This is a genomic window from Paenibacillus flagellatus, assembly GCF_003217775.1.
GTDB lineage: Bacteria > Bacillota > Bacilli > Paenibacillales > NBRC-103111 > Paenibacillus_AB > Paenibacillus_AB flagellatus.
On the sequence record NZ_QJVJ01000017.1, the window covers coordinates 1 to 113677 of the forward strand.

Annotated in this window: 111 protein-coding genes, 1 rRNA gene, 1 pseudogene and 1 riboswitch (1 of these 114 cut by a window edge); of the genes and pseudogenes, 37 read left to right on the forward strand and 76 right to left on the reverse strand. The window is 62.3% G+C overall.

The genetic code is table 11. The annotated features are described in order from the left end of the window. From DLM86_RS28045 to DLM86_RS28100, 12 genes are all read right to left on the reverse strand, one after another. A 16S ribosomal RNA gene (locus DLM86_RS28045) occupies nt 1-65 on the reverse strand; the annotation flags it as partial. Nucleotides 66-427: 362 nt separating this feature from the next. Continuing rightward, nucleotides 428-1804: an NCS2 family permease gene (locus DLM86_RS28050; RefSeq protein WP_110843370.1), complete on the reverse strand. Its 1377-nt coding sequence runs from the start codon at nt 1802-1804 to the stop codon at nt 428-430. A gap of 199 nt (nt 1805-2003) precedes the next feature. Beyond that, nucleotides 2004-2104: riboswitch (purine riboswitch) on the reverse strand. Between the two features lie 148 nt (nt 2105-2252). Continuing rightward, on the reverse strand, nt 2253-3410 hold the full coding sequence (locus DLM86_RS28055; RefSeq protein ID WP_110843371.1) for a cation:proton antiporter: 1158 nt from the start codon (nt 3408-3410) through the stop codon (nt 2253-2255). Between the two features lie 225 nt (nt 3411-3635). Beyond that, nucleotides 3636-5174 carry a glutamine-hydrolyzing GMP synthase gene (gene guaA, locus DLM86_RS28060; RefSeq protein ID WP_110843372.1) on the reverse strand — a complete coding sequence of 513 codons (1539 nt, stop codon included), beginning with the start codon at nt 5172-5174 and terminating at the stop codon, nt 3636-3638. Nucleotides 5175-5460: 286 nt separating this feature from the next. Next, nucleotides 5461-7788 (reverse strand): DUF4129 domain-containing transglutaminase family protein, encoded by a 2328-nt coding sequence (locus tag DLM86_RS28065; RefSeq protein ID WP_110843373.1) that lies wholly within the window; start codon nt 7786-7788, stop codon nt 5461-5463. Beyond that, on the reverse strand, nt 7775-8998 hold the full coding sequence (locus DLM86_RS28070) for a DUF58 domain-containing protein (protein WP_110843374.1): 1224 nt from the start codon (nt 8996-8998) through the stop codon (nt 7775-7777). Before DLM86_RS28070 ends, DLM86_RS28065 begins: the two co-directional genes overlap by 14 nt. Further along, nucleotides 8995-9987, reverse strand: a complete 993-nt coding sequence (locus tag DLM86_RS28075) for an AAA family ATPase (protein WP_110843375.1) — start codon at nt 9985-9987, stop codon at nt 8995-8997. Before DLM86_RS28075 ends, DLM86_RS28070 begins: the two co-directional genes overlap by 4 nt. 95 nt (nt 9988-10082) lie before the next feature. Beyond that, nucleotides 10083-11555: a polysaccharide deacetylase family protein gene (locus DLM86_RS28080; RefSeq protein WP_110843376.1), complete on the reverse strand. Its 1473-nt coding sequence runs from the start codon at nt 11553-11555 to the stop codon at nt 10083-10085. A gap of 381 nt (nt 11556-11936) precedes the next feature. Continuing rightward, complete coding sequence (gene bcp, locus DLM86_RS28085) at nt 11937-12407, reverse strand: thioredoxin-dependent thiol peroxidase (RefSeq protein ID WP_110843377.1); 471 nt, start codon at nt 12405-12407, stop codon at nt 11937-11939. A 46-nt stretch (nt 12408-12453) separates the two neighbouring features. Next, nucleotides 12454-13239: an ABC transporter permease gene (locus tag DLM86_RS28090; RefSeq protein ID WP_110843378.1), complete on the reverse strand. Its 786-nt coding sequence runs from the start codon at nt 13237-13239 to the stop codon at nt 12454-12456. Nucleotides 13240-13248: 9 nt separating this feature from the next. After that, a complete protein-coding gene (locus DLM86_RS28095) occupies nt 13249-14043 on the reverse strand; it encodes an ABC transporter permease (RefSeq protein ID WP_110843379.1) in 795 nt (264 codons plus the stop codon). Continuing rightward, nucleotides 14036-15112 carry an ABC transporter ATP-binding protein gene (locus tag DLM86_RS28100; protein WP_110843380.1) on the reverse strand — a complete coding sequence of 359 codons (1077 nt, stop codon included), beginning with the start codon at nt 15110-15112 and terminating at the stop codon, nt 14036-14038. Before DLM86_RS28100 ends, DLM86_RS28095 begins: the two co-directional genes overlap by 8 nt. A 276-nt stretch (nt 15113-15388) precedes the next feature. Here DLM86_RS28100 and DLM86_RS33265 point away from each other — a divergent pair. Both DLM86_RS33265 and DLM86_RS28110 read left to right on the forward strand, forming a co-directional pair. Further along, nucleotides 15389-16348, forward strand: a pseudogene (locus tag DLM86_RS33265) (LCP family protein); the annotation flags it as partial. Between the two features lie 853 nt (nt 16349-17201). After that, a complete protein-coding gene (locus DLM86_RS28110; RefSeq protein ID WP_110843382.1) occupies nt 17202-18533 on the forward strand; it encodes a glutamate-1-semialdehyde 2,1-aminomutase in 1332 nt (443 codons plus the stop codon). A gap of 425 nt (nt 18534-18958) precedes the next feature. Here the strand turns inward: DLM86_RS28110 and DLM86_RS31845 are convergent, their stop codons facing one another. After that, nucleotides 18959-19192 carry a hypothetical protein gene (locus DLM86_RS31845; protein WP_146250318.1) on the reverse strand — a complete coding sequence of 78 codons (234 nt, stop codon included), beginning with the start codon at nt 19190-19192 and terminating at the stop codon, nt 18959-18961. A 200-nt stretch (nt 19193-19392) separates the two neighbouring features. On the opposite strand from DLM86_RS31845, the gene DLM86_RS28115 reads away from it, so the two are divergent. Continuing rightward, entirely contained in the window at nt 19393-23934 is a 4542-nt protein-coding gene (locus DLM86_RS28115; protein ID WP_110843383.1) for a glutamate synthase-related protein, read from the forward strand. An 87-nt stretch (nt 23935-24021) separates the two neighbouring features. Here the strand turns inward: DLM86_RS28115 and DLM86_RS28120 are convergent, their stop codons facing one another. Beyond that, nucleotides 24022-24324, reverse strand: coding sequence for a hypothetical protein (locus DLM86_RS28120; RefSeq protein WP_110843384.1), 303 nt, complete (start codon nt 24322-24324; stop codon nt 24022-24024). A gap of 124 nt (nt 24325-24448) precedes the next feature. Between DLM86_RS28120 and DLM86_RS28125 the strand changes: the two genes are divergently transcribed. Continuing rightward, complete coding sequence (locus DLM86_RS28125) at nt 24449-25186, forward strand: HAD family hydrolase (protein ID WP_110843385.1); 738 nt, start codon at nt 24449-24451, stop codon at nt 25184-25186. Between the two features lie 118 nt (nt 25187-25304). Here the strand turns inward: DLM86_RS28125 and DLM86_RS28130 are convergent, their stop codons facing one another. From DLM86_RS28130 to bioD, 8 genes are all read right to left on the reverse strand, one after another. Then, nucleotides 25305-25970, reverse strand: a complete 666-nt coding sequence (locus DLM86_RS28130) for a bifunctional 2-keto-4-hydroxyglutarate aldolase/2-keto-3-deoxy-6-phosphogluconate aldolase (RefSeq protein ID WP_110843386.1) — start codon at nt 25968-25970, stop codon at nt 25305-25307. 91 nt (nt 25971-26061) lie between these two features. After that, on the reverse strand, nt 26062-27054 hold the full coding sequence (locus tag DLM86_RS28135) for a sugar kinase (RefSeq protein ID WP_110843387.1): 993 nt from the start codon (nt 27052-27054) through the stop codon (nt 26062-26064). Then, nucleotides 27054-27809 carry a 2-dehydro-3-deoxy-D-gluconate 5-dehydrogenase KduD gene (gene kduD, locus DLM86_RS28140; RefSeq protein ID WP_110843388.1) on the reverse strand — a complete coding sequence of 252 codons (756 nt, stop codon included), beginning with the start codon at nt 27807-27809 and terminating at the stop codon, nt 27054-27056. The genes DLM86_RS28135 and kduD overlap by 1 nt, the downstream gene beginning before the upstream one ends. A gap of 203 nt (nt 27810-28012) precedes the next feature. Then, complete coding sequence (locus DLM86_RS28145; RefSeq protein ID WP_110843389.1) at nt 28013-28906, reverse strand: methyltransferase; 894 nt, start codon at nt 28904-28906, stop codon at nt 28013-28015. After that, nucleotides 28893-29690: an alpha/beta fold hydrolase gene (locus DLM86_RS28150; protein ID WP_110843390.1), complete on the reverse strand. Its 798-nt coding sequence runs from the start codon at nt 29688-29690 to the stop codon at nt 28893-28895. The genes DLM86_RS28145 and DLM86_RS28150 overlap by 14 nt, the downstream gene beginning before the upstream one ends. Then, a complete protein-coding gene (locus DLM86_RS28155) occupies nt 29687-30925 on the reverse strand; it encodes an aminotransferase class I/II-fold pyridoxal phosphate-dependent enzyme (RefSeq protein WP_245954978.1) in 1239 nt (412 codons plus the stop codon). Before DLM86_RS28155 ends, DLM86_RS28150 begins: the two co-directional genes overlap by 4 nt. After that, nucleotides 30922-31914, reverse strand: coding sequence for a biotin synthase BioB (gene bioB / locus DLM86_RS28160; RefSeq protein WP_110843391.1), 993 nt, complete (start codon nt 31912-31914; stop codon nt 30922-30924). Before bioB ends, DLM86_RS28155 begins: the two co-directional genes overlap by 4 nt. Nucleotides 31915-31917: 3 nt before the next feature. Then, nucleotides 31918-32688: a dethiobiotin synthase gene (gene bioD, locus DLM86_RS28165; protein WP_110843392.1), complete on the reverse strand. Its 771-nt coding sequence runs from the start codon at nt 32686-32688 to the stop codon at nt 31918-31920. Nucleotides 32689-32966: 278 nt separating this feature from the next. Between bioD and DLM86_RS28170 the strand changes: the two genes are divergently transcribed. Further along, nucleotides 32967-33638, forward strand: coding sequence for a GOLPH3/VPS74 family protein (locus DLM86_RS28170; RefSeq protein ID WP_110843393.1), 672 nt, complete (start codon nt 32967-32969; stop codon nt 33636-33638). Nucleotides 33639-33710: 72 nt separating this feature from the next. On the opposite strand, the gene DLM86_RS28175 is transcribed toward DLM86_RS28170, so the two are convergent. The 9 genes from DLM86_RS28175 to DLM86_RS28215 all read right to left on the reverse strand — a co-directional run bounded on the left by DLM86_RS28175 (nt 33711) and on the right by DLM86_RS28215 (nt 41803). Continuing rightward, nucleotides 33711-34298 (reverse strand): nitroreductase family protein, encoded by a 588-nt coding sequence (locus DLM86_RS28175; protein ID WP_110843394.1) that lies wholly within the window; start codon nt 34296-34298, stop codon nt 33711-33713. Nucleotides 34299-34504: 206 nt separating this feature from the next. Beyond that, nucleotides 34505-35365, reverse strand: coding sequence for an inositol monophosphatase family protein (locus DLM86_RS28180; protein ID WP_110843395.1), 861 nt, complete (start codon nt 35363-35365; stop codon nt 34505-34507). Between the two features lie 129 nt (nt 35366-35494). Next, a complete protein-coding gene (locus tag DLM86_RS28185; protein ID WP_110843396.1) occupies nt 35495-36301 on the reverse strand; it encodes a sulfite exporter TauE/SafE family protein in 807 nt (268 codons plus the stop codon). Nucleotides 36302-36446: 145 nt separating this feature from the next. Next, the gene (gene fabI, locus DLM86_RS28190; protein WP_110843397.1) at nt 36447-37217 is read right to left on the reverse strand and encodes an enoyl-ACP reductase FabI; all 771 of its coding nucleotides are present in this window, start codon (nt 37215-37217) and stop codon (nt 36447-36449) included. Nucleotides 37218-37307: 90 nt separating this feature from the next. Continuing rightward, on the reverse strand, nt 37308-38276 hold the full coding sequence (gene uvsE / locus DLM86_RS28195; protein ID WP_110843398.1) for a UV DNA damage repair endonuclease UvsE: 969 nt from the start codon (nt 38274-38276) through the stop codon (nt 37308-37310). Between the two features lie 93 nt (nt 38277-38369). After that, a complete protein-coding gene (locus DLM86_RS28200; protein WP_110843399.1) occupies nt 38370-39176 on the reverse strand; it encodes an alpha/beta hydrolase in 807 nt (268 codons plus the stop codon). Between the two features lie 37 nt (nt 39177-39213). After that, nucleotides 39214-39546 (reverse strand): hypothetical protein, encoded by a 333-nt coding sequence (locus DLM86_RS28205; protein ID WP_110843400.1) that lies wholly within the window; start codon nt 39544-39546, stop codon nt 39214-39216. 49 nt (nt 39547-39595) lie between these two features. Next, the gene (locus DLM86_RS28210; protein WP_110843401.1) at nt 39596-40735 is read right to left on the reverse strand and encodes a D-alanine--D-alanine ligase; all 1140 of its coding nucleotides are present in this window, start codon (nt 40733-40735) and stop codon (nt 39596-39598) included. A gap of 51 nt (nt 40736-40786) precedes the next feature. Next, complete coding sequence (locus DLM86_RS28215) at nt 40787-41803, reverse strand: amidase domain-containing protein (RefSeq protein ID WP_110843402.1); 1017 nt, start codon at nt 41801-41803, stop codon at nt 40787-40789. A 386-nt stretch (nt 41804-42189) separates the two neighbouring features. Here DLM86_RS28215 and acnA point away from each other — a divergent pair, with 386 nt between their 5' ends. Beyond that, nucleotides 42190-44907, forward strand: coding sequence for an aconitate hydratase AcnA (acnA, locus tag DLM86_RS28220; protein ID WP_110843403.1), 2718 nt, complete (start codon nt 42190-42192; stop codon nt 44905-44907). 58 nt (nt 44908-44965) lie between these two features. On the opposite strand, the gene DLM86_RS28225 is transcribed toward acnA, so the two are convergent. The 3 genes from DLM86_RS28225 to DLM86_RS28235 all read right to left on the reverse strand — a co-directional run bounded on the left by DLM86_RS28225 (nt 44966) and on the right by DLM86_RS28235 (nt 48059). Then, nucleotides 44966-45844, reverse strand: coding sequence for an Rpn family recombination-promoting nuclease/putative transposase (locus DLM86_RS28225; RefSeq protein ID WP_110843404.1), 879 nt, complete (start codon nt 45842-45844; stop codon nt 44966-44968). Nucleotides 45845-45958: 114 nt separating this feature from the next. Further along, nucleotides 45959-46426, reverse strand: a complete 468-nt coding sequence (locus DLM86_RS28230) for a RidA family protein (RefSeq protein ID WP_158289695.1) — start codon at nt 46424-46426, stop codon at nt 45959-45961. 34 nt (nt 46427-46460) lie between these two features. After that, nucleotides 46461-48059: an N-acyl-D-amino-acid deacylase family protein gene (locus tag DLM86_RS28235; protein WP_110843406.1), complete on the reverse strand. Its 1599-nt coding sequence runs from the start codon at nt 48057-48059 to the stop codon at nt 46461-46463. A gap of 212 nt (nt 48060-48271) precedes the next feature. Between DLM86_RS28235 and DLM86_RS32245 the strand changes: the two genes are divergently transcribed. From DLM86_RS32245 to DLM86_RS32255, 3 genes are read left to right on the forward strand one after another with little or no spacing between them, the layout of a single operon-like run. Beyond that, nucleotides 48272-48424 carry a hypothetical protein gene (locus DLM86_RS32245; RefSeq protein ID WP_158289696.1) on the forward strand — a complete coding sequence of 51 codons (153 nt, stop codon included), beginning with the start codon at nt 48272-48274 and terminating at the stop codon, nt 48422-48424. Next, a complete protein-coding gene (locus tag DLM86_RS32250; protein ID WP_158289697.1) occupies nt 48417-48557 on the forward strand; it encodes a hypothetical protein in 141 nt (46 codons plus the stop codon). The genes DLM86_RS32245 and DLM86_RS32250 overlap by 8 nt, the downstream gene beginning before the upstream one ends. Before the next feature lie 16 nt (nt 48558-48573). After that, nucleotides 48574-48732, forward strand: a complete 159-nt coding sequence (locus tag DLM86_RS32255; RefSeq protein WP_158289698.1) for a hypothetical protein — start codon at nt 48574-48576, stop codon at nt 48730-48732. Between the two features lie 56 nt (nt 48733-48788). Here the strand turns inward: DLM86_RS32255 and DLM86_RS28240 are convergent, their stop codons facing one another. The 3 genes from DLM86_RS28240 to DLM86_RS28250 form a co-directional block, all read right to left on the reverse strand. Next, entirely contained in the window at nt 48789-50288 is a 1500-nt protein-coding gene (locus DLM86_RS28240; RefSeq protein ID WP_110843407.1) for an IMP dehydrogenase, read from the reverse strand. A gap of 179 nt (nt 50289-50467) precedes the next feature. Continuing rightward, a complete protein-coding gene (locus DLM86_RS28245; protein ID WP_110843484.1) occupies nt 50468-50632 on the reverse strand; it encodes a DUF1328 domain-containing protein in 165 nt (54 codons plus the stop codon). An 86-nt stretch (nt 50633-50718) separates the two neighbouring features. Then, a complete protein-coding gene (locus tag DLM86_RS28250; protein WP_158289699.1) occupies nt 50719-52713 on the reverse strand; it encodes a methyl-accepting chemotaxis protein in 1995 nt (664 codons plus the stop codon). A 252-nt stretch (nt 52714-52965) separates the two neighbouring features. Here DLM86_RS28250 and DLM86_RS28255 point away from each other — a divergent pair, with 252 nt between their 5' ends. The 3 genes from DLM86_RS28255 to DLM86_RS28265 all read left to right on the forward strand — a co-directional run bounded on the left by DLM86_RS28255 (nt 52966) and on the right by DLM86_RS28265 (nt 57300). After that, the gene (locus DLM86_RS28255) at nt 52966-53316 is read left to right on the forward strand and encodes a YflT domain-containing protein (protein WP_110843409.1); all 351 of its coding nucleotides are present in this window, start codon (nt 52966-52968) and stop codon (nt 53314-53316) included. Between the two features lie 160 nt (nt 53317-53476). Then, nucleotides 53477-54637 (forward strand): PP2C family protein-serine/threonine phosphatase, encoded by a 1161-nt coding sequence (locus tag DLM86_RS28260; RefSeq protein ID WP_110843410.1) that lies wholly within the window; start codon nt 53477-53479, stop codon nt 54635-54637. Further along, nucleotides 54634-57300 carry an ATP-binding protein gene (locus DLM86_RS28265; protein ID WP_110843411.1) on the forward strand — a complete coding sequence of 889 codons (2667 nt, stop codon included), beginning with the start codon at nt 54634-54636 and terminating at the stop codon, nt 57298-57300. Before DLM86_RS28260 ends, DLM86_RS28265 begins: the two co-directional genes overlap by 4 nt. A 60-nt stretch (nt 57301-57360) precedes the next feature. Here the strand turns inward: DLM86_RS28265 and DLM86_RS28270 are convergent, their stop codons facing one another. Further along, the gene (locus tag DLM86_RS28270; protein WP_110843412.1) at nt 57361-58215 is read right to left on the reverse strand and encodes a polysaccharide deacetylase family protein; all 855 of its coding nucleotides are present in this window, start codon (nt 58213-58215) and stop codon (nt 57361-57363) included. Nucleotides 58216-58453: 238 nt separating this feature from the next. After that, entirely contained in the window at nt 58454-58621 is a 168-nt protein-coding gene (locus DLM86_RS32260; RefSeq protein ID WP_158289700.1) for a hypothetical protein, read from the reverse strand. 168 nt (nt 58622-58789) lie between these two features. Here DLM86_RS32260 and DLM86_RS28275 point away from each other — a divergent pair, with 168 nt between their 5' ends. The 5 genes from DLM86_RS28275 to DLM86_RS28295 all read left to right on the forward strand — a co-directional run bounded on the left by DLM86_RS28275 (nt 58790) and on the right by DLM86_RS28295 (nt 61903). Continuing rightward, nucleotides 58790-59140 (forward strand): STAS domain-containing protein, encoded by a 351-nt coding sequence (locus DLM86_RS28275; protein ID WP_425454005.1) that lies wholly within the window; start codon nt 58790-58792, stop codon nt 59138-59140. A gap of 21 nt (nt 59141-59161) precedes the next feature. Then, on the forward strand, nt 59162-59611 hold the full coding sequence (rsbW, locus tag DLM86_RS28280) for an anti-sigma B factor RsbW (protein ID WP_110843413.1): 450 nt from the start codon (nt 59162-59164) through the stop codon (nt 59609-59611). Next, nucleotides 59608-60375 (forward strand): sigma-70 family RNA polymerase sigma factor, encoded by a 768-nt coding sequence (locus DLM86_RS28285; RefSeq protein WP_110843414.1) that lies wholly within the window; start codon nt 59608-59610, stop codon nt 60373-60375. The genes rsbW and DLM86_RS28285 overlap by 4 nt, the downstream gene beginning before the upstream one ends. A gap of 102 nt (nt 60376-60477) precedes the next feature. Further along, entirely contained in the window at nt 60478-61425 is a 948-nt protein-coding gene (locus tag DLM86_RS28290) for a magnesium transporter CorA family protein (RefSeq protein ID WP_158289701.1), read from the forward strand. Nucleotides 61426-61573: 148 nt separating this feature from the next. Continuing rightward, nucleotides 61574-61903 carry a hypothetical protein gene (locus tag DLM86_RS28295; protein WP_110843416.1) on the forward strand — a complete coding sequence of 110 codons (330 nt, stop codon included), beginning with the start codon at nt 61574-61576 and terminating at the stop codon, nt 61901-61903. 226 nt (nt 61904-62129) lie between these two features. On the opposite strand, the gene DLM86_RS28300 is transcribed toward DLM86_RS28295, so the two are convergent. From DLM86_RS28300 to DLM86_RS28315, 4 genes are all read right to left on the reverse strand, one after another. Beyond that, the gene (locus DLM86_RS28300; protein ID WP_110843417.1) at nt 62130-62648 is read right to left on the reverse strand and encodes a hypothetical protein; all 519 of its coding nucleotides are present in this window, start codon (nt 62646-62648) and stop codon (nt 62130-62132) included. Nucleotides 62649-62702: 54 nt separating this feature from the next. After that, a complete protein-coding gene (locus tag DLM86_RS28305; protein WP_110843418.1) occupies nt 62703-63071 on the reverse strand; it encodes a YtxH domain-containing protein in 369 nt (122 codons plus the stop codon). 91 nt (nt 63072-63162) lie between these two features. Continuing rightward, nucleotides 63163-63420 carry a GlsB/YeaQ/YmgE family stress response membrane protein gene (locus DLM86_RS28310; RefSeq protein ID WP_110843486.1) on the reverse strand — a complete coding sequence of 86 codons (258 nt, stop codon included), beginning with the start codon at nt 63418-63420 and terminating at the stop codon, nt 63163-63165. Between the two features lie 209 nt (nt 63421-63629). Further along, on the reverse strand, nt 63630-64373 hold the full coding sequence (locus DLM86_RS28315) for an IclR family transcriptional regulator (RefSeq protein WP_110843419.1): 744 nt from the start codon (nt 64371-64373) through the stop codon (nt 63630-63632). Between the two features lie 216 nt (nt 64374-64589). Between DLM86_RS28315 and DLM86_RS28320 the strand changes: the two genes are divergently transcribed. From DLM86_RS28320 to DLM86_RS28330, 3 genes are all read left to right on the forward strand, one after another. Continuing rightward, nucleotides 64590-65573, forward strand: coding sequence for an alpha/beta hydrolase (locus DLM86_RS28320; protein ID WP_110843420.1), 984 nt, complete (start codon nt 64590-64592; stop codon nt 65571-65573). A 109-nt stretch (nt 65574-65682) separates the two neighbouring features. Then, nucleotides 65683-66858, forward strand: a complete 1176-nt coding sequence (locus DLM86_RS28325; protein ID WP_110843421.1) for a Fe-Mn family superoxide dismutase — start codon at nt 65683-65685, stop codon at nt 66856-66858. 172 nt (nt 66859-67030) lie between these two features. After that, complete coding sequence (locus DLM86_RS28330; protein ID WP_110843422.1) at nt 67031-67624, forward strand: GNAT family N-acetyltransferase; 594 nt, start codon at nt 67031-67033, stop codon at nt 67622-67624. A gap of 48 nt (nt 67625-67672) precedes the next feature. On the opposite strand, the gene DLM86_RS28335 is transcribed toward DLM86_RS28330, so the two are convergent. Beyond that, nucleotides 67673-68473, reverse strand: a complete 801-nt coding sequence (locus DLM86_RS28335; RefSeq protein ID WP_110843423.1) for a hypothetical protein — start codon at nt 68471-68473, stop codon at nt 67673-67675. Nucleotides 68474-68624: 151 nt separating this feature from the next. Continuing rightward, entirely contained in the window at nt 68625-68960 is a 336-nt protein-coding gene (locus DLM86_RS28340; RefSeq protein ID WP_110843424.1) for a winged helix-turn-helix transcriptional regulator, read from the reverse strand. A 196-nt stretch (nt 68961-69156) separates the two neighbouring features. Between DLM86_RS28340 and DLM86_RS28345 the strand changes: the two genes are divergently transcribed. Both DLM86_RS28345 and DLM86_RS28350 read left to right on the forward strand, forming a co-directional pair. After that, complete coding sequence (locus tag DLM86_RS28345; RefSeq protein ID WP_110843425.1) at nt 69157-69678, forward strand: TetR/AcrR family transcriptional regulator; 522 nt, start codon at nt 69157-69159, stop codon at nt 69676-69678. A gap of 60 nt (nt 69679-69738) precedes the next feature. Further along, the gene (locus DLM86_RS28350) at nt 69739-70707 is read left to right on the forward strand and encodes an NAD-dependent epimerase/dehydratase family protein (RefSeq protein ID WP_110843426.1); all 969 of its coding nucleotides are present in this window, start codon (nt 69739-69741) and stop codon (nt 70705-70707) included. 18 nt (nt 70708-70725) lie between these two features. Here the strand turns inward: DLM86_RS28350 and DLM86_RS28355 are convergent, their stop codons facing one another. The 9 genes from DLM86_RS28355 to DLM86_RS28390 form a co-directional block, all read right to left on the reverse strand. Beyond that, nucleotides 70726-71229 (reverse strand): DinB family protein, encoded by a 504-nt coding sequence (locus tag DLM86_RS28355; protein WP_110843427.1) that lies wholly within the window; start codon nt 71227-71229, stop codon nt 70726-70728. A gap of 169 nt (nt 71230-71398) precedes the next feature. Further along, nucleotides 71399-71992, reverse strand: a complete 594-nt coding sequence (folE, locus tag DLM86_RS28360; protein ID WP_110843428.1) for a GTP cyclohydrolase I FolE — start codon at nt 71990-71992, stop codon at nt 71399-71401. A gap of 42 nt (nt 71993-72034) precedes the next feature. After that, entirely contained in the window at nt 72035-72244 is a 210-nt protein-coding gene (locus DLM86_RS28365; protein ID WP_110843429.1) for a YneF family protein, read from the reverse strand. A 177-nt stretch (nt 72245-72421) separates the two neighbouring features. Further along, nucleotides 72422-73453, reverse strand: a complete 1032-nt coding sequence (locus tag DLM86_RS28370) for an HD-GYP domain-containing protein (protein WP_110843430.1) — start codon at nt 73451-73453, stop codon at nt 72422-72424. After that, the gene (gene queG / locus DLM86_RS28375; protein ID WP_110843431.1) at nt 73450-74661 is read right to left on the reverse strand and encodes a tRNA epoxyqueuosine(34) reductase QueG; all 1212 of its coding nucleotides are present in this window, start codon (nt 74659-74661) and stop codon (nt 73450-73452) included. Before queG ends, DLM86_RS28370 begins: the two co-directional genes overlap by 4 nt. Nucleotides 74662-74673: 12 nt before the next feature. After that, the gene (rnhA, locus tag DLM86_RS32545) at nt 74674-75111 is read right to left on the reverse strand and encodes a ribonuclease HI (RefSeq protein WP_211326598.1); all 438 of its coding nucleotides are present in this window, start codon (nt 75109-75111) and stop codon (nt 74674-74676) included. Continuing rightward, a complete protein-coding gene (gene lepB, locus DLM86_RS32550) occupies nt 75112-75705 on the reverse strand; it encodes a signal peptidase I (RefSeq protein WP_211326599.1) in 594 nt (197 codons plus the stop codon). It lies immediately after the preceding gene. A gap of 1 nt (nt 75706) precedes the next feature. After that, nucleotides 75707-76258 carry a DUF402 domain-containing protein gene (locus tag DLM86_RS28385; RefSeq protein WP_110843432.1) on the reverse strand — a complete coding sequence of 184 codons (552 nt, stop codon included), beginning with the start codon at nt 76256-76258 and terminating at the stop codon, nt 75707-75709. A 198-nt stretch (nt 76259-76456) separates the two neighbouring features. Continuing rightward, nucleotides 76457-76885 (reverse strand): GNAT family N-acetyltransferase, encoded by a 429-nt coding sequence (locus DLM86_RS28390; protein ID WP_110843433.1) that lies wholly within the window; start codon nt 76883-76885, stop codon nt 76457-76459. A gap of 436 nt (nt 76886-77321) precedes the next feature. Between DLM86_RS28390 and DLM86_RS28395 the strand changes: the two genes are divergently transcribed. Together DLM86_RS28395 and DLM86_RS32430 are read left to right on the forward strand one after the other, a co-directional pair. Further along, entirely contained in the window at nt 77322-77936 is a 615-nt protein-coding gene (locus tag DLM86_RS28395) for a superoxide dismutase (RefSeq protein WP_110843434.1), read from the forward strand. 184 nt (nt 77937-78120) lie between these two features. Further along, the gene (locus tag DLM86_RS32430) at nt 78121-78282 is read left to right on the forward strand and encodes a hypothetical protein (RefSeq protein WP_170143736.1); all 162 of its coding nucleotides are present in this window, start codon (nt 78121-78123) and stop codon (nt 78280-78282) included. Nucleotides 78283-78382: 100 nt separating this feature from the next. Here DLM86_RS32430 and mutY read toward each other — a convergent pair whose 3' ends face one another. Then, nucleotides 78383-79579, reverse strand: a complete 1197-nt coding sequence (gene mutY / locus DLM86_RS28405; protein ID WP_110843436.1) for an A/G-specific adenine glycosylase — start codon at nt 79577-79579, stop codon at nt 78383-78385. Nucleotides 79580-79694: 115 nt separating this feature from the next. On the opposite strand from mutY, the gene DLM86_RS28410 reads away from it, so the two are divergent. After that, entirely contained in the window at nt 79695-80549 is an 855-nt protein-coding gene (locus DLM86_RS28410) for an AraC family transcriptional regulator (RefSeq protein ID WP_110843437.1), read from the forward strand. Nucleotides 80550-80625: 76 nt separating this feature from the next. After that, nucleotides 80626-81213, forward strand: coding sequence for a hypothetical protein (locus DLM86_RS28415; RefSeq protein WP_110843438.1), 588 nt, complete (start codon nt 80626-80628; stop codon nt 81211-81213). Nucleotides 81214-81282: 69 nt separating this feature from the next. Here DLM86_RS28415 and glpK read toward each other — a convergent pair whose 3' ends face one another. Further along, complete coding sequence (gene glpK / locus DLM86_RS28420) at nt 81283-82755, reverse strand: glycerol kinase GlpK (protein WP_110843439.1); 1473 nt, start codon at nt 82753-82755, stop codon at nt 81283-81285. 245 nt (nt 82756-83000) lie between these two features. On the opposite strand from glpK, the gene DLM86_RS28425 reads away from it, so the two are divergent. Further along, nucleotides 83001-83201 (forward strand): DUF6199 family natural product biosynthesis protein, encoded by a 201-nt coding sequence (locus tag DLM86_RS28425; protein ID WP_110843440.1) that lies wholly within the window; start codon nt 83001-83003, stop codon nt 83199-83201. Between the two features lie 19 nt (nt 83202-83220). On the opposite strand, the gene DLM86_RS28430 is transcribed toward DLM86_RS28425, so the two are convergent. The 3 genes from DLM86_RS28430 to DLM86_RS28440 form a co-directional block, all read right to left on the reverse strand. After that, entirely contained in the window at nt 83221-84954 is a 1734-nt protein-coding gene (locus DLM86_RS28430; protein WP_110843441.1) for a glycerol-3-phosphate dehydrogenase/oxidase, read from the reverse strand. A 248-nt stretch (nt 84955-85202) separates the two neighbouring features. After that, nucleotides 85203-85967, reverse strand: coding sequence for an SDR family NAD(P)-dependent oxidoreductase (locus tag DLM86_RS28435; protein WP_158289702.1), 765 nt, complete (start codon nt 85965-85967; stop codon nt 85203-85205). A 133-nt stretch (nt 85968-86100) separates the two neighbouring features. Continuing rightward, entirely contained in the window at nt 86101-86529 is a 429-nt protein-coding gene (locus tag DLM86_RS28440; RefSeq protein WP_110843443.1) for a cell wall hydrolase, read from the reverse strand. A gap of 205 nt (nt 86530-86734) precedes the next feature. Between DLM86_RS28440 and DLM86_RS28445 the strand changes: the two genes are divergently transcribed. The 3 genes from DLM86_RS28445 to DLM86_RS28455 all read left to right on the forward strand — a co-directional run bounded on the left by DLM86_RS28445 (nt 86735) and on the right by DLM86_RS28455 (nt 88768). Next, nucleotides 86735-86989, forward strand: coding sequence for a ribbon-helix-helix protein, CopG family (locus DLM86_RS28445; protein WP_110843444.1), 255 nt, complete (start codon nt 86735-86737; stop codon nt 86987-86989). Then, nucleotides 86989-88143 carry a DNA polymerase III subunit beta gene (gene dnaN, locus DLM86_RS28450; RefSeq protein ID WP_110843445.1) on the forward strand — a complete coding sequence of 385 codons (1155 nt, stop codon included), beginning with the start codon at nt 86989-86991 and terminating at the stop codon, nt 88141-88143. The genes DLM86_RS28445 and dnaN overlap by 1 nt, the downstream gene beginning before the upstream one ends. Before the next feature lie 235 nt (nt 88144-88378). Beyond that, nucleotides 88379-88768 carry a c-type cytochrome gene (locus tag DLM86_RS28455; protein WP_211326600.1) on the forward strand — a complete coding sequence of 130 codons (390 nt, stop codon included), beginning with the start codon at nt 88379-88381 and terminating at the stop codon, nt 88766-88768. A 181-nt stretch (nt 88769-88949) separates the two neighbouring features. Here DLM86_RS28455 and acpS read toward each other — a convergent pair whose 3' ends face one another. Then, nucleotides 88950-89336: a holo-ACP synthase gene (acpS, locus tag DLM86_RS28460; RefSeq protein WP_110843488.1), complete on the reverse strand. Its 387-nt coding sequence runs from the start codon at nt 89334-89336 to the stop codon at nt 88950-88952. A 229-nt stretch (nt 89337-89565) separates the two neighbouring features. On the opposite strand from acpS, the gene bioA reads away from it, so the two are divergent. Further along, nucleotides 89566-90939 (forward strand): adenosylmethionine--8-amino-7-oxononanoate transaminase, encoded by a 1374-nt coding sequence (bioA, locus tag DLM86_RS28465; protein ID WP_110843446.1) that lies wholly within the window; start codon nt 89566-89568, stop codon nt 90937-90939. Between the two features lie 66 nt (nt 90940-91005). On the opposite strand, the gene nadE is transcribed toward bioA, so the two are convergent. Both nadE and pyrH read right to left on the reverse strand, forming a co-directional pair. Continuing rightward, on the reverse strand, nt 91006-91815 hold the full coding sequence (gene nadE / locus DLM86_RS28470; protein WP_110843447.1) for an ammonia-dependent NAD(+) synthetase: 810 nt from the start codon (nt 91813-91815) through the stop codon (nt 91006-91008). Between the two features lie 124 nt (nt 91816-91939). Beyond that, on the reverse strand, nt 91940-92677 hold the full coding sequence (pyrH, locus tag DLM86_RS28475) for a UMP kinase (protein WP_110843448.1): 738 nt from the start codon (nt 92675-92677) through the stop codon (nt 91940-91942). Nucleotides 92678-93024: 347 nt separating this feature from the next. On the opposite strand from pyrH, the gene DLM86_RS28480 reads away from it, so the two are divergent. Continuing rightward, nucleotides 93025-94332: a beta/alpha barrel domain-containing protein gene (locus DLM86_RS28480; RefSeq protein ID WP_110843449.1), complete on the forward strand. Its 1308-nt coding sequence runs from the start codon at nt 93025-93027 to the stop codon at nt 94330-94332. 73 nt (nt 94333-94405) lie between these two features. Here DLM86_RS28480 and DLM86_RS28485 read toward each other — a convergent pair whose 3' ends face one another. From DLM86_RS28485 to DLM86_RS28515, 7 genes are all read right to left on the reverse strand, one after another. Beyond that, nucleotides 94406-95710, reverse strand: a complete 1305-nt coding sequence (locus tag DLM86_RS28485) for an ammonium transporter (protein ID WP_110843450.1) — start codon at nt 95708-95710, stop codon at nt 94406-94408. Between the two features lie 166 nt (nt 95711-95876). Next, complete coding sequence (locus DLM86_RS28490; RefSeq protein ID WP_342773125.1) at nt 95877-96440, reverse strand: NAD(P)H-dependent oxidoreductase; 564 nt, start codon at nt 96438-96440, stop codon at nt 95877-95879. A gap of 79 nt (nt 96441-96519) precedes the next feature. Next, entirely contained in the window at nt 96520-97173 is a 654-nt protein-coding gene (locus tag DLM86_RS28495) for a TetR/AcrR family transcriptional regulator (protein ID WP_110843452.1), read from the reverse strand. 209 nt (nt 97174-97382) lie between these two features. Then, on the reverse strand, nt 97383-97733 hold the full coding sequence (locus DLM86_RS28500; RefSeq protein WP_110843453.1) for a P-II family nitrogen regulator: 351 nt from the start codon (nt 97731-97733) through the stop codon (nt 97383-97385). Between the two features lie 166 nt (nt 97734-97899). Then, nucleotides 97900-98334 (reverse strand): BrxA/BrxB family bacilliredoxin, encoded by a 435-nt coding sequence (locus tag DLM86_RS28505; RefSeq protein WP_110843454.1) that lies wholly within the window; start codon nt 98332-98334, stop codon nt 97900-97902. 150 nt (nt 98335-98484) lie between these two features. Continuing rightward, complete coding sequence (locus DLM86_RS28510) at nt 98485-98901, reverse strand: DUF3905 domain-containing protein (protein ID WP_110843455.1); 417 nt, start codon at nt 98899-98901, stop codon at nt 98485-98487. Nucleotides 98902-98925: 24 nt separating this feature from the next. Further along, nucleotides 98926-99795 (reverse strand): hypothetical protein, encoded by an 870-nt coding sequence (locus DLM86_RS28515; RefSeq protein ID WP_110843456.1) that lies wholly within the window; start codon nt 99793-99795, stop codon nt 98926-98928. Between the two features lie 115 nt (nt 99796-99910). Here DLM86_RS28515 and DLM86_RS28520 point away from each other — a divergent pair, with 115 nt between their 5' ends. Both DLM86_RS28520 and DLM86_RS28525 read left to right on the forward strand, forming a co-directional pair. Further along, a complete protein-coding gene (locus tag DLM86_RS28520) occupies nt 99911-100918 on the forward strand; it encodes a metallophosphoesterase family protein (protein ID WP_110843457.1) in 1008 nt (335 codons plus the stop codon). Nucleotides 100919-101005: 87 nt separating this feature from the next. Then, entirely contained in the window at nt 101006-102283 is a 1278-nt protein-coding gene (locus tag DLM86_RS28525; RefSeq protein WP_110843458.1) for a BaiN/RdsA family NAD(P)/FAD-dependent oxidoreductase, read from the forward strand. 64 nt (nt 102284-102347) lie between these two features. Here DLM86_RS28525 and DLM86_RS28530 read toward each other — a convergent pair whose 3' ends face one another. The 5 genes from DLM86_RS28530 to DLM86_RS28550 all read right to left on the reverse strand — a co-directional run bounded on the left by DLM86_RS28530 (nt 102348) and on the right by DLM86_RS28550 (nt 105827). Beyond that, entirely contained in the window at nt 102348-102773 is a 426-nt protein-coding gene (locus DLM86_RS28530; protein ID WP_110843459.1) for a hypothetical protein, read from the reverse strand. A 167-nt stretch (nt 102774-102940) separates the two neighbouring features. Continuing rightward, complete coding sequence (locus tag DLM86_RS28535) at nt 102941-104158, reverse strand: ABC transporter permease (protein WP_110843460.1); 1218 nt, start codon at nt 104156-104158, stop codon at nt 102941-102943. 25 nt (nt 104159-104183) lie between these two features. Next, nucleotides 104184-104888, reverse strand: coding sequence for an ABC transporter ATP-binding protein (locus DLM86_RS28540; RefSeq protein WP_110843461.1), 705 nt, complete (start codon nt 104886-104888; stop codon nt 104184-104186). Between the two features lie 122 nt (nt 104889-105010). Further along, nucleotides 105011-105184: an aspartyl-phosphate phosphatase Spo0E family protein gene (locus tag DLM86_RS28545; protein WP_110843462.1), complete on the reverse strand. Its 174-nt coding sequence runs from the start codon at nt 105182-105184 to the stop codon at nt 105011-105013. Continuing rightward, nucleotides 105153-105827, reverse strand: a complete 675-nt coding sequence (locus tag DLM86_RS28550; protein ID WP_158289703.1) for an HD-GYP domain-containing protein — start codon at nt 105825-105827, stop codon at nt 105153-105155. The genes DLM86_RS28545 and DLM86_RS28550 overlap by 32 nt, the downstream gene beginning before the upstream one ends. Nucleotides 105828-106189: 362 nt before the next feature. Between DLM86_RS28550 and DLM86_RS28555 the strand changes: the two genes are divergently transcribed. The 3 genes from DLM86_RS28555 (at nt 106190) to cstA (ending at nt 110704) form a co-directional block, all read left to right on the forward strand. Then, complete coding sequence (locus DLM86_RS28555; protein WP_110843489.1) at nt 106190-107980, forward strand: sensor histidine kinase; 1791 nt, start codon at nt 106190-106192, stop codon at nt 107978-107980. Further along, nucleotides 107955-108704, forward strand: a complete 750-nt coding sequence (locus tag DLM86_RS28560) for a LytR/AlgR family response regulator transcription factor (protein ID WP_110843490.1) — start codon at nt 107955-107957, stop codon at nt 108702-108704. Before DLM86_RS28555 ends, DLM86_RS28560 begins: the two co-directional genes overlap by 26 nt. 206 nt (nt 108705-108910) lie before the next feature. After that, on the forward strand, nt 108911-110704 hold the full coding sequence (gene cstA / locus DLM86_RS28565) for a carbon starvation protein CstA (protein ID WP_110843464.1): 1794 nt from the start codon (nt 108911-108913) through the stop codon (nt 110702-110704). Nucleotides 110705-111206: 502 nt separating this feature from the next. On the opposite strand, the gene DLM86_RS28570 is transcribed toward cstA, so the two are convergent. Next, nucleotides 111207-112712 (reverse strand): esterase-like activity of phytase family protein, encoded by a 1506-nt coding sequence (locus tag DLM86_RS28570; RefSeq protein WP_110843465.1) that lies wholly within the window; start codon nt 112710-112712, stop codon nt 111207-111209. A gap of 105 nt (nt 112713-112817) precedes the next feature. Continuing rightward, a protein-coding gene (locus tag DLM86_RS33055; protein ID WP_170143737.1) for a LuxR C-terminal-related transcriptional regulator crosses the window boundary here: on the reverse strand, nt 112818-113677 show its final stretch. The gene runs 1324 nt beyond the window's last position; only the last 860 of its 2184 coding nucleotides appear in the window; its start codon lies beyond the right edge, outside the window — the gene reads right to left on this strand; the stop codon is at nt 112818-112820.

Here is a 113677-nt window from a genome sequence, read left to right on the forward strand (position 1 = left end):
TCGACTTGCATGTATTAGGCACGCCGCCAGCGTTCGTCCTGAGCCAGGATCAAACTCTCCAAAAAGGTACTGCTTATTGGATGAGCTGATTGCTCAATTCGTACTGACTTGTTGTGGTCTCTTGCGAAACCGCACTTGCACGCTCGTTGTTCAGTTTTCAAGGAGCAAAAGCTTGTCTTGCTTGCCGTCGTCCCGTTACCCTTTCGATCGGGGTTCCGAGCGGCGACTTTTATAAGATATCACATTCGGCCATTCGAATGCAAGTCTTTTTTTCAGCCATCTTTTGGTCGATAGCCTCATGCCGTTTGAAGCGGCGAAAACAAATATACCAAATCTGTACGACGAATGCAAATGGAACATTCGGCCAATCCCGGATACAACGAAAAAAGCGCCGGCAAAAGCCGACGCTTACGCAAAAGAAAGAACGTCAATGAACGCCCAGGAACATGTAGCGAACAACGATCAAAATGCTGATTACCCATAGCAGCCAATGAATTTTGATCTTTTTCGAGGACACGATATTGCTGATCGCGGCCAGGATCGTGTACGATACGAGACCGAACGAAATTCCGTTCGCAATGCTGTTCGTGAACGGCATCATGACGATCGTCAAAAACGCCGGGAACGCTTCAAGGAAGTTGTCCCACTCGATCTCCTTCACTTGCGCCATCATGAGCACGCCCACGATGATGAGAGCCGGGGCCGTAGCGGCCGAAGGCACGATCAGGGCAAGCGGCGCGATGAACAGCGCGAGAATGAACAGGACGCCCGTCGTAACGGCGGTAAGGCCCGTACGTCCTCCCTCGGCTACCCCGCTGGCGCTTTCCACGTAAGCCGTAATCGTGCTCGTGCCGAGAAGAGCGCCCGTGCTGACGCCCGCGGCGTCGACGAGCATCGCTTTGCCGACCGTCTTCTCGCCCTTCGCCTTGTCTTTCAACAATCCGGCGCGGTTCGCCGTACCGACGAGCGTTCCGAACGTATCGAACAGCTCGACGAAGGTGAAGATCAAGATGATCTCGATAATCCCTACACCGAACGCGCCGGCAATATCGAGCTTGCCGACCGCCAAGTTGTCGAAGGAAGGAATCCAGCTGGCGCTGCCTAGTCCTTTGACGTTCGTCACGCCCATCGGAATGCCGATAATCGTAGCGGCTACGATGCCGATCAGCAAAGCGCCCTTCACGCGCAGCACCATCAGGATCGCGATCAAGAGAAGCGCGATCAGTGCGAGCGCCGTATCTTTATTATGTATGAAATCGCCCAGCACGATGTTGAACTGGTTGGAGTTCAGTACGGGGGTCTTGTTGACGTCCGTTCCCGGATTGACGCTGACCATCATAATATTGGCCAGCTTCGCCCCGATAATCGTAATGAACAGCCCGATGCCGACCGTAATCGCGACCTTCAAATTGTGAGGCACGGCGGTAAGCAGCAGCTGACGCACTTTGGTCACCGTCAGGATAATGAAGATGATCCCCGACAGGAAAACGGCGCCCAGCGCGATTTCCCAGCTGATTTTGCCGTTGGAAGACAGGACGACGGTCATGAAGTAAGCGTTCAAGCCCATACCCGGAGCAAGCGCGACCGGTATGTTGACGAACAAGCCCATCAGCAGCGTAACCAAGCCCGCACCGACCGCCGTGGCGAAAAAGACGCCCTCATCCGGAATTCCCGCACCGTTCTTGCCCAGAAACAGCGTGTTGACGAACAGAATGTACGCCATCGTCATAAAAGTGGTCAAACCCGCAATGACTTCGGTCCGAACCGTGGTTCCGTTCTCCTTCAGTTTAAAGAAGCGATCCATGTTTTTACTATTCCTCCTAAACAAGCTTATTGGGAATAACAAAAGCTCCCGCCGAAACGAATTCGGCGAAGATGCATTCGGGCGGAGCGGCTGCAAACAGCAAAAAAAACCTAAGACGATCCACAGAATCAACGTCTAGGTTTCCACTCCCGGGAAACGTTATGCAGCGAGCCGGTCCGGTGCGAGAACGCGGCCTGCTTTCATACGATACCCGATTCGTAGCCAGATCATTTACGGTGACCTTGTAGAAACTCTCAAGCCAATTCTTGAGAATATACGAAATCAATATGTTATTCTTCCCATATTGTAAAGGCGACTGTCGAACGTTGTCAACAGGAAAGGCGAACGTTAAACGAAAAATATTTAGATTCGTTCGGAAGTATGCGTTTTCAAATTAATAGCATAAAGCCGGATCGCCTATCGGCGTCCGGCCCTTCCCTCGCCCCGATTATCCCGTTTTTTCCGCTTCGTTTGCGGGAGACGGCTTCAAAAACAGCTTCATCAGCGGCGGCGTAATGAGCGTCGTGACCAGTACGACCACCACTATTACCGCGAACATGTCCCGGGAGAGCAGGCTCGCCTCCAAGCCCATCGCGGCAATGATCAACGCGACTTCTCCCCGCGATACCATAGCCGCGCCGATGCCGAACGAAAGCTTCCAGCCGAAGCCGGACAGCTTCGCGCCGAGCGCCGAACCGATCAGCTTGGTCGCGATCGCCAGCACACTCAATCCTGCAATCAGTCCGACGTTCCCGCCGATTCCGGCAAATTCGGCCGTTACCCCGATCGACGTAAAAAACACGGGAACGAATATCGAATACCCGATCGTCTCGACCTTCTCGAACACCTCATGCTTGAACGACGTCAGGCTGATGGCTACGCCGGCGGCATAGGCGCCGATAATCGCCGCCACGCCCGCATATTCGGCCAAGTAAGCGAACAAGAAGCAAATGATGAGCCCGGCGGAAATGACCGCCTCGCTGACGCGGAGCGGGGCGAACCGCTTCAATACCCAAGGCACGACCTTCCATCCGAGCACGATCGCGACGGCGAAAAACGCCGCTTTCTTCAAAACAAGCGTACCGAGGCTGACGTCCCCGCCGCCTACCAGGCTCATGACGAAAGCGAGCGCGACGATGACCAATATATCGTCGATGACGGCCGCCCCGAGTATCGTCGCCCCTTCCTTCGACTTCAATCGCCCCATTTCCTTCAACGCCTGGACCGAGATGCTGACGCTGGTGGCGGAGAGCAGCAAGCCCAAAAAAATCGCCTCCGTGGCCGAAAGCCCGATCAACATGCCCGCTCCGTACCCGCAAGCGAAAGGAACGGCAATTCCGGCGATACCGACGAAGGTCGACGCCTTGCCGGTTTTCCGGAACTGGTCCGCATCCGTTTCCAAACCGGCTATGAACATGAGCAGAATGACGCCGATTTGGCTGAGCTCCTGTAAAATATCGGTGCTGTTTACGAGCCCGAGAACGGACGGGCCAAGGACGATGCCGATCAGAAGCTTGCCCAGAACGGAAGGCTGCCCGAGCTTGACGCTGATATCCCCGGCGATTTTGGATGCAAGCAAAATAACGGCCAGTTGAAAAAGAAGCATCTCGATTCCACCTCTTCTTTCTTTACTTTAGAATGCGCAAAAGCCCGAAACGACACGCAAAAAAGGAGCCCGTCGACCACGACTTTGCCAATTGGACATGGCAAGGCCCTGGTGACAGGCTCCTCCGAAAAAAACGTATTCGGTTCTAGGGCATTCTTTGCGTTACTATACGAAAGAACGAAGGGACGGTTTCAACAAAACGTTCCGCCCCCGGCCGCTCTCGTCTTATTCCCACTCGATCGTCGCCGGCGGCTTGGACGTAATGTCGTACACGACGCGGTTCACGTTCTCCACTTCGTTGACGATCCGGTTCGAGATGCGCTCGAGCACATCGTACGGAATCCGGGCCCAATCGGCCGTCATCCCGTCGATGGACGTGACGGCGCGGATGCCGACCGTATGCGAATACGTCCGGCCGTCGCCCATGACGCCGACGCTCTTCATGTTCGGGAGCGCGGTGAAATATTGCCAAATCTCGCGGTTCAGCCCGGCCTTGGCGATCTCGTCGCGCAGGATGGCGTCGGATTCGCGCACGATATGCAGCTTCTCCTCGGTCACCTCGCCCAAGACGCGAATCGCGAGCCCCGGCCCTGGGAACGGCTGACGCCAGACGATTTCCGGCGGCAGTCCGCACTCCTCCCCGACTTTGCGAACCTCGTCCTTGAACAAGGCCTTTAACGGTTCGACGAGCTTGAACTTCATGTCCTCCGGCAGCCCGCCGACGTTGTGGTGCGACTTGATCGTCTGCGCCGTAGCCGTACCACTCTCGATAATATCGGTGTACAAAGTACCTTGAGCGAGGAAATCGAAGTCGTCGAACTTCGCCGATTCCTCTTGGAAGACGTAAATAAATTCGTTGCCGATAATTTTTCGCTTCTGCTCCGGGTCGGAGACGCCCCGCAATTTGGACAAGAACCGTTCCCGGGCATCGATCTTGACGACCTTCATGTCGAATTTGCCGACGAACGTCTCCATGACGCTTTCGGCTTCCCCTTTGCGGAGAAGGCCGTGGTCGATGAACATGCAGGTCAGCTGCGGACCGATCGCTTTGTGGATCAGAATCGCGACGACGGACGAATCGACGCCGCCGCTCAGCGCGCACAGCACTTTGCGGTCGCCGACCTGATCGCGGATTTCGCGGATCGTATCTTCGATGAACGTCTCCATGCTCCAGTTGCCTTCGCAGCCGCACACGTTGAACAGGAAGTTGCGGATCATTTCGTTGCCGTACACCGAATGGCGTACTTCCGGATGAAATTGGACGGCGAAAAACTTCTTCTCCGGATGGCTCATCGCCGCAACCGGCGCATGCTCCGTGCTGGCGTCGACGACGAAGCCGGCCGGCTGTACCGACACGTGGTCGCCGTGGCTCATCCAGACCGTTTGCTTGCGCTCCAGTCCTTGCACGAGATAGCAGCCTTCCGTAAATTCGACGTCGGCTTTGCCGTACTCGCGCTTGCTCGATTTTTCGACCTTGCCATCCAGCTGGTACGCCATCAGCTGCATGCCGTAGCAAATGCCCATGATCGGCAAGCCCAGCTCGTAGATCGCCGGATCCACCTTCGGCGCATTTTCCTCGTACACGCTCGCAGGCCCGCCGGAAAAGACGATCCCTTTCGGCGCCAGCTCGCGAATTTTGTCCACGGACGTATTGTAGGGCAGCAGCTCGCTGTACACGCCCAAATCGCGTATACGGCGCGCAATCAGTTGGTTGTACTGTCCCCCGAAGTCAAGAACGACGATCATTTCGTTCGGCTTGCTCATAAAAGCCTCCTCGAAGCGGTTTGCGCTTCCGTTTTCATTTAGCTTTCATTATATAAAAGCGCGGAAGACAAGGTCAAGGAAAAAGGAACCGGAGTTTATTTCCGGTTCCGATCCCCGTACGCCCCCTCCAAAAAAAATTGCGGCTCTCAATACTGTTCTCTCATTTAATTGATACAGCCTTTGGCTAATTGTCCCATCATTCATTTTAACAACCTTGATTCCGGCCGCGAAAAAAACACTCCCTAGATCGCTTATGCTACTGGGAGTGCTTCAAATGAAAATTTAACTACGTGCGCCCGATCCGCCGCCAAAACTCCTTGGCGCTCCGCCTCGAGGAGCGCGGCGCCGGCGCGCCGCCGTACCGGACGGCCTCGTACTGCCGGACGAAGTCGCGCAGCGCCTCGCGCTTGTCCGGCTCGGCCAGCGGCAGCGCGTCGACGTACTCGCGGACGGTGAGGCCGGGATGCTTGCGGCCGAGCTTGGCGAACAGCCGGCGCCACAGCCTGTCGAACGCGCGCGTCGAGGCGGAGCGTCTGCCGCGGGCGTACTCGTGCGAGTACGGGCCGCCGTGCGGGGCGAACGCGACGGCCGTCGGACGGCGGCGGAGCAGCGCGTACAGCAGCGGCGGAACGAGCAGCAGAAGTGCGCCCGCTGCAATCAGCGCCAACCGGGAGGCCGGTTGCTGCTCCAACCATGCGCGAACGTTCGTTAGGGCGGCATCCCATGGCCGCCCCGCGCTTACTTCCGCAGCTCCGGCTGCGGAAGCCGCCCCCGCCGCATTCCCCGCAGCGCCTGCAGCAACAGGCGCAAGCGAGGCCACGACGCTTTCCGGTGCGGCCGAGGCGGCGGCACTCGGCGTCGGGTCGAATGCGACCCAGCCGCGACCCTCGATATAAGCTTCCGCCCACGAATGCGCGTTCCGGTTCAGCACTTGAACGAGCGTCATGCCGTCTTCGCTTCTCCCGCCCGCGTCCTCGATCGCCTCTCCCGGCGTAAACCCTTTGACCCATCGGGCGGGGATGCCCGCGGATCGGAGCAGGACGACCATCGACGTCGAGAAGTAGTCGCAGTAGCCCTCCTTGCTTTCGAACAAAAACGAGTCGACGAAATCGTCGGCTCCCGCCGGGAGCTCGGCCACGTCCATTCTATACGCGTAGTTGGATTTCAGAAACGTCTCGATCGCCGAGGCGCGGGCATAATCGCTCGTCAGCCCCGATGCGATCGTCTCCGCCAACGCCTGCACCCGGGTCGGCAGCGTCGCAGGAAGCTGCAGCTCGGCCGCGAACGTCTCCCGGTCGGGTCCCGCCCATTCCGCGTCCGCGGGTGCGCCCTCACCGAGGGCGGCCGCGGGCGATACGTCCCAACCGGCATCCGTCCTCGGCACGGAAACCTGCAGCCGGTAAAAGGCTACCGGATCGCGCGGATCCGGGCTCGAGACGACGTAAGCGCCGTCGCCGCCCGTGAGCACTTCCTCAGGCGGCAGCGGCTTGCCGCTCCGGGTCGCGATCGCTTCGACCTTCTCAATCGTCCCACCCGCGAACAGGCGGCCAGCCGCCCGCGGATCGAGCACCGTCACTTCCTGCACGATGGAATCGGTCGCCCTCGGTTGGGGCTCGATACGCCTCTCTCCCGCAACGACGTCACCGTTCTCCCAGCCCTTGCCGGTGTAAAACGTCTTCGTCTCCCCGCGCCAATAGGTGGACCTCTCGGTCCGGGCGATAAACGCGACCGAATCGTCCGGCCGCACCGGACCGCCGAGAACGGTGTCGTCCTCCCCGTAGCCCGTCAACGCGACGTCGTTCGGGCCGGACGTTTCTTGCGCGCTCGCGTCGATAACCGAAACCGGCGCCGCTCCACCGCCCGCAATAGGGCTCCACGACCCGAGCCGAGCCATCAGCTCGCCGGTGTCGAGCGGCTTCATGACGCCGGTCCGCTGCTGCGGCGGCAGCCACAGCCCGGCCGCCACGACGGCGGCCAGCAGCAGAGGAACGGAGACGAGCCAGCCGATCGGCCAGCCGGCGAGACGCCGCCGCAGCGCGAACCGGCTCTCCAGACGGGAAAATTGAAGCAAGCCCATCAAGACGAAGCCGAACCATACCGTGCGGATGATCGCCCCCGACGTGTTCACGCCCGGCCACAGCTGCAGTCCGAGCAGGTAGAGAAGCGTCGCCGCGACAAACCAGAGCGCATGCTGGCGCTCCACGACAGACGCATAGATGACGGAAATCATCATCGACCAGCCGAGCAGAAACAGAAGCGTTCGGTTCTCCCCGCTGAACGCCCCGTAATCCGCGTCGGCGATCGCGACCGCGTCCTTCAACGTCAGCTCGAAGTGACGAGCCAGCCAAGCCGGATTCGGAAACGTGGCGGCATCGAATAAATACCCGACCATCCCGATACAGACGAGCAGCTTGATCGGCCAGCCGATCCACGGCGGCAGGCGCGACCAATCGACGGCGACGAACAAGGCGAAAGCCAGCAAAAACGGCCCGATCCGGTATACTCCGCTCCACTCCGCCATATCGAGCAGCGGGCGCAGCCATTCGATCAATAAGGCGTACAAAAGAACCGCAGCGACGCCTTCCCGAAACGGCGAACGTTCAGGCGATAACATCTTCGGCACCTCCCGGAAGCGGCAGCGGCGTTCGCGGCGATTGGAGCACCGTAACCGGACAGCCGGCCGTCTCCAGCTCGCGCATCATATGTCTTTGCCGGTGCGTAAGCGGCTTTTCGCCTTGAACGATCCAAACGTTAACCGGACGGCGGGCGGCCCGCAGCAGCCTCGCGGCACGGACAAGCGACTCGTCCGGATTCGCGGTGATGTAGATCGCCGCGCAATCGGCCGGCCAGGAGGCCGACTCGCGCAGCAGCGGCTCCGCTCCGCTCCCGGCGTCCCCCGTGCGAGCGCGGCTGAGCAGCTCGTACGCTTCCGTCATGTCGGGACGGCAAGCGAGCGGCAGGCTCATCGCGGGATCGCTCCCGACGCGCAGGCTGGCGGCCGCCTTCCTCCGGACCGCCCATTCCAGCAGACCGGCGGCGACCCGTACGCCGGCTTCGAACAACCGTCCCTCCTCCGGTCCGGCGAATCCGACCCGCGACCCGTCCAGCACGACGGCCAGCCGTTCGGCTTCGATCGAATCGGTCGTTTTCGTCTTCAATGAGCCGGTTCGAGCCGTCGCCTTCCAATGAATACGCTGCAGCGGATCGCCCGCCGCATAGTGGCGAATGCCGGTCACGACCGGCGTCGTCGGAACGTCCGGCCGGATCGGCGCAACAGACCTGCCCGCTTCGGACGACGCTCCGCGAAAGACGGCGTCAAGCGGCATCGGCTTCGGATAGACGGCGAACTCGTCGCCTCCCGGGATGACGATCCGTTTGCGCAGCAAGCCGACCCAGTCGCCGGCGTCCAGCTCGAGCCGGACGAACCGGTACCGTCCCCGTCCCAGCCGGCCAAGCTTGTAGCGGAACCGGACAACGGATCGCCAGCCGGGAAACAACAGCCGGCTGTACCGGTAATCCTCCGTTCCGTCGGTCCAGACGTCGGTGGCGACGATCCAGCCGGCCGGCAAAACGCCGCCGCGCCGAACGGTCACGGTGACGAAGGCGTCGTCCCCGGCGAAAAACCGGGTCTGCGGCAGCTGCCGCTCGGCCCGAAGACGGCGAAGCCCGAACAGCATCGACCCGAGCGAGAGAGCGAGTAGCATAGCCGTCCCGCAGCTCAGAAACGAAGACGAAAACCCTCCGCGCCAAAGGTACAGCGCATACGAACCCGAGCACAGCACGGCGACGGCGGCGAAATTTCCCCAGCTCATCCTTTTTTTCATAACGAGCCACCCGACGCCGCGCGCACAGCGGGGACCGGTACGGACGCGATCAGCTGCTTGACGACGGCCTCCGCCGTTTTGCCGGTGTAGCGGGCGTCCGGGTGCAGCACGAGACGATGGGCGATCGTCTGCACGGCCATGCTCTTGATATCGTCGGGCACGACGTACCCGCGACCCGCACAATAGGCTTTCGCCTGCGCGACGCGCATAAGCGCGAACGAGGCGCGGGGGCTCGCCCCGAGCGCAACGTCCGGATGCGCGCGCGTAGCCGACAACAGCCGGACGATATATTGCTTGAGCGTATCCTCGACGTGGACTTGGCGCACGTCCCGCTGCAGGCTCGCCCATTCCTCCCGGAGCAGCACCGTTTTCACCTCGTCGAGCGGGTGCCGGTCCTGCAGCCGTCCCAGCATATCCACCTCGTGGGTTTCCTCCGGATAGCCGAGCCGGATTTTCAGCAAAAACCGGTCCAGCTGCGCCTCGGGCAGCGGAAACGTTCCTTCGTGCTCGATCGGGTTTTGCGTCGCCAGCAGCACGAACGGCTCCGGCAGCCGGTACGTCTCCCCGTCCACGGTCAGCTGCTTCTCTTCCATCGCTTCGAGCAGCGCCGATTGCGTCTTCGGCGATGCGCGGTTCATTTCATCGGCCAGCACGACGTTCGCCATAACCGGCCCGGGGCGAAACTCGAACTGGCCGGTTTTCTGATTGTAAATCGAAACGCCGGTCACGTCGGACGGAAGCAGATCGGGCGTGCATTGAATCCGCTTGAACGAAGCGCCCACCGTCTTGGCCAGCGCCCGGACGAGCATCGTCTTGCCGACACCCGGCACGTCCTCGAGCAAAATGTGGCCTCCGCACAAAAAAGCGACGACGGCCGATTCGATACTCTCTCTTTTTCCGACGATCGCCTTCTCGACATGATAGACGATCCGTTCTATGAAGGACTGCGGGGTGTCGAACGGCAGCGAAGCGCTGCGCCCTTGCGGCATACGGGAAAACCTCCTATCGATACGTACGTTGATAGTTTCCAGTTTTCCCCTCGTTCTAGCTATTTAGACTTCGATTCGATAGGAAGTTGAAATATTCAGGGCTGGTCGGCATGCGCGAGCATTCTCGCCGAGAACAGCCCTTCGACGGGAGCTCGCGGCGCCAATGCCAGCCCGTACCCGTCCCGGACGAGCACGCGGACCTCCCGCTTGTCGCCCTCCATCGCGTACAGGCTCACTTCGCTGCCGAGCAGCTCGACCGCCGTTCGCAGCGGCACCATCAGCTTGCTGTCGGTCAAGCTCATGTCGGCGAGGGCGAACGTTTGGGCCGCTTTACCCGGAGCGGTTACGGCGATGGAACGGTGAGCCAAGTCGTAGACCGCCCGGTACATGCCGTACTGGACGATCGCCTGGCGGTTCCGTTCCTCCCACCGGACCGTTCCGCCGATCGATTCGACCACTTTGCGCAGCGGCACGTACAGCTTTCCGCTCTCGACCCGATATTCGGCCCCCGGCAAGCTCAGCTTGGAAGCTCCGAGCGCCAGCTCGAGCGGAGGCGCGGCCGCTTGAAGCGCCTTCGCGGATTCCTCCGCGGCGAGCTGTCCCTGCCGCTCCAGCCGCCGCTCGCTTTCCCGGTCGGGAGCCGCCGATTCGGCCGCGACGCGGGCGATTTCGTCCGGCCAGCCGGCCGCACGTTCGCCAGCCGCCAACGTCCACCGCGCGAAATCGGCGAAGTCGACGCTCCGCTTCCATTTCAGCTTGCCGAGCGCGAACTGGACCGGCTTGACGTCGGGCGTCAGCACGGCGAACGCATACCCTTTCTCCTTATAGAAGCGGATGATGTCCGGCAGCGCCTTCACCGTCTCTCCGTGACCTGCGGAGTCGTGCATCAGGACGATCATTTCGTCGCGGAGCGTCACGTTCGTCGCTCCCTGCACGATCTCCGACGCAGGAACGCCCCTGCGCCGGGAGTCGCCGCTGTCGACGTTCCAATCGAAGATCGCGTAGCCGGCCGTCTCCAAGTAATAAAAGTACGAGGCGTCGAAATTCGTGCTCGTGCCTCCGGGCGCCCGCAGCAGCCGCGTGCGGACGTCCGCTTTTTGCTCCAATACCGAATCGGTCTGCCGCACCTGCTTCCAAAACTCGCCGAAGCTGCCGTACAATGTATCGTAAACGTGATCATACGTATGATTGCCGATGGCATGTCCTTCCCGGACGATTCGCTTCACGAGGTCGGGACGGGCTTCCGCCGCCTGACCGAGCACGAAAAACGTCGCCGGCACTTGCTCCTCCTGCAAAATGTCCAACACCTCCGGCGTATGCACGCTCGGTCCGTCGTCGAACGTCAAATAAACGGTCGGCCGCTCCACCGAGGCGTATTCGCGAGCCGCGACCTGCTGCCGCTGCCCCGCCTTCAACCGTTCGAACACGGCCCCGTCCGCTTGTCCCGCCGGCGAACCGGCCGCCTCCGCCCATGCGGCGGGCGCTGCGGCGATCATCATTGCGAATACGAGCAACCATTGGATCGCAGTTTCCAGTTTCCGTCTTTGCCGTTTCCGATGCGCTCTCATACGCGTCCCTCCATAGGTTGTCTATCTTTTGTCGTCCCGCTGATAGAGTATATGGTAGAGAGCCCGGAAGTATGACCGCGATCCCGGGGAATCCTCAGGCCTACTTGGACGCAAAAAAAACGCCCTCGAAAGGGCGCCGGGATTTCGGAACAGTCGTCAAAGAGACTTGGGCAGGAAGCATGGGGCAGCGATATGCGCTCCGCTTCCGTATCGATCGAGTGGTCGGGACAGAGACAGACCGTGCGTTGTCACCCGTCGGTCCGCGCCGCTTCTTCATGCGGTGGCGCATCGAAGGCTTGATGCGGCCGCTGGCACCCGCCCGCTGAGCAGAGCGGCCTAACGCACGCAGCCGTTAAACGAAAGAAAGAGTCGGGACAGCACTCATCCCAACTCCTTCGCTGCGTCCAGAACCGCCTCCACGTGTCCTTTGATCCGCACGTTGCGCCATTCCCGTACGAGAATGCCGTTCCGGTCGATCAGGAACGTCGACCGCTGGACGCCCATATATTCGCGGCCGTACAGCTTCTTCAGCTTCCAGACGTCGTACAGACGGCACACCGTCAAATCCTCGTCGGACAGCAGCGGGTACGGCAGCTCGAATTTGTCCGCGAATTTCAGATGCTTCTTCACGGGGTCCGGGCTGACGCCGAGCACGACGACGCCGTGCCGGCGGAACCGGCCGATGCCGTCCCGGAAGGCGCACGCCTCCGCCGTACAGGTCGGGGTGTCGTCCTCGGGGTAAAAGAACAGGACGACTTTTTTGCCGGCGAATTGCCGGAGCGATATCGTTTTGCCCGTCGACGCCGGAAGGGCGAACTCGGGCGCCGGTTCTCCGATAATAAGCGATGCCATGGTCGCGCTCCTCCTTTCCTTCCCAACCGCCGCCTCGCCGCGGCGTTTATGAACCCGCTCCCCGGTACTTCTTGACGCCGTAGTTCCAAAGCGACAGCCCGATCGTCAGGAAGACGACGCCGACGACCGGCGTCCAAAGCGCCACCCATCCCCATTCGTCGCGGTCCAGGAAATAGGCGGCCGGGTAAAAGCCGACGAACGCGAACGGCGTCACGAACGTCAGGACGAATTTGATCGTTTTGTTGTAAATGTTGACCGGATACCGGCCGTAGTTTTGAATGTTCCACATGAGCGGCAGGATGCCCGTCGGCGCATCCGAGAAAAACGACACGGACGTCAGCGAAATGTAGACGCCCCCGTAGATCAAGATCGCGCCGACCGTAAACAGGACGAACAACAGCGGATCGTACCACGCCAGCGCCAAATCGAGCTGCGCTCCCGCATACCCCATGATGATGAGCCCGACGACCGTCCCGGACAGCGAGGCGGGGTCGAGGTTCTCCAATATGATTTGCCACAGGTTGTACGCCGGACGCGTCAGGATACGGTCCATCTCGCCCTTGACGATATAGCGCTCGGTAAAGCCCCACAGGTTGAAAAAGCAGCCGAAAATGCCGTACGGCACCATGAAGTAGCCGTAAATGAACACGACCTGCTCCTGCGACCAGCCTCCGAGCAGCGGCGTATGCAGGAAGACGACGAGAATGAAAATGAGGTTCATCCCTTGAAACAGCAAATCCGACAGCATTTCGATCCAGAAGTCGGACCGGTACGTCAGCTTTCGTTTTAAGTAGTTGACGAAATAATCGACGAACAGCGATGCGTAGAACATCGGTCCGCTTCACCCCCCTTGGACGAACAGCCGCTTGCGCGCCTGCCGCCACATCCACCAGATCGGCACGAGCAGCAGCGCGAACCAGACGAGCTGGACGACGAACGCTTCGTATGCGGCGGAGCCCGTCACGCGCCCCGTGAACACCGAGCCCGGCAAATACGTGATCGCCTGGAACGGCAGCCATTGCAGGACGGTAGCGAGCGCGCCCGGGAACAGCGACACCGGGATGATGAGCCCGGAGAACAGATCGACGGCGACCCGCTTCATCCGCATCATCCCTTCGTTGTTTTCCACGAAGAAGGCGAACAGTCCGGTCAATATGTTGATTTGCGAATTGATCAGGAAGCTGAAGAACAGCATGATCAAGAAAACGAGCCAGACGACCGGGTCCGTCGGCAGGCCGACCGGGAACAGCAGCGACGCGATGATCATGCCCGGAATCGAGAACAGGAAGAAGCGGAACAGCCCTTCCCCGAACCCCTGCATCATTTTGACGACCAAATAGTTATAAGGACGGATGAACTGAATCGCTACGCTGCCGTCGCGAATTTCGTTCGCGATTTCGCGGTCGAGGTTGTTGAAGTAAAACGCCCGGGCCATCCACGACACGGCGACGTACGTCGTCATCTGCGTCACCGACATGCCGCCGAGCGACTCGCTCGAGCCGTATATCGCCTTCCACAGAAAATAGTACGCGCCGATATTCAGCGCATAGATGAGAATGCCGCTGTAATAGTTGACGCGGTAGGCGAGCATCATCATGAAGCGGATGCGGATCAGATCGGCGTAAGCGCTAAGCATGACGGCCCGCTCCCGTTCCTTGCGGCGCCGGAGAGGACGTCGATTCGCCGCGCGTCTCCGCCGAGCCGGCCTTGTAAATTTCCCGGACGATATCGTCCGTATTCGGCTCCAAAATACTGACGTCCCCTACCTCGATCGCGCCGACGACCCGGCTCAGCACGACCGATACCGGAGCCGCCTCGAACGGCACCCACGCCTTGGCCGTCAGGTCGTTTTCCTTGGACCACGCGACGCCCAGCCCTTCGGTCAGCCGTTCCAAATCGTCCAGCGCGACCGGCGTCTGCAGCCGGAACGACAGCTCCCGTCCTTTGCCCCACCGCGTCTTCAGCTCGTCCAGATTGCCGTCATAGATAATATTGCCGTCGTCTAGCATGATGACCCGCGAGCAGAGCGCTTCGATATCCTGCAGGTCGTGCGTGGTGAGCAGAATCGTCGTCCCGTACCGGCGGTTCATCGATTTCAGAAATTCGCGGATTTCCGTTTTCACGACGATGTCGAGTCCGATCGTAGGCTCGTCCAGAAACAGGATGTCCGGATTGTGCAGCAGCGACGCCGCAAGCTCGCACCGCATCCGCTGGCCGAGACTCAGCTTGCGCACCGGACGGTTCAGCAAATCGCCGAGCTGCAGCCGCTCCGTCAGCTCGTCCAGCCGGAGCTTGTACTCCTTCTCGCCGACCCGGTACACTTTGCGCAGCAGCTGGAACGACTCGATGACGCCGATATCCCACCACAGCTGGCTTCGCTGGCCGAAAACGACGCCGATGCGGCGGACGAATTTTTCCCTCTCCTTATACGGAACGAACCCGCCCACTTCGATTTCGCCGGATGTCGGCACGAGGATGCCGGTAAGCATCTTGATCGTCGTCGATTTGCCCGCCCCGTTCTCCCCGATATAGCCGCATATTTCCCCTTTCGGAATGGCGAAGCTGATATCCTTTACCGCCGTGACCGTCGTATATTCCCGCTTGAACAAGTCGCGGAGGGCGCCCTTCAGCCCTTCCCGGCTCTTTTGCACTTGAAATTGTTTGCGCAATTTTTGAACCTTTATCGCATTGACCGCGTCAGACATTATGGTCCCTCCTACATAAAACGAGCGCTTCCGACAAGGACCCCCGAAAACGTCGAACTTGACCGAATCGTTTAACGGAAGACGCATACCGGCCGCCGACACGCCGACCCCATGCCGGACAAGGGATAAAGTTGCGGCTGGAATCGGCGAGCACGTATAATGATTGATAAGGCTCCCTGTTTTGGACAAATTAATTTTGTTGAACTTACTCGAAATTTAATGATACACGATCGGTGCGCGAAGGGAAAGTGAACCGGACGAAAGGAGTGAAAGCCCATGTGGCGAAAAGCGAAATGGATCGCCTTGGCCTGCACGGCCGTCATCCTCTGCGTCGTCGGCTATTATGGATATTCGTTTTACCAGTTCGGCACCAACATTCAGGAGAAGAAGGACGACCCGTTCCTCGGCCAATTCAAAACGCAAAACATGAGCGCGACGGAGGAGGCCCCGCCCAAGTGGGAGGGCAAGGAGCGGGTCAACATTTTGCTGCTGGGGGCGGATTCGCGCGGGACGTCCAAAAACGAAGTACCCCGTTCGGACACGATCATGGTCGCCTCGATTGACCCGCTGACGAAAAAAGCGCACTTATTCTCGATTTTACGCGATACGTACGTGAAAATTCCCGGCCACGGCGAAGACCGGGTCAACGCCGCCTTTTCGCTCGGCGGACCGAACCTGGCGATGCGGACGGTCGGCGAGCTGCTGGGCATCTCGATCCAATATTACGTCTATACCGACTTCCAAGGATTTATGGCGCTCGTGGACGCGATCGGCGGCATCGACATCGACGTCGAGAAGGACATGAAGTACCGCGATTCGGAAGAGCCGGAATTCGACATCAATTTGAAAAAAGGGTTCCAGCATATGGACGGCAAAACCGCGCTCCAATACGTGCGGTTCCGGCATGACGCGACGTCGGACTTTACGCGGACGGAGCGCCAGCGCAAGTTTATGACGGCCGTGGCGGACAAAATGCAGACGACGTCCTCCATCCTGCGGCTCCCTTCGATCTTGAACAAAATCGATCCGTACATTACGACGAACATGTCGATTACGGATATGATCAAGCTCGGATCGCTCGGGTTCGAGGTGAAGGCGCAGGGCGTTACCGGCGTGCAAATTCCGCCGTCCAGCCTGCTGCAGGACAGCAACGTCGGTGGCGCTTCGGTGCTCACCGTGAACAAGGCGAAGCTGCTGCAATACGTGAAGGAGCAGCTGAACGGCGAATCCAACCCGTCCGGGCTGGAGTACGCCGACGACAAGGACGACGGACGGACGAGCGGCAGCGCGATCAAGTCCGGCACGTCGACCGGCACGAGCGGCTCCTCCTCGTCCGGAGTCAAATCCGGGACTGGCGGGAGCTCGTCCGGCACCGGCGGTACCAAAGCGACGACGGGGACGAGCGGGACCGGCACGGTCAAGCCGAGCGGCAGCTCCGGCACCACCGGGACGAAGACGACCGGCGGCACCGGCACAGGCGGCGCGACGTCCGGCGGGACGAAGTCGACGACGCCCGCGACGAGCGGCTCGGGTACGGCGAAGCCGCCGGCTTCCGGCGGGACGGCCGGAAGCGGCACGACGAAACCGGGAACCGGGACGGCGACGACGCCGACCGGCGATAAGGCGACGTCCGGCACCGCCGGGACGGGCGCGACCGGTGGCGCCGGAAGCGGCGGCACGGCGACGGGCGGAGCGGCCGGAAGCGGCGGCGGGACCGCGACGCCGCCGGCGGCAGGCACGGGGGCCGGTGCCGGGACGTCCGCAACCGGCGACGGCGGCGGCACGGCGACGGGCGGCAGCGGTACGGGCGGCGCCACCGGCGGAGCGGCGACGAGCGGCTCCACGACCGGCGGCAAGCCTGCGGCGTCGACGGTGCCGCCGACGGGAGCGAAGACGTATTGAGCGACGAGCGGAGCGGCCGAATGGCCGCTTTTTTTTGTTTGCGGCGCTCATCGCGGCGGTGTTGTCCGTGGTACAATAAGAAGGTGCGTTCATGGACGGCACGTTACGTTTTCAAGTTACATAGGGGCGGGATCGGACTCGAACGGTATCGCCCTATCATTCAGCCTGAATGGGAGATGGATCGAAGATGAGCGACATTCGCCACCGGCCCCGGTCGGAACAATTATATGAAGAAGCGCAGCGGCACATCGTCGGCGGCGTAAACAGCCCGTCCCGCTCGTTCAAGGCGGTCGGCGGCGGCGCCCCCGTCTTTATGGCGCGGGGACAAGGCGCCTATTTCTGGGATGTCGACGGCAACCGGTACATCGATTACCTTGCGGCGTACGGGCCGATCATTCTCGGTCACGCGCACCCGCACGTAACCGAAGCGATCTGCAAGGCGGCCGCGGACGGAACGCTGTACGGGACGCCGACGGCGCACGAGAACGTTTTCGCAAGCATGCTGAAGGAAGCGATCCCGTCGCTGGATAAAGTCCGCTTCGTCAATTCGGGCACGGAAGCGGTCATGACGACGATCCGCGTCGCCCGGGCATACACCGGCCGCGACAAAATCATCAAATTCGCCGGCTGCTACCACGGCCATTCCGACCTGGTGCTCGTCGCGGCCGGTTCCGGTCCGTCCACGCTCGGCATTCCGGACAGCGCGGGCATTCCGGTCAGCATCGCGCACGAGGTGATCACGGTGCCGTTCAACGACTTGGCCGCGCTGGAGCTGGCGCTCGACCGGTGGGGCAGCGAGACGGCGGCCGTCATGGTCGAGCCGATCGTCGGCAACTTCGGCATGGTGATGCCCGAGCCGGGCTTCCTCGAAGGGCTGTGCCGGATGGCTCGCGCTCACGGCGCCCTCGTCATTTACGACGAAGTCATCACCGGGTTCCGCTTCCACTTCGGAGCGGCGCAGACGTTCGCCGGCGGCGGCTTCCCCGATTTCGCCGCGATCGAGCCGGACTTGACCGCGCTCGGCAAAATTATCGGCGGCGGCCTGCCGATCGGCGCCTACGGCGGCCGGCGCGACATCATGGAGCGGGTCGCCCCGCTCGGTCCGGCCTATCAGGCCGGGACGATGGCGGGCAACCCCGCGTCCATCCGCGCCGGCATCGCCTGCCTCAAGACGCTGCGCCAGCCGGGCGTCTACGCGAAGCTGGACGCCCTGGCGTCGCGGCTCGAGGCGGGGCTCGCCGAAGGCGCCCGCCGGCACGGCGTGCCGCTGACGATCAACCGGATCGGCGGCGCCCTCTCGACCCACTTCTGCGATCATCCGATCCGCAGCTACGAGGATGCGCAGCGGGCCGACGGCGACCGGTTCGCCCGCTTCTTCCGGCTCATGCTGGAGCAAGGCATTTGCTTGGCCCCTTCGAAGTACGAAGCGTGGTTCCTTACGATCGCGCATACGGAGGCGGATGTGGACGAAACGATCGCGGCCGCCGATCGCGCCTTCGCCGCCATGGCCCAAGCTTAAAAGCAAAACACGAACGAACGAGTTCAATTCTACTCGTTTGTTCGTGTTTTTTTATCGCGTTGCCCGATAATGAACGATTTATGCCGCCTTTCCGTTCAAGGAACCGCTTACTTTTCAGAAAATTAGCTCCACCGGATTGTACGATCCGAAATTTCGTGTTATGATCATTAGTATCGATTTACCCCCCCACGCCGTTTCGCCCTCACGGGCGACGGCCGGGCGCATCCGGCTCCTTTCTCGAACGAAGCGCGTTTTCGGCCCCCGGCCGGTCCGAAACCGATTCGCTTCCCCCGCCCTGAGAATACGCGGATGCCGCTCGCAATCGGCCATGCCGACCCGCATGATCGCAAGTTATTTTGGTACCGACGGCCGGAACCCGATCGTTGAGAGACGTCTTTGACGTTTTTCATAAACACCCAAAACCATTAACCTAAACCATCTTTTATACCTTTAACCTTAAACCATTGAAACCAAAAACCATTGAAACCAAAAACCATTGAAACCAAAAACCATTGAAACCAAAAACCATTGAAACCAAAAACCATTGAAACCAAAACCATTGAAACCATAAACCACTGAAACCAAAAACCATAAACCCTTAAACCAAAACCTTTGAAACCAATCCGCCGAAACCATAACCTTTTGAAACCAAATCCCAATCCTTAACCCTTTCCAACGAACGAACGATCCGATGGAACTTTTTAACCGATGCGATCGGTTTGAAATCATGCGACAATAACCGTATAAACGATGAATCGAACCTGCCCGAATCGCCTCGCGGCGTGCTTTCCCAACCCTACAAGGAGGTGCAGTAGGCCGGTTCTATTCAAGCATAGGCAATAGCCGGCTGAAAAACGCTATGAACGAAATCATGATCAACGAAGGTCGATTCCAAGACCTCTTAAAAACCGAGCACGACAGCTGCGGCATTATTTGCATTATCGAAAAAGACGGCCACCCGTCCCGCGACAACATTCGCAAAACGATCGAAGCGCTCGTGAAAATGGAGCACCGCTCCGGCTTCATCGACGGCGAAGGCGACGGCTGCGGCATATTGACCGACATTCCGCGCGCACTGTGGGCGAAGCGTCTGCAAGACGCCGGCCTGTCCGCCGATCTCGCGCACGACCCGCGCTTCTCGATCGCGCACATCTTCATTCCGCGCAAGCTGGATCAGTCGGTCGCCGAAATTCAAACGATCATCCGCTCGATGTTCCAAGAGCGCGGCATCCGCATCCTGATCGAGCAAGAAGCGCAGACGGACAGCAGCGTTCTCGGCAAAAGCGGACGTCTCGACGAGCCGTGCTTCTGGCAGGTGGCGGCCTTGTGCGAACAAGGGGATGTCGTCGTCGCCGACCATCTGTTCGAGCTGCACGTGGCGATCGAGGATCGCTTCAACGTTCACGTCGCTTCGCTCAGCAACGTAACCGCCGCCTACAAAGTCATGGGCGCGGCGAGCATTTTGCCGAAATATTTCAAAGACACGCAGGATCCGCTGTTCGCCGCTCAAGTGACGATCGGCCATAACCGGTACTCGACAAATACGCTGTCGAACTTTTTCCGGGTGCAGCCGTTCTCCCTGCTCGGCCACAACGGCGAAATCAACACGATCAAGAAAATGCGCTACGAGGCCGAAATGGTCGGCGTCCCGCTCGTCGACGGCGGCAGCGACTCGCAGGACATGAACCGGACGATCGAAACGTTCATCCACCGGTTCGGCATGAGCCTGTTCGAGGCGATGGAGCTCGTCTTCCCGCCGATTCATAACGAAATCAAGCTGTTCCGTCCGGAGCTTCAAGACTTGTATATGTATTATCGCCAAATTTGGGGCCACTATGCCCAAGGTCCGGCCGGCATCGTCTCCCGTTACGGCAACGAGTGCATCTTCAGCGTGGACGCGCTCGGTCTGCGTCCGGTATGGATGGTCGAGAGCGAAACGTCGCTCTACTTCTCGTCCGAGCAAGGCGTCATCACCGTGGACGAAATGGTCGCCGAGCCGAAGCCGATCGCCCCGGGCGAAAAAATCGGCGTCGTGCTGACGAACGGCCAGCCGGTTCGCGTCGTGCCTTATGCCGAAGTGCAAAACGCCGTTCTCGAGCGCACGAAGAAGCGTATCGGCATCGAAGGGATGCGCAAGCATCTGGCGTTCGGCAAGACGGATGCGGCCGTTCAACCGTTCGCCAAAGTGGTTGCGACCGACAACGTGTACAGCGCGTTCGGCTGGGACCGCGACGGCATCCAAATGATCGAATCGATGGCGCAGACGGGCGCCGAGCCGATCCGTTCGCTCGGCCACGATTCCGCTCACGCCGCGATCCATTGGGAGCGTCAAAACATCCCGGATTTCATCAAGGAAAGCGTGGCCGTCGTCACGAACCCGGCGATCGACCGCGACCGCGAGCAGGAGCACTTTTCGACCCGCGTCGTCATCGGACGCCGCCCGTCCGTGTACGGACAGCCGAACGAATCGGCCCGCTTCGAAATTATGGCGCCGATGGTGCTCGAAGGCGAGAACGGCATCGGCTCGCAGGAAGAGATCGGCCATATGTCGCTCGAGCAGATTATCGCCGAATGCCGCAAGCAGGGCGATGACGCGGTCGCGACGCTGTCGGTCACGTTCAAGCGCGGCACTTCGCTGAAAGCCGCCCTCGACCGTCTTGCGGAAGAAGCGGTAGCGGCCGTTCGGGGCGGAGCCGTGTTGGTGCTGCTGGACGACGCGAACGCGCACCAGGACGACAATCTGTGGATGGACCCGCATCTCGCGATTTCCAAAATCGACATCGCGCTGCGCGCCGTCAAGCTGGGCTCCGGCGACAACCTGCGCCGCCACGCTTCGATCGCCGTCCGTTCCGCGGCGATCCGCAACCTGCATGACATCGCGCTTGCCTGCGGTCTCGGCGCGGAAATCGTCTCGCCGTACATCCTGTTCGAGACGGCCGCCGCCAAGGAAGGCGCAGCCTCGGCGCGCAAAGTGCTGCTGACGCTGCAAAAAGGGCTGGAAAAAGTCATCTCCACGATCGGTACGCACGAGCTGCGCGGCTACACCCGCTTCTTCTCGGCGATCGGCCTCAAGCCGGAGCTGGCCGAAGTGCTCGACATCGTCAACTACTTGGGCAGCGACAAAGCCGGCACCGGCTACGCCGAGCTGGAGAAGGACGCCGAAGCCCGCTATGCGGACTTCCATAATCCGAAGGCGAAGGCGGCCAAGAACTTCCGCTTCTTCCAACGGATGTGGAAAGCGCTCGGCGACGCGGCTTCGGGCGAAGCGCCTTACAGCGAATACCGCGACAAGCTTCAAGAGGAAGAGAAGAAAAATCCGATCTCGATCCGCCACGTGGCGGAGTTCGATTTCGCCAAATCCGGCAACAAGCCGCTGGATCCGTCCGACGTCGACATCTCGGTCGGCCAGCACAGCTTGCCGATGCTCATCTCCTCCATGTCGTTCGGCTCGCAGAACGAAACCGCGTTCCGCGCTTACGCGGAAGCCGGCGAGCGTCTGAACATGGTGACGATGAACGGCGAAGGCGGCGAGATCAAAGATATGCTCGGCCGCTATAAGCGGACCCGCGGCGCGCAAGTCGCTTCCGGCCGTTTCGGCGTAAACGTGGAGCTGGCGAACGCGGTGGCGTTCCTCGAAATCAAGATCGGCCAAGGCGCGAAGCCGGGCGAAGGCGGTCACCTGCCGGGCTCGAAGGTAACGGCCAAAATCGCCGCCGCCCGTAACGCGACGATCGGCTCCGATCTGATTTCGCCGTCGAACAACCACGACATTTACTCGATCGAGGATTTGGCCCAGCTCATTTCCGAGCTGAAGGAAGCGAGCGGCCGCAAAGCGCAAATTATCGTCAAAGTTCCGGTCGTACCGGGCATCGGCACGATCGCGGTAGGCGTAGCGAAAGCCGGCGCCGACGTCATTACGCTCTCCGGCTTCGACGGCGGCACGGGCGCGGCCCGCGTCCACTCGCTGACGCACGTCGGCTTGCCGACCGAGATCGGCACGAAGCTGGCGCACGTCGCCCTGATCGAAGCGGGGCTCCGCCATAAGGTCGAGCTGTGGTCCGACGGCGGCATGAAGTCCGGCGCGGACGTCGTCAAGATGATGCTGCTCGGCGCGAACCGCGTCGGCTTCGGCAGCATCGCGATGCAGGCGATCGGCTGTACGACTTGCCGCGGCTGCCATCTGGACACGTGCCACGTCGGTATCGCGACGCAAATCGATTCGATGGAGGAAGCGGAGGAGAAAGGCTTGCGCCGCTTCGTGCCGCGCCAATTCGATCTCGCCGTCGACTCCCTCGTCCGTCTGTTCGGCGGAATGGGCGACGAAATCCGCGACATCGTGGCGAAGTTCGGCTTCAAGAGCGCGCAGGAGCTCGTCGGCCGCTCCGACCTGCTGCAGCAGACAGCCCATCTCGAGCGCATCGACTTGTCCGATCTGCTTCGTCCGGCTCCGCTGTCGTTCCTGCAGGCGGCTCAAGCGCATGCGGAAGCGGCTGCCGCGGTATCGTCGGATATCCGCATCGCGGCCGGCGCGGAAGGACAGGAGTTTTATCCGGATTCGCTGTCGTACAACAAATCGGTCGAGCGCAGATGGTCGAAGATCGACGCCGAATCGCGCATTATCGGCACCCGCTTCTCGAGCCACCGCGTCCGCGACCGGTTCGACGGCAGCTACGACAAGCTGCCGGAAGCGTCGCTCGTCCTGACGGACGGCTCCGTACCGGGCAACGGCCTCGGGGCGTTCAACGCCCGCGGCGTGAACATTACCGTTCACGGCGGCGCCGAGGACGGCGTAGGCAAAATGTCGCTCGGCGGCAAGGTCGCCATCCTGAAAGCACCCGGCAAGCACGGCGTCTACATCGACGGCTCCGTCGGCAAGTCGTTCTGCTACGGCGCGCAGAAGGGAACGTTTATCGTCCAAGGCGGCGCCGACTCCCGCGCCTGCATCCGGCTGTCGGGCGCCGACGTGATTTTCGGCGGTGAAATGACGCAGCCGCTGCAAGACGAGCTCGGTTCCATCGCGAGCCGCGCGAACCTGAAAGGCTTCGCGTTCGAGTACATGACGAACGGCCGCGCCGTCGTCATGGGCGATCCGGGTCCGTGGATTTGCGCGGGCATGACCGGAGGCGTCATTTACCAGCGCCTCGTGCCGGAGATGGGACTCGATACGAAGGCGATCGAGCGCCGCGTCGCCAAAGGCGCGAAGGTCAGCATCCAGCCGCTCGGCCCGCAAAGCCGTGCCGACCTGACCGAGCTGCTCGGCGTATACCGCCAAGAGCTGCAAGCGTCCGGCCAGACGGAAGCGGCGGCGAAGGTGGACGCGCTGCTCGGCGATTTGGACGCGAACTTCGTCCGCATCTCGCCGGTAGGCATGCAAGCGGACCAATCGGTCGCGACGGAATAATCGATCGGAACGGGAACATGCATACGAAAAGCCCCCGGGCGTCGCAGACGCCTTCGGGGGCTTTTTCGCTCAGCGGTTCGAGCCGCGTCAATGATGAATTTGCCGCATCGAGTTCGGCTCGACGATGTTGTCGTCCTGCCGCGTCGGCGGGTTGCCGCCGTTCGCATCGCCGGGGCGTATATTTTGCTGCGCCTTGTAGTCGTCCTCCGGGGACGTGCCGCCTTGCGGAATATTCGTGTTGACGCGGTTTTCCAAATACCGTTCGTCCTTCATGCCGCGCTGGTCCTGATCCGGCTTTTGCTGCTCCTGCATCCGGTAGTTCGACTGCCGGCAGCCGGCCATCGTCAATGCCAGCAGCGCCGCTGCGACCGCGGTCGCCCATCTGTTCATGCTGTCCACCTTCTTCCTGCGCCAATATTTACGAAATCTTCTTTAGGATGTCCCGGAAAACGTGTTACAATTGAACTTACTTTACCCGACACAAGAAGCACTCAAGCAGGGAGGCGAACGCACCATGAGAAAACAGACGATTTTATTCGATTTGGACGATACGCTCATCCATTGCAACAAATATTTCGACGACGTCCTCGATCAATTCGCCGATCTGATGACGACCTGGTTCAACGGCTTTTCGCTGCAGGCGGACGAAATCAAGCGCAAGCAGTACGAATTCGACTCGGCGGGCGTCCATAAGCTCGGTTTCGTCGCCGATCATTTCCCCGATTCGCTCGTTCAGACGTACGACCACTATACGGCCGTAACCGGCCGGGAGCCGAGCGAGACGGAGCGCAAGCGGCTGTACGATTTGGGCAAGAGCGTTTACGAGTTTCCGGACATCGAGCCTTATCCGAATATGGCGGAGACGCTGGAGCATTTGAGGGTGCAGGGGCATGAGCTGTTTCTGTATACGGGCGGCGAGTCGGCGATTCAGCATAAGAAGGTGAAGCAGATGGGACTCGACGCCTTTTTTGGGGACCGGCTGTTCGTCTCCTCGCATAAAACGACGGCGGTGCTCGAGTCGATCTTGTCCAAGCATCGCTTCGACCGCGCGAAGACGTGGATGATCGGCAATTCGCTGCGGACCGACGTGCTCCCGGCTCTCGAGACGGGCATTAACGCGATCCACATTCCGGCGATTACGGAATGGCAGTTCAACGTGATCGACATCGACGTGAAGCCGAAACGGGCGTTTCTTCGTCTGCCGAAGCTGATGGACGTGCCCCCGGCGATCGAGCGGTACAGCTTGGTTTGATGAGGGAAGCGAAGCGAGAAAGCTTCGTTGAGAGTGAAAAAAGGACCGGAACCGACAGTTTTCCCCTGTCGCTTTCGGTCCTTTTTGGCTTCCGACGTCCTGTCGCCTCCGGGTCCCTTTACCCCCGCTTCGCCTCGCGGTACGCCGCCATGTACTGGGCCGCCTTCTCCGCGACGAGCGCGTAATTGCCCGTCTTCACCGCCTCCGACGTCAAGTCGGAGCCGATGCCGACGGCGATCGCGCCCGCCTTGATCCATTCGCCCAGGTTGGCGAGCGAGACGCCGCCGGTCGGCATGATGTTCGCCTGCGGCATCGGCCCTTTGATCGCCTTGATCATCGAAGGCGAATACAGGTTGCCCGGGAACAGCTTGACGATGTCGACGCCGAGCTCGAGCGCCGCCTGGATTTCCTGAACGGTCATGACGCCCGGCATGACCGGCACGCGGTACCGGTTGCACAGCGTCACCGTCTGCGGATTGAGCGACGGTCCCACGACGAACTCGGCCCCGCTCAGGATGGCGGCGCGAGCCGTCTCGGGGTCGAGCACGGTGCCGACGCCGATGATCGCGTACCGGTCGCTTCCCGGCTGCGCGCTCGAATAGCGGGACGCCAGCTGCTCGATCGCCCGCAGCGCGAACGGGACGGTCATCGTCACTTCGATGACCTTGATCCCTCCCGCGATCGCCTGCTCGGCCATGGTCACGACTTCCTCCGGCGTATCGCCCCGCAATACGGCGACGACGCCTTCCTCTACGATTTGCTGCACCAGCTTTATTTTTTTCACGTTCGATTCTACCTTTCCGTTTCCGTCATATTCGGTCCGTCCCGTTTATGCTTCTCACGCTCGGCATGCGGTAACTCCCAGGCTTCCGGCATTACCGCTCCACGTGCGTTTCGTTGTTCAGCGCGGCTTGGACCTCCGCCCACGTCGGCAGCCCTTCCCAGTCGCCCGCCGCCTGCACGACCATCGAGCCGATCAGGTTGCCGATCCGGACCGCTTCCGCATGGGAATACCCTTTCAGCAGGCCGACCAAAAATCCGGCGCAAAAGCCGTCGCCCGCCCCGACCGTATCGACGACACGCTCGGCCTTGAAATACGGCACGGACGTGACGTTCCCGTTCTCGACGAGAAACGTCCGGTCGTCGCCGCCCTTCACGACCGATACCGCCTTCAGCCGGGAAAGACGCGAGACGATCTGCTCGAAATCGTCGGTTTCGTACAGCAGCTTCAGCTCGTCCAGTCCGGGTAGAAAATAGTCCGCCTCCTCCGCCAGCGCGAGCAGAACGTTTCTCGCCTCCGCCGCGGACCACAGCTTCAGCCGCAAGTTCGGATCGAAGCATACGCGTACGCCGTGCTTGCGGGCGATGCGGATCGCCTCCCGGACCGTATCACGGCACGAATCGCTCAAGGCCGGGGTAATCCCCGTCACATGAAGCAGCTTCGCCCCCGCGATATACGCCTCGTCCAGCTGATCCGGGCGCATGAGGCTGGCCGCGGAATGCTTCCGGTAATAAAACACCGACGACTTGCCGTTCACGACTTCGCGGATGATGAGTCCGGTCGGCGCCCCGTCGACCAGAGCGGCGCGGGAGACGTCCACGCCTTCGCCGCGGATCAGCTTGAGCGCGTAGCGGCCGAGCGGATCGCCGCCCAGCTGTCCGCACCAGCCGCTCCGGTGGCCGAGCCGGGCTATGCCGATCGCGACGTTGCTCTCGGCGCCGGCGATCGACTTCTCGAAATGGGCCGAATATTCGATCCCTTTCGCACCGGTCGGCATCATCAATCCCATCGATTCGCCGAACGTGACGACTTCCGGCGCTTCGGCCGCTTCGGCCGTCCGTGCAACGTTATCACGGTTCGGGCTCATCATCGCACCATCCAGCCGCCGTCGACGCACAAAATATGTCCGTTCACGTAGTCCGACGCCTTCGAGGCGAGGAACACGGCCGCTCCCTGCAAATCTTCCGGCGTCCCCCACCGTCCTTGCGGGATGCGCTCCATAATTTGGCGGCTCCGGTTCTCGTCGGCGCGAAGCTGCGACGTATTGTCGGTTACCATATACCCCGGCGCGATGGCATTGACGTTGACGCCTTTGCTCGCCCATTCGTTGGCAAGCGCTTTCGTGATGCCCGCGACCGCATGCTTGCTGGCGGCGTAGCCCGGGACGTTGATGCCGCCTTGGAACGACAGCATCGACGCGATGTTGATGATTTTACCGCCGCCCTGCTTGATCATCTCGCGGCCGACGAGCTGGCAGAGGAAAAAGACGGAGTTCAAATTCAAGTCGAGCACGTCGTGCCAATCCGACGCCGCATGGTCGGCCGCCGGTGTCCGGCGTATGATCCCCGCATTGTTGACCAGAATGTCGATCCGGCCGAACGCGTCCAGCGTCTGCCCGACGACGCCCGGCAGCGCCGCTTCGTCGCTCAGGTTGGCCGTCATCGCCAGCGTCTTCCGTCCGAGCCCCTCGACGGCTCGTACCGTTTCGTCGAGCGGACTGCGGTTCGTCACGAGCGCGACGTCGGCCCCCGCCTCGGCCAAGCCGATCGCGATGCCTTGTCCGAGCCCTCCGGCCGCTCCCGTCACGAGCGCCGTTTTCCCTTGCAAATCGAATAATTTCATCGTTTCACCTCTACCCCGGTTTTGCCCTCATCTTATCAAATTTAAACGTTTAAATCAATGCACAAAAAGAAGGCGCTCCTCATAGCGGAGTGCCCCCGTTACGCCTTTCTCTTGTCGTCGCGCTTCGCGGAGAAGCGTTTATGACGACAGCCTCTTTGGCCGGTCCATCGCGCACAACGAACAGCTGCACCGCGCTGCGAATATCAGGAACGTTTCGTCCCATGCCGCTCCTCCTTATCGTCCCGATCGAACACGCCGTAGCCGATATGATAGTCGGCTTCGACGCCCGATCCGTCCGGGGACGCGAACGACTCGGCGTAACACCGCTCCATCGCCTCGATCAGCCTGCGCCCGCCGACGCCGCGCGGTCCCGCCGCAATCGCGTTGCCGGCGCCGACCCGCTTCACCCGATGGAGAAACGTCCGGACGTCCGGATGCACCTCCGTCCGTATCCGTTCCTCCCAACGGAACGTGCCGGGCAAGCCCGCAAGCCAGGCCGTCCATTCGTCCTTGCCGGCGAACGTCTGGCCGTGCGGGGCGGGGCGAAGGCCGAGCAGCGCTTCCGCCCGCGCGAACGCGGCGTGCAGCTGGCGAAACGTATTCGGCCCGAACGTGGAAAAGGCGAGACGCCCCCCGCCCGGCCGCAGCAGCCGCGCGCAAGCTTGCGCCGTTCCCCCGGGGCTGTCCAGCCATTGGAACGCGGCGTTCGAGACGACGAGATCGAAGACGGTACCTTCTCCCGCCTCCCTCAGCCGAGCCACCACCGCCTCCGCGTCCCCTTCGATATAAGATACGCGTCCGGCCGCCCCCGGCTGCGCGGCGTCGAGCTTCCGCCGAGCCTCCTCGATCATCCGCCCCGACAGCTCGACGCAAACGATCCGGGCTTCCGGGAACGCGGCGGCCAGCATCGCGGTCAGCCGCCCGGTCCCGCTGCCGATTTCGAGGATCGTCCCGGTATGGCCCCTCCGCTGGGCCGGGTGATCCGAGACGAGCGCGGCCAGCCGTTCCGCCATCTCCAGCTGCACGTCCGCAAACGTCTCGTATTCGTGGGCGTGACGGTCGAAATGTTTTTTCACGAGCGATTTATCGATTCCCATGCAGCCACTCCCCCAGCTTCCCGGCGAACGCCTCGGGGCGAGTCCGGAACGGCATATGGCCCGCGCCCGCGAAAACGATCTTCGCGTCGTCGGGGACGTCCGATAAGGCGCCGAGCGGACAGATCGGATCGTCCGAGCCGTGCAGCCACACGACCGGCGGTCGGCCGTTCCGGCTTGCCCTGTACCGTTCCCACCGCTCCGTCAAATCGGCTTCGAGCAAATAGCCGAGCCCCGCGTCCAGCCCTTCGGCCGAAAAATCGGTGTCGTCCAGGGAAACCGGCATGCCGCCTTCGACCGCGGTCCGAACCGCCGCTTGCCGTTCCGCCCGCTCGTCCTCCGACAGCATCGCCTCGGCGAACGCGCGAAGCGTCTCCTCCGGCTTCTTCCGCAGCTGCGCGCGCATGCGGCGGACGATGCGGGCCGGCCAGGCGCGCGTCCGGTCGTCTCCGACGAAGCGGAGCGTGGCGCCGACCGCGGCGACGGACAAGTCGGAGGCGGGGCCGCCGCCGGTACAGCCGTCCGCCCGCTCCCGCTCTGACGCGAACGCCATCGCCGCTTCCAGCGCCAGCATCCCGCCCATCGACCAGCCGACGAGCGCGAGCGGCCCCGCCGTCGCCTCCTTCCGGATCGTCCGACGCAGCCGTTCCCGCATGCTCTCGACCGACGAACAGCCCTCGTACGTAAAAAGCCGATGGCGGAAGCCCGGCAGCTGCCGCACCGTCTCGTCCCACACGCGGGGCGAGGCGCCCCAGCCGTGCACCCAGACGATCGTCGACGCTCTCACGCGCCGATCACCCCCAGCTCGACGCCGATGCGCCGAATGACGGCGACCGCCTCGCGCAGGTCGTCCTCGCGGTGCGTCGCCATCGGCGTCAGCCGGATGCGCGCCGTCCCTTCCGGCACGGTGGGCGGGCGGATCGGCACGGCGGCGATCCCTTCCTCCTGCAGCCGGCGGCCGAACGCGAGCGTCTTGTCGCTGGCGCCGACGATCACCGGGACGATGTGACACTCGCTCTCGCCGGTGTCGAACCCGGCCTCGCGCAGCTCCGAACGCAGCTGCGCCGCCGTGCGGAGCAGCCGTTCCCGGCGCCATCCTTCCGCGACGGCCGTGCTCCATTGGTCGCGGATCGCATGGACGACCATCGGCGGCGGCGCCGTCGTATAGATCAGGCTTCGCGCCTTGTTGACCAAATAGTCGACCAGCACCGCATCGCCCGCCGCATAGCCGCCGCAGCAGCCGTACGCTTTGCTGAACGTGCCCATATGGACGTCGATCCGATCGGTCAGCCCGCACGCGCGGGCGAGCCCTTCGCCGCGATCGCCGAATACGCCGCCGCTGTGCGCTTCGTCGACCATGAGCATCGCGCCGTACCGCTCCTTCAGCTCGACGAGCGCGGCCAGCGGCGCGAGGCTGCCGTCCATGCTGAAGACGGCGTCGGTGACGATCAGCTTGCGCTTCGACGGGTCGGCCTTGCGCAGCAGCGCCTCCAAATGATCCATGTCGCGATGCCGGTAGCGGACGAGCTCGGCGCGGCTCAGCACCGCCCCGTCGACGATGCTGGCGTGATTGAGCCGGTCGCTGAAGACGATATCGTTGCGGCCGACGAGGGCGCTGACGATGCCGACGTTGGCCATGTAGCCGCTGCCGAAGACGAGGCACGCTTCGGTGCCCTTGAATGCGGCGAAATCGCGCTCGAGCCGGCCGACTGCGGGGTCACCCCCGACGACGAGCCGGGAAGCGGTCGAGCCGGTCCGGATCGTCCTCTCCGGTTCGGCGTCGCCGCCGCCCTCTTTTCTCCAGCGGTCCAAAACCGTCTCGTCCAGCCGATGGTCCAGCCCCAAATAATGGTTCGACGCAAGGTTGAGCATCCGGCGGCCGTCCCGAACGATCCAGCCTTCGCCGTCCGCCGGGGACGATTCCGTCAACGTACGATGCAGCCCCTCCCGCTTCAAGCGGTCCAGCTCGTCGATCATCCACGCCCACTTCGTCGTACGTCCCTCCGCGCGGGTCTCGCTCATAGCGCGCACAGCTCGATTTCGAAGCCCAAATCCTCGATCATCCGGTGATCGGCCGACGCTTCCTGGCCTTCGGTCGTCAAGTAATCGCCGACGAATATCGAATTGGCGGCATACAAGCCAAGCGGCTGCAGCGAACCCAGATTCACCTCGCGCCCTCCCGATACGCGGATCTCCTTCGTCGGGCAGACGAACCGGAACAGCGCCAGCACCTTCAAGCATTTGCGCGGGTTCAGCTCCCGCTTGCCTTCCAGCGGCGTCCCGGGAATCGGGTTGAGGAAGTTGACCGGAATCGAGTCCGCATCCAGCTCCCGAAGCGCATGAGCGATCTCGACGATTTGTACGTCCGTCTCGCCCATCCCGACGATGCAGCCCGAGCACGGCGACATGCCCGCCGCTTTTACCTTCTCTACCGTATCGACCCGGTCGTCGTACGTATGCGTCGACGTGATGGCGGCGAAATGGCCGGCGCTCGTATTCAAGTTATGGTTGTACCGGTCCACCCCCGCCTCCTTCAGCCGGCCCGCCTGCTCGTCCGACAATATGCCGAGGCAGGCGCATATTTTCATCGGCATCGTCGCCTTGATTTCCTTCACCGCCTCGACGACTTGATCCAGCTCCTTGCCGGTCGGCCCCCGTCCGCTCGCCACGATGCAGTACGTACCGACCTTCAGCTCCATCGCCTTGCGGGCGCCGTCCACGAGGACGTCCTTCTCCAGCAGCGGATATTTCGAGATCGGCGCCTTCGACACGATCGATTGGGAGCAGTATCCGCAATCTTCCGGACATAGGCCGCTTTTGGCATTGATGATCAAGTTCAGCTTCACTTTTTTGCCGAAATACGTTTTCCGGACCCGAAAAGCCGCCTGCAGCATCGGCAGCAGCTCGTCATCGTCCGCCTCGAGCACCTCGAGGCCTTCCTCGACGGTCAGTCGTTCGCCCCGCAGCGCTTTCTCCGCAAACCCGTCCCATTTCGAACGCCATTCGCTCATCCGTTACTCCTCCACCCTTATTCCGCATAATGTATCGCTTTGCACTTCCCCCAGCACGACCGACCAGTCCAGCCCGTCCCGGACCGCCTCCGTCCATTCCCGCGAAAAAACGCCGTCCTTCCGCTCGACTCGAGGCAGAGTGCCCGCGATGGCGACTTCGCCGAAAACGCGGATCATCTCGGCGTTCTCCTCGACCGCACGGCGGTCCGAGCCGTCGGCCGCGCAGCCGTTCAGCACGACGCCGGCGACGGGGATGCCGAGCTGCCGCGCCAGCGCCACTGTCAGCAGCGTATGGTTGACCGTTCCCAGCCCGGGCCGCGCAACGATCAGAAGCGGCAGGCCGAGATCGGCGGCCAGATGGGCGACCAGCTTCGTCTCCGTCAACGGAACGGCCAACCCGCCCGCTCCTTCGGCAAGCAGGAAGTCGCCACCGCTCATCCGCCGTTTCCCTTCGGCGACGAGCTCCGCGTAATCGACCGGCCGGCCGATTCGCCGGGCGGCCATCCAAGGCGCCAGCGGATCGGGGTACGTGAACGTCGCGATGCTGCCCGCAGGCTGCTCGAGCCGCCCTTCCGCCCGAAGCCGAAAGCTGTCCGCTCCCGCGTCGTCCGGCGATGCGGCACCGGTTTGCACCGGCTTCCAGACGCGGACGTCCCCGACCGGAAACGCCCCCGCCGCGACCATGCTCCGGATCGCGGCCGCCATTCCCGCCGTTACGCACGTTTTGCCGACCTCCGTATCCGTCCCGGTTACGAATATGCCTCGTCGGTTCATCGCTTTCGCCTCCTCTCGGTTGTCGTCGCCACTCCATCTCGCCGACGAATTGTTAACCTCTTTCCATCCTACTAGGTTGACAATTAAACTAGAACCGATTGTACACGATTTCCCCGAATGCGGCAACGCCCAAATTCCGCTCCGACCGCAAGTGGATTTCGCCAAGTCGATGGCGTACAATATTCCGTAAGCGGCCCGCAAACGGCCGCAACGGCTAACCTGTACCGCCTTTCCGGCCCGCCGGCCGAAAGGCCGTTTCCCAGCGAGGAGGACCGTCCATGTCCGAATGGTCATTGCCGCAGCAATACATGCTGCTCGCCGTCGATCGCGCCGCGCACAAGCACCGCACGCCGCTCAAGCAAACGATGCAAACGTACGTCTGCGGGGCCGGCATCGTCGCGCTTCTGCTGGACGGCCGTCTCCGGATCGCCGGCGACGGCAAGCTGGAGGTAGCCGATGCCGCGCCTACCGGAACCGAGGCCGGCGATTTGCTGCTGGCGCACTTGGCATCCGCCAAAAAACCGAAAACGATGCGCAAATGGATGCAGGACATCTACTCCATCGGCCGCTTTCGCTCCGCCTACTTCGCCGCCGAAGCGAAGCCGCTGCTCGGCGACGGGTGGCTGCGCGAGGAGAAGCGCAAGGTGCTGTTCGTCTTTCCCGCCGTCCGATACGTCCCGCATAACGGCGCCGTCGGCCGGATCGTAAGGCGCATTCGCTCCGGGATGCTGCAGCCGGGGACCGTGGACGACACGACCGCCCTGCTCGTCATGCTGCTCGAAGCGTCGAAGCTCGCCAAGCCGTACTTCTCCGCATCGGAGCAGGATCAGCTTCGCAACAAGCTGAAGGCGCTTCAGGAGCAGCAAGGCGAACGATGGGCGACGATCCGGCATATTCGCCGGGCGATCGACGACATGAATGCCGTCATCGTCACGACGACGGTAACTTAAGCCCGCCCGGCTCCCGCTAAACAAAAAAAACGCCTCCGTACGAGTAACGGAGGCGGTCACTACCGCAAAACATTATGGCGTATCGACGATTGTCAGCCGTTCGGACGCCGGAATGCGCGGCTGCGCCGGGGGCACCTTGGCCGGGTAGCCCATGTGCAGGCTCGCGACGGCCCGTTCCCCGAGACCGATGCCGAGCGTATCGCGAAATTCCGTTTGCGTCAGCAGCGGGTAGCTTTCCCAGACGAGCCCGATGCCCTGCTCCCAAGCGAGCAGGCTGAAATTTTGAATGAGACAGCTGACGGCCGCATAGTCCTCCTCCCGCACCGCCATATTCGGGTTCTCCGACATGACGACGACGAGGATGAGCGGGACGTTCATGAACCGGTCGTAAAACGTTTGCCCGAGCTCGGCTCGCTTCGCCGGGTCGCTTTCCCGCTTCTCCGCGTTCCGTCGCGCAATGTCGGCGATGCGCCGCCGGCCTTCCCCCCGCACGAGCACGAACCGCCACGGCTGCGTCAGACGATGGTTCGGCGCCCATACCGACGTGTCGAGCAGCTCTTCGACCAGACCGACGTCCACCTCGCGGCTCTCGAATTGGTGGACCGATCTTCGTTCTTTCATCAAACGGGCGAGCCCGGTTTCCGTCTGCGCTATCGTCATCGAATTTTCCTCCTGCCCCTCATTGTGATAATGAGACTCATTATCATTTATAAGTGACAGTGTACCACACCATCCCGCCCCGACGATATGGAATTTTCTTCACCGGACATGGACTTTCGGGTACGGCAAAAAAACGGGCCGGCCGACTGCCGCCGACCGCCCGTTCGGGTTGGGACTACCGATTTCTTGTCCGAATCGGGAACACGTTAAAATCCCGTCGCTCCCGCCTCCGCCAGCGTCGTCTGCAGCTCGCCGTGCACCGCACCGTTCGTCGCGAGCACATGACGCACCGCCAGCGTGTACGGCTGCCCCGCCGTATCCGTCACCTGGCCGCCCGCTTCGCGGACGAGCAGCGCTCCGGCCGCAATATCCCAGCTGTTCAGCCCGATCTCCCAAAAGCCGCTCAGCCGTCCCGCCGCAACGTACGCCAGATGAAGCGCGGCGGACCCCGCCACGCGGATGTTGCGCACCTTCGGCGCCACCGCCTGCACGCCCTTCATATTCGCCGGAAGCGCGTGGCGGCTGTCGGCCGGAAAGCCGGTGGCGATCAGCGCGTCGGACAGCTTGACCTCCCCGGACACGTGCATCGGCTTGCCTTTGACATATGCGCCCTTCCCCTTCTCCGCGACGAACAGCTCGTCCCGGTTCGGATCGTACACGACGCCGACGATCACTTCGCCGCGATGCGCGAGCGCGATCGATACGGAAAAGAACGGAAAGCCGTGGACGAAGTTGGTCGTGCCGTCGATCGGATCGACGATCCACAAATATTCGTCGTCCTGCATCTCCTGCAGCGCTTTCGCCGATGCGTCCGCGCCGGGCGCGACGCCCTCCTCGCCCAATATCGAATGATGCGGAAAATGCGTCTTGATCAAGTTGCGGATCATCGTCTCCGAACCTTTGTCGACCTCGGTCACCAAGTCGTGCGGCGTGCTTTTTTGCGTCAGCGAAGCGTGCGCCCCGAGCTTCAGCTTGATCCATTCGCCGGCCTTGGCGGCCGTGTTGATGGCGACGGCGGTAAAGCTTTTGCCGCCTACGGTAAAAATGGGTTTTGGCTCATTGCTCAACGGTAGATCACTCTTTTCTTTCAATACGTTGCGATACGAATTAGTATATTACATATACGCTTCGATGTCCTCGGAGTTTCACCCAAATTGGTTAGGCGCTTTCCACAAATCGGCCGGCCCTCTCGCCGGTCATCCCCAAATCATGCGGATCGCGAGCGCGATCAGTGTAAGACGAAGCACCCACAGCAGAGCCCCGCCGCTCATCCTGCGGACGATCCGCGCCCCGAGCCAGCCGCCCAGCCATGCCCCGGGAGCAAGCGCGATCGCGCTGTAGACGTCGATCTCGCCGTGGTAGCCGTGCGTGATGCTGCCGAGAATCGAGGACAGGAAAATGACGAACATCGACGTCGCCGTCGCCACGTGCGGCGGGTAACGGAACAGCAGCACCATGACCGGTACGAACAACGACCCTCCGCCGATGCCGAACAGACCCGAGATGAACCCCACGGCGAACCCGACGGCGAGCGCCGACGGGATGTTGTAGCCGTATCGGTGCTCCTCGCCCTTCGCGTCCGTGAACGTCCGCTTGATGCGCCAATCGATCGCGGACGGCTTCAGCCTGCTGCGCAGCATGAGCAAGCCCGCCATGAACAGCATGAAAATGCCGAACGACAGCTCGAACGGCCGGGGGGCGAACTGACCGGTCAGCGAGGCGCCGATCATCGCCGCCGGTCCGCTCGTGACGAAGTAGAGCCAGCCGCTGCGGAAATCGACCTTCTTCTCCTTCATGAAGGTCAAGGTGGACGATAAGGCCGTGAAGATCAAGACGGTCAGCGAAGTGCCGACCGCCGTCGCCGTCGTGATGTCCCGGTCGAGAAAAATCGGGGCGATATACAGAAGCGCGGGCACGATGATGATGCCGCCGCCCAGCCCCACGATGCTGCCGAACGTCGCGGAAACGGCGCCGATTAGAAGCAGCAATAGGAATCCCGTCATCCGTTACTCCCCTTTTCCCGTTATTCTCCCTACTGTAGCAAGCGGGCAACGGTTCGTCAACCGACGGTCCGGTCCTCGCGTTCGCGCGAAAAAGCCGCCCGCCGGAAATCGGTGGACGGCCTCCCCGCAGCGCTCGAAACCGCATTCAGACGCCGATAATATGATAGCCGTTGTCGACGTGAATCACTTCGCCGGTAATGCCTCTCGACAGAGGGCTCATGAGGAACATCGCGGTGTCGCCGACCTCGGCCGTTTCGGTCGTGCGGCGCAGCGGCGCTTTTTCCTCGACCTGCCGGAGAATCGAGTTGAAATCTTTGATGCCTTTCGCGGCGAGCGTCCGGATCGGGCCCGCGGAAATGCCGTTGACGCGGATGTTGAATTGGCCGAGGTCGTTCGCCAAATAACGGACGCTCGCTTCGAGCGCCGCCTTGGCCACGCCCATGACGTTATAATTTTTCATCGCGCGCTCGGCGCCGAGATACGTCATCGTCATGATGCTGCCGCCTTCGGTCATCAGCGGATAGACGCGCTTCGAGACGGCCGTCAGCGAGTATGCGCTTATGTCGTGGGCGAGCGCGAAGCCGTCGCGGGACGTGTCGACGAACAGACCTTCCAGCTCCTCCGTCCGGGCGAAGGCGATACTGTGCACGAAGCCGTGCAGCACGCCGAAATGCTCCTTCAACGCGCCGGCCAGCGTATCGATTTCTTCGTCGACCGTAACGTTGCACGGCAGGACGAGCGAGTTCGGAATTGTGTCCGCCAGCTTCCGCACCCGTTCCTCCACCCGCTCGCTTTCGTACGTGAAGGCGAGGCGCGCGCCTTGCGCGGCCAGCGATTGCGCGATCGCCCATGCGATGCTCCGGTCGTTCGCGACGCCCATGATCAAAATGTTCCGGTTTGCCAACAATGCGCTCATCGTCGTTTCCCCTCTCGACTATGGAGCCGCCGGTTCTCGCGGCGGTCATCCGTTCTCCCGATTCGGCCGGGTTCGGCACGAATCGCACGGCTATCCGCGAAGCTCGAAGGACGCTTGATCGAGCTTGACGACGCCGTTCTCCCCTTGCAAATCTTCCATCAGCTTGAACAAGGCGGAATCCTTCATCTTCGCCTCGAGCATGACGTCGAGCCGCTCTGTCCCCGCCTCCGCGGCGGTCCGCAAAAACGAGAGCAGCTTGTCCGCCTCCACGTAGTCCGCATGACCGCGCGGATCTTTGTCGCTTTTCGGGCTGGACATGTGGATTTTCGGCGGAATCGCTTCCCCCCGCCAAGTCGCTGCGATCCGCGGCCACAGCTCCGAGACGGTTTCCTCCCCGGGATTGACGTCGTGATGGTGAACGTCCAGCACCATCGGCACGCCTACCCGCTCGCAAATGTCGAGCGTTTCCCGGGCGGTGAACGTCTTGTCGTCGTTTTCGAGCGTCATCCGCCGCCGCACGGCCTCGTCCAGCTCCCCGAACTGGCGGACGAACCGATTGCCCGCCTCCGTTTTGTCGCCGTACGTCCCGCCTACGTGGATGTTGCACTTGGCCCGCTCGTCCAGCCCCATCGTATCAAGTATGAGCGCATGCCGGCGCAAATCGTCGATCGAATGGCGAAGCACGTCCGCCCTCGGCGTGCTCAGCACGGTGAAGTGGTCGGGATGGAAGCTGACCCGCATGCCGTGCTCCTTCGCGTAGTCGCCTACCGCCCTGAAATCCGGCTCCAGGTCCGGTATCGGGTTCCAGCCTTCCAGCATCTCGTGCCCGATCAGCGGGATCAGTCTGGACGAAAAGCGGTACAGCCGAATATCGTGGGCGCGGTTATGCCGCAGCAGCCGCAGCGTGTTGTGCAAGTTTTCCGCGGCGATTCGCTCCAGCTTGCGGATCGCCGCTTCCCGGTCGGCGATTTTGGCGAAGCCGGTGGCGGTCATCGTTTTGGACGGCGAAGCGTTTTGAACTACGGTCGACATGGCGACGTATCCGAGTCTGACGATCACGTCATCGTTCCTCCCATCGGGCTTTTTGTTATCGTGCCCGAAGGGAGGAATACGATGCCATGCGTACGGCGAAGAAGGCTTGTCCGGCGTCGGTTACGCTTCCGCGGCGGGTGCGAATCCCCGCTTGCGCAGCCAATTCGCGCATTCGAGCGTCCAGGTGTACGCTTGCGGATGGGCTTCCGCCAAGCCGATGCCGTGACGGCCGCTTTCGTAAACGTGCAGATCGAACGGAATGCGGTGCCGGCTGAGCGCGGAAGCGAACAGCAGGCTGTTCTCGACCGGAACGCCCTCGTCGTCCGCCGTGTGCCATAGAAACGTCGGCGGCGTTCCGGCATGGACCGCCAGCTCGCCCGACAGCTCCTCACGAAGCGGCTGCGGAGCGTCCGGTCCGAGCAGGCTGTCCATCGAGCCCACATGCTGGAAGGCCGTGAACGAAATGACCGGATAGCATAAGACGAGCGCGTCCGGCCTCGAGCTTACGCGCTCGATCGGGTCCTCCGCCTCCGGATCGCCCTCCGTGAAGTGAACGCCCGCCATCGCGGCGGCATGTCCGCCCGCGGAGAAGCCCAGCATGCCGATCCGGCCCGGATCGATGCCGTATTCGGCGGCGTGGGTGCGCACCCAGCGGATCGCCCGGCGGCAATCCTCAAGCGGCGCCGGGTGCCGGTACGGCGCCACGCGGTAGTGCAGCACGAACGCGGCGATGCCGAGCGAATTGAGCCACCGGGCGACCGGCTCGCCCTCGTGCTGCGCGCGCTTTTGGTAGCCGCCTCCCGGACATACGACGACGCAGCCGACCGGCTCCGTACGGCGTACCGGATAGGCGACGAGACGCGGGCGGTCTTCTTCGCCGTTCCCGCGCGCTAGCGGCGCCCCCTCTGGCCACAGTTCAATCATCATGACGCAACTCTTCCCTTTCTCATCCCCAAATTGGCTGTCAGGTTTGATTCGTTTCGTTTCTTTCGCCGAAAAACATTTCGTGCGCCAGCGCGGTCTGGATGCGAGCTTCCTCTTCGGTGAGCCGGCGGACGAGCTCCATCTCGACCTCCGTCACTTCCTCGCCCTGAAAGTTGATTTCGGCGATGGAGACGACGATTTTGACGATGGCGACCGCTTCGTTGTTCGGCGCGTAGGCGATTACCTTCTGTCCGGTCGGGTAGACGCGGAACCCTTTTTTGACCATTTTGCCCCGCCCGTATTCCAGCAGTTCGTACAATTCCTGCTCCGACTTGAACTTGCATACGGAGTTGAATTCCGTCGCGAAGCCCATTGGCTCATCCCTCCCGGTCCATGTGTTGGTTCGAACGAAAACCGGACGTTCAGTCCGGATCGAACGTGTAGCGAATCGACTGCTTGGAGGCGTGCCGTTCCAGCGCGAGCCGGATCAAATCGTTCAGCAGCTCGCCGTACGGCTTGCCGGATTCCTTCCAGAGCAGCGGATACATGCTGAACGGCGTAAAGCCGGGCATCGTGTTGATTTCGTTGATGAGCACCGCTCCGTCCGACTTGCGCAGGAAAAAATCGACCCTCGACAATCCCGTGCCGTCGATCGCCTGGAACGCGCGCACGGCCATCTCGCGAATTTCGTCGGCTTTCCCTTCCGGAAGCTCGGCCGGGATGATCATCGCCGACTTTCCGTCGATATATTTGGCCCGGTAATCGTAAAATTCGTTCGACGACACGATCTCGCCGGGAACGGACGCTTCGGGCTCTTCGTTGCCCAGCACGCTCACTTCGATTTCGCGCGCCTCGACGTATTCTTCCACGATCACTTTGCGGTCATATTGGAAAGCATCGGTAACCGCGGCGATCAGCTCGTCGCGGTTTCTCGCCTTGGAGATGCCCACGCTGGAGCCGAGGTTGGCCGGCTTGACGAAGCACGGATAGCCGACGGACACTTCGATTTCCATCAGGAAGTAAGGCTGATCCTTGTCCCATTGCGTGCGGGTAAAGTGCCGGAACACGCATTGCGGAAGCCCCTCCTGTGCGAATATTTTTTTCATCATCACTTTGTCCATGCCGACCGCCGAAGCCAAGACGCCGGCGCCGACGTACGGGATGCCCGCCATCTCGAACAAGCCCTGAATCGTCCCGTCTTCGCCATACGTGCCGTGAAGCAGCGGGAAGACGACGTCGAGCGGCTGCTGCGCCGGCTCGTCCTCGTCGCCGGCCTTCAGCAGCGTGCCGAAAAACGGCTGAAGCGCGTGGGGGGCCGGTTCCGCTCCGTCCGTTTCGATCGCCGGCGCATCCGGCTCGAACCGGAGCAGCTCCGCGCGATCGACCGGTCCCGCCAGACGCGGTCCGCTTCTCCATTCGCCCTGCTTCGTTATATAAAAAGGATGAATTTCGTATTGCTTATGATCGAACGCTCGGATTACGGCCAAAGCGGTTTGCAGGGAGACGTCGTGCTCGCCCGACTTGCCGCCGTACACCAACCCGACCCGAATTTTTCTGTTCATGGCAACCTCCGTTATGTATGAATAGGGAACCTGTCGTTTGCCGCATCCTAATCAGGAATAATCGTCCGCAATATGGAAAAAACGGTACCGGGTATTCGGCGTCCAGGCGTAAGAATCGCGATAATCCCAATAGCGCATCCGGCTGTCGACCGTATGCGCGTTGACGAGCGGCATGCCGGCCGCATCGAAGCCGGTGACGATCGTATTGTGCTGAAAGCGCCCGTCCCCGTCCCAGTCGTAGCAGATGACGTCGCCGATGGCGAGGCGCTGGGGAGAATCGACCGTTTCGGCGCGCAGGCCGCCCCGGCTGGAGGAGAGGTACGCGGACAAGCTGTGCGCGACCGCCCAGCTGTAGCTCCACAGCTCGCGGCTGCCGTCCTTGCCCTGGTACCACCAGCCCGATTCCCTTTTTCCAGTATAGTTCATGGGGGCTCCCCCTGCAAAGAGGCATTGGGAAACAAAGTTGGTGCAGTCGACCTCGAAATGAAGGTATTGCGGATTCGCTCCGTTCCACCACGTTTCCGCATAGCGCTGGGCTTTGGCGCGGTCGTAGCGCACCCGGCGCTCGCTCGTCGCGAGGACGGGAACGACGTTATAGTTCAAGTACGGCACGGACTTCGGACGGCTGTCCCCGGCTTCGTCCGGATCGAGAGGCGCGAACGGCGGAAGCGGGCCGGCGGGCCGGCGCTCGCCCGATATGGGCGAAACTCCGGTTATGACCCACTGCGATCTTTTTTTGGCCACCGTAATGCGTTCCCGCTCCATCCGTTCCTCGCGGATCGTCCGGCCGAGCTGCTCGTATTCCGCGCCGAGTCGGAGCTCCAGCTCGACGACGGCTTCCTGGCCGGACAGCTCGGAGGTGCGGATTTTCATCCCGGTTTCGCTGCGCAGCGGCGCGACCCCGCGGTCTTCCCGGCTCGTCTGCATCCGCCGGAGCCTATGCTCCAGACGGCGGACGAACTTGTCGTCGCGCACGATCGGCACGAGCTGGCCGACGTCGCCGTCCGTCTCCAGACGATTGCGGCGATGCGCGTACTCATAAACGGCCGACTTCCAATTGGCGAACATGAGCGATCCCTCCTTCTGACGTTTGAACGGCGGCAGACGGTCATGACGGTGCGATCCTTGCAGGCGGAAGCCGCTGTATAGAACCGCATTCGGCCGAAAGGGACGCGAGATGCGGGAATGTTGCGAACGCTATTCTCATGTGTATGTACGGCGCCGCGCAAAAATGTGCCGTCCGGCAAAACGGCCCCGGATATCGCCGCAAACCGGTCCCGGTACCGGTCGAAAACCGGGATGGATCACCGCCTTTTACGGGACAAAAAAAACTTTACGTCATACCGGCGAAACGGTATACTAAAGGTATAGCAATTATGAAATCCGGTTTCATCTAATGAAACCATATCGGCCGGGGCGACCCGGCTACCCTAACGTTAAGGAGGCATCCACCCATGTCCAAAAAGGACCATTTCAGCGTCCGGACACAGCTTGCCGTAGGCGGCAAGCCGTACCACTACTACAGCCTGAAAGCGTTGGAGGGCAAAGGCTTCGCCAATATCGACCGGCTGCCGTTCTCCATTAAAGTGCTGCTCGAAGCCGCCGTGCGCCAATTCGACGGCCGCGCCATTACGAACGAACACGTTAAGCAAATCGCAGGCTGGGCCGAAGGCCGCGACGACAATAAAGAAATTCCGTTCATTCCCGCCCGTATCGTGCTGCAGGACTTCACCGGCGTGCCGGTCGTCGTCGACCTCGCGGCGATGCGCGCCACGATGAAGCGGACCGGCGGCGATCCGAAGCGGATCAATCCGCTCGTGCCGGTCGATCTCGTCATCGACCACTCCGTCATGGTCGACGCGTTCGGCAGCAAGGAAGCGCTCGAGTATAACATGAAGGTCGAATTCGAGCGCAACGAAGAGCGGTACCGGTTCCTCCGTTGGGCGCAAACCGCGTTCGACAACTTCCGTGCCGTTCCTCCGGCGACCGGTATCGTGCACCAGGTCAACCTCGAGTACTTGGCGTCCGTCGCCGCTACGAAGACGGTTGACGGCGAAACCGAAGTATACCCGGACTCCCTCGTCGGCACCGACTCGCATACGACGATGATCAACGGTCTCGGCATCGTCGGCTGGGGCGTAGGCGGTATCGAAGCCGAAGCCGGCATGCTCGGCCAGCCGCTCTACTTCGTCACGCCGGAAGTAATCGGCTTCAAGCTGACGGGCAGTCTGGCCGAGGGCGCGACGGCGACCGACTTGGCGCTGACCGTCACGCAAATTTTGCGCAAAAAGGGCGTCGTCGGCAAATTCGTCGAGTTTTTCGGCTCCGGCCTCAGCAACATCAGCTTGGCGGACCGCGCGACCGTCGCCAACATGGCTCCGGAATACGGCGCCACGATCGGCTTCTTCCCGGTCGACGCCGAAACGCTCAACTACTTGCGCAGCACCGGCCGCTCCGAAGAGCAAATCGCGCTCGTCGAAGCGTACTATAAAGAGCAAGGCATGTTCCGTACGGACGAAACGCCGGATCCGGTATTCACCGATACGATCGAGCTCGACCTGTCGACGATCGTGCCGAGCTTGGCCGGTCCGAAACGCCCGCAAGACCGCGTCGAATTGACGGCGATGAAGGAATCGTTCAACACGATTCTCCGCACGCCGATCGATAAGGGCGGCTACGGCTTGTCCGAAGAGAAGATCGAGCAGACCGCGGAAGTGAAGCACCCGAACGGCGAAACGACGAAGCTCGGAACCGGCGCCGTCGTCATCGCGGCGATCACGAGCTGTACGAACACGTCCAACCCGAGCGTTATGCTGGGTGCGGGTCTCGTCGCCAAGAAGGCGGTTGCTCGCGGCCTGAAGAAACCGGCCTACGTGAAAAGCAGCTTGACGCCGGGCTCGCTCGTCGTTACCGAATATTTGCAAAAAGCGGGCTTGATCGAGCCGCTCGAGGCGCTCGGCTTCCACGTCGCCGGCTACGGCTGCGCCACTTGTATCGGCAACAGCGGTCCTTTGCCGGACGAAGTAAGCCAAGCGATCGCCGACAACGACTTGACCGTCGCCGCCGTCCTGTCCGGCAACCGGAACTTCGAAGGCCGCGTACACGCCCAAGTGAAGGCGAACTACTTGGCGTCGCCGCCGCTCGTCGTCGCTTACGCGCTCGCCGGCACGGTCAATATCGACCTGGCCAACGATCCGATCGGCTACGATCAGAACGACCAGCCGGTTTACTTGAAAGACATTTGGCCGACCAACGACGAAATCAAGGAAGCGATCGGCACGGCGCTCACGCCGCAAATGTTCCGCGACAAATACGAGAACGTCTTTACGCAAAACGAACGCTGGAACCAAATTCCGGTTCCGCAAGGCGAGCTGTACGAGTGGGACGAGAAATCGACGTATATCCAAGAGCCGCCGTTCTTCATCGATCTCGGCGAAACGATCGGCGATATCGGCGAAATCCGCAGCGCCAAAACGCTCGCGCTCATGGGCGACTCCGTCACGACGGACCATATCTCGCCTGCGGGTAACATTAAGGTGGATAGCCCGGCCGGCAAATATTTGCTCGAGCACGGCGTGAAGAAGGAAGACTTCAACTCGTACGGCTCCCGCCGCGGCAACCACGAAGTCATGATGCGCGGCACGTTCGCCAACATCCGGATCCGCAACCAAGTCGCTCCGGGCACCGAAGGCGGCGTGACGACGTACTTGCCGACGGGCGAAGTGATGTCGATCTACGACGCGTCGATGCAGTACCAAGGCGAGAACACGAACCTCGTCGTCATCGCCGGCAAAGAGTACGGCACCGGCAGCTCCCGCGACTGGGCGGCCAAAGGCACATTCCTGCTCGGCGTCAAGGCGGTCATCGCCGAAAGCTTCGAGCGGATCCACCGCTCCAACCTGGTCGGCATGGGCGTTCTGCCGCTGCAGTTCCCGGAAGGACTCGGCTGGAAAGCGCTCGGCATTACCGGCCGCGAGACGTTCGACATTACGGGCCTCGACAACGGCGTACAGCCGGGGCAAACGGTCCGCGTCCAAGCGACCCGCGAAGACGGCTCGACGTTCGAGTTCGACGCGATCGTCCGTCTGGACAGCATGGTCGACGTCGACTACTACCGCAACGGCGGCATTCTGCAAACGGTGCTTCGCCAGTTGATCAAGGAAAGCAAGTAAAGACAAAAAGCCGAAGCTCGGGACTCCCGGGCTTCGGTTTTTTTTGATCATATGACGGTTAGTTTGACTCCGTTTCGGCCAAACGCTTGATTTCCGCTTCCGAAATGCCCGTCACTTTGGCAATCATGGCGGGGCTTATGTTTTCCTTCAACATGCTGAGGGCGACTTCGAGCTTGCCTTCGAGCAAGCCTGCGGCCCTTCCTCGCGCTTCTCCGCGAGCTTCGCCTTCCGCGATCAGGCTGTTGCGCTCGATCAGCGAATGCTCTCGCGCCTCGTACAGGCGGATCGTTTCTTCGTCGCTGCTCAGCCACTCCAGCCGCTCTTCCGTCTTTCCGATGATCGGATCCATCCGTATCAGCTCCTTCAATTGATCGTCCGGCAGCTTCTCGTCCAGAAACAGGAGCCACCGGTGCAGCGGGTCCTCCAAATTTTTGCGGACCGCTTTGAATTTCGGGTATTCGATGAAGTGAACCTCCATCGCATCCGTCAGCATAAAATGATCTTCATGGTCTTCGTAAAAATGAAACGTGCTGTGGAATCGTTCCAGCTCGAACAAGTTGAAATCGACTATGTTGATCGTAATCGTTTTCTTCAATTCTTCGAACCTGCCTCCGGCCTTGATCGATTCGACGTAAAGCTTGCCTAAGTAAAACAAGGTTCGCCGGGGCATATTCCGGTAGTTAGTCAGCTGCACCTCGATATTGATCTGAACCCGATCCGCCGTCTCCGCCCTAACGTCGAGCCTACCCGTCTTGTCGTCGATCAGCTTTTTGGTCAGCTGTTTGTTGTCGATTACGGTCAGCGCAACGATCCGCTGCGGGCCCTCCAAGCGCAATATGGCGTTCAGCAGCGCCATCAAGCTTTCTTTCGTATCCTGTTCCCCGAACAACCGCTGAAAGATGAAATCGTTTTTCGGCTTGAGCCGCCTGACCGTCATCGCGGACGCCCCTTTTATCGGCTTGATTTGTCTTTATTATACCACAGCGGCACGGGAGTTCTAACGGCAAAAAGGCCGCGAAAATGTTCGCAGCCTCCTCCCTGTCCGACGGCCTTACCCCTTCAGCGAAACGACCATGTCGACCTCGGTCGAAGCGCCGAGGGGCAGCGTATGTATGCCGAGCGCGGCCCGCGCATGCTTGCCCGCCTCCCCGAATACGCCGATCAGCAGCTCGCTGGCCGCGTTCATGATCGCGGGGTGCTCGGTTACGTGCTCGGCACAGCTCAAATAGCCGGTCACTTTCAAGATCTTGTCCACCCGCTCCAGGCCGACTTCTTTGTCGAGCGATTCGAGGCAGTTGACGGTCGACAGCGCGGCCGAAAGCTTGCCTTCCTCGATCGTGACGTCGGCGCCGATCCGTCCTTTGTACGCCAGCTCCCCTCCGGAAAATGCGACATGCCCGGACACGTAAGCGACGTTCCCATCAACCCGTACCGACATAATCAGACCCGGCGGCTTGACGGTCGGATCCGGCTTCCACCCCAGCTTCGTTTTCACAGCTTCGTATTGTTGACGATCCATATCTCCTTCTCCTCCATCAGTAAAGTAAACACACTTATTCGACAATCCTTCCATGAAGCCCCTGCTGGATAACCCCATCCCGGATCGCGAAACGCCCGTTGACCAACACGTGCTCCACGCCTTCGGGAGCCAGTCGCGGTTCGGCGAACGTCGCCCGGTCCCGGATTTCGGTCTCGTCGAAGACGACGATGTCGGCGTACAGGCCCGGAGCGAGCTTCCCGCGCCGTTTGATGCCGAACCGCTCGGCGGGGTACGCGGTCATTTTGCGGACGGCTTGCTCGAGCGTCAGCCATCCGTTTTCCCGCACGATCCGCCGGAAGATGTTCGGATACGAGCCGAAGCCGCGCGGGTGAGGCTTCGCTCCGGCATAAATGCCGTCGGTGCCGACCATATGGAGCGGATGCTTGAACGTCGGCTCCAAATAGGGGTACCGTTCCTCCGGCCAATGGAAAATCATGAGCGACGGATATTCGGTATGGACGATCAGGTCGCAAATGAAATCCGTCAAGCCGATACCGAGCTCCCGGCGCACCTCGCCCAGCAGCTTTCCTTCCCACGTTGTCGCATCGGTCAGCCAATCGGGCGGCGAGGAGCCGATAACGATCTGACCCTGCTCCCAGTCCGAACGAACCCTTCCCACGGAAGCGAAACGGATCCGCTCCTCGGGAAAAGCCCGTTCCACCTCGGCTTCGATCCGTTTGCGGAACGCCGGATCCGCGAGCCGCTCCCGCACCTGCTTCGGCGTGCCGGCTTGCGCGGCTTCCGGCAAATTCAGCAGCAGATGCGTGCTGCCGGCGGGGTACGGGTACATGTCGAAGCTGATGTCGGCGCCAAGCTTGCCGCCCCGATCCAGCTCCGAGGCCGCGGCCGGATCGACCGTCAAATGCGAAATATGGACGGGGATGTCGGCCTGCAGCCCGATGGCGAACGTCTCTTCGCAGCCGATCGTCACCTTGTCCGCATAGCCGCGCTGGTGCGCGACATAGATGCCGCCGTAGGCGGCAGCCGCCCGGGACAAGGCGACGAGCTCGCGCAGATCGGCGCGGCGCATCGGCTCGTATTCGAGCCCCGTCGCCAGCGCTTTGGCGCCGCGCTCCATCCATTCGCGGACGAGCCGGTCCATCCGGCCGATCTCCTCGTCGGTCGCCGCCCGCGTCTCCCATCCCAGCACCGCCTGCCGGACCGAGCCGTGTGGCGCCTGCAGCACGAGATTCGAAGGCAGGTTTCCCCGGAACAACGCCAAGAAATCGTCCAGTGACAGGTCCCGTCCCTCTTCGATGAAACCGTCTTCATAAAACGGCCGAAGATACTGCTTCATCTCCCCCAACCGGGTCCGGTCGAGCGGCGCCCAAGAGAAGCCGTCCGGCGAAGCCAGTTGGGTCGTCACACCCATGCGCAGCGGAGCGTACCGATCGGGGCCGCCGAGCAGCGCCAGCTCCGAATGGACGTGAACGTCGATGAACCCCGGGCATACCGCCTTGCCCGCGGCGTCGACGATGTCCTCCGCCTCCGCCCCGCTCAAATCGCCGATCGCGACGATCTCGTCCCCGACGATGCCGACGTCGCCCTTCCTTCGCCCCGCCCCGGTGCCGTCGACGATCCAGCCGCCGCGGATGATCCGATCGAATACCATGCGGAAACATGCCTCCCCTTACGGATTTGCCGATCGTTTCGTCTTGTTTCGCATGTGCTGTCATCTCCACCTTAACCGGGAGGCCGAACGAAGTCAATGCGCGGTTTGCGCCTCCACGACAAACCGTATCCCCGGGTCGTACAGCCCGTTCGGCATTCGCGCATATTTCGTTCCATATTACGGAATAGTAACGTTCGAAGGGGGTGGAAATCGTGGAAGATAACGCCCGCGAACGCGAGCCTACGCTGGCTCCCGGCATGAACACGAGCGACCCGCTGGAGGAACGGGCTTCCGAGGAGGACGTCCGGCGCGGCAATTCGACGGAGGTAACCCGATTGTATCTCGATCGAACCCCGGATGAATAACGGAGCCGATCGGACGCCGAAGAAGGAAGCCGAGGACCGCGACCAGCACGTTCAGTCGAATGCGTCCATCGTCGAGCACTTGCTCACCAATCAAATTCCGAAAGACAAGTCCCGCGAGATGAACAATAATTAGGAAGGAGCCGAACCCGATGTCCGACAACCGTAACGATCGTCCGGGCGACAATCGCGAAGAGGAACGCGCCTCCGCTTGCGAAACGCCCGAAGTAGCCCAAGTTGCCGCGCCGTCCGACTTGGAGGACGGCATCGTCGAGCTGGCCGACAAGGATACCTATATCGACGAGCCGTAATCGGGGACGACAAAAAGAGCCGGAGCTGTTCTCCGACTCTTTTCCCGTTGTCCGCCTTATTCCCCGGACAAGCTGCTTTCCTTCAAAATGACGTCGTGCGCGCCGCCTTCGACGATGCTCGTGGCGGAGACGAGCGTGATGCGCGCCTTGCGCTGCAGCTCCTCGATCGTCAAGGCGCCGCAGTTGCACATCGTCGACTTGATTTTGCCGATCGTCTTGTCCAAGTTTTCCTGAAGTCCCCCGGCGTACGGCACGTACGAATCGACGCCCTCCTCGAACAGCAGCGTCTGCTTGCCGCCCGTGTCGTACCGCTGCCAGTTGCGCGCCCGGTTCGAGCCTTCGCCCCAAAACTCCTTGACGAAATTGTTGCCGACCTTGAGCTTCCGCGTCGGGCTTTCGTCGAAGCGGGCGAAATACCTCCCCATCATGACGAAATCGGCGCCCATCGCCAAAGCGAGCGTAATATGGTAGTCGTGCACGATGCCGCCGTCCGAGCAGATCGGAATGTAAATGCCCGTCTCGGCATAATATTCGTCCCGCGCCTCCACGACCTCGATGAGCGCCGACGCTTGGCCGCGCCCGATCCCTTTTTGCTCGCGCGTAATGCAGATGGAGCCCCCGCCGATGCCGACCTTCACGAAGTCCGCACCCGACTCCACCAAGTACAGAAATCCTTCGCGGTCGACGACGTTGCCCGCGCCGATCGGAACGCCGAAGTTCGACTTGACGTACTGCAGCGTCTCCCGCTGGTATTCGGTATAGCCGTCCGACGAGTCGATGACGAGCACGTCCACCCCGGCGGCGACGAGCGCCGGCACCCGCTCCTCGTAATCCTTCGTATTGATGCCCGCGCCGACGATGTAGCTTTTGTTGGCGTCGAGCAGTTCGTACGGATTTTCCTTGTGCGCGTCGTAGTCTTTGCGGAAGACGAGATAGTCCAGATGCTGCCGCTCGTTGACGATCGGCAGGCAGTTCAGCTTATGCTCCCAGATGAGATCGTTCGCCTCGGAAAGCGTGATCCCCGATTTGCCGTAAATGAGCGAGGAGAACGGCGTCATGAAGTCCCGTACCGGCTTGTCGAGCGGATCCCGGCTCGTCCGGTAGTCGCGGCTCGTCACGATGCCGAGCAGCTTGCCGGTCGGCGTACCGTCGTCCGTAACGGCCGCCGTCGAATGCCCGGTTCGCTGCTTCAAGTCGAGCACGTCCCGAAGCGTATGGTCGGGCGTCAGGTTCGAGCGGCTGACGACGAAGCCCGCCTTGTGCCCCTTCACCTTGCGCACCATGGCGGCCTGCTCCTCGACCGGCTGCGAGCCGAAAATAAAAGAAATTCCGCCGCACCGCGCCAAGGCGACCGCCATATTATGGTCGGATACCGCCTGCATGACCGCGGATGAGAACGGAATGTTCAAGGAAACGGACGGCTGCTCGCCCCGTTTGAACTTGACGATCGGCGTTTTCAAGCTGACGTTCCCCGGATGACAGTCCTTCGTCGTCAAATTCGGCACCAGCAAAAATTCGCTGAACGTCCGCGACGGTTCCTTGTAATAGTAAGCCACTGGTCTACCCCCTAGTCGTGTTTTGGAATAAATTTTTGCAATCATACCACACGATTCGGAAAGAATCAACGGGTGTTTGAGCGTTCGGGCCGGTTGCGGACAAAGGAACGGGAACGGCCCGCAGGGCGCATTCGTTGCGCCGGAGCGGGCCGTTCCCGTATCCCGTATGAAAGTCGCGCTTAGGCCGATCCTCGCCGGCCGGTAATGAGCGAGATGAGGAACAGCACGAGAAAGACGAAGAACAACACCTTCGCGATCGACGCCGCCGCCGCGACGATGCCGCCGAAGCCGAAAATCGCGGCCACGATGGCGACGATAAGGAAAAACGCTGCCCAGCTTAACATATGCATCACCTGTCCTTTGCGGGGTTAGGGTGTCCGGCACCGCCGGTACGTCCTATTACCCCCGCCCGTCCGAGATGAAACAAACGCTACAGCTTGAACCGCTCGACGACGCGCTGCAGCTGCTCCGCCATCCGGGCCAGCGCCTCGGCCGCGCCGTTGATCTCCTCCATCGAGGCCAGCTGCTCCTGCGAGGAAGCCGCCACCTGCACATAGCTGCCGCTCGCTTCCCGGAAGCTGTCGGCCATCTCCTGCGCCGACGCCGCGACCTGCTCCGAGCTCGCCGACATTTGCTCCGTAATCGACGAGATGTCCTGGATTTGGCCCACGACGTCCAGCGTCGATTTCTCGATTTGCCGGAAGGCGCTCTCCGCCTGAAGCACGACGGCGATGCCGTCGGCGGCCTCCCGCACCCGCTTGTCCATCTCCGCCGACGCCCGTTCCATCAACGCGTTCATTTCGGCGATGACCGTATGGATATCGTCGGCCGTCCGGCTGGACCGGTCGGCGAGCTTCCGCACTTCGTGCGCCACGACGGCGAAGCCTTTGCCCTGCTCGCCCGCCCGCGCGGCCTCGATCGCGGCGTTCAAGGACAGCAGGTTCGTCTGCCCGGCGATGTCGGCGATCGCCTCGTTCATCTCCCGGATGCTGGCGGACAAATTCGTCAGCTCGCGGATCGTCCCCGCCAGCCCGTCGATCGAATCGCGGAGCGCGGTCATTTGCCGCTTGACCTGCTGCACCGTTTCGCCGCCGTTATGGACGTCCTCCTCCGTTTTCGACGACGTCTCGACGATGACATGGGCCGATTCCGCGATCCGCTGCACGCCGATGGACATCTCCTCCATCACGCGGGCCGTCTCCTGGGCGCGCTGCGTCTGCGTGTCCATGCTTCTGGCGGCGTTCTGTATCGATCCGGCGATGCGCTCCGCGGCTTGCGACGTCTGCCCGGTGCCGGCCGTCATTTCCTCCGACGAAGCGGCCAGCTGGCTCGACGTCTCGCTCAGCTCCAGCAGGACGTGCCGGAGCGATTCGGTCATCCGGTTGAAGCTTTCGGCCAGACGGCCGAACTCGTCGCCGGAGCGAATCGGAATCGTCTCCGTCAAGTCGCCGCCGCTGACGCGGGCGGACGCCTCCGTCAATTGCCGGAGCGGGCTCGTGATCGAGCGGATGATGAAAAAGATCAGGACGGCGCCGACCGACAAGGCCGAGACGATGACGATGACCGTATTGTGCAAAATCGGCGCGGTCGCGATGCCGACCTCGCGCACCTCCATCGTACCGACGATTTTCCAGCCGGTCGTCGGGTTCGTCGCGTAAGCCGCCCGCTTCGCATTGCCGTTCAGTACATATTCGACGACGCCGGCGTCCCCCTTCAATATTTCCTCATAATGCGCCCCTTCGGCCGCCTTGCCGGCCTCGTTCGTCGGATGGACGAGAAACTTGCCGGTGCGGTCCAGCACATAAACGTAGCCTTCGGTGCCGATCTTCACGTTCTTGACGATTTCGGCCAGCTTCTGCAAGCTCAAGTTCACGCCGACGACGCCCTTCCCGTCCTGCAGCGTTTTGGCTACCGTCACGACGACGTTGCCCGACGTAACGGACACGTACGGGTCGGTAACGACGACTTGGCCGGGCGACTGCATCGTCTGCTTGTACCAATCCCGGGTACGGGGATCGTACTCCTGGGCCCCCGGGTCCGGCGATTTCATCCAGGCCCCGTTCTCGTTGCCGAGCGTCAGCAGCTCCAGCTCCGGATGCTTCGACGTAAAGCCGTCGACGAGCTGCCGGGCTTGGTGGTCCTTCCGGTCGATCATCGCCGAGGAAAGCTGGCCGGCCAGCATATCCACGTCCTGCATTTCCAGCTGGATATATTGCCGGATCGTCTGGTCGACGAGCTCAACGTTTTCGGCGGCGGAGCCGATCAACCGGTCGGCGATGCTGCCGGCGGCGGTCCGGTACGAAATCGTGCCGATCAGCGTGCCGGGAACGAGCAGCAAGAGGAGAAACGAGGCGATCAAGCGGTTTTTTACGGTCAGCAGGACCGTCCGTTTCTTGCGGGTAGGGTTGGCGGAATCTGGGTTCAACTTCAATTCGTCTCCTGTTCTAGTCATATAGTCGTTAGTCGTTTAACAACTTACATATTTCGACAATTTCCGTAGATTTCCTCTCCCTTTCTGTCCAAATGAAAAAAAATTTCGTCAATACCGCATTCCGATGCCTTCCGCGCCCCCGTTCCGTTTCGGCTCCTCCGTGTTTCATCCGTAGTAAATGCGGGTAAAGGATTCGTAGAACGGCAATTCTCCCCCACAAGGGGACACGACAAGGAGGCGTTTCGCATGAACGGGAAAGCTTTCGTAAGAGTGGTCGACAGCGGCTCGAAGGCGATGGAGGAAATCCATCAGCTGCACCGCCAAGGGTATTTGCCGGAAGACATTTACGTACTCGCTCACGATCGGGACCGCACCGAGTATTTGGCCGGAGCGGCCGATGTGAATACGATCAGCGTCGAAGAGGAAGGGCTTATCCGCAGCGTGGCCAATTGGTTCCGCTCGCGGGGCGACGAGCTCCGCGCCAAGCTCGAGGCGATGGGCCTGTCCCGCCGCGAGGCCGAGGAATACGAGGCCGAGCTCGACCGCGGCAAAGTCCTCGTCATGGCGAGAAGCCGGACGGCCGACCGCATGCTGTAGCCGCTTGCCCCATAAGGGACAAGCCCGCTCTCCGGGCCGCAGGACGGCAAGGAACGGGAGCCTCGCGCTCCCGTTCCTTGCTGTCGTTTTTTGCGATATGGACAGCTTTTCGCCGGATGGGCTAGTATGAAAGCAGAATGAAAAAGGAGATAGCAAGCCAATGCGGATACTCGTAGTGGACGACAATCCGACGAACTTGATGGTCGTCCGGGAAATGCTCAAGAAAGCGGGGTACGCCCAAATCGAAACGGCCGCGTCGGCCGGCGATATGTTCAGGCTGCTCCGGATCGAGGACTCGGCGACGCCCGCGGCGACGTCCTACGATCTGATCCTGCTCGACATGATGATGCCCGGCATCGACGGCATCGAAGCGTGCCGGAGGCTGCAGCAGTCCGAAGCGATGCGCGACGTGCCGGTCATCATGGTGACCGCCGTGGGCGATTCGAACAAGCTGGCCGAGGCGCTCGACGCCGGCGCCAGCGACTTCGTCACGAAGCCGATCAACCGGATCGAGCTGCTGGCGCGCATCCGGGCGGCGCTGCGCCTGAAGGCGGAGAAGGATTGGCACAAGGAACGGGACCGCCGGCTGCGCGAGGAGCTCGAGCTGGCCCGCCAAGTGCAGGCGTCGGTGCTCCCCTCTCCGGTCGACGGCGATCGGCTGACGATTCGGGGACTGTATCGCCCCGCGGACGATTTGGCCGGCGATCTGTACGCCTGGTACGCGATCGACCGGAACCGGTACGGCATCGCGATCGTCGACGCGATGGGCCACGGCATCTCGTCGTCGCTCGTCTGCATGTTCGTCGCGTCGGCGCTGCGCGACACGATCCTGACGCGCGTCGATCCGGAGCCGGTCGTGCGCGAGCTGAACCGCCGCACGACGGCGCTGCAATTTTCCAATCCGCTCATCCACTATTATTTCACCTGCCTGTACGCGGTCGTCGATACGGCGCGCGGCACGGTCGAGTACGTCAATGCCGGCCATCCCCCGGGACTGCTCGTCCGGGCCGACGGATCGCCGCCGGAGACGCTCGAGCGAAGCTGCCAGGCCGTCGGCCTGTTCGAGCGGATCGAGATCGTCAAGAGGACGCTCGACATTCGGGCGGGAGACCGGCTGTTCCTTTATACGGACGGCGTGCCGGAGACGATCGACGCGGAAGACGGGGAACGGACGGATGCGCTGTTCGACGTTCTGCGCCGGTTCGGCTCCGATCTGCAGGAGCTGGAAAGCCGGTTTTTCGGCGAACGCGTCCCGGACAAGCGCGAGGATGATCGCTGTCTGGTCGTCGTCGAAGTGAGAAAAGGAGCGGGCGAATCGTGAAAATCAAAACGAAGCTGGTCATGGGCTACGGTCTGATGGTCGCGCTTCTGATCGTCATTACGACGATCGGCTACGAGCGGATGGCCAAGATGAACGACACGATGGAGCGGTTCTACGAAATGCGCTACGCCAAAGTGAAAACGACGTCCAGCATTCATGGCGACGTCAACACGGCCGCCCGCGAAATCAACAACGTCCTGCTCGATCCCGACGGCCCCCGGAGCCGGTTCGATATGATTCACGAGTCGATCGAATCCGTCATCAGGCAATTGGCCGAGCTGCAGGGCCGGGTGCAGGAGCCGGCGGAGCAGCAGTTGGTCGACGCCGCCGTCCGCGACGCCGAGAAGTTTCGCGTCTTCAAGGACAACGTGCTCTCGATGCTGCTGGAGGGACGGATGGATGCTGCGCTCGAGTATCGCGAGACGGTCGGCAACGACACGCAAAAGGCGTTTCTCGGCAGCCTCGAAAGCTTGTCCGGCTACCACCAGCGCGCGCTCGATGCCGAAATCGCCGACTCGCAGGCGATGTACCGCCAATCCGTCAGCGCCACCGCCGTCCTGACCGTCGCCGGCATCATTCTCGGGCTGTGCATCATGCTGTGGGTCATTCCGAGCATTACGCGCGGGCTGAACCTGCTGACCGGCATGGCCAAGAAATTCGGCCAAAATCGGCTCCGCTCCCTCATGCGCCTCGATGTGCAGGCGAAGGACGAGCTCGGCCAGCTCGCCCGCGTCTTTCAGCGGATCGCGATGGACCTGCACGCCAAAAACGAGGTCGAGGCGAAATACCATATGGCCAAGGAAGAGCAGGCGTGGATGAATACGCACATGGCCCGCATTACGGAGCTGCTCGAGGACGTTACCGCCGTGGAGCAGGTGGCGCAGACGTTCATCAGCGAATTCGCCCCCGTGCTCGGCGCCCAGTACGGCGCCATCTATCTGTACGACGCGCTGCGCCGCTCGGACGCTCTCGAGCTGAGAGGCGTTTACGCCGCCGGCGGCGAGGAGATCGATATCGTCCGCTCGTTCCGCACCGGACAAGGACTCGTCGGCCAATGCGCCAAGGACGGCAAGCCGATGGTCGTCGACGGCGTGCCCGACCACTACGTGCGCATCCGTTCGGGCTTGGGCGAGACGGTGCCGTCGCAGCTGCTGCTCAAGCCGATCCGCTTCCGCGGGGAGGTGATCGGGGTAATCGAGCTCGCCTCGCTCCAGCCGTTCACGTTCATCCAGCGCGAGCTGCTGAAGCAGCTGGCGGAGAAGCTCGGGACGATCTTGAGCACGATCCACGACCGGCTGCGCGTCGAGGAGCTGCTCCGGCAGTCGCAGGCGCTCGCCGAGGAGCTGCTGGCCTCCAATGAGAAGCTCGAGGAGCAGACGCGGCAGCTGAAGCGCTCCGAGGAGCTGCTGCAGAAGCAAAGCTTGCAGCTGCTCGAGGCGAAGGAGGCGGCCGAGCTCGCTTCGCGGGCGAAGAGCGAATTTCTTGCGGTCATGAGCCACGAAATCCGCACCCCGATGAACGGCGTCACCGGCATGACCGATTTGCTGCTCGAATCCGACCTGACGGACGAGCAGCGGGAATACGCCCGCATGATCCGCAAAAGCATGGACGCCCTGCTCACCGTCATGAACGACATTCTCGACTTTACGAAGATGGAGTCGGGCCGGATGGAGCTGGAGGAGCAGCCGTTCCAGCTGGAAGCGTGCATCGCCGACGCGGCGGACCTGTTCCGCGCGGAGGCGGCGAAGCGCGAGCTGGAGCTGGTCGCCGATCTCGCGCCGGACGTGCCGCCGTTCATCGTCGGCGATCCCGCCCGGCTTCGTCAGGTGCTCGCCAACTTGATCGGCAACGCGGTGAAGTTTACGGAGCGGGGCGGCGTCTACGTGCTCGTCAGCCTCCTCGACCGGGGCGGTTCGATCGGGCCGGACGCACCCGACGAGCGAATACTCGAATTCGCCGTCAAGGATACCGGCATCGGCATACCCGAAGGCAAGGAAGGCAAGCTGTTCCGCCCGTTCTCGCAGCTGGACGCGTCCATGTCGCGGCGGTACGGGGGAACCGGCCTCGGGCTCGCCATCTGCAAATCGCTCGTCCAGCTGATGGGCGGCCAAATCCGGATCGAGCCGGGCGAGCCGGACGGCGCACTGTTCGTCTTCACGATCCGCGTGAAGACGTACGACGACGCCGACGACGCCCTGCTCGCGCGCCGCGAGGCGGCCGCGGCTGCGGCCCAGGCGGCCCGGCCGGCGGCGCTCGTCGCCGACGTCCGGCCGTACCGCGCCCGGCTCGCCGCCGCGCAGCTGCGCCAGCTCGGCTACGCCGCCGCCACCGTCGCCGACGCGGGCGGCGGGGCCGGCGCGCTCGCCGATGCGGCGCGGCACGCCGGCGCGGCCGTCGTCGCCGTCGGCGCCGGCGTGCCGGACGCGGCGGAGCTGGCCCGCGCCGCCGCCGCCGAAGGGCGCGCGGCCGTGCTCGTCGCGGACGGCGACGCCGAGCCGCACGGCGAGTCGCCGCCGGCGGCGGAAGACGGCGGCGCGGTGCGGCTGCTGCGCGGGCCGCTGACGGTCGCGGCCTGGCGGGAGGCGCTCGCGCCGGAGCCGCCGCGGGCGGACGAGACGGCCGTGCGCCGGATACGCGCGCTCGACGGCGAAGACGCCCCATAGCAAAAAATGGAGCCGCGCATCGGCTCCATTTTTTAACTTCCTGAAAAGATTTACGAATGGCTACATCGCCCGCTCCATCGCCCGGATCAAGTCGAGACTGCTCAGATAATAAGGAACGTTCATCCGTTTGAGCAAGAACGGACTGTCGCTCAAATCGGAAACGCCGCTGTCTACGGTAAGGCTGAACTTGAAGCCCAAATGCCGGATCACGCTCTCCGCCGTCGAATTGTAAATCCCGTAGGGATACGTATAGACGATCGCTTCATTGCCGATGCGTTCCTCGATCAAGCCTTTGATCCGGAGCGTGTCGGCCGTAAACCGTCCGGCATAGTCGGTCTCGCTTTCCTTCGCGTAAGGAGCCGCGCCGTGTTCCGAATCCGATTGATTGTGCAGGTCGAAGGAGTGGCATTGAATGTCCACCACCCCGGAGTCGTACATCTCCTTGCCCTGCTCCCATGTAAAATGGCGGGTGATCGGAGTGACGCCGTCCTTATGGTACTCCCTGCCCACCGACCACCCGATGATCGAGACCGTCGCCTTTGCGTTCATTTCCTTCAAGATCGGATATGCCCATTCATAAGTGCTGTAATATCCGTCGTCTATCGTAATCAATACCGGTTTGTCCGGCAATCGGGCGCCGCCTCGCCGCGCCCGGTCGATGTCTTTGAAGAAGATGGGGGAATACCCGTACTGGCGAAGCACGCTCAGATCGCTGCGGAATTTGTCCGGCGAGACGGTGTCGTGCCCCCATTGTTCCGGTTCCGGACGGATCTCGTGATACATTAGGATAGGAATGTACAGCGGGCTCTTCGTTCTCCCGTCCGGCTCGAAGCTGACGACAACCGTTCCGACTAGGAGCGGGATCAGGAGCAAGAGCGCGATCTTTCTTTTTTTCTCCAAACTAAGCTTTACCATCGTGTTTACCTTCTGCGGACAGGGGACTCGCTCCTTTCGCTATATATGCAGCATGGCTATATGCCGAGTGTAGTCGCTGGCCCGATTCCGATCAATGGCGAATCCGATATCGAAACGATAGGCTCAATCGATCGTTTGCCGCGTCCCGCGTCGGCCGATCAAGCCGCCTTCGTTCGAAAAAAGCGCAAAACAAAAGCGGGCGCGCGGCCCGCCAAAATACGTCAAATGCCCCGCCGTATTACCGGAACAGCGGGAAGACGTAGCGAACGAGGAAGTATAACGCTCCGAAGAAGATGACGATGTAAGCCGCGTAACGGATGAAGGTGGCCGCGACGAGGCTCGGCTCCGACCGTTTCTCCACGTTCGTTTTCTCGATTTCGACGTTGCGGTTTTGTTGGATCGCCATAATAATCGCTTCCTTTCCGTGTGGTTTGGTTTGATTACCGGCTTGCTTTTCGTTACCCCGAACGGCGGAGCTTCAAACGTTTTCGCGCGTACAAGCGATCGCCTGTTTCAAAGCTCTGCGCTGTGGTTAAATAGAGAAAGTAGAGTACGGACAAGGAGATGATCGAACGTGACGATGAATCCATCCGACAAATTGCGCCTGCGTACCGAGACGAAGGAAGGCCGGTGCACCGTATACATAAGCGGCGAGCTCGATCTCGAGGTCGCTTCCCAAATGCGGGCCGCCATGGAGCCGCTCGTCGAGCTGTGCGACCGGATTTTGACGCTGAACCTGAAGGAGCTCCGCTACATCGACAGTACGGGGATCGGCATTCTCATCTCGGTGCTGAAGGCGCGGCACGCCCGCAGCGGAGCGTTTACGGTGGAGGCGGTGCCTTCGCATATCCGCAAGCTGTTCGATATGACGGGCATAACTCCCTTTTTGAACGAAACCGGCCCTTCGGCCGCCCAAGCCCACTGAGAAAGGAACGATACGTGAACGATGAAATCCGTTGAACCGACTGTCACCCTTCGCGTTCCGGCCGCGGCCGAATATGTCGATCTGGTCCGGCTGACGCTGTACGGCGTCGCCTCGAAAATCGGATTTTCGTACGAGGATATCGAGGATATGAAAGTCGCCGTCTCCGAAGCTTGCAACAACGCGGTGCTTCACGCCTACGAGGAGGCCGGCTTCATGGAGATCCGCTTTACCGTTCGGGAAGGGGCCCTCTCCATCTCGGTGAAGGACGAAGGCCGCAGCTTCGAGCCCCGCGTGCCGAGCGCGGACGCCCCCGCCCTTCTCGGCAAATCGATCGACGACCTTCAAGCCGGCGGGCTCGGCTTATTTCTCATGCAGGCGCTTATGGACGACGTGGAGGTACACGGCGGCGACGGCGGCGGCACCGAGGTCATATTGACGAAACGTCTCGCGAGGAGTGAGGAGATGGCATGAGCGCGAACCCGGCATGGCCTTCCCCGAATGCTCCGGCGGCGATGCTGCTCGATTACCAGCGGAACCCGACGGAGGATTTGGCGACAGCGCTCATCCGGCACTACGAACCGATGGTCAAGATGGCGGCGGGGAAAATGTCCCGGAACCGTCCGGATTTGTTCGAGGACTTGAGCCAGGTCGGTCGAATGGCGCTGCTGCGCCTGTTCGACCAGTTCGATGCCGGCATGGGCAGCCCTTTCGAACCTTACGCCATGAAGAGCATAATCGGGCATATGAAAAATTATTTGCGGGACAAGTCCTGGTACGTCCAGGTCCCCCGACGGATCAAAGAAAAGGGAGCGCTGCTGCAGCAAGCCGTGGACGAGCTGACCGTCCGGCTGGAGCGCTCCCCCAATGTCGAGGAAATCGCCGGCCATCTCGGCTTGTCGTACGAGGAGACGATGGAGGTGTTCGCCGGACGGGAGCTGTACCATTACGTCTCGCTCGATACGCCCGTCTCGGAGGACGATTCGGCATCCACGCTAGGCGACTTGATCGGCTCTCCCGCGGACGAGTACGACGCCGTCGAGAACCGGATGGATATAACGGCGGCCTTGGAGAAGCTGAAGCCGGAGGAGCGCAAGGTGGTACAGCTCGTCTACGAGGCGGGGCTGTCGCAGCGGGCGATCGCGGACAAGCTCCACGTCTCGCAAATGAGCGTCTCCCGCATCCTGAAGCGGGCGACGGATCGATTGAAAGCGCTGCTCGTCGGGGAAGACCCGTAGAGCGGCGAACCGAACGGGCGCGTGACGCCTCCCGGCTACGTCCGGAGGCGGACGCGCCTTTCGTGTGCAAGGCTGTTCGAAGCTGGAATAGGAGTGATGGCGATGAATGCGACTCCGAACAAAGGAGCGGAAGCCGGGGCTAACCGCAGCTGGCAATGGATCCGGCAGGTTGTCGGCCGTATGGACGGGATCGAGCCCGCGGCGGCGGCGAACCCCGATGACGGCGGGCCGCGCGAGGGCCGGGAGCCGGACGTCAATGCGGCCGTCGTCACGGAAACGCCGGACGGCGAGCCGCTTCTGCACGGCACGCTCGTCTGCGGACGTTCGCCCGGCGGCGGCGAAGGCTGGGCCGTTCATTTCCGCGTGACGGAACGGCGGCTCGTCACCCGGTATTCGGACGGCTTCCCCGCGTACCGGCTGGAGCAGGCGCCTTGGAAGCGCAGGCTCGACCGGTGCGCCGGCGGCCACGAGGCGTTCGCCGTGCTGCTCGCTTTTGCGGCGGAGCCGCTCCATGCCGGGCTGGACGGGTACGAGTCCCGTCTCGGCGAGCTGGAGCAGGCGATGCGCGGACGCAACCGGAAGGTGCTCATGAACCGGGTGCTCGAGCGGCGGCACGAGCTGATCGAGTGGAGCTTGAAGCTCGCCCCGCTGCGGGAGTTCGCGGACGCGCTGCACGAGACGTTTCTCGACGACGTCGCCGAACGCCCGGAATATCGCCGGCTCGTGCTGAAGCTGGAGCGGATCGGCAGACTGCTCCGCCGGTACGAGGACGAGCTCGATACGCTGCTGGCGATGGACGATGCGGTGTCATCGTACCGCGGCAACGAAATCATGAAGACGCTGACGATCTTTACGGCGCTCTGTACGCCGGCGACCGTCATCGGGGCGCTGTGGGGCATGAATTTCGACAAGCTGCCCTTGGCCGGATGGGCGTACGGCTTTCCGGCTTCCTGCGCGGCGGTCGCGCTACTGACCGCGGTCGTCTACGTCTGGCTGTGGCGCAAAGGGTGGACCGGCGAGCTGCTGCGCGGACGGCGCTCGGGCCTATAGCCGGGCGAACCGTCATGATTCCGACGGAAGCCTTCTCCGAAAACGATCCGGCGGAAGCCGGAAACGGTTTCAAGCCCGCGCAAACCGGTTAATGATAAATACGCGACAGACAGCTGTCACCCAAACTTTCGATAGGCGGTGAACGTTTATGACGATCAAACACCGAATTCGTTGTTTCGACAGTGAGGTACTGGTTTGCGCTGCCGACCGCGCATACAACGTCAACATCCAGACGACGAGCAATCCGCTCGGCTTCGGACGTACGCTGGCGGCGTTCGAGACGCTGGAAAGCGCCGTGGAGGCGGCGGAGCACTTCTGTCTGGCGTACCGGATCGCGAAGGAGCATGGCTACTACTTGAAGGATAACGAGCTGGTCCGCCACGAGCGGGAGCCGATCGCCGTCCGCTGGGTGATGGAGAGGCGATGGTCCGGCGAGGAATGGATCGAAGTGCTGACTCGGGGCGCCGGAGTCCGGTAACCGGACGGACGGCGTAAAGCGCGTCAGAGAAGCGGGTCCGACGGGCCCGCTTCTTTGTGTGCCGGCGCGTGGGACGCCGGCAGACTGGTACTCGCTGTCGAAGGATGAACCGCCCGCCGCTACGGAAAACGGCGGGACGGCACGGAGAGGTATAAGCCTGTTCGTTCGGACGGCCGGGCTCTCGCCTCGCCTCGGCAAAAAAAGACGCCGTACGTCGACGGCGTCACTACTGGATCGGGTCGGGAATCATCCCTTCCCGCTCCAGTTCCGTATTCGTCTTCATCGCCTTCATCTCCTTGCCCAGACGGACCAAGTCGTCCTCGTCCTGCGCCATGACGCCGTTCAGCGCCGCGGACAGCGCCGGATCGTCGCCCGCGCCTCCGTCGCCGCCGCCCGTCGCCGGGCTCCCCGGCGGTTCCGCACCCGCATCGCGTGCGTCTTCCCGCTCCCCGTCGATCAGCTCGCGCAGCTTCCGGAATGCTTCCTCGCGAATGTGCGGCGGTATGCCGACATACCCTCTCCACTCGCCTGCAAACGCGGCCTCGTGCTCCAACAGCGTAATCCGCCCCTGCTCGTCCGACCGAAACGGGATGCGAAACTCGATGCAGCCGCCCCGATCGGGAGACAGAAACGTCAGCCGGACCACTTTCCGCCCTTCCACTTCGGCCGGCGTGAAGCCGAGCCGAACGATCGATTGCCGGAACCGTTCCGGCGGTGTCGCTTCGTACCGATGTCGAAACGTCATGGGATCGCCTCCTTCTCGGATTGTACGCCTCCGTCCGCCGCGGGACGCCGCACCTCAGTGCGGCGTCTTGTCCGCCATCTCGGACGCCTTGTCGCCGATCGCCTCGGCGGTCTCCTTCGTCTTGGCGGCCGCGTCCCGTGCCAGCTCCGACGTTTTGGCGGAAGCGTCCCGGGCGAGCTCCGACGTCTTGTCGCGGAACGCCTTCGTCAGCTCGATCGTCTTCTCCTGCACCTCTTTCGCCAATTCCGCCGTTTTGTCGCGGACGCTTTGCGCCGCCTCCGACGTCTTGTCGCGGGCCGCCTGCGCGCCGCGCGCCAAATCGCCGCGAAGCTTTCGGCCCGATTTCGGCGCGAGCAGCAGCGCCGCCGCCGCTCCGACCACGCCTCCGACCAAGGCGCCTTTCCAAGCTGCCGTCTGTTTCATCCCGAATCACTCCTCCTCGTTTGTATCGTCCGGTCTTTCGGACTCGAACGGTGCCGGAACACATCCCCGGCTCCCGCTCATCGATTGCCGGTCACACCGATCTGCGGAACATTTGGGAAAGCAAGCCGAGCAGAAATACGAACAGCGCGCTGCCGACGATCGCCGGGATGACGGCGAAGCCGCCGATGACCGGCCCCCAATCGCCGAGCAGCAGCGAGCCGAGCCAGCCGCCCGCGAACCCGGCGATCATGGCGCCGAGCAGCCCTCCGGGCATCCGGTTCCGCACCAAGGCGTCTCCGATCGTCCCGATTAAAATCGCCATCAGGATGCTGATCAACAGTCCCCACATGCGCCTCACCTCTTTCGCATTGTCGATCCAGGCCGCCTTACGGTTCATTACCCGTCGCGGAGCGGCGTGAAACAAGCCATCCGGCGCGAGCGCCCGCTTCGCCGCTACGGGCGGCCGCGCACAAGCATAAAAAAAGACCCGCTGCGACGATCCGTCGGCGAGTCTTTCCGATATTCGATCCGGCACGCTCCGCGGCCAAGGGCGTCCAGCTATTTCAACATTTTGCCCATCCGGGTGGCCGCTTCGATAATTTGCGGAGCGTGCTCCTTCATCTTCTCGAGCGTCAGCCGGTTGGACGGCCCCGACACGGCGAGCGCCGCCACCAGCTTGTGCGCCCGGTTGAAGATCGGCGCGGACACGGCGGCCGCCCCCGGCTCGCGCTCCTCGACGCTGGTCGCGTAGCCGAGCCGGCCGATCTCGCCCAGCTGGCGCTCGAACGCCTCGCGGTCGGCCGTCCCGGCCCATTCGAGGGCGCCCAGCACGTGCCGCTGCACCTCCGGCTCGGCGAACGCGATCAGCACCTTGCTCGACGCGCCGACGCTGAGCGGCAGCCGTGCGCCGATCGGCGCGACGCGGCGGATCGCCTGGTTGCTCTGCACCGCCTGGATGCGGATCCGCTCCTCGCCGTCGCGCACGTACAGGCTGATCGTCTCGCCCAGCGAGTCGCGCAGCCGCTCCATCTCCGGCTGCAGCAAAATCGCCGGATCGTCGCTCTGCGACAAATTGGCGGCCAGCTCCCAAATGCGGAAGCCGAGCCGGTATTTCTCCGTCTCCGCGTTGCGGATCATGAATCCTTTGCCCTCGAGCGAAGCGAGCAGCCGGTGGACGGTGCTTTTGTGCAGCTTCGTCTTGGCGGCGATTTCGGTCAAGCTCAGCTCCGTCTCGTCGGTGAACACGGATAAAATGTCGAGCGCCCGTTCCACGGCGCGTACGGTCAGCTTCTGGTCTTCCATCTCGATCCGCTCCATGTGTTTCATTATATGAAACCCGGTTTTAATTCCAGTATACCTTATCGGTCCGGCCTCCGTAAAGGGAAGCCGCGCTCCCTTTTTCTACACATTTCCTTTCCCCCCGCTATTGACCGGAACCCGTGCAACCGAATACTATGAATATAGAATAATCCCTTTGCCGGAACGACATTCGCAGCTTTGCTCAAGGAGGGATCCCTCATGGATACGACCCCCGTTTCATCCGTACCGTACTCCTCACCCGTTGTTGGAAACGCTAACATTGGAAAATCGCGCCGCCGCTGGCGATGGATCGTCTGGCCGGTTGCGATCGTGCTCGTTCTGTTCACCCTCGCCGTCCTTGCGTTCCACGGCTACGTCGCCTGGATGCTGGCCCGCCCGGCCATCGCTCCGCTCAGCTCCAATCCGCTCAAAGCGGTCGGCCTTCCCTACGAGGACGTCCGATTCACGAGCAGCGACGGCGGAAGCGCCCTCGACGGCTGGTTCATTCCGGCCGCGGGCTCGGACAAAGCGGTCGTCTTCTCGCACGGCTACGGCGGCAACCGCGAGGAGCTGTGGGTTCCCTTTTACAGCTTGGCCAAAGAACTGAACAAGCAAAACTACAACGTCCTCCTGTTCGATTACGGCTACGTCCGTCCCGACATGTCCGTCACCGGCGGCGTCCGGGAATCGCTCGAGCTGCAGGGCGCGATCGATTTCGTCAAGCGCAAGGGCATGAAGCATACGTACGTATGGGGCTTCTCGATGGGAGCCGGAACCGCGCTGCAGACCGCGCTGCACAGCAAGGACATCGAAGGAATGATTCTCGACAGCACGTTCCTGCTCGAGCCCGACACGCTCTACCACAACATCAAGCAGCGCGTCGACCTGCCCAAGTTTCCGTCCTTGCCGCTCATCCGTTTCTTCTTCCCGATCGTCAACGGCACCAGCATGAACCAAATTCCGTCCCAAACGGTGAAAGAAACGACCTACCCGATGCCGATCCTGTTCATCCACGGCATGAAGGACGCCAAGGCGCCGTTCGAAATCGTCCAACAGCTGTACGACCACCAAGCCTCCACGCAAAAAACGAGCCTGTGGCTGCTGCCGGAAGGCCGGCACGAGCTGATCTACAAGGCGAACAAGCGGGAATACGTGAAACGGACGACCTCGTTCCTGAACGCCGTCGCCTCGCGGTCGCCCTGACGCCGCGAAAAACCGAAACGAGAAGCCGCGAAGCTTCAAACCGCATAGGCCAACTTCCCCTCCGAATACACTTTTGGAAGAACGACTTGTGGAGAGGGAGGTTGGCCTCATGCTGTACGTATACGGCTCGCTGATGCCGCTCAGGCTGCTCGAGGAAATTCGCTTTTGGAAAATGCAGGAGAAGGAGCATACCGTCGTCATACGCGAGCTCGTCCCGAATTTGGAGCCTCCGTACGTCGCCCGTCTGCAGCAGTGGGAGGGCGTCTTCGCGCAGACGGAAGCGGCCGCGAATCAATGGATCGAAGCGGTCATCCGCTCGGGAGGAACGGTCGGCCCCGAGCTGTGGCGGCACGTGAACGCGCTGCTGCGTACGTCGGCGGCCCAATCGAACGAATTCGTCAAGCAGCTGTTCGCCATGCTGCAGCAAAGCGCGGCTGTCCGAGCCGTCGCGACGGCGCCTACGGTCGTACAGCACATCATACGCGAATCCGAATATTTCCTCGGCGTGCTGCAGGCGATCTTGACCGCTCCGGGGACGCACGGAGGCTTCGGACCCGGCGACTCGAGAAACGGAAGCGAGGAGTTTCCCGCGCCGGCGGATCGCACCGAACCGCTAGCCCCCGAAGGGACGTGGGCGGACCCCGTCGCGAGAACGAAGCCGGTCCCGATCGGCGGCCATACGCTGCCGCCGCTTCCGTATCCGTACGACGCGCTCGAGCCCCATATCGATGCGGAAACGATGCGGCTGCACCACGACAAGCACCATAAAAGCTACGTCGACGGCTTGAACAAAGCCGAGACGATGATGGAGCAGGCGCGCAAGTCCGGCCAATTCGACCTGATCAAGCATTGGGAGCGGGAGGCGGCGTTCAACGGAGCCGGTCATTATTTGCATACGATCTTTTGGAGTACGATGTCTCCGAAAGGAGGCGGCAAGCCGAACGGACCGGTCGCGGCGCAAATCGATCGCGACTTCGGCGGCTTCGACGCGTTCAAGAAGCATTTCACCGCGGCCGCCGACAAAGTCGAGGGCGGAGGCTGGGCGATTCTCGTCTGGAGCCCGCGCAGCCACCGGCTCGAAATCCTGCAAGCCGAGAAGCATCAGAACTTGTCGCAATGGGACGTCGTCCCGCTTCTGCCGCTGGACGTCTGGGAGCACTCGTATTACTTGAAATATAAAAACGAGCGGCCGAAATATATCGACGCCTGGTGGAACGTCGTCAACTGGCCGCACGTGAACGAGCGCTTCTCCGCCGCGCAGACGTTGAAATGGCAGTCGTATTGATCGGCTGCCCGGCCCACCGGCTCCAGGCTCCCCTTCGGGGGGCTTTTCGTTTTTTTACCCGTATGGCCCCGGCGATTGGACCGGTGAAAACAACCGGAATCGGCCCTGTTCACGAGCCGCCCGTTCTTGTACCATGAAGGCGAACCGAACGCCAAGACAGGAGCGAACGCTTATGATGAACGTCGTCTATTCGACTCTCGAAGGAACCTCCGTGAAGCTCGCCCCGATGAAGCGGGAGCATGCCGAGCCGCTGTACGAGGCCGGACGCGATCCGGCCGTCTGGACGTATATGCAGGCCCGCATGCAGTCGCCGGAGCAGATGCGCGCCATCGTCGACGAGGCGGTCGCAGCGGCCGAACGCGGCGAGGAGCTGCCTTATACGATTTTCGACGCGGCCGGGGAACGGGCGCTCGGCAGCACGCGGCTGTACGATATGTCTGTCGCCCACCGCAACCTGGAAATCGGCTGGACGTGGCTTACGCCGTCCGTCTGGCGAACCCGGGTCAACACCGAATGCAAGCGGCTGCTGCTCGCGCACGCCTTCGAAACGATGGGCGCCATCCGCGTCCAGCTGAAGGCCGACGCCCGCAACGCCCGCTCGCGCCAGGCGATCGAACGGATCGGCGGCGTCTACGAGGGAACGCTGCGCCAGCATCGCATTTTGCCGGACGGCTTCATCCGCGACACCGTCTACTACAGCATCCTCGAGCGGGAGTGGCCGGAGGCGAAGCGGCGGCTGGACGACAGGCTCGCCCGCCGCGACTGACCGGGCGGCCGCATGAAGCCGGCCGGCGGTTCCCGCCGCGGCATGCCGTTACAGCGAGCGGATGCCGCCGAACAGAGCCGCCAGCACCATCCGGTCGCCGACCCAGTCGGCGTCGGCGACCGGAAAGCCGAGCTTGACCGGCAGCAGCGTCAGCCGGCCGCCCGCGCCGCCGAGCCGGAACAGACCGCGGTCGGTGCACGCGTAAACGTCCCGGCCTCTCGGGATGAGCCCGATGACGAACAGACCGCCGAGGCCGAACACGTCGAACGCTCCCCGTCCGTTGCCGACGATCAATTGTCCCCGGTCCCCCGTTCCGATCAGCTTCCCGCGGAACACGGCCAGACCGGTGACGGAGGCGGCCAGCCGATAATCCGTCCATTCGCCGGTCAGACGGTCGTACAGCGACAGGCCCCCCTCGCGTCCCGCCACGATGAATTGGGGCAAGTAAAGCACATCGTAAACGACGGCTTCCGGATACGCCCAGCTGAGCCATCCGTCGGCCGTTTTGCACCATATCCCGTACTGGGTGGCGGCGATCATCCGCCCCGCCTCTCCTTCGCGTAGCCGGTAGGCCGGAACGGCGATATCTTCAGCCTCCCAGCCGGCATGCCGGTAGGCGTACAAGCCTTTGCTCGTGCAGGCGTACGGAACGCCGCCGCTCATTTGAAGCCGATTGACGACCGCCCCTCCCGGCCATCCTTCCTCCAGGCAAGTCCACTCTCCTGCGGGAGAAATCCGGTAAACCCCTTGTCCGAGCGAGGAAGCGTACACGCTCGAGTCGCCGCCGACCGTAACGGACGAGATGGGCGAGCCCGGCCGCCTCCAGATCGAACGTGCCGTTCGGGTCATCGCAAGGCCCCCTTTCCAACATGGGTTAACGGCCTCATTATAATTGATAATGATTCTCATTGTCAATTATGCCGAAACACACGGCTCGGTTCGCCGGCCTTCACATCCAAGTCCACGGGCGCCCCGATCGAAAGCGATGCCCGAGTCGCTCCTAACGGCGGTCGTCCTCGGGCAGCTCGATCCATTTGGCAGCCCACCTGCCGATATTGTCGAAAAGCGGAGCCAAGTCGCGCCCCTTCTCCGTTAGCGAATATTCGATCCGAACCGGAGTTTCCGGATACACGTCGCGCCGGACGAGCCCTTCGGCTTCCAGCTCCCTCAGCCGTTCCGACAGCACTTTGCCGCTCAAGTTCGGCAGCGAGCCCGCGATCCCGACGAACCGCTGCGGCCCGTCGAGCAGACGGAAGACGATCAACGCGGTCCATCGCTTGCTCAGCAGGTCGATCGCCTTCTCGAACCGGGGGCATAATGGAGAATGGGGTTCCACACCTATCACCTCGTCTTTGCTTTATTATATCCACCATTACGAATCTATACAACCTTACTTTTTTAATATTAATTACGTATAGTAAGTTAAAGAAAAAAACCAAAAGGGTTGCAAACGACGCGCGAATCGATTATGATGAATTCAAGCCAGTGATTGGTCAATCAATAATAAAGCAAAACGAAAGGAGCTGCCCTCCATGCGCAAAGGAAATGCTACCTCCGCCGATCGGCGTACGGATATCGTATCCGCCGCCATCGAAGTGTTCGCGGATATCGGCTACTATCGGGCCACCACCGCCCAGGTCGCGGAGCGCGCCGCCATTTCGCAGCCTTACGTATACCGGTTTTTCACGAAGGAATCGCTGATGGCGGAAGCGCTGGACGTTTCTTGGCAGCGGATCGAGAAGGCGTTCCGGCGTGTCATCGATACGGCGACGCCGGAACGGCTCGAAGCGGGACTGATCGAAGCGTACGAGGAGATCATGGCCGCGCACCGCAGCGAAATTTTGCTCCAGATGCAGGCCCAGACGATCCGGGAAGCGCCGATCCGGCTTGTGATGCAGCAAGGGCTGGAGCGGGTGCGGCTGTTGGTAAGCCGGGCGTTCGAGCAGGCCGGAATCGCGGAAGCGGACGTCCGGACGTCGGATTTTTTGGCGAGAGGGATGCTTTGCAACGTCGCGATGGCGTTGGACATGCCGAATTTGATGGCGAAAAAGTAAAACAAATTTTTTTCAAGGTTTGTAATTGGTCAATCAATAACTAAACGGGAGATGGTAACGATGCAAAAAGCAATCGTATTGGGAGCAACGGGCGGAGTCGGGCATCCGCTCACGGCGGAATTGGCGAAACGCGGCGTCGACACGATCGCGTTCGGACGATCCGAAGGCAAATTGGAACGCTTGGCGCGTCAATTGGGCCGACCGGCCTCGCTGCAGCTCGCGACGGGGGACGCCTTCCGTCCGGACGATATCGTCCGGGCGGCGGACGGCGCCGACGTCATTTTCCACAGCGCCAACGTGCCGTATCACGAGATGGCGTCGCGGCTTCTGCCGCTCGGCGAATCGGTCATGGAAGCGGCCGAGCGTCTCGGGGCCAAGGTCGTCGTCGTCGACGGCATTTATCCTTACGGCAGACGAACGGCAGACAAGGCGACCGAGGACCATCCGAAGCGTCCCCATACCCGCAAAGGGAAAGTCCGGCTCGCCTACGAGGAGCTCGTCTTCGATGCCCGCTGGCGCCGGGCGAAGCCGCTTATCGTGCGTCTCCCCGACTACTACGGGCCTTCCGCCCAAGCTTCGTATCTGTCCGTCACGATGGAAGCGATCGCGGCCGGCAAGCCGACCGCCTTTATCGGGAATATGACGGTTCCGCGCGAATACGTCTACTTGCCGGACGCGGCGCGGATGATCGTCGAGATCGCCTCGCGGGAGGACGCCTACGGACAAAATTGGCATATCCCCGGTCCGGGCCTCCTCTCGGGACGCGACATCGTCCGGATCGCGCAGGCCGCGAGCGGGAAACGCAAGGCCGTCGTCCCGCTCGGCCGGATCGGACTCTCGTTGATCGGCTTATTCCAGCCGGTCATGCGCGAAGTCGTCGAGATGCTCTACCTTACCGAAGAGCCCTTCGTGCTTAGCGGCGAGAAGTACGAGCGCGAAATCGGCCCGCTCGTCTGGACGCCCCACGAGCGGGCGATCGCCGACACGATCCGCGAGCTGATGAATCGCGGCGGCGAAGCTCATTCGTGAGATGCGGTGCGGCGGTCGTTACAGCGCGGGCTCGGGAGCGCCCATCTCCCCCCACATTTCCTTCGTCGGTCCGTACACATCGGGGACGCGCAGGCCGGCTTGGCGCATGAGCACGGTCATTTGACCGCGGTGGTGCACCTCGTGCTGAATGATAATGCGAAGCGTCAACCCGTTCGGCCACGATTGCCCGAACACTTGGTTCGTCTCGCTGAGCTTCGCGTCGGTCCATTGCGAACGGACCGCGTCCAGCAGCGCCTCGCTCGTCCGCCGATAGGCGTCCGCCAGCTCGCGGGCCGATGCCGGCACGTTCTCTTCCGATCCGGGGGATGGCAGCTCCAGCCCCGTCTGCACCGCCGTTTGATGAATTTGCGTCACGATATGCCAGGCGAGCCGCCCCAACGTCCGGAATCCCGGGGCGACCTCCCGGGCGAGCGTCTCGTCGGTGAGCGCGTCCATCACCTTTTGCGTTGTGGCCGATTCCTGCCGCCATTCGGCCTCGAATGTCTCAATCGTCGTAAACATGATTCTGCTCCTCCTGCTATCGATTTCGTTTCGGTTGCGTTTCTATCGTAACCTACAAACGCTGACAATAGCTTGTCATCGATTCCGCCCGTTCATACGAAAAAAGAACGGACGAAGCCCCAACAGGGGAGTTCGGCCGTTCTCGCTCGCCGCCTGGCGAATTCATCGATTACCCTTTGATCAGCGACAAAAACTCCGAGCGCAGCGCGGAATCGGTCGCGAACTGTCCGCGGACGGCGGACGTGACCGTCTTGCTTCCCGGCTTCTTGACGCCGCGCGAGCACATGCACAGATGCTCGCCGTCGACGACGACCATGACGCCGTGCGGCTTCAGCACCTCGACGAGAATGTCGGCGATCTCCGACGTGATGCGCTCCTGCACTTGCAGCCGCCGCGTGATCGCCTCGACGAGACGGGCGAATTTGCTCAGCCCGGCGATTTTGCCGCTCGGCAAGTAGCCGACGTGGATTTTGCCGAAGAAAGGCGCCATATGGTGCTCGCACTGGCTGTAATAGACGATATCCTTAATGATAACGAGCTCCTCGTGCTTCTCGTCGAACGTGACGCCAAGCACGTCTCTAGGGTCGACGGAATAGCCCGCGAATATTTCCTCATACATGCGCGTCACGCGGGCGGGTGTCTCGAGAAGCCCTTCGCGCTCCACATTTTCGCCGATGAGCCGCAAAATCTCTTTGATGTGCTCCTCGATCCGTTCCCGGTTGCGCCCGACGTTATCGTTGATGTAGTCCTTCACTCCTGCCATCCGTTCCCCTCCTCACCCGTTGGTCGCGAACGTCTGCGACGATTACTTCCACTTCTGGTTTTTCATCATTTGCTGCATTTGCTGCATCTGCTTTTTATTCAAGTTGTAGCCCATTTTCTTCGCCATCTGCTGCAGCATCTCCGGGTTCGATTGCATCGCTTCCATCTGCTTGCGCAAATAGTAGACGCCGATGAAGAAACCGCCGACGAGACCGACGATCAAAGTCAAGATGGGTATGATCCAAGCCCACATGGTAAACGTCACCCCGAATCGATTCTGTAAACTGAACGTGCTTGTCCCGGCGTCCCGCGTCGTCCCGCTTTCCGGAATGGAACGAATTGGTTATGCCGCCGCAGCGCAAGTACAATTCATGATAGCATTTCGGTGCCGGTTCTTCAAATACGAAAATGGCCGCGTCCTCCGAAGCGCTTACGTCAGCACGCCCTCGACGAACACGGTCGTCAGCTTCGCCAAATCGATCTCCTTCACCTGAATTTCGTCCTCGTTCTGACGGACGACACGCACGACCGGACGACCCGGCAGCCCCCGGTGCTGGCCGACGACGACGCCGGTTTCCTTCGTGGACAGCCGAACCGACGAGCCGGTCGGGTAAATCGATACGGTGCGCAAAAAATGAATGAGCACGTCCCGGTCCAGCTTCGTCCCGGCCAGCGCCATCATATGCTCGCACGCCTCGTGAGGCAGCATCCGCTTGCCTGAGGCCGCGGCACCGTGCTGCAGGTTGTCGAATAGATTCGCGACCGCCACGATTTTCGCGTACAGATGAATTTGATCGCCCACGAGCCGCCGCGGAAACCCTTCCCCGTCCGGCGATTCGTGATGCTGAAGCGCCACGTGCGCGATCAGCAGGTTCAGCTCCTGCTTCTGCTTCAGCACCTCGAAGCCGCGCCACGTATGGTGCCGCTTCGGATCGGACGATTCGTCGTCCGCCAGCTTGTCCACCTTGCCGATATCGTGCAGCAGCGCCCCGATCGCCAGCTCCTTCAGCTGGGTTTGGTTCAAGTTCATGTTGATGCCGATCATCGTCGACATCATGCAGACGTTCAAGGCGTGGACGTACGCCTCGTTATCCTTCGTGCGAATGTCGGACAGCTGGATGAGCACCTCGCGGTTGCGGGTGACGTCTTCCAGCAGCTGCCCCACCCCTATGCTCATCGACCGGGTGTCGAACTCCTTGCCCGACTTGATCGTTTCAAACGTTTCGGTCATTTTTTTGAGGACGCTCCGCTTCGTTTCGTCGGAAAGCACCTCGGGAATTTCGACGTCCTCGAACTGGGGGTCCTTGATATAGATCATCGTCGCGCCGATCCGGTTCAGCGTGTTGATCATGTAGACCGTCAGCTGGACGCCCTCGGACAGCAGCACCGCGCCGGTGCTGGAAAAAATCGTTTTCCCCAAAAATTGCCCGGGCTCCACCTGATCGATGCTCACGTACTTCATGTTGCGTTTCCCCTCCGGCTCCCCTGAATCGGTGTAGATGCGCTCTCCTTGGCCAGCTCCCGCTCGGCGTCGCCGATCCGTTCGGCGACCTCGGGATGGGCTTCCGTCCGCTTCGCTTCGGCAAGCGCCGCCGCGGCTTCCGAGCCCCCGATCCGCCCCAGCGCCCAAGCGGCCGTTCCGCGTATTTCCGGCCGCTCGTCCCGCAGCAGCGCTTCCTTCAGCTCGGGCACGGCCGATTCGTCGCGGAAGTTGCCGAGCGCGATGATCGCGTTGCGCTGAATCGGCTTCTTGCCGCGCCACGACGCCGCCATATGACCGTACGTTTCGCGGAACTCCCGGTTCGACATCGACAGGAGCGGCTTGAGCAGCGGCTTCACCTTCTCGGGGTCCGGCTGCAGCTCCGGCTGATGCGTCCAGTTTTTGCCCTTGTTCACCGGGCAGACGACCTGGCACGTGTCGCAGCCGTACAGCCGGTTGCCGATTTTGCGCATCAGCTCGTCCGAGACGAACCCCTTCGTCTGCGTGACGAACGAGACGCAGCGGCTCGAATGGAGCTGTCCCGGTCCGACCAAGGCGCCGGTCGGGCAGGCGTCGATGCAGATCGTACAGTCGCCGCATTGCTCTTGAATCGGCGTATCCGGCGGAAACGGGATGTTCGTCACGAGCTCGCCCAAGTACACCCACGAGCCCCATTCGGGCGTAATGACGGCGCAGTTTTTGCCGCTCCAGCCGATACCGGCCCGCTCCGCGACGGCCCGGTCGACGAGCGCTCCCGTGTCGACCATGCTTTCGATGCGCGCGTCCGGCACCCGTTCGCGAATGAACGATTCGAGCGAAGCGAGACGTTTGCGCAGGACGGCGTGGTAGTCGTCCCCCCAGGAAGAGCGGGAGATGATGCCGCGGTACGCCCCCGGCTCCGATTTGGGAGGGTTCTGCAGCTTGGAAGGATAGGCGATCGCGATGGAGATAAGCGATTGGGGACGCTCGAGACTGAGCGACGGGTCGGTGCGCTTGTCCAAATCCGGCTCCTCGAAGCCGGATTCGTGGCCGCGCTCCCGGTGACGGAGCAGCATTTGTTTCAGCTCGGCGAAAGGCTCGGCCGACGCGAAGCCGATCTTGTCGATGCCGAGCCCCGGCGCCGCAGCGCGTATGTCTTCTTTCAGCTTCGCCCAGTGTTCCCGGGTTCCTGACGCCGTCGTGACGTCCATGGCGCGTTCACCTCATGTCAGACGCTTGATCGCCTCGCGGGCCAAAAAGTCGCAATGGTTGTTGAACTCGTTGTCGCTATGACCTTTGACCTTAATATACTCCACCCGGTGCGTTTCCATTAATTGCAGCAGCTGCTTCCACAAGTCCTGATTTTCCACGGGCTGCCCTTTGCTGTTTTTCCAGCCGTTGCGCTGCCACCCCTTATACCAGGCTTTCTGGAAGCAGTTGACGAGATAGGCGGAGTCGCTGTACAGCTTGATCTTGCAAGGCTCCTTCAAGGTGCCGATCGACTCGATCGCGGCCAGCAGCTCCATCCGGTTGTTCGTCGTATGCTTCTCGCCGCCGGACATCTCCTTGCGATGCTCCCCGTAAAACAGAATGGCCCCCCAACCGCCGGGGCCCGGGTTGCCGGAGCACGCTCCGTCGGTATAAATCTCCACTTCCTTCACTTACAAACCTCCCATTTGACGAATCGGCCACAGGATAAAGTCGGCCCGTCCCTGAATCGCCTGCTCCGATACGGCGCCGAAGATGCGGCTGTCCTTGCTCGCCCCTTGATGACGATTGTCGCCCATCACGAAGTAATGCCCTTCCTCGATGACGACCGGCCCCCGGTCGCCGTCCTCGATCTTGATATCCGTATACGGCTCGGACACGGCCTCCCCGTTGACGTGGAGCTTCCCGCCGCGAATTTCCACTTTGTCGCCCGGCACCGCCACGACCCGCTTGACCAAATATTGGCGCTCCGCCGCATGCGTATCCGGGTCTTTCAAAATGACGACATCCCCCCGCTGCGGATGGCCGACCAGGTAGACGAATTTGTTGACGAACAGCCATTCCTTCTCGCGCAGCGTCGGCTCCATCGAATGCCCTTTGACCGTCGACAGATTGAAGACGAACAGATTCAGCAAAATGACGATCGCGAGCGCGACCACAATCGACTTCGTCCAATCCCACAGCTCGGCGGCCAAGCTGCGCGACGGCGCCGCATCCGCCCCGGCGACCGCCGCTTCGCGGCCGTCCTGGCTTTCATACGTGCTCATGTCACACCCCCGGCGCTTCCTTTTTCCACAGCTCATAATAGGCCAGCACCTGCTCGTTCCGAAAAGGCGGACCTTCCCGTTTCAATCGGGCCAGCAGCGAATCGAGTCCCTGCTTCACTTTGCGCTCCACGACGTCGGAATAATGGTAATTGTGCTTGTGCAGCTCGTATTCGTCCTGATCGACGATTTGCGTATAGCCGTCGGGCGTCCGGATGACGTCCAAATCGTAGTCGATATAGGTGATGACGCCTCCGTTCACATAGGGCGGGGAGGCGATATTGCAGTAATAGCGGATCCCCTGATCTTCCAGAAGCGAGACGACGTTGAACCATTCCCCGGGAATGAAGAAGGTGACCGACGGGATTTTGCTCGTCCACTCTTTGCCGTCCCGCTCGCGGATCGGCGTCTGGCTGTTGATCAGCACAAGCATCGATTCGGCGCGGTGCTCGGGCGCGAGCATCTCGTCGGGGATGCGCCAGTTTTGCAGCCACATCCGGTGGAGATGGCCGTCGTGCTTGAAGCTTTTGATTCGGTAGGGGGAAAATGGATTCATAATAAGCCCTTTCTCGCAATTATCCCTATTATATATCAAAAAAGCCTTACGTAGTAATGCACGGATGAGCGACCGCGGAATAGCCCTTCCTCCGCATCGCCCGATATGAATACAAAAGCATATCTCTACGCCAAATGCAATGGCTTCAAGATATGCCCCACATAAATGAAATCGGTTTGTACGGAAGCCGCTCTCGGCTTATCGGCCGCTGACGATGCGCAGATGACGGTACGAACGGGAGAAATTGCGGTCGGTGTAGCCGACGGCTTCGTATACGGGGAGAATCGGTTCGTTGTGTACGTCCACGGTGACGAGAATTTGACTCACCTTCCGCTGGATGAACCTTTGCTTCAAGCCGTTGATCAGCGATTTGCCGATGCCCATGCGCTGATATTGCGGCGCCACGGCGATGCGGTAGTAGTACCCTTGGTTGCGTTGATCGATCGTGCCGATAATAATGCCGACGACTTCATCGTTCATGACGGAGACGAGAACAAGATCGGGATCCAGCGACAGCTGCTTGGCAAACGCCTCCAACGTTTCACCGCAGCACTCCTCCGACAACACTTCGTTGAACAGACTTGTAATCGACGCGTAATCAGACAATTGAAAAGGCCGAACGAACATCGTGGTCTCTCCCCGTTTTGTTTTTTTGTTAAGTAACAATTACGACAAAAATCGAGGAAATCCTGCCTAAACCTTAACAAAAGCTTAAAAAGTTTCGATTATCGCGTATTTTCGCCTGAAAACGCTTTATTTGAAGCGTTTTCACCTCCTGTTCAGGGAAAAGAAGGTCTTTTTACATATTTTTACGGTTGTCGAACGTTCCCGACGGCTCCCGTTCGCCGCTTTCATCCGGCTTTTTTTTCGGGCCGGTTCGTCATTCGGGACGGCGATTACTATATCTCTATGAGAAAATGCCGTATAAGATGATTGAAAATACCCATAATGGAAGTTGGAGCGAAATAAACTTTCCAAACATAAGTATTGAACATGTTGATTTACGATCGAAAATAAGGGATAATAGCGGTGTACAAATCCATAATTTAGGGAGGTACTTACCATGGCACACCAATTGCCGCCACTGCCTTACGCCAACAACGCGCTGGAGCCGCACATCGACGCGCAAACGATGGAAATCCATCACGATCGTCACCACAACGCCTACGTTACGAACTTGAACGCCGCTTTGGACAAACATCCGGAGCTGCACGACAAGTCGCTCGAAGCGCTCATCTCCGACTTGAACGCCGTACCGGAAGATATCCGCACCGCGGTGCGCAACAACGGCGGCGGCCACGCCAACCACTCCCTGTTCTGGACGACGATCGGCCCGAACGCGGGCGGTCAGCCTACGGGCGCCCTCGCAGCCGCGATCGACAGCGAGCTCGGCGGGTTCGATAAATTCAAGGAAACGTTCGCGGCAGCCGGCGCTACCCGCTTCGGCAGCGGCTGGGCATGGCTCGCGCTGGGCAAAGACGGCAAGCTGAAAGTGTACAGCCTGCCGAACCAAGACAGCCCGCTCATGGAAGGCGATACGCCGCTCCTCGGCCTGGACGTATGGGAGCACGCCTACTACCTGAAATACCAGAACAAGCGCCCGGACTACATCGCCGCGTTCTGGAACGTCGTGAACTGGAACGAAGTCGGCAAGCTGTACGACGCGGCGAAGAAATAATTCGTCGCCCCCGTTATGCCGAGACGAAAACGCCCCGGGTCGCCCGCATCTTATGCGGCGGCCGCGGGGCGTTTTTTTATGGGCATATGCGGCTTAGACGTCCGGGGACGGCATTCCCGGCATGTTGCGTCCGTTCCGCGAATACAATGTACCGTTGCATCCGTATACGAAAGGAACGAACGGCATGGCGAAATCGAACCGCGGAAAAGCGCTTTGGAAGCTTCCTTCCCGAGGCCGGGGCACGTGCCCGGTATGCCGGGCGACCCGCATCAAGCTGCTGTACACCCGTACGCTCGAGGACGGCGTCAAAGCGAAGGTGTGCAAACGGTGCCGGGCCGGCGCCTAAGAGGACGCGTCACCCGCGGCGGACGGGCCGCCGTAAGCCGCTCGCGCCCGGCCGCCATGCAGAGAGAGCCCTTGCGAGGGCTCTTTTTGCCGTTCGGCGCTTACAGCCGGCCGGCCTCCTTCAAAATGCGCAAAAACACGTTCGGGAACGCGTACTGCTCCATCTCCCGTCGGCCGAACCAGCGGAACGGCTCCTCCCGGTCGCCGTCGCTCTCGGCGCTTCCCGCGGCTTCGGCCTCCGCGGCCGCCGCCTCCGCCCGCGCCTCCGTTCCCGGCTTGTCCGCCCAGCCGGCGAACCGGCACCGGAATACGCGCATCCGCCACTGGATATGGCTGAACGTATGCTCCGCGTCCATCATCGGCCCGAGCGGCTCGACGACGAGCCCGTATTCGGCCAGCAGACGCTCGCGCAGCATCCGGATCGCGGCGCCGTCGTCGTCCGCCTCGCCTCCATAGGCGCCCTCCGGCGCCGCGTCGGGCAGCTTCACGTGCGGCAGCTCCCACATCCGGGCGAGCAGCCCGTCCTTCGGTCTTTGGCGGGCCAGCACCTTCCCCGTCTCGGCTCCCTCGCCCTCGATGAAGGCGACGGCGCGCCGCTCCGGCCGCGGAGGCTTCGCCTTCGTCTTGACGGGGAGCTCGTTCTCGACGCCCTCCAGCCTGCCCGCGCACAGGTCCATCACCGGACAGGTGAGGCAGTGCGGCGACTTCGGCGTACAGACCGTCGCCCCGAGCTCCATGAGCGCCTGGTTAAAGTCGCCCGCCTCCCCTTCCGGAATGAGCTCTCTCGCCAGCCTCTCGATGCCGGCCCGCGTCGACGGCTTCGCGATATCGTCGCGCAGCAGGAAGTAGCGCGAGAGGACGCGCATGACGTTGCCGTCGACGGCGGGCTCCGGCTTGTTGTACGCGATGCTGAGCACCGCCCCGGCCGTGTAGGGGCCGACTCCTTTCAGCGACGAGATCGCCTCGGGCGTATCGGGCACGCGGCCGCCGTAGCGCTCCTTCACCTCGCGGACGGCCGCCTGCAAATTGCGCGCCCGCGAATAATAGCCGAGTCCTTCCCACGCCTTCAGCACGTCCTCCTCCGGCGCGTCGGCCAGCGCCTCGACCGTCGGAAACCGGTCGACGAACCGGTGGAAGTACGGAATGACCGTCTCCACCCGGGTTTGCTGCAGCATCACTTCGGAGATCCAAATATAATAAGGGTCGCGGCTGCGGCGCCACGGCAAGTCCCTTTTGTGTCTGCGGTACCATTCCAGCAATCGGGTCGAAAAAAACGTCTTCGCGTTGGTTGCTCCCACTGTGCGTATCTCCTCTTTCGTCTTTCGCCCCGTTCAACTCGGCTGGCGTTTCTGGTATGATAGTCATGCGAAACCATGCGCCCGATCGGGCGAAAGGAGCGTGCCGCATCCCGATATGCTGACTCCGGGGGAAATCGCCGCCCGCCTGAACCGGCTCGTCTTCTCGATCCTGCTGATCGGCCACCGCAAGTGCGAGCCGACCTGGTTCCAGCCGATGCGGGCGATGCGTCATCATTCGTTCTGGCTGATCGTCAAAGGAAAAGGAACGTTTACGATCAACGGCACCCACTACCCGGTCGAGCCGGGCAAGCTGTTCTTTTTCTCGCCGGGCATGCTCGTCGAACGGCGCACGGACGAGGACCAGCCGATCGAGTATTACTTTTTACGTTTTCATTATACGGAAACGTACGAGGAGAAGGAACAGTGGATTTCCCGGGACGCCGCCGACAGCCCGTTCCCGCTGCAAGGGATGTATTCGCTGCAAAATACGCCGCAGTTCATTTATTGGATGGAGCAGTTGTGCGTCCTGTGGCAGCGGCGGGGGCATATGACGGCGATGCGCCGCAAAATCGTCCTGCACGAGTTTTGGCTCGCGCTGCTGCACGATTTCCGCGCGCAAAAAATCGCCGGCGATACGACCGCCGTCATCGAGCTGACCCAGGACTACATGGTCCAGCATTACCGCGAGCCGCTTACGCTGGAATCGCTCGCGACGATGGCCGGCCTGAGCGTCAGCCATTATTCGCGCCTGTTCAAGAAGGTGATCGGCTACAGCCCGATCGATTATTTGACTCATCTCCGCATGGACCGGGCGAAGGAGCTGCTCGTCCTGTCGGACTTCCGGCTCAAGTCGATCGCCCACAGCGTCGGCTACGGGGACGAATTTTATTTCAGCCGCATGTTCAAAAAAGTGGTGGGCGTTTCGCCGCGCGAATACGCCAAACGGCACCGGGGCGACCCGGTCCGGTAGCGCGGGGCTTCCTCCCGAAAAGTTGACTTCTCCGGAGGGGAATAGTAAGCTAACCTTGATTTGGGGTGAGCCTACTGTGAACCGGAATGCTGCGCAAGCTTATTCGTTTATTCCGTATTTGATCATTTGGGGCGTTCAATGGATGACCGATTCGCTCCTGCAATATATGTGGAAATGGGACCCGGACGGACTCTTCCGCACAGTGCTGGCTTGGACCGCCCTCGCCGCGACCGCCTTGATCTTCGCGGCCCGAAGCAGGCGCGGCAGCGCGAACCGGGCCGCCGTCGACGGCGGCGGCGAAGGAACGTCCGCCCGCAGCGCCGCTCGCGGCGTCTGGCTTCCCGCGGCGATCGCCGCCGTCCTGCTCGCGATCGCGGTGCCGGTCGCCTGGGCGGACGTCATGCCGCTTTATTTCGCCGAGCTGTTCCGGGCGTTCGTCCTGGCGCTGTTCTACGTCGCGGCGGGCTTCGCGCTCGGCCGGGAGCTCGTCTATCTCGGCGCCTGGCTGCTCGTCCTGACGGCCGTCATCGGGTACGGCTACCTCGGCTACGCGCCGATCGTGCTCGGCTTCTCCGGCGGCGCCAGCCTGGTCGCCTGCGCCGTCATCATCCGGCTGTGGAACCGGACGTTCCCCCGCCGCGCAGACAAGTCGGAACCGGCTTAGTGCCAAAAGGCTGACCCGATCGATCGCCCAAGCGACGACGGGTCAGCCTCCTGTTTTTTCGGCCGAAAGCTACAGCTGGTAGCCGACCGCCTTCAGCCAGCCTTCGTACAGCGTACGCCGGCGCTCCTCGGCCATATCCGGCTCGAACTGCCGGTCCTTCTCCCACAGCTCCTTCAGCTCCCCGCAGCCGCTCCAGAAGCCTACGGCCAGTCCCGCCAAATAAGCGGCGCCCTGCGCCGTCGTCTCCTGCACCTTCGGCCGCGTAACGCGGACGCCGAGCATGTCGGCTTGAAACTGCATCAGGAAGCCGTTGCGCGTCGCTCCGCCGTCGACGCGCAACTCGTGCAGCCGGATGCCCGACTCCTTCTCCATGACGCGCAGCACGTCGACCGTCTGATAGGCGATCGACTCGAGCGCCGCCCGGACGAGATGCGCCCGGCCGGTTCCGCGCGTCAGCCCCGTAATCATCCCGCGGGCGTCGGCGTTCCAGTACGGCGTGCCGAGTCCGGTGAACGCCGGCACGACATAGACGCCCTGCGTGTCGTCGACCGACGCGGCCAGCGCCTCCGTCTCGGATGCGTCGGAGACGAGCTGCAGCCCGTCGCGCAGCCATTGGACGACCGCGCCGGCCGTGAATATGCTTCCTTCGAGCGCGTAGCTCACTTGGCCGTCCAGCTGCCAGGCGATCGTCGTCAGCAGGCCGTTGGCCGAGCCGACCGGCTTCGCCCCCGTATTTTTCAGCAGAAAGCAGCCCGTGCCGTACGTATTTTTGGCCATGCCGGGCTCGTGGCAGCCTTGGCCGAACAGCGCCGCCTGCTGATCCCCGGCCGCTCCGGCCACCGGGATGCCGGCACCGCCACCGAGCAGCGACGTCTCGCCGTAGACGTGGCTCGAAGGCTTCACTTCGGGCAGCATCGCCGGCGGAATGCCGAACCGGGCCAATATGTCCGCGTCCCATTGCAGCGTATGGATGTTGAACAGCATCGTGCGGGACGCGTTGGACGCGTCCGTCACGTGGGCGGCCCCGCCGGTCAAGTTCCAGATGAGCCACGTATCGATCGTGCCGAACAGCGCCTCTCCCGCCTCCGCCTTCTCGCGGACGCCGGGAACGTGGTCGAGAATCCATTTCAGCTTCGTGCCGGAGAAGTACGGGTCGGTCACGAGTCCGGTCTTGCTCCGAATGACCGGCTCCCAGCCGTCCCGCCTCAGCTCCTCGCACGTCTCCGTCGTCCGGCGGCATTGCCAGACGATCGCCCGGTGAAGCGGTTTACCCGTCGCGCGGTCCCACACGACCGTCGTCTCCCGCTGATTCGTCAGCCCGATCGCGGCGATGTCGGCCGGATCGACGCCCTCCGCCGCTTCCCGCATCACTTGAAGCTGAACGCTCCATATCTCCTCGGCGTCGTGCTCGACCCATCCGGCTTGCGGAAACCATTGCCGGAACTCCCGCTGCGCGGTCCGAACGGACCGGCCGCCGCGGTCGAACAAGATCGCCCGGCAGCTCGTCGTTCCTTGATCCAATGCCATGACGTACCGTTTCATGCCATCCCCTCCACCGGTTTGCTTCTGTTATCACGATACCATCCGCGGCCGCGAATGAAAATACCGGCTCTTTCGTTTCCGTTACAGGATTCCCGGCGCCTCGTATCGAATATAGTCTCATCGCGACGCCGTTTCGGGCGGTCCTTCGTGCCCGCCGGGACCGCCACGGTTGTCGGGAAACGCCCTTTCGTCTCCGCACGCACGAGGAGAAAGCGATTTCACCATTTCGGATGCGAGGTGCCTGTATGTCCTGGATCCATCTGATCCCGATCGCGCTGATCGCCGTCGGGCTGCTGAACGTTCTTTTCCCGCGAACCGGGCTGTTTTGGAGCTTGGGCGCGAAGTCCGGCCAAGCCGAGCCGGGCGAAGCCGCCGTCCTGTTGAGCCGGATCGGCGGCGTGCTGGCGGCGGCCATCGGATTGTTCCTGCTGCTCTATACGATGTAAGCCCGGATGCCGGTGCGGGTTACCGCTTTTCTTCCGGAAAGCTCGAGATTTGGTCGATATATGCGAACGCTTCCGCCCGCTGCCGCTCGACCTCGTCCTCGTTCCAGCCGAACAGCCGGCCCATCGTCTCCGTCACCGGTCCGACGAGCGCTTCCGCGCGCAGACGGTCGAAGTAGACGAGACCCGTCCGGCGAATGAGGAAATCGGTCGCGTTCACGGCCATCTCGTGCCCGGTCGCATACGCCAGCTCGGCCTCGAGCAAGGCCGCGTCGATCCCCCGGTCGGCGACGCCTCCACGCTTGGCGGACGCCGCGCTTGCAGTCGCCGCGGCCTCGGCGGCGGCAGCCGTTTCCCGGGACCGTTCGGCGTACCGGCGGAAAATCGCCTCCACGTTCGAGCCGTATCGGCCGAGCAAGTATTCCGTCTGCGCGCGCGGAATTCCGAGCTCCTCTCCCCGGCCGATCCACTGCCGGCGGTAATCGTCGTACGAGGCGAAGCCGCCTCGGTCGCCGCCGCTAATATTGTCGCGATCGGTGCGGCAGCCGACGGCTTGCCGCCCTTCCTCCTGCCCGAGCTCCCGCTCGACGAGGTCGACGACCTTCTCCGCCATTTTGCGGAAGCCGGTCAGCTTGCCTCCCGCGATCGTAATCAACCCCGAATCGGAACGGAAAATTTCGTCCTTGCGGGAAATTTCCGACGGCCCTTTGCCCTCCTCCCGGATCAGCGGGCGCAGCCCCGACCACGACGACTCGACGTCCTCCGCCGTCAGCTTGACGTCCGGAAAGGCGTGGTTGACCGCGTCGATCAAGTAATCGCGGTCTTGTCGCGTCGTGCGCGGCTCCTCGATGCTGCCCTCATAGAACGTATCGGTCGTGCCGATATACGTCTTGCCTTCGCGCGGAATGACGAAGATCATCCGGCCGTCCGGCACGTCGAGATAGGCGGACTGGCGAACGGGCAGGCGGGAATGGTCGACGACGAGATGGACGCCTTTCGTCAGCAGCAGCCGTTTGCCCTTCACCTCATGGTCCGCCGAGCGGACCCGGTCGACCCACGGACCGGCCGCGTTGACGATTTTTTTCGCATAAATCCGGTGCATGCGCCCCGTCAGCACGTCCTCCACCTCGACCCCGACCGCCTTGCCGTTCTCGTACAGGAAGCCGCCGGCCTTCGCGTAATTGACCAGCATGGCGCCGTGGCCGTGCGCGGTTTTGGCGATTTCGATCGTAAGCCGGGAATCGTCGGTGCGGTATTCGTAGTAGAAGCCCGAGCCCTTCAGGCCGTCTCGCTTGAACAGCGGCTCCAGCTCGAGCGTCCGTTCGCGGCCGTACATGATCCGGCGCTCGCCGCGCTTCACGCCCGCCAGCCAGTCGTATACGTACAGGCCGATCGCCGACATCCAGTAGCCGTACGTGCCGCCCTTGTAGATCGGCAGCATCATCGGGGCCGGAATGACGATATGCGGCGCTTTGTTGTACAGCAGCGCCCGCTCGCGGCCGACCTCCATGACGAGCTTCACTTCGCCCTGCTTCAAGTAGCGCAGGCCGCCGTGCACGAGCTTCGTCGATCGGCTGCTCGTTCCCCAGGAAAAGTCGCGCATCTCCACGAGTCCCGTCTTCAAGCCGCGCAGGCTGGCGTCCCAGGCGATGCCCGCCCCCGTTATGCCTCCTCCGATGACGAGCACGTCAAGCCGCTGCTCCGACATGCGCTGCAGCGTCTCCGCCCTCCGGTCGGCCGAAAATGTCAAATTCATCGCTAGCTCCCCTTCCCTGGACGACCCGGCCGGGCCGATCGGAATCGCGCCGATTTTCGCGAACGCGAAAAACCCTTTCGCATGAGAAAGCGGCCCGCTACGCGAAGTAGCAAGCGCTTAATCAGCAAAAGGGTTCTCCTCGTCTCCGCCCGTTTGTTGATGCCGTCCGTTCGATTGTCTTGCCACCAAGCGTATCACAGTACCCCCCGCTCTGTAAAGACGGACCGCGGCGGCAGGAACGCCCATTTTCAGGAAAAGGGCAGGTCGCGCAGGTCGAGAACGCTCCCGCTCGGGTACCGGTCGTCGAACAGGACGTCCAGCAGCTTGGCGGCCGCTTCGTCCGCCGCGGTCAGCTCGCCCGCTTGCTTCAGCCGCACGAACCGGTCGCGGTCGCGGAACCGTTCCGCGCTCGTCTCGCGAATGTCCCGCTGCATGTCCGTGTCGACGACGCCCGGTGCGACGGAGACGATCCGGACGCCGCCGCCCGTCTGCCCGTCATGCTCCGCGGCCACGCACCGGGTGAACATGTCGAGCCCGGCCTTCGAGGCGCAGTAGCCGCTCCACCCGGCGTACGGCTTCCTCCCCGCTCCCGACGACACGTTCAGCACGCGAAGGTCCGCGCCCCATCCTCCCGTCCGCCGCAAAAAAGCGGCGGTCAGCACCGCCGGCGCGATCAAATTGACGGCGATATTGCGGGCCAGCTCTTCGCCGTCCGCCCCTGCCGCCGGTCCCATCGGGTGAACCGTCCCCGCGTTGTTGATCAGGCAAGCCGTATCCGGCTTCGCCGCGCCGAACCCGGAGCAGGCCCGTTCCATCGCCGCCTCCAAGCCGCCGGCGTCGCTCAGATCGCAGCGGATCCAGTCGAGCTCCGCTCCGGCGGCGCGCGCTTCCTGCGCGAGACCTTCGGTCTCGCCCCTCGCGATCCCGACGAGGCGATGTCCCGGCCGCATCAGCCGGCGAACGATCGCCTCCCCGAGTCCTCTCGACGCGCCCGTCACGATAAACAGCTTCATCCGCGTTCCCTCCATGCCCGTACCGCGAGGCGGTACGCGTATCGTTGTCACCGATCCTACCAGATCGGCGGCGGCGAGGCAAGGCGGGGCCGCGTCCGCCCGGACGGTTGGGCGCGCGGGCGGAGCCGCTTCCTTAAAACGTGTTGTAAATGTTGTCGCATTCCCCGGCAATCGGCTCGTAGAAGCAGTGCAGCTTGTAGCGGCCGACGAGGCGTTGGTTGTACCAGGTCGGCGGGCAATCGCCTTCCGGGCGGAAGTACCACAGGCTGAACTTGCCCGGCCATACCCGCTCTCCGTTCACCGAACGGCGGGCCAGACGCTTTTCCTTCTCTCTCGCCCTCTGGTAAAAGTAACCGTGCAGCGTCGCTTCGAACGCATGGGGCTGGAACACCATCTGCGGAATCGTGCGGATGCCTTTGAAATCGGAGCAGTTTCCCCGAATCCGGTTGATGCCGACGTTGCCGACGAGCAGCATGCCCGTCTCGCCCTCTCCCTCCGCCTCGGCCCGCAGCAGCCTCGCGAGCAGATCGATATCGTTTTCCCTTGCTTTGACAACAGCCATTGGCTCCACCTCTTTGCGTATTCTACCTTTAGCGTATTGCGGTCGCCCCCGCTAGGTGAATCCCCATGCCGAATTTTCCTTATTCCCCGTATGCGACGAGGGATCGGAGCGAGCGGGGATTGCCAGATGCCGCCGGTCCGTGGTACAGTGGAAATGGATCGAAATTTGATTTGGGTAACTATTTTCAAATAGACGGGTGATGCTTATGAACAAAAACGACATGAAGCTGATCGTTCCGGAGCGCGAAGGGCAGCTCCGGTTCGCCTTCTCCCGGGGAGGACCCCGCGAGGGCGCCGGGCGCAAGGGGATCGGAGAAACGCGGAAGCTGTCGCTGACGCTGCCGGCGGAAGACTGGGAGCGGCTGGAGGCGCTGTGCACCGAGCTCGGCTGCTCGAAATCGGAGCTGCTGCGCGGCATGGTGCGGAGCTGCTTGTCCGAGCCGAAGCCGGAGGAGGCCTGATGCCGATGCTCGCGCATATTCGCCAAAGCCGGCTCGTTCACGCCCTGCAGCGCGTGATGCGGGCGCTTCCCGCCCAAAGCCCGATGCCGATTTTGTCCGGCCTGTACATGGAGGCGCGGCCCGACGGCGTGACGTTCGTCTGCAGCGGCTTCGGCTTGCGGATGGAGTCGGAGTTGGCGGCGCAGCCGGACGACGTCCGCATCGAAACGCCCGGGACGGTCGTCATCCCGGCGAAGCAGGCGTACGAGCTCGTCCGCAAGCTTCCCGACGGGCCGGTTTCGTTCGAAGCCGGGGCCGACGGCCGGACCGTCACGATCCGGACCGACGCGACCGTCTGCCGGCTGTGGAGCATGAGCCCGGACGAATATCCCGCCGCCTCGTCCCTGGAGCCGGACCGGCACCGGATCCGGCTGCGCAGCGACGAGCTGAAGACGATGATCCGGCAAGTGGCGTTCGCCGTCTCGCCGTCGGAGACGAGGCCGATTTTGACCGGCGTGTCGTGCCGGTTCGACGGCGGTTCCGTCAAGCTCGTCGCTTCGGACGGCATCCGGCTCGCCTCCCGCCAATCGCCCCCCGGTTCCGGCGGCGACGGCGAGCCGCTCGAGGTCGTCGTCCCGGGCCATCATCTGAACCAGCTGATGAAGACGCTGGAGGACGACGGACAAGCCGTGACGGACATTTCCGTGCGCGGCGCCCGGATCGTCTTCGCCTCCCGGGACTGGTCGCTCCATTCCGCCCTGCTTGAAGGCGCGTACCCGCCGACGGACAACGTCGTGCCGCGATCGGTTTCGGCCCGGATCGGGATCGGGACGGCACCGTTTTTGCAGGCGCTGGAGCGGGTCGGCCTGCTCGCCGGCGAAGGCAGCATCGTCCGGCTGGCGACGGAAACGACGGACGACGGGCGCTTTCTCCGGCTATGGTCCGATACGGCGGAGCTGGGGGATATCGTCGAACGGCTCCCGATCTTCGGGTCGGAGGGCGGCGACTTCGCCGTATCGTTCAACGGCAAATATATGCTCGAGATCGTGCGGTCGATCGACTGCGGCGCGCTGCACCTCCAGTTCGCCGGACCGCTCCGACCGATCGCGCTTCGGCCCGCCGAGGACGGGGACCGGCTGTTCTACGTGCTGACGCCGATCCGCACGCACGTTTAAAATAGGAGCGGCCTCCTTCCGGGAAGCCGCTTGAAGCCGGGAGCGCCGGACCTATACGGGACGGAACGAATGCCCGTACCGGAGGGGGCGGGCGTACGGGAAGCGAGCCCCTTTCGGCACGTTGTCACGAAACGTTCGCAGAACGTTCAACGGAACGCCTCCGCTCACATACCCGCCGTTCCGGCCGGTTATGCTAAGATGGGGGAAAAGGAAAAGACAGGAAGGGGGTAATCAAATGAATTCGAGCACGAAGGCGCGTTTCGCAGGCAGGGCGGCCGTCGCGGCCGCCTTGATCGGCGCCCTGCTTGCCGGCTGCGGAAGTGCGAGCAAGGATAACGCCGGGGCCGGAGCGGGTGCAGGTACGGGGACGGACGCCGGCAATACGACGACCGTCGCGGCGGATGCCGAGAAGCTGTACAAGAAAAGCTGCGTCTCTTGTCACGGCGACCAGTTGGAGGGACGCATCGGCCCGTCCACAAACTTGACCAAAGTCGGCGGCAAGCTGAGCCGCGACCAGATTGCGACGCAAATCGCGAACGGCGGCAACGGCATGCCGGGGTTCAAGGGCAAGCTGAACGAGGCGGAGATCGGCTCGCTGTCCGATTGGCTCGCGGCGAAGAAGTAGCTTCGGCGAACGCGTTCCCCTCGCACGCAACGACGCTAAAAAAAGAACGGGGCCGGACCCCGTTCTTTTGCATTGTCGGTTGTTAACGTCGCTGAATGTTCATTTCGCTAAAAACTTTGATAACGGACGTATTGAAGACGGCGTTAGCCGGTTTTCTTTCCCGGGCGCCTACGCCACCGCATTACTCCGTCTCCACGACGGCGTAGGCGCCGGCCATCGTGGCCGAATGGGTAATGCTCAGATGGATCGTCAGCTGCCGCATCTTCCCGAGCCGGGCGCATGCCCGCTCGGACAAGACGCATTCCGGCTTGCCGGTCGGTCCCGGCAGGATGCGGATGTCCTGGAAGCCGACCTCGCGGCCGATGCCGCAGCCGAGCGCCTTGACGACCGCCTCTTTGGCGGCGAACCGCCCGGCGACGTATTCCGCGAGCCTGCCGCCGCGACGCGACGCCTGCTCCCGCTCTTCCGGCGTCAGCACCCGCTCCACGAAGCGGTCGCCGTGCGGCTGCGCGAGCAGCTTTTTGATCCGATCGATTTCCAGCAGGTCGATTCCGACTCCCGCTATCATATTCATCCGTCCTCGCTTTCACGGCCTTTCGGTTCCGCTTCCTATCCGTTATTATAAGGAAAACGGCGATCGCCGTCTAATCGGCGGGGGAACCGGGCGGGAATAAGGTGCGTTCGTATGCTATTTCGCCGACATGCGCCGTCGCCCTGCCCGATAAGGTACATCTGTCCCTTATTTCCGCCGCAAGGACGGGTTCCGCCCCACTTATCGCACAACGGAGGTGCTCCCTATGGACGCAGCGCTCAAGCGCGAGCTATTGGACAAAGACCGCAAGCGGGTATGGCACCCGTTCACCCAAATGAAAGATTACGCCGAGCAGGACCACCTGCTCATCGAGAAAGCCGAAGGCTTGTACCTGTACGACGCCGACGGCAACCGCTATTACGACACCGTCTCGTCGTGGTGGGTCAACGTGCACGGCCACGGACACCCCCGGATCAAGCAGGCGATCGCCCGGCAGCTCGAGGAAACCGACCATATCATGTTCAGCGGCTTCACCCACCGGCCGGGCATCGAGCTGGCGGACAAGCTGATCGGCATCGTCCCGCCGGGGCTCGGCAAAGTATTCTACTCCGACAACGGCTCCACCGCCGTCGAGGTCGCCTTGAAGATGTCGTTCCAATATTGGCGCCACGTCGGCCGGCCGGAGAAGGCGAAGTTCGCCTTCCTCGAGCACAGCTACCACGGCGACACGCTCGGCGCCGTCAGCGTCGGCGGCGTCGACTTGTTCCACGCGACGTTCCGGCCGCTGCTGTTCGACGCGCACCGCGTCCCGTCGCCGGACGTGCGCGACTGGGCGGACGGCCGCCCGACGGCCGAGGCGGCGGAGGCGAGCGTCGCGGCCGCGATCGAGGCGGTGCGCCGCCTGTTCGAGGCGTCGGCCGACGAAATCGCGGGAATCATCGTCGAGCCGATGATCCAAGCCGCGGGCAGCATGCGCATGCATCCGGCCGCCTACCTCGCGCAGCTGCGCGAGCTGTGCACGCGTTACGACGTGCACCTGATCGCCGACGAGATCGCCGTCGGCTTCGGGCGAACGGGCACGATGTTCGCCTGCGAGCAGGCGGGCGTCACGCCCGACCTGCTCTGCCTCTCGAAGGGACTGACCGCCGGCATGATGCCGCTCGCCGCGACGCTGTGCACCGACAAGATATACGAGGCGTTCTACGACGATTACGAGACGCTGAAGACGTTTTTCCACGGCCACAGCTTCACGGGCAACCCGCTCGCCTGCGCCGTCGCCCTCGAAAGCTTGCGCATCTTCGAGGACGAACGCGTCATGGACCGGGTCCGGACGACGTCCGAGGCGCTCCGCGCCCGCCTTCCCCGGTTCGGCGAGTTCAGCCGGCACATCGCGAACGTCCGGCAGCTCGGCCTTGTAGCCGCCTTCGACCTGTACGAGGACGCGCCGTCGCGCCGGGCATATCCGTTCACGGAGCGGAGAGGCTTCAAGCTTTACTTGGAGGCGCTCCGAGAGGGGCTCATCCTCCGCCCGCTGGGCGACACGATCTATTACTGGCTGCCGCACTGCACGACCGTCGAGCAGCTCGACGACATCGTGGAGCGGACCTGCCGCGTGCTGGAGCGGCTGGGCTACCGGTGACCGCCACGACGAAAAAGACGCCTCGGCCGATCGGACCGGGGCGTCTCGCGTATTCGCGCACAAAGCTCAAATGCCCGGAATCGGGGACCGCTTGTGCTCCGTTTTCAAATATTGCTTCTCCAGCTTCTCCTTGGCGGCCGGATCGATGTCCTTGCCCTCCAGGTAGTCGCTGTTGTCGTCGTACGATATGCCAAGCTCCTTCTCGTCCGTCTGCCCTTCCCACAAGCCGGCCGTCGGCGCCTTGTCCAAGATCGGCTGCGGGACGCCGAGCCGTTGGGCGAGCTGGCGCACCTGACGCTTGTTCAGCGAGCTGAGCGGCGTAATGTCGACCGCGCCGTCGCCGTATTTCGTGAAAAACCCGGTAATCGCCTCGGAAGCGTGATCCGTGCCGACGACCAGCAGGTTCAAATCGAAGGCGAGAGCGTATTGGACGACCATCCGCGTGCGCGCCTTGATGTTGCCTTTGCCTTCCCGGCTCACGTGGCGCGGGATGCCGAGTCCTTTGAAGGCGTACTCGACCTCCAGGGCGATTTCGTCGACCGCCTGCTCGATGTTCGTCTCCGCCTTGTGCGTCAAGCCGAACGCCTCCGCCACCGCGTAGCTGTCCGAGATGTCCGCCTGCTCGCCGTAAGGCTGGAATACGCCGAGCGTGATGTACTCGCGGCCGGTCTCCTTCGTCAATTCGTCGGTCGCCCTCTTGCACAAGCCGGCCGCCACCGCGCTGTCCACGCCGCCGCTGATCGCGATCAACAGCCCGGACATGTTGCTGTTCAGCACGTACTGCTTCAAAAAATCGACCCGTTTGCGAATTTCGGCATCGACGTCGATCTCCGGCTTGACGCCGAATCGCGCGATAATGTCCTGCTGCAAGCTCATCGTCTCCATCACCTTTCCGGGATTGTCACCCTTTCTAACATCCAGTATAGTGTACCGTCGCCAGATTTCAAGCTCGGTCCCGAAAAAGACGCGCGAATCTTCGCGTCGGCCCCGCCGTGCAAGCTTACCTCGCGTACGCCGCGTCCCTTCCCGCGGCCACGATCGTCCCTTCGTCGCCCCCTTCGCAGATCCGTCTCATCGCACCGGCCCGGTCGAAGTTGAAGACGTGCAAAGGCAGTCCGTAATCGCGCGCCAGCAGGAAAGCGGACGGATCCATTACCTTCAAATCCCGGCGGATAACCTCCTCGTAAGGGAGAGAAGCGAACAACCGGGCGCCGGCATCCCGCTTCGGATCGCTTTCGTAGACGCCGTCCACTCCTTGCTTCGCGACGAGAATCGCCTGCGCGTTCACTTCAAGCGCACGCTGAACCGCCGGATAGTCGGTCGTGACGTAAGGCTGGCCGTTCCCGCCCGCGAAAATGACGATATACCCCTTCTCCAGATGGTGAATCGCCCGCAGCCGGATATACGGCTCCGCGACCGCGTTGACGGGGAGAGACGACATGACCCGCACCTCCCGGTCCGTCTTCGCCTTCAATACGCCGCGCAGCATCAAGCTGTTGATGACCGTCGCAAGCGTCCCGATGCTGTCCGCCTCCGCCCGCTCGATCCCCCAAGCCTCCGCCATGCTTCCGCGAAAAATGTTGCCGCCGCCGACGACGAGGCCGACCTCGATGCCGAGACGCGCCACCGCCAGCACCTCGTCCGCAATATGCTCCAGCCGGCCGGGATCGAAGCCGACCGTCCCTCCGCCTGCCATCGCCCCGCCGCTTAGCTTGACCAATACCCGCTTGTACCGCATGCCCCGCGCACCTCCGTTTTGTCCGAAAAAAATAGCGCCGAAGCCGGAAGCCTCGACGCCTTGCCTAACGTATATCCAATACGGCCACCGAAACCGTCGGCCGTAACAACGGGAATATAGCCGCTAACACTGATGCCGATTCCGCGATTGCGAGCGATCGTCGTCATGGTTCCGCCCCCTCTTCCCGTTTCTTCCATCGGATCATACCGAAAAGCGGGCGGTTTTTCAAGATCGCCTGCACGCCTACGCCGATCATCATTTTCTATCATAATGATAAAATAGTTAAAGTTTATCTTATCACTCCATTCGCATACAATAGCCTCAAACGAAGAAAAGGGTGACTGTTCATGAACGAGCCGAACTTGCTGCGCGAACAATTTCCTTACGAGACGCCGCCCCTCATCGCCTTTGACGGCGTCGACGTGCCGATGTCCCGTCCCGCGGACATTTTCATTACGGACACGACGTTCCGCGACGGTCAGCAGGCGCGTCCGCCGTATACCGTCGATCAGATCGTCGCACTGTTCGACCTGCTGCATCGGCTGTCGGGACCGAGAGGCGTCATTCGCCAAACCGAGTTTTTCCTCTACAGCGAAAAAGACCGGCAGGCGGTCCGCGCCTGTCAGGAGCGCGGCTACGCCTTTCCGGAAATTACGGCGTGGATCCGGGCGGTCGCGAACGATTTCCAGCTCGTCAAAGCGATGGGCATCCGCGAAACGGGCATCCTGACGTCCTGCTCGGACTACCATATCCATCTGAAGCTCGGCTTGAACCGCGAACGGGCGATGGCTCAGTATGTATCGGTCGTCGAGTCGGCCCTCTCCGAAGGGATCCGCCCGAGGTGCCATCTCGAGGACGTCACCCGCGCCGACGTGTACGGCTTCGTCGTCCCGTTCGTGCAGCGGCTCGTCACGCTGTCCGAGGAGAGCGGCATTCCGGTGAAGGTGCGGCTGTGCGACACGATGGGGTACGGCGTCAGCTATCCGGGCGCGACACTCCCCCGCAGCGTCCCGAGGCTGCTGCACACGCTCCGGACCGAGACGGGCATCGCTTCCGCGCAGCTGGAATGGCACGGGCACAACGATTTTTACAAAGTGCTGACGAACGCCGCGACCGCCTGGCTGTACGGCTGCTCCGGCGTAAACGGCACGCTGCTCGGCTTCGGCGAACGGACCGGCAATACGCCGATCGAGGGGCTGCTGTTCGAATATATGGGGCTGACGGGGGATACCTCGGTCGACACGCGCATCGTTACGGAAATCGCCGACTACTTCGAACGCGAGCTCGGTTACGCGATCCCGCCGATGACGCCGTTCGTCGGCCGATCGTTCAACGTGACCGCGGCCGGCATCCACGCCGACGGCGTCATCAAGAACGAGGAAATCTACAACATCTTCGATACGGCCAAGCTGCTCGACCGTCCGCTCGGCGTGCTCGTCACGGACAAAGCCGGCGCCGCCGGCGTCGCCCATTGGGTGAACCGCCGGCTCGGACTGGCCGGCGATGCGCGCATCGACAAGCGCCATCCGGGCATCGCCGCCATGTACGACTGGGTCGTCGCCCAATACGAGGACGGCCGGACGACGAGCTTGTCGGACGACGAGCTGCTGGGCGCGGCGCGGCGGCATTTGCCCGAATGGTTCCCGCCTGCGTAATGCGCCGAAGGGGCAAAAACCCCCTGAAGCTCCGTTTCTCGGAGCCTCAGGGGGTGAATCGTTCGTCGGCCGTTCACGCGTCGAACTGCGCGCGTTCCCGTCCGACCGTGACACCGTACGTTTCGAGCAGACGCGCTTCCGGCTGGTCGCTGAACCGTTCCAAATCGTTGTAGGCCGGGATCCCGTGCATCGCCATGTCGAGCCCTTCCTCTTCTTCGGCTGCGCCGACACGCAGACCTACCGTCGCCTTCAATCCTTTCGCCAAGACGAAGCTGACGGCGAATCCCCACGCCGATACGACGGCGACGCCCAGCAGCTGGACGAGCAGAAGCCGCGTCTGTCCGGTCGTGAGCAGCCCCGCCTGCGTATCGAACAAGCCGACGGCGACCGTGCCGAACAGGCCGTTGACGCCGTGCACCGCTACCGCGCCCACGGGATCGTCGATCTTCATCTTGTCGACGGCGAGCGTCCCCCAGATGACGAACAAGCCGGCCAGCAGGCCGATGACGATGGCCGAATACGAGCTCACGAACGCGCAGCCCGCCGTGATGGCGACAAGTCCGGCCAGCGCGCCGTTCATCGTCATGCTCGGGTCGGCTTTGCCGTACCGGAACATCGTGTACAGCATCGACGAAGCCCCGCCCGCCGACGCCGCCAGCGACGTGTGCAGGGCGATCGAGGGCAGGTTCGCGTCGAACGCGTTCAGCGTGCTCCCGGCGTTGAAGCCGAACCAGCCGAACCATAAAATGAAGGCGCCCGCCGAAGCGAGCGGAATGTTGCTCGGCGCGAACACGTTGACGCTGCCGTCCGAATTGAACCGCCCCCGCCGGGGGCCGACCGCATAGGCGAGCGCCAGCGCCGAGAAGCCGCCCATCGCGTGAACGGCCGCGGAGCCGGCGAAATCTTTCATCCCGAGACGGGCGAGCCAGCCGTCGGCGTTCCAGATCCAGTGGCCCGAGATCGGGTACAGGACGGCCGCCACGAACAGCGCCACGAGGATGTACGCCTTGAACGACATCCGCTCCGCGACGGCGCCGGATATGATCGAGATGACCGCGACGGCGAAGCCGAGCTGGAACAAAACGTACGCCGGCAGCGGCAAGTCGATCGACAGCTTCAACGACTCGGCCGCCCCCCATAGATCGAAGCTGACGAAGCCGCCCCAGTCGGAGCCGAACATGATGCCGAAGCCGATCAAGTAAAAGGCGAGCGCCCCTACGGTCAGATCGACGAAAATTTTCATCGTGACGTTCACCGCGTTTTTCGTGCGGACGAGTCCCGCTTCCAGCAAGCTGAAGCCGCCCTCCATGAACAGCACCATAGCCGCCGCCATGACGACCCACACCGTATTGAACGAGGTAATCGCTTCCCCACTCATCCTCGCTGCCTCCCACTCTCCTAACGTTAAAACCCATTATAGGAGCGTTCGGCAGTTTAGTCAACGACGCATGTAAGGTTATCTAACATAATTTCGAAATAAATGTTTCCAATCATCCGCAGGGCGGCGGGCCGAAGCAACCCGCCGCTTTCCGAATGAGCCTCCGTCATGCCTGCTGGCGTATCGCCCGCATCAGGCGGACTCTTGGGTCAAGCTCCGGGTTCATGATGTGCCGGACGTAGTCTTCGGCGCTGCGGCTTACCGCTTCGTCGGGCGCGCCGGCGGCTCCGTGGAACACGAAGCTCGGCAAAAACTTCATGCCGATCAATCCCGCCAACGCCTGCATCGGCTTCGTAAATTCGCTCATGCCGAACCCTTGAAACCCTCCGGCCTGATAGGCGTCCGCACCGGAGCCGGTCGAGATCGCCAGCACGAGCTCCTTGCCCGAGAGCCCCCGTCCGCCGGGGCCCATGATCCATTGCGACTCCAGCACCTCCTCCATCCATTGCTTGAAGAAAGCCGGTGCGCTGTACCAATAAAACGGGAATTGAAAAACGATCCGGTCGTGCGCTAGCAGCAGCTCCCGCTCGCGGGCCGTATCGATGACCTTGTCCGGATAGGCCCCATACAAGTCGTGTACCGTTATGCCCTCCGTTTGCTTCAGCTTCTCGAGCCACGTCCGATTGACTTTGGACTGCTCCATGCGCGGATGCGCCGCAAACACGATCACGTTCAATCCGATTCCTCCTTCGCGTTTTCCAAAACTATTTTTCGACTGACACGAATGTCAATATAACGGGCAAAAAAAATTACTCGGGCCGAATGACCGCCACCGCCGATTCGACCACTTGCCCGAGGACGACCTCCAGCCGTTCCAGCGCCTCTGCTTCCGAAGTCCCGTTTGCAAGCATCTCTCGCTGCAGCTGTCCCAAATAGTTCATCCCTTGCGATACGGCTCCCCAAAACTGCATCGCCAGCAGACTCGCGTCTCCGCCACGGATCGTACCGTCGCGCATGCCCGCCTCGACCGCTTCCGTCATCGGCCGGATGAAGCTCTTCATCCATTCGAACGGGGAGAACGTTCCGGGATCGTACAAATATTGGACGTCCAGGGCGATGCGCATGTAGAACCGGGCGGTCGCGGGATCCTCCAGCACTTGCCGGCAAACTTTCTCCGCATACTCGACGAACCGTTCGAAAGCCGGGCCTTCCCGTTCGAAATGCGACCGGGTGAACTGCCGGCTCCCCTCCATCATATGCTCGTAAAGCTCGCGAAACAGCGTCCGCTTGTCTTTGAAATAATGGTAGACGAGCCCGCGCGCAAGTCCGGCCCGCTCCGCGATTTCGCCGATTTCGGACGCCGCGTAGCCCTTCTCCGCATAGACGAGAACGGCCGCGCGCAGCAGCTGCCGCATCCGCTCCTTGCGAATCTCTTCATTCTGTTCCTTGGTGCGCGGCGACATGTGAGTCCCTGCCTTTCGTTGACATGCGTGTCAGTCAAAATCATAAGCAACCCGACGGCTTTTGTCAAGGCGAGCCGAAGCGTTCCAACGGGTGCTTCAACTCCATTATGAGCCGAAAACAGGGAACGGGTAAAAAAGCTTGCTGCGGGTACGCCCGTCAACGAAAAAAAGACGCCTCTCGGCGCCTCTTCCCGTTCCGTTCGTTCCGTTCAAGAGCGAAGCTCGTCGATCGTCTCGTCGAATTCGCCCGTCCTCACGTTGTACATTTCGAGTACCGGCAGGACGAATATTTTGCCGTCGCCCATCTCGCCGGTTTGGGCCGTCCGGATAATCGTCTGCACCGTCTCCTGCACTTTGTAGTCGGATACGACGATTTCCATCTTCACCTTGGCATGCAAATTGACCGTATACGTTTTGCCGCGGTATACGCCGGTCGCGTTTTTTTGCTGGCCCCGGCCTTGCGCCTGCGTCACGGTAAACCCGGTAACGCCGATCTCGCGCAGCGCTTCGATCACCTCGCGCAGCTTCTCGGGCCGGATGATCGCTTCGATCTTCTTCATATGGTCACTCCCCCGTCGGTAACACCGTCTTGCTCCCTATGTTACCGCGATCGGACGTCTTCGATCAACAGCGATTCGTGCCGGCTCCGTCCGGTGGAACGAAGTATAGCGGTCATACGAAAAAACCGCCGGGGCGGCAGCCCCGACGGCTTGATCGTCACGATGGTTATCGGCAGTATTGCTCGAACGCGCGGGTCAAGTCGGCGGCGATCTCGTCGGCCGACCGGTTCTCGATCTGGTGGCGCTCGATCATGTGCACGAGCTCCCCGTCTTTCATCAACGCGATGGACGGCGAGGACGGCGGGTACGGAGCGAAATATTCCCGCGCCTTGGCGGTCGCTTCCTTATCTTGTCCGGCGAACACCGTGTACAGGTGGTCCGGGGTAATGTCGTGCTGCAGCGCCTTGGCTACGCCCGGACGGCATTGGCCGGCCGCGCAGCCGCATACGGAGTTGACGACGACGAGCGACGTGCCCTTCGCCTTGTCGAACTGCTCGACGACTTCCTCCGGCGTGCGCAGCTCCTGAATGCCGAGACGGGTCAATTCGTCCCGCATCGGTTGAACCATATCCCGCATATATGCTTCGAAAGACATGGACATGTTCGCTTCACTCCTCGACGATTCGCAAGTTCGAATCGAAAATGGTTACGACCCCATTATACAACTCCTGCTTGCGTAAGCAAAGCCCCATGCGGTCCGGACGCGAACGGCGGGCGGCCGTACCCGCGCTTTCGTACGTCGCCGGTCGGGTTAACGACGGCCGCCGCCTTCTCCCCCGGCTTCGTCCCGCTCCTCGCCGTCCGCACTCTCCAGGCTCTCCTCGTAGGCGACGTCCTTGTCCGGGTGCATGAACCGCCCCCCTTGCGCCGACGGAAAAATGCCTTTCTCGAAATAGTCGCGGTTTTCCTCGGTTCGAAAGCCGATATCCTTGAACGGATGCACCCATTGATCCCCGGCCATGACGAACGGGTCCGTCTCTTCGCTCCATTGGGAAAGCGGGGATTGCGGCGATTCGTATTCGTGGTCGCCGATCGTGACGCCGAACTCGTTGACGAACGGTTCGCGCGGCCCTCTTCCTTCCGTAAATTGCGGCAAAAAGTCGATCTCGAACGGATCGAGCGACTCGTCGGGTCCGTTCGCATCCGTTCTCTTCTCGTTATCGTTCATGGGCAGCCCCTCCGGCGTCCGGTCTCAAACCGACGGCCGATTCGGGCCGTCCAGTTTTTTGTCGACCGCCTCGCCTGCCGGAGTGTCTTGCCGGTTGCGTTCGTTTTGCTCGGCTTGGCGGCGCTGAGCGGCCGAATCTTGCGTGTTCGTTTGCTTCGTAGACATGGATGTCATCTCCTTTCGCCCCTTATTATGCGTCGGAAAGGAGGAAACGATGCCGATTCCGGCCAAGGCGAGCCCCCGCCATTGGGCGCCCGACAAGAACAGCAGCGAAGGCTCCGCGGCGTCCCAGATCGAGACGGCCAGCAGTCCGATCCCCATATGGAGCGCGGCGTATCGGAACAGCTCGCCCGTCCCCGCCGACGCCCGTCCCCGCCACAGCCGGATCGCCGCGGCCAAGGCGACGAGTAGCATGTAGCCGGAAACCGGATGGTACCGGTACGCCGGATCGTTCAGCACGATGCCCCACGGCATCGCGGTCGGCTTGCCGTAGCGCCAGTCAATCATGACGTAGACGATCGTAGCGGCGACCGCCCCGCATGCCGCCAAGTCCAGAACGAGCCGTGCCGGTATCCCTTTCCGCCGGCTAGCCGCATAGCCGTACGCGATCGCCGCCGCCACGGCGAGCACCGCCTCCCGCGTGCCGCCGTTCAGCATGAGCAGCGCCGCCGGACGCTCCCAGACGACCGACGGCGCGAACAGGACGTGGCCGAATTTCCACACGACGAGCGCGAGCAGCGCCGCGCTCTGCATCGCGTCGGCCGCATGACCGGCGGCCGGTCCGACCGGCCGGGACATCGCGCGTACAGCGACAAGGGCCGCCAATCCCGCGGCGACGGCGGCGAGCAGGCCGGTCTGGATCGCGAACGGCCCCCAACTGAGCAGCTCCGGCAAACGTCATCCCTCCGTTCCACGATGTATAACCAAGCGAATTCGATACACCCTATCGATATCCGAAAAAGCCGAGAAGACGGTTTTTCAAGTTCCATCACCGTAAGGAGGATTCGCCATGAATACGATTCGCCTGTCGCTGCTGCTGTTCGCTCTAGTCGCGGCCGCGCGTACCCCTTCCGAACCGAGCTCGGCCGGCCCCGAAGCCGCAGCGGTCCGGACGAACCGCGAAGCCCCGCTTGCGACGTTCGCATTGCTGAGCGATATCCATATTCAAGAGACGGACGCCCTGTCCCACGAACTGTTCGTGAAAGCGCTTCAAGACCATTATACCATAAACCGGAACGCCGACATGCTTGTCTTGAACGGCGATTTGACGAACGGCAGCGCGGTCGATTTCGATCGGCTCGGCGCTTTGCTGGACGCCGTCCCCCATGCGCCCGTACGGGCGACGATGGGCAACCATGATTTTTACCGGATGTGGCTGCACGACGACCGCTACGATTACACCCGGCTGAGCGGCGAATGGAGCTCGGCTCGGGCCGTCGACCAATTCGAACGGCAGTTCGGGTACGACCGTCCGTATCACGAGGCGTCGGTGCGGGGCGTCCCGTTTCTGTTTATGAGCGGCGAAGCGTACCGGGACGTCGAGCCTTCCGTGGCGGAGGACGCGTATTTATCCGACGGGCAGCTCGATTGGCTGGAGGAGCGGCTGGCCGCGTTTCGGATTTGGCGCGAAGCCGGGAGCCGGCCCGAACGCCGCTTGCCGGCGCTCGTCTTCCTCCATCAGCCGCTGCCGGATACGGTGGACGGAAGCGGCGCCAAACGCGGCGTCGTCCAGCACGAGCGGCTGCGCGCCATTCTGAGTAAATATCCTTTCGCCGTGCTGTTCTCCGGCCACACCCACTGGGACGCGGAGACGACGAAGCAAGTATGGCGGGGCGGCTTCGCCGCCGTCGGAAGCGGCGCGGTGCGGGGCGCCTACTCGTCCGCCGACCGGCCGATCGAGCCGCTCAAGAGCGAAAGCTTGTACGTCGAAGCGTATCCGGGACGGGTCGTCGTCCGGGCGCGGGACCACGGCGCGAAGCGGTGGATCGGCGAGCCGTCCGTCCTCACGTTCCGCTAGCAGAGCCATTTTCTTTTTGCCCGGAAACGCGATACAATGGGCGTAATCCCCACGTCCCGACCGGGAATGGGAAAGGAGCGGAGTACGTTGGTTTACGACGTTATCGTCATCGGCGGCGGGCCGTCCGGCTTGATGGCCTGCATCGCGGCAAGCGCCTCCGGCGCCCGCGTGCTGCTGGTGGACAAAGGAGACAAGCTCGGCCGGAAGCTGGGCATTTCGGGAGGCGGCCGGTGCAACGTGACGAACGCCAAGGAGACGGACGAGCTGGTGAAGCACATTCCCGGCAACGGGCGTTTCCTGTACAGCGCGCTTCACACGTTCGGCAACCGGGATATCATCGCTTTCTTCGAAGGGATGGGCATTCGGCTGAAGGAAGAAGACCGCGGGCGCATGTTCCCGGTTACCGATAAGGCGAAGACGGTCGTCGACGCCCTCGTCGGCCGGGTTCGCGCGCAGGGCGTGGCGATCCGGGTGAACAGCCCGGTCGACCGGGTGCTGTACGAGAACGGCCGGACGGCGGGCGTCCGGCTGCGGACGGGCGAGCGGCTCGCGGGGCGGTGCGTCGTCATCGCGACGGGCGGCAAGTCGGTGCCGCATACCGGCTCGACCGGCGACGGCTACGCCTGGGCGGAGGAGGCCGGGCATACGATTACGGAGCTGTACCCGACGGAGGTGCCGATCACGTCGAACGAGCCGTTCATTCGCAGCAAGGAGCTGCAGGGGCTGAGCTTGCGCGGCATTCATTTGTCCGTCTGGAACGAGAAAGGGAAACAAATCGTCGAGCACGAAGGGGATATGATCTTTACCCATTTCGGCATCTCCGGCCCGGCCGCCCTGCGGTGCAGCCAGTTCGTCGTGAAGGAGCGGAAGAAAAACGAAGGCCGGCCCGTTCCGATGACGATCGACCTGCTGCCCGACCGGACGGCGGACGACATTTATGCCGACACGATGCGGCTTGCCCGCGAAGAACCGAAGAAAGCGGTCAAAAACGTGCTGAAGGGCTATTTCCCCGAGCGGCTCATTCCGCTGCTGCTCGAACGGGCCGGCATTCGCGAGGACGTCACGTACGACAATATTCCGAAGCAGCCGTGGGCGGAGCTGGCCAAGCTGGCCAAGGCGTTCCCGCTGCGGGCGAACGGGACGCTGTCGATCGAGGAGGCGTTCGTGACGGGCGGCGGCGTCCATCTGAAGGAGATCGACCCGAAGTCGATGCAGTCGAAGAGGATGCCGGGGCTGTTTTTTTGCGGCGAGGTGCTGGACGTTCACGGGTATACGGGCGGCTATAACATAACGGCGGCGTTTTCGACCGGCTACACGGCCGGGCAACACGCGGCGGCGGAGGCGACGGCGGTCGCTTCGATCTAGACGGCGAAAAGCGGGGTGTCCGGTAGGGACGTCCCCGCTTTTCGTTTCGCGGCCCGAATCGCCGCTACAGCCGCACACCGGCCGAGAAATGATCGTAGTCGTCCCCCGACGGATCGAACATCGCCGGGTCGGCGCCGTTCTCGTCGGCCGAGCCGATCGTTCCGGGAACCGGACCGCCGCCGTCGAAATACGTCTCCGGCCAATCCTCGTTCACGAGGTGCGCCGGAATCCGCACGGCGTCCATCCCGTACGCCTCGTCGTACGAGGTCGCCTCGGAAGGGGCGCAATCCGTATCGAGCAGCGTACCGCCGTTCGCCTGCGCAATTTCGAGCGCGGAGGTGAGGTCGTTATGGTCGACGTACAGCCGCAAGCCCGGCTTGCCGTCCTGCTCGAACGGATGGACGTGATAGCCGAGCTCGGACAGCGTATCGATCGCGATATCGGCGGCACGGGCGTCCTCGTATTGAAAGTAGATCGGTGCTTGAGTCATCGGAAACTCCTCTTTTCGTCCTGATGGGTGTAAGGGGGCCGGGCGAATCAGGTACCTGTGTACGCTATTTTCGCAGCTACGGGGCGTACTCCGATTAGGATATTCCTTCCGCGCCTTCCCTATACGGCTGACGCCCCGTACGCCTCGCACCGGCTTGGCCTAGACCCTTACCACGAGTTGAACAGCCGGCCGAGCGCGTACCCGAGCAGCCAGCCGGCCGGCACGAGCAGCAGTCCGGCCCAGAGGCCGTACGCCGTCCAGCCGAGCAGCAGCCCCGCCGGCGCGAACGCCGGCATGAACAAGAGCGGCGTCGCCCGGCCGATCGCCCGAAGCCGGTCCTCGTCCTTCCACGGAAACAGCTTCACGAACGACGACGCCGTCACTTCCTTGCCGTACTGCTTCACCCAATAGGCCATCAGCAGCGAGATGCCGAGCGCGAACAGCCACTTCGCGGCGACGGGCATCGCCGCGATGCCGAAGCAGACGGCGAACGCGAACTGAATGTACAGCTTCAGCTGCGTGCCGCTGCGAAAAAACGACTTGACGATCGTCTCCGCCAGCACGCGATCCGGCGTCCGCCTGCGGAACAGCTTCCGCGAGCCGCGGAACAGCAGCGGCGTCCGGCGGCGCAGCAGCTTCGACGGCCGGGGCGCGACTTGGGCGAGCAGCAGGGCGGCGAACCGCATCCGCCGCTCGTACTCGTACGCCGCGTCGCGGTAAAACGTCCCCGCCAGCCGCAGCCGCACCTTCGCGAGCCAAGCCGTGGAGCCGGCCAGCAGCGCCGCGAGCGCGAGCGGCTGCCACCAAGCGGCGCCCGGCATGGCCGCCGCGACGAACAGCGCCCCTAGCGCCGCGTATGCGAGCACGCTCGCGCCCCCGCCGGCGAACCGCGGCAGCGTCAGCTCGAGCAGCCGCCTCGCCAGCACCGAGTGGGTCCCGGCGAACACGGCCAGCACCCCGAGCAGCAGCAGACGGCCGGTCTCGTACTCGTGAACCCGGACGAGGAACGGAGCCGCGGCCGCTGCGGCCGCCGCCGATCCGATCGTCCGGACGGCCAGCGAGTACGCGATCCCCGATCGCTTCAATCGGTTCATCCACGACGCGTTGCGGATCAGGAACAGCTGATCCGCCTCCTCGAGGAACAGTCTCACGCCGCCGAAGCCCGTCAAGACGTAAACGGCCGCGAGCCAGACCGGAAGCGGCACGCCCTCCGCCCATCCCGGCGCGACCCGCCACCAGGACGCGTACTGATACGCCGCCACGGCGAGCGCGGGAATGACGATGTACAGCGCCACCGTCCAGTCGACGGCCATTTTCCATACCCGGTACTGAAAACGCCATTCGGACCGCAGCCGGCGGACGAACAGCCGTTTGGCATCGATCATGCGCACGATCGCTCCTCCCTCCCGGTCAAGTCAACGCATGAAAGCAGTCGAACAAGCTCGCGTCCGGCATCCCGCACGTCTCGCGAATGCGGTCGAGATCGCCTTGGGCGACGACGGCCCCGCCGTCCAGCAGCACGAACGAGTCGCAGATCCGTTCCGCCGTATCGAGCACGTGCGTCGACATCAAAATGCCGGCTCCCCGGCTTCGCTCCTCGTTCAGCGCGTCCAGCAGCTCCTTCGTCGCCTTCGGGTCGAGGCCGATGAACGGCTCGTCCACGATATAGACGTCCGGCTTCGTCAGGAAGCCGAGCACGAGCATCACCTTTTGCTGCATTCCTTTCGAGAACGATGTCGTCAAATGATGCCGCACGTCGCCCAGCTTGAACCGCGCGAGCAGCCGCTCCGCCCGTTCCTCGAACCGCTCCCCGGTCAAGCCGTAGGAAGCGGCGGCCAGCTCCACATGCTCCCACAGCGTCAGCTCCTCGTACAGTATCGGATGCTCCGGGATATAGGCGTACGTGCCGCCGGGACCGCAAAAACGAACCTCGCCCTCCGTCCGCTTCAGCAGCCCGAGAATCGCTTTGATCGTCGTGCTCTTCCCCGCTCCGTTCGGACCGATCAGGCCGACGAGCTCGCCGGCCCGCACCGTGAACGCCACGTTCCGGACGACGCCTTCCCGCTCCTCGTAACCGGCCTTTTCCAGCCGAACGTCCAACAACGGCCCCTCCATCTCTCCAGCCCCGTCCTTTCCTGGTGCGCCAACGCGAAAAAACCGTCCGATGCGCGTATCGTTATTCCATAACGATACCACATCGGGACGGCTTTGGAAAAAGCGCCATCGTCGCAGCCCTCCTACCGGACCCCGGCTTCGCTGCGGTTCTCGCGGCGCAGCCGCTCGTACTCGTTCAGCTTCCGGTCGAGCAGCTGGCTGAGACGGACGACGCAGTTGTGGGTCAAGTCGCCGTGGCGGTCGGCCAGCTTCGACAATTGCCGCTTAAGACTTTCGATTTCGCTTAACAACGTCATACGCGATCTCCCCTTTCCGCTTTTCGTCCCGCATGCGCTCGCGGAACAGATGGTTCATCAGCTCGACCAGGTCGGCATCGAACAGGACGTCGCTCCAGGCGTACAGCTCCTCGAGCGCCTCCTCGTGACTGAGCCCAAGCGACGTCTGCGCATCGGTCATGTCGGTATAGTTGCTCGCGAGCCGGATGATGCGCGCGTTCAGCGAGATCGCCTTCCACGTGAGGCCGAACGGATAGCCGGTGCCGTCCAAGTTTTCGTGATGATGCAGAACCGCTTCTCCGTCGACGCTACCGTCGGCGATCATCGCCGCCAAAATGTCCGCTCCGTGCTTCGGATGCTCCTGCAGCTTCCAGACGTCGCCTTGATACAGCCGGTGACGGCTGTCGAGCAGCTCGCGGGAAACGTGCAGCTTGCCGATATCGTGAAGAAGCGCCGTCCGGTACAGCACCCGGCACTCGTTCCCGTCGAATCCGAGCGCTTGCGCCAGCTGCAGCGAGTAATGGGCGGTCAGCAAGCTTTGCCGGTATGTGGGGGCGTGGTGCCGTTTCAGCCGCTTCAGCAAAAAGGCGACTTGCGGTTCGCGGCGTTCGAGCGCCTTGACGTCCTGTTCGATTTGCTCCACGGTTGCGACTGTCGTTCTCATTCCGATCCGCTCCTTCGATCCGGTCTCTGCTGTCCGATCTGTGTTGATAGTTCTATTTTCATCGTTTTTCATAGAAAAGGGTATCCCCGGCCATTCTTATCTTTTCCTTCGCCGCACCGGGAAGCTCGTCCCACTCCATTCCTATTGCCGGCGCTCGTGCCGTCGGAGGGTTCCTATCACGACGCTCGGTCCGTCACCAGTTCCTACGAATAGGATAGAGATTCGGTTTGCGGGATGAAAGCGGCGTTTGCGCTCGCGAAAAAAAGATGCCCGCCGTCATAACGGCGGGTATAATGGACGATTATAGGAAGACGAGCGACGATTCGGCGAATCGTCCGTCACCGAAAGAAGGCGAGAACAACGTGATCGGTTTGCTGCCTCTTATGCTGGAGCGGGTTGGCATTTTGCTCATGGTGGCGATTCTCCTGTCCCGGCTGAAATCGTTCCGTTCCATCGTGCACCGCGAGCACGGCAATGCCGAGAAAATCAGCCTCATCCTCATCTTCGGCGCATTCGGCATCCTCAGCAACTACACGGGGGTGGAAATTCGCGGAGGCGGGTCCGTCTCCTCCCAGGCGTGGCAGACATGGATCGGCCCGGACGGCGCCATCGCCAACACGCGCATTATGGGCGTCGTCATCGGCGGCATGCTCGGCGGGCCGTTAGTCGGAACGGGCGTCGGCCTCATCGCCGGGCTGCACCGGTTTTCGCTGGGCGGCTTTACGGCGCTGTCGTGCGGCTTGTCCAGCGTGCTCGCGGGCATCGTCACGGGCTGGCTCGGCCGCGGCATACGGGTATGGGAAAACCGGGCGCTCTGGCAAGCGGTCGTCATCGGCATCTCGATGGAAGCGGCGCAGATGGGCATCATCCTGCTCGCCGCCCGGCCGTTCGACACCGCGCTGGCGCTCGTGAAAGTGATCGGCGTGCCGATGATCGTCGTCAACGGCTTCGGGACGCTGCTGTTCATGCTGATCATCCAATCGATTCTGCGCGAAGAGGCGCGAACCCGCGCGACCCAGACGCAGCAGGCGTTCTCGATCGCGGACGAGACGCTTCCCTTTTTCCGGCAGGGGCTGAACCCGGAATCGTGCCGGGAAGCGGCCGGCGTCATCCTGAAGCGGACTCACGCCGACGCGATCTCGATCACGGACCGCCAGCGCGTGCTCGCCCACGCCGGAGAAGGGGCGGATCATCACGTCGCGCTGCAAAGCATCTCGACCCGGCTCACCCGGCAAGTGCTGGAATCCGGCCGCACCGGCGTCGCCCTGACGCGGGAGGACATCCAGTGCAGCGAGCCGGACTGCGTGCTTCAGGCGGCGATCGTGCTGCCGCTTGCGGTGAAGGAGGAGACGGTCGGCACGCTCAAGCTGTACTACAAAAGACCGAGCCGGCTGGACCGCGCCGAGCGGGAGATCGCCGAGGGGCTCGGCAAGCTGTTCTCCACGCAGCTCGAGCTCGCCGAGGCGGAGAAGCAGCGCAGGCTGCTGAAGGACGCCGAGATCAAGGCGCTGCACGCGCAGGTGCATCCGCATTTTTTGTTCAACGCGTTCAATACGATATCGTCGCTGTGCCGGACCGATCCCGAGAAAGCGCGAACGCTGCTGCTGCAGATGAGCGTCTTTTTCCGCAGCAACCTGCAGGGAGCCCGGCAAGTCGTCGTCCCGCTGTACAAGGAGCTGGAGCACGTGAAGGCGTACCTCGCGATCGAGCAGGCCCGGTTTCCGGACAAATATACGCTGCGGATGGAGATCGATCCGTCCCTCGAGCCGATCGGGGTGCCTCCCTTCACGCTGCAGCCGCTCGTCGAAAATGCGCTCCGCTACGCGTTTCCTTCGAACGCGTTTGCCGGCAAGGCGCTGATCGTGCTGCGCGCTTACCGCGAAACTTCGCACATGGTGCTCGTCGCCGAGGACAACGGCGTCGGCATCCCGCCGGAGCTGCTCGCCGCCTTGGGCAGCAAAGCCGTGGAATCGCCGGAAGGTACGGGAACGGCGCTGTACAACATCCGCAAACGGATCGACGAAATTTACGGATCGAAGGGACAATTCCGTATCGAAAGCGTCCCCGGCTCGGGAACGACCGTCACGATCCGATTGCCCGTCTACAACTCGCCATGGGAGGAACCGCATGCTGAAAGCTTTGATCGTGGATGACGAACCGATCTCGCGCGACGAGCTGGCTTATCTGCTTCGCCGCACGGGGCTTGTCGAGGTGGTCGGGGAGGCGGACCGGCTGGACCGGGCGCTTGCGCTCGTCCGCGAGACGGAGCCGGACGTCGTCTTTTTGGACATCCAGCTGGAAGGCGAAAGCGGGATGGATATGGCGCGGACGATTCGCGACCAAGGCGGGGAAGCGAAGCCGGAAATCGTCTTCGCCACCGCCTACGACGAATACGCCCTGCAGGCGTTCGAGCTGAACGCGAGCGACTACGTGCTGAAGCCGTTCGAGGAAAGCCGGATCAAGCGGGCGGTCGAGAAAGTCGCCAAGCTGATCGAGCGGAGAGGAGCCGACGCCGCGACCGCGGTTCGTCGTCCGAAGCAGCCGGAACGTCCGGAGCGGCTGCCCGTATCGGTCGACGACCGGATCATGCTCATCCCGGCGGACCGGATCGTCTACGTCGGCTTCGAGGACGGCAAAACCGTCATCGCGACCGACGACCGCGACTATCGGGTCAACGAGCCGCTGACGACGCTCGAGCGCAGGCTGGAGCACGGCTCCTTTTTTCGCGTCCACCGCGCCTATGTCGTCAATCTCGACGCCGTCGTGGAAATCCAGCCGTGGTTCCATTCCACCTGCAATTTGATCATGCGCAACGGCGCCTCCGTCCCGGTCAGCCGGACGTACTTGAAGGAGCTGAAGCAGCTGCTCGGCTTCTGAATTCGGGAGCGTACGTCCGAGCTACCCCGTCGCCGGGAAGGCCGAACGGCTGGAAGGCGGATGTTGGCGAAGGGAGCTTCGGTGCAGCTCAACCCGCCATTTTTGCAAGTTAAGCCCTTTCCCTCGCCTTTTGGCGTGAAAACCGCTTTCGTCCGTTTCCAATGCCTATAATAGGAGTCACGGATAAAGGAAAGGGGTGCACGTCCATGAATGCGATTACAATCGTAATCGGATCGATCTGTATACTTATGATAGCGTACCGTCTGTACGGTACGTTTATGGCCGCAAAAGTGCTGAAGCTGAACGACGCGAAGCAGACGCCCGCGCACGCGCTCCAGGACGGCAAAGACTACGTACCGACGAACAAGTGGGTGACGTTCGGCCATCATTTCGCGGCGATCGCGGCCGCCGGTCCGCTCGTCGGCCCGATTTTGGCGGCGCAGTTCGGCTACTTGCCCGGCCTGCTCTGGCTCTTGATCGGCGCGGTGATCGGGGGAGCCGTGCACGACATCGTCGTCTTGTTCGCCTCGATGCGCAAGCAGGGCAAGTCGCTGTCCGAGGTGGCCAAGGAGGAGCTCGGCCCGGTCGCCGGCTTCTGCACCGGACTCGCCATGCTGTTCATCATTACGATTACGATGGCCGGCTTGTCGATGGTCGTCCTCCATGCGCTCGAGAACAATCCTTGGGGCACGTTCGCCGTCGGCATCACGATCCCGATCGCGATGGGCGTCGGCCTGCTGTACAAAAAAACGGGCAATTTGAAGCTCGCTACGACGCTCGGCTTCATTCTGCTCATGATCGGCGTCTTCGCCGGCCCTTCGATTCAAGAAACGGCGCTCGGCGATCTGCTCACGCTCGATACGCGGACGCTCGGGTTCGCCCTGCCGGTCTACGCCTTTTTCGCCGCCGCCCTGCCGGTATGGCTGCTGCTCGCCCCGCGCGACTATTTGAGCAGCTTCATGAAAATCGGCGTCTTCCTCGCGCTCATCGTCGGCGTCTTCATCATCAACCCGTCGATCCAGTTCCCGGCGTTTACGGCGTTCACGGGAGGCGGCGGTCCGATTATGGCCGGTCCGGTCTGGCCGTTCATCTCGATCACGATCGCCTGCGGCGCGATTTCCGGCTTCCACGCCTTCGTCGGCTCGGGGACGACGCCGAAAATGATCAACCGCTGGAGCGACATCAAGGCGGTCGGCTTCGGCGCGATGCTCGTCGAATGCCTCGTCGGCATCATGGCGCTCGTCGCCGCCACGGCGCTGCAGCCGGCCGATTATTTCGCGATCAACTCGGCGCCGAAGGTGTTCCAGACGCTCGGGATGGACGTCGTCCATTTGCCGGAGCTGGCCGAGAAGATCGGGCTGAACCTCGAAGGACGCACGGGCGGCGCCGTGACGCTGGCCGTCGGCATGACGTACATTTTCACGAAAATCCCGTGGTTCAGCCACTTGTCGTCGTATTTCTTCCAGTTCGTCATCATGTTCGAAGCGGTGTTCATCCTGACGGCGATCGACGCCGGGACGCGCGTCGCCCGTTATTTGATCCAGGATTTCTTCGGGGAGCTGTATAAGCCGCTGAAGAGAGCGGATTGGATGCCCGGCTCGATCTTCGCGAGCGCGCTCGCCTGCTTCCTGTGGGGCTACCTGCTCGTGTCGGGCGATATCGGCTCCATCTGGGCGCTGTTCGGCGTCTCCAACCAGCTGATGGCCTCCATCGGGCTGATCGTCGGGGCGACGGTCATTCTGAAAATCGCCGACAAGCGTTGGTACGCGCTTACGTGTCTCGTCCCGCTCGCTTACTTGTTCGTCACGGTCATGTACGCCGGATACTGGATGATCGCGAACGTCTACCTGAATCCGTCCAATGCCGGCTACAGCGTGCTGAACGCGACACTCTCCGTCATCATGCTCGTGCTCGGCGTCGTCATCCTGATCGCCGCCCTCAAGAAGTGGAACGAGCTGTGGAACGCTCCGACGCTGCGGCTCGACGCCAAGACGGCTTGACGGGCGGTCGCACCGCCCCCCAATGGAACCGCCCTCGAGGCGGTTCCGTTTTTTGGTTCCAGGCGCGGACCGAACCCGGTCCGCTCTTCGTTGTCCAAACGGCCGCCGCTTCGAGTCCGACTCGCCTCGCTCCCCGTCACGTTTGCCCGCTATGCCGGGAAACGTCCGCTTGCTCTTTCTCTTGTCCGGTCCAATTGGATTTCGTCCAATGGCGAAACCTTATTCATAAACAAGCCCGCTCTGCCATTGGATTCCATCCAACCGACTGGCCCAAGTTGCTGATGGACCGCATTCGGAAGCGATTCTATTGGATCGATTCCAATGGCGACCCTCCGCTAACACCTAATCGGTTCCTTTCATTGGATGAAATCCAAAACGGCACTCCGAACGCAACAAAAAAGGAGAGACGCTCCGTCTCTCCAGCCAGCCGATAACCCCTTTTTACGGAAGGGGGCTTACAACTTTTTTTTTCTGCTATAGGAAGAGGACCGCCCCGCCGCGATCAATACAACGGCTCCTCCACCTTGACGACGAACAGCTGCGTCTTGGCCGCCGCGTTCACCTTCAGCTTGCCGTCGTCGCCGTAGCCGTCCACGCCGAAGTCGTTGTCGTTGACGATCGCGATCCGGTTCCGGTCGATCGGCGCGATCCCTTCCAGCTTCTCGTGCGGATAGCCGAGCTTCGCCACGTCGGCGACGAGCTCCTTCGCGGCCGGAACGACGCCCCGCTCCCGCAGCTCCGCCGGCGTCAGCGCCTCGAGCTCCTTGCCGCCGAACAATTGGCCGAGCACGTTCGTCGCCTTCGTCAGGTCCACCCTGTACAGCCGCTTGATCTGCGCCTCGCTGCCGGCGTTTTTGTCGCGCTCGTCGACGAGCAGCACGTCCGTGCCGAGACCGGACAAATCGCTGATGACGACGTCCTTCTGCTTCACGTTCTCGAACATCGAGGCGTCCTCGGCGATGTAGACGTATTCGCCGACGGGCTGCTTCGTCTTCAGATCGAGCTTCAAGATGCGCAGGCTGCGGGACGCCTCGCCCGTCTTCTTGTCCGGATTGGCGAGCGGGCTCTGGATCGACGCGTACAAGTACGCGCCGTCCGGCGAGATCGCCACGCCCTCGAAGCCGCGGTTCGGGATGCGCTTCGCGTACGCCGCCGGCAGCACGTCGTACAGCTCGCTCTGCGCGCCCGCCGCGACGAGCGCGTCCTTCGCGCCTTGCGGGATATATCGGCCCAATATCGTGCCGTCGCGCTTGACTTGAATCAGTGACGGACGATATTCGTCGGACAGCCAGAACGTATCGTCGGACGGGCTGTAGGCGATCCCTTCGAGGTCGAGACCGTCGGGGTCGTACGCCAGCTTCTTCGTCCCCGTGCCGTCGTACGGCACCTCGTCCGTCCCTTCCGTATTCGGCAAGCCGCTGATCGCGGTCGTGCCGGTGAATCGATCCGTCTTGCCCGCCGGAAGCTTCAGCGGAATCGTCTCGAGCACCTCGATGGAGCCGCCGGACGCCTTGATCTTGTACAGGCGGGGCACGAACGATTCGACCGGGAACGTGCGCAGCTTGTCCTTGCCGTATTCGCCGTTCGGCCCGCGATCCGCGAGCGTATAGAAGACGTCGGCCGGATCGTTCGGCAGCCGGACGAGTCCGGAGAAGCCGCCTTCCCGGATGCCGCCCCCCAGCTCCTTCGGATCGTTCCAGTCGTGCGTCGCTTCGACGGTCGGCTTCGCCTTCAGCCGGATCGCCTGCTCCCACTCGTTCCACTCCACCTGCTTGCCGAGCAGCTCGGCCAGCGTCCGGAGCGGCACGTACGTGCTGCCGTCGATGACGACGGGAGGCTTGTCCGCCGATACGGGCTTGCCGCCGGCCCATAGGCCGAACGACGTTTCCGTCGCCTCCTTCGCCTCTCCTCCCGCAGCCGCGGCCGTTGCCGTGGCCGAACCGCTCCCCAGCGCCACCGCGGTGAGCGCGAGCGCCAACCATTTCGCCTGCTTCAACCGTTTCTTCATCGATACAACCCCTCCGCCGCGTTCGTGTATAAGTTTCTACACCAGCATACCGAGCGAACGTTGCGGGAAGGTAAAGACGATATGTAGATTTTGTAAAAAAAACGATTACCGGTTCCAGCCCGACTTGTACGCCAAAGCGATCGCCTGCGCGCGGTCGGTGACGCCGAGCTTCTGGAATATGTTCGTCATATGGTTTTTGACCGTATGCTCGCTGATGACGAGCTTCTCGGCGATTTCCCGGTTGCTCTTGCCCTGCAGCACATGGCCGAGCACCTCCCGCTCCCGCGAGGACAACGGGGGCAGGTCGTTCAGCTTGGCGATATTCGTCGCCGGCGGCTCGCCGCCGGACGAGTCCGCTTCCTCCTCGCCGCCGAGCGAGATTTCGCCCTCCACGACTTCCCGGGAATCGCAGAACGCCCGGAACGCGGCCCGCAGCTCCGGGCTGACCGGCCAAAGCTGGTCGAGCGCCTGCAGATCGCGATTGAACTGCAGGTAGAAGTACAAAATCGCGATCACTTGGCCGCCGACGCCGAACGCCGGCACGGACGAGGACGATGCGGATGATGCGGACGACGCCGATGCGGGCTTGCCCTCCTCGAGCAGCCGGGTGATCGCATGAAAGTGCGCGATCGGCTCCATCTGCTCCGGGCTGCGCAAAATGTCGCTCAAAAAGGAGGGCGAATACGGGTAAACCAAGCACGCCTCGCCGAGATGCTTGATCTCCGCTTCGCCGAGCTTCAGCGTGCGGGCGAACGGAACGGCGAGCTGCTGCGCCTCGTGCGTCATCTCGTGCGCGTACGAGTCCCAATAGCCGAGCGCCCGGTTGAGCAGCTGCACGGCGTCGCCCCGGTCGACTCTTCCTTTGTCCCACAGCCGGTACAGCACCGAGCTTGCCGCCTGCGCGACGATCGACATGTAATCGCGGTACAGCCCGTATTGGCCCGCTTCCTTCAAGGCGATGCACC

Excerpts from the sequence above, each read along its gene's own strand:
- DLM86_RS28270 (WP_110843412.1), bottom strand. The coding sequence starts at position 58,215 with ATGGTAAAGCTTAGTTTGGAGAAAAAAAGAAAGATCGCGCTCTTGCTC.
- DLM86_RS28480 (WP_110843449.1), top strand. The coding sequence starts at position 93,025 with ATGAACGAGCCGAACTTGCTGCGCGAACAATTTCCTTACGAGACGCCG.
- DLM86_RS28395 (WP_110843434.1), top strand. The coding sequence starts at position 77,322 with ATGGCACACCAATTGCCGCCACTGCCTTACGCCAACAACGCGCTGGAG.
- DLM86_RS28070 (WP_110843374.1), bottom strand. The coding sequence starts at position 8,998 with ATGAAAAAAAGGATGAGCTGGGGAAATTTCGCCGCCGTCGCCGTGCTG.
- DLM86_RS28230 (WP_158289695.1), bottom strand. The coding sequence starts at position 46,426 with ATGGATCGTCAACAATACGAAGCTGTGAAAACGAAGCTGGGGTGGAAG.
- DLM86_RS28445 (WP_110843444.1), top strand. The coding sequence starts at position 86,735 with ATGAACAAAAACGACATGAAGCTGATCGTTCCGGAGCGCGAAGGGCAG.
- DLM86_RS28090 (WP_110843378.1), bottom strand. The coding sequence starts at position 13,239 with ATGTTCTACGCATCGCTGTTCGTCGATTATTTCGTCAACTACTTAAAA.
- DLM86_RS28155 (WP_245954978.1), bottom strand. The coding sequence starts at position 30,925 with ATGAGCGAGACCCGCGCGGAGGGACGTACGACGAAGTGGGCGTGGATG.
- DLM86_RS28310 (WP_110843486.1), bottom strand. The coding sequence starts at position 63,420 with ATGTGGGGACTGTTGATCAGCATCCTGATGGCGATTTTAATCGGGACG.
- DLM86_RS28410 (WP_110843437.1), top strand. The coding sequence starts at position 79,695 with ATGCTGACTCCGGGGGAAATCGCCGCCCGCCTGAACCGGCTCGTCTTC.
- DLM86_RS28355 (WP_110843427.1), bottom strand. The coding sequence starts at position 71,229 with ATGTTTACGACGATTGAGACATTCGAGGCCGAATGGCGGCAGGAATCG.
- DLM86_RS28495 (WP_110843452.1), bottom strand. The coding sequence starts at position 97,173 with ATGTCGCCGCGCACCAAGGAACAGAATGAAGAGATTCGCAAGGAGCGG.
- folE (WP_110843428.1), bottom strand. The coding sequence starts at position 71,992 with ATGGCAGGAGTGAAGGACTACATCAACGATAACGTCGGGCGCAACCGG.
- DLM86_RS28055 (WP_110843371.1), bottom strand. The coding sequence starts at position 3,410 with ATGCTTCTTTTTCAACTGGCCGTTATTTTGCTTGCATCCAAAATCGCC.
- DLM86_RS28145 (WP_110843389.1), bottom strand. The coding sequence starts at position 28,906 with ATGGGAATCGATAAATCGCTCGTGAAAAAACATTTCGACCGTCACGCC.
- queG (WP_110843431.1), bottom strand. The coding sequence starts at position 74,661 with ATGGACGTCACGACGGCGTCAGGAACCCGGGAACACTGGGCGAAGCTG.
- DLM86_RS28345 (WP_110843425.1), top strand. The coding sequence starts at position 69,157 with ATGCGCAAAGGAAATGCTACCTCCGCCGATCGGCGTACGGATATCGTA.
- acpS (WP_110843488.1), bottom strand. The coding sequence starts at position 89,336 with ATGATAGCGGGAGTCGGAATCGACCTGCTGGAAATCGATCGGATCAAA.
- DLM86_RS28285 (WP_110843414.1), top strand. The coding sequence starts at position 59,608 with ATGAGCGCGAACCCGGCATGGCCTTCCCCGAATGCTCCGGCGGCGATG.
- DLM86_RS28290 (WP_158289701.1), top strand. The coding sequence starts at position 60,478 with ATGAATGCGACTCCGAACAAAGGAGCGGAAGCCGGGGCTAACCGCAGC.
- DLM86_RS28295 (WP_110843416.1), top strand. The coding sequence starts at position 61,574 with ATGACGATCAAACACCGAATTCGTTGTTTCGACAGTGAGGTACTGGTT.
- DLM86_RS28210 (WP_110843401.1), bottom strand. The coding sequence starts at position 40,735 with ATGAACAGAAAAATTCGGGTCGGGTTGGTGTACGGCGGCAAGTCGGGC.
- DLM86_RS28215 (WP_110843402.1), bottom strand. The coding sequence starts at position 41,803 with ATGTTCGCCAATTGGAAGTCGGCCGTTTATGAGTACGCGCATCGCCGC.
- DLM86_RS28255 (WP_110843409.1), top strand. The coding sequence starts at position 52,966 with ATGAACGGGAAAGCTTTCGTAAGAGTGGTCGACAGCGGCTCGAAGGCG.
- DLM86_RS28325 (WP_110843421.1), top strand. The coding sequence starts at position 65,683 with ATGCTGTACGTATACGGCTCGCTGATGCCGCTCAGGCTGCTCGAGGAA.
- cstA (WP_110843464.1), top strand. The coding sequence starts at position 108,911 with ATGAATGCGATTACAATCGTAATCGGATCGATCTGTATACTTATGATA.
- DLM86_RS28245 (WP_110843484.1), bottom strand. The coding sequence starts at position 50,632 with ATGTTAAGCTGGGCAGCGTTTTTCCTTATCGTCGCCATCGTGGCCGCG.
- rsbW (WP_110843413.1), top strand. The coding sequence starts at position 59,162 with ATGAAATCCGTTGAACCGACTGTCACCCTTCGCGTTCCGGCCGCGGCC.
- DLM86_RS28080 (WP_110843376.1), bottom strand. The coding sequence starts at position 11,555 with ATGAGAGCGCATCGGAAACGGCAAAGACGGAAACTGGAAACTGCGATC.
- DLM86_RS28540 (WP_110843461.1), bottom strand. The coding sequence starts at position 104,888 with ATGGAGGGGCCGTTGTTGGACGTTCGGCTGGAAAAGGCCGGTTACGAG.
- DLM86_RS28485 (WP_110843450.1), bottom strand. The coding sequence starts at position 95,710 with ATGAGTGGGGAAGCGATTACCTCGTTCAATACGGTGTGGGTCGTCATG.
- DLM86_RS28430 (WP_110843441.1), bottom strand. The coding sequence starts at position 84,954 with ATGAATTTGACATTTTCGGCCGACCGGAGGGCGGAGACGCTGCAGCGC.
- DLM86_RS28370 (WP_110843430.1), bottom strand. The coding sequence starts at position 73,453 with ATGAAGTACGTGAGCATCGATCAGGTGGAGCCCGGGCAATTTTTGGGG.
- dnaN (WP_110843445.1), top strand. The coding sequence starts at position 86,989 with ATGCCGATGCTCGCGCATATTCGCCAAAGCCGGCTCGTTCACGCCCTG.
- DLM86_RS28185 (WP_110843396.1), bottom strand. The coding sequence starts at position 36,301 with ATGACGGGATTCCTATTGCTGCTTCTAATCGGCGCCGTTTCCGCGACG.
- bioD (WP_110843392.1), bottom strand. The coding sequence starts at position 32,688 with ATGAACCGACGAGGCATATTCGTAACCGGGACGGATACGGAGGTCGGC.
- DLM86_RS28125 (WP_110843385.1), top strand. The coding sequence starts at position 24,449 with ATGAGAAAACAGACGATTTTATTCGATTTGGACGATACGCTCATCCAT.
- DLM86_RS28500 (WP_110843453.1), bottom strand. The coding sequence starts at position 97,733 with ATGAAGAAGATCGAAGCGATCATCCGGCCCGAGAAGCTGCGCGAGGTG.
- DLM86_RS28110 (WP_110843382.1), top strand. The coding sequence starts at position 17,202 with ATGAGCGACATTCGCCACCGGCCCCGGTCGGAACAATTATATGAAGAA.
- DLM86_RS28205 (WP_110843400.1), bottom strand. The coding sequence starts at position 39,546 with ATGGGCTTCGCGACGGAATTCAACTCCGTATGCAAGTTCAAGTCGGAG.
- DLM86_RS28570 (WP_110843465.1), bottom strand. The coding sequence starts at position 112,712 with ATGAAGAAACGGTTGAAGCAGGCGAAATGGTTGGCGCTCGCGCTCACC.
- DLM86_RS28225 (WP_110843404.1), bottom strand. The coding sequence starts at position 45,844 with ATGACGGTCAGGCGGCTCAAGCCGAAAAACGATTTCATCTTTCAGCGG.
- DLM86_RS28390 (WP_110843433.1), bottom strand. The coding sequence starts at position 76,885 with ATGTTCGTTCGGCCTTTTCAATTGTCTGATTACGCGTCGATTACAAGT.
- DLM86_RS28440 (WP_110843443.1), bottom strand. The coding sequence starts at position 86,529 with ATGGCTGTTGTCAAAGCAAGGGAAAACGATATCGATCTGCTCGCGAGG.
- DLM86_RS28535 (WP_110843460.1), bottom strand. The coding sequence starts at position 104,158 with ATGATCGATGCCAAACGGCTGTTCGTCCGCCGGCTGCGGTCCGAATGG.
- DLM86_RS28305 (WP_110843418.1), bottom strand. The coding sequence starts at position 63,071 with ATGAAACAGACGGCAGCTTGGAAAGGCGCCTTGGTCGGAGGCGTGGTC.
- fabI (WP_110843397.1), bottom strand. The coding sequence starts at position 37,217 with ATGAGCGCATTGTTGGCAAACCGGAACATTTTGATCATGGGCGTCGCG.
- DLM86_RS28520 (WP_110843457.1), top strand. The coding sequence starts at position 99,911 with ATGAATACGATTCGCCTGTCGCTGCTGCTGTTCGCTCTAGTCGCGGCC.
- DLM86_RS32260 (WP_158289700.1), bottom strand. The coding sequence starts at position 58,621 with ATGGCGATCCAACAAAACCGCAACGTCGAAATCGAGAAAACGAACGTG.
- DLM86_RS28455 (WP_211326600.1), top strand. The coding sequence starts at position 88,379 with ATGAATTCGAGCACGAAGGCGCGTTTCGCAGGCAGGGCGGCCGTCGCG.
- DLM86_RS28315 (WP_110843419.1), bottom strand. The coding sequence starts at position 64,373 with ATGGAAGACCAGAAGCTGACCGTACGCGCCGTGGAACGGGCGCTCGAC.
- DLM86_RS28320 (WP_110843420.1), top strand. The coding sequence starts at position 64,590 with ATGGATACGACCCCCGTTTCATCCGTACCGTACTCCTCACCCGTTGTT.
- DLM86_RS28170 (WP_110843393.1), top strand. The coding sequence starts at position 32,967 with ATGTCCGAATGGTCATTGCCGCAGCAATACATGCTGCTCGCCGTCGAT.
- kduD (WP_110843388.1), bottom strand. The coding sequence starts at position 27,809 with ATGAAATTATTCGATTTGCAAGGGAAAACGGCGCTCGTGACGGGAGCG.
- DLM86_RS28135 (WP_110843387.1), bottom strand. The coding sequence starts at position 27,054 with ATGAGCCCGAACCGTGATAACGTTGCACGGACGGCCGAAGCGGCCGAA.
- glpK (WP_110843439.1), bottom strand. The coding sequence starts at position 82,755 with ATGAAACGGTACGTCATGGCATTGGATCAAGGAACGACGAGCTGCCGG.
- DLM86_RS28300 (WP_110843417.1), bottom strand. The coding sequence starts at position 62,648 with ATGACGTTTCGACATCGGTACGAAGCGACACCGCCGGAACGGTTCCGG.
- DLM86_RS28115 (WP_110843383.1), top strand. The coding sequence starts at position 19,393 with ATGAACGAAATCATGATCAACGAAGGTCGATTCCAAGACCTCTTAAAA.
- bcp (WP_110843377.1), bottom strand. The coding sequence starts at position 12,407 with ATGGCATCGCTTATTATCGGAGAACCGGCGCCCGAGTTCGCCCTTCCG.
- DLM86_RS28365 (WP_110843429.1), bottom strand. The coding sequence starts at position 72,244 with ATGTGGGCTTGGATCATACCCATCTTGACTTTGATCGTCGGTCTCGTC.
- pyrH (WP_110843448.1), bottom strand. The coding sequence starts at position 92,677 with ATGCGGTACAAGCGGGTATTGGTCAAGCTAAGCGGCGGGGCGATGGCA.
- guaA (WP_110843372.1), bottom strand. The coding sequence starts at position 5,174 with ATGAGCAAGCCGAACGAAATGATCGTCGTTCTTGACTTCGGGGGACAG.
- DLM86_RS28075 (WP_110843375.1), bottom strand. The coding sequence starts at position 9,987 with ATGCCGCAAGGGCGCAGCGCTTCGCTGCCGTTCGACACCCCGCAGTCC.
- DLM86_RS28200 (WP_110843399.1), bottom strand. The coding sequence starts at position 39,176 with ATGATGATTGAACTGTGGCCAGAGGGGGCGCCGCTAGCGCGCGGGAAC.
- DLM86_RS28095 (WP_110843379.1), bottom strand. The coding sequence starts at position 14,043 with ATGCTTAGCGCTTACGCCGATCTGATCCGCATCCGCTTCATGATGATG.
- DLM86_RS28335 (WP_110843423.1), bottom strand. The coding sequence starts at position 68,473 with ATGACCCGAACGGCACGTTCGATCTGGAGGCGGCCGGGCTCGCCCATC.
- DLM86_RS28425 (WP_110843440.1), top strand. The coding sequence starts at position 83,001 with ATGTCCTGGATCCATCTGATCCCGATCGCGCTGATCGCCGTCGGGCTG.
- DLM86_RS28120 (WP_110843384.1), bottom strand. The coding sequence starts at position 24,324 with ATGAACAGATGGGCGACCGCGGTCGCAGCGGCGCTGCTGGCATTGACG.
- DLM86_RS28065 (WP_110843373.1), bottom strand. The coding sequence starts at position 7,788 with ATGTTATCGCCTGAACGTTCGCCGTTTCGGGAAGGCGTCGCTGCGGTT.
- bioB (WP_110843391.1), bottom strand. The coding sequence starts at position 31,914 with ATGAGCGAATGGCGTTCGAAATGGGACGGGTTTGCGGAGAAAGCGCTG.
- DLM86_RS28175 (WP_110843394.1), bottom strand. The coding sequence starts at position 34,298 with ATGACGATAGCGCAGACGGAAACCGGGCTCGCCCGTTTGATGAAAGAA.
- DLM86_RS28050 (WP_110843370.1), bottom strand. The coding sequence starts at position 1,804 with ATGGATCGCTTCTTTAAACTGAAGGAGAACGGAACCACGGTTCGGACC.
- DLM86_RS28510 (WP_110843455.1), bottom strand. The coding sequence starts at position 98,901 with ATGAACGATAACGAGAAGAGAACGGATGCGAACGGACCCGACGAGTCG.
- DLM86_RS32430 (WP_170143736.1), top strand. The coding sequence starts at position 78,121 with ATGGCGAAATCGAACCGCGGAAAAGCGCTTTGGAAGCTTCCTTCCCGA.
- DLM86_RS28350 (WP_110843426.1), top strand. The coding sequence starts at position 69,739 with ATGCAAAAAGCAATCGTATTGGGAGCAACGGGCGGAGTCGGGCATCCG.
- DLM86_RS28530 (WP_110843459.1), bottom strand. The coding sequence starts at position 102,773 with ATGACTCAAGCACCGATCTACTTTCAATACGAGGACGCCCGTGCCGCC.
- nadE (WP_110843447.1), bottom strand. The coding sequence starts at position 91,815 with ATGAGCTTGCAGCAGGACATTATCGCGCGATTCGGCGTCAAGCCGGAG.
- DLM86_RS28560 (WP_110843490.1), top strand. The coding sequence starts at position 107,955 with ATGCTGAAAGCTTTGATCGTGGATGACGAACCGATCTCGCGCGACGAG.
- acnA (WP_110843403.1), top strand. The coding sequence starts at position 42,190 with ATGTCCAAAAAGGACCATTTCAGCGTCCGGACACAGCTTGCCGTAGGC.
- DLM86_RS28235 (WP_110843406.1), bottom strand. The coding sequence starts at position 48,059 with ATGGTATTCGATCGGATCATCCGCGGCGGCTGGATCGTCGACGGCACC.
- DLM86_RS28545 (WP_110843462.1), bottom strand. The coding sequence starts at position 105,184 with ATGACGTTGTTAAGCGAAATCGAAAGTCTTAAGCGGCAATTGTCGAAG.
- DLM86_RS28100 (WP_110843380.1), bottom strand. The coding sequence starts at position 15,112 with ATGTCTGACGCGGTCAATGCGATAAAGGTTCAAAAATTGCGCAAACAA.
- DLM86_RS28435 (WP_158289702.1), bottom strand. The coding sequence starts at position 85,967 with ATGAAGCTGTTTATCGTGACGGGCGCGTCGAGAGGACTCGGGGAGGCG.
- DLM86_RS32255 (WP_158289698.1), top strand. The coding sequence starts at position 48,574 with ATGTCCGACAACCGTAACGATCGTCCGGGCGACAATCGCGAAGAGGAA.
- DLM86_RS28505 (WP_110843454.1), bottom strand. The coding sequence starts at position 98,334 with ATGTCCATGTCTTTCGAAGCATATATGCGGGATATGGTTCAACCGATG.
- DLM86_RS28385 (WP_110843432.1), bottom strand. The coding sequence starts at position 76,258 with ATGAATCCATTTTCCCCCTACCGAATCAAAAGCTTCAAGCACGACGGC.
- DLM86_RS28330 (WP_110843422.1), top strand. The coding sequence starts at position 67,031 with ATGATGAACGTCGTCTATTCGACTCTCGAAGGAACCTCCGTGAAGCTC.
- DLM86_RS32250 (WP_158289697.1), top strand. The coding sequence starts at position 48,417 with ATGAATAACGGAGCCGATCGGACGCCGAAGAAGGAAGCCGAGGACCGC.
- DLM86_RS28550 (WP_158289703.1), bottom strand. The coding sequence starts at position 105,827 with ATGAGAACGACAGTCGCAACCGTGGAGCAAATCGAACAGGACGTCAAG.
- bioA (WP_110843446.1), top strand. The coding sequence starts at position 89,566 with ATGGACGCAGCGCTCAAGCGCGAGCTATTGGACAAAGACCGCAAGCGG.
- DLM86_RS28260 (WP_110843410.1), top strand. The coding sequence starts at position 53,477 with ATGCGGATACTCGTAGTGGACGACAATCCGACGAACTTGATGGTCGTC.
- lepB (WP_211326599.1), bottom strand. The coding sequence starts at position 75,705 with ATGAGCACGTATGAAAGCCAGGACGGCCGCGAAGCGGCGGTCGCCGGG.